This is a genomic window from Pseudomonas sp. FG-3G, from assembly GCF_901007645.1.
In the GTDB taxonomy this organism is placed as follows: Bacteria; Pseudomonadota; Gammaproteobacteria; order Pseudomonadales; family Pseudomonadaceae; genus Aquipseudomonas; species Aquipseudomonas rhizophila.
Window position 1 is genome coordinate 1 of sequence record NZ_CAAKGZ010000022.1, and the last position, 104,818, is coordinate 104,818.

Below are 104,818 nucleotides of genomic sequence, written 5' to 3' on the forward strand. Positions count from 1 at the left end.
CGGCACCATCACCGACGGTAAGGAATGGGGTCGCGAAAGCGAACTGGCCTACACCGTACAAAGCGGTGCGTTGAAGAGTCTCAATGTGAAATGGCGTAACGCGTCGATTCGTCGAGACTTCAGCAACAACGAGTTCGATGAAAACCGCTTGATCGTCAGCTACCCGATCTCGCTTCTTTAAGCCGGGATCGGTCGCCATGGTCGCTTTTCAAAAGGGCCATGGCGACGCGACAGCCAAAGGCAGGGACGCCGTTGTAGAGCGATTCGTCGATCAAACGTTGACAAGGTAGCGGTAGGATAAGGATATTCCCTCTCGGTCGTACGACAACTTATAACAACTGATACCTCTCACCGTTTGCTCAGGTAATTTCATGACTACGACACACATTCGCCACCCCTTCAATCGTCTGCTGCTGACCGGTGCTGCCGGCGGCCTGGGCAAAGTCTTGCGTGAACGCCTCAAGCCTTTCGCCCGCCACATTCGCCTGTCGGACATCGCCAACATGGCCCCGGCCATTGATGAAAGTGAAGAAGTGGTGCCGTGCGACCTGTCTGATAAACAGGCGGTGCATCAACTGGTGGAAGGCGTCGATGCCATTTTGCATTTCGGCGGTGTTTCGGTAGAGCGTCCGTTCGAAGAAATCCTCGGCGCCAACATCAGCGGCGTGTTCCACATCTATGAAGCCGCCCGCAAGCATGGCGTCAAGCGCGTGATCTTCGCCAGTTCCAACCACGTCATCGGTTTCTACAAGCAGGACGAGGCCCTCGATGCCCTATCCCCTCGCCGTCCGGATGGCTACTACGGCTTGTCCAAGTCCTACGGCGAAGACATGGCCAGTTTTTACTTCGATCGCTACGGCATCGAAACCGTGAGCATCCGCATTGGCTCGTCGTTCCCCGAGCCACAAAACCGCCGGATGATGAGCACCTGGCTGAGCTTCGACGACCTCACCCAACTGATCGAATGCTCGCTCTATACCCCGAAAGTCGGCCACACCGTGGTGTATGGCATGTCCGCCAACCGCGACGTCTGGTGGGACAACAGCCAGGCCGCGCACCTGGGCTACCAGCCCAAGGACAGCTCCGAAATCTTCCGTGACAAGGTCGAAGCGCAGCCGATGCCGGCCGCCGATGACCCGGCCAGGGTCTACCAGGGTGGCGCCTTTGTCGCAGCCGGCCCGTTCGACGACTGATTCGCCTGTTTTTCATGGGATACGAACGAACCAAGGAATCGCCATGCAAGCCGAATTGATTGTCGATGCACGCAACGCCGTCGGTGAGAGCCCAGTGTGGGTTCCCGAGGAGAACGCCCTGTACTGGGTGGACATTCCCAGCGGTGGGTTGCAGTGCTGGAATGCCGGAACCGGACAGCTCAAAGGCTGGGAAACCCCCGAAATGCTCGCCTGCATCGCCCGTCACCAGGACGGGGGTTGGATCGCCGGCATGGAGAGTGGTTTCTTTCGCCTGCACCCCTTTGATGACGGCAGCCTGGACAGCGAATTGTGCGCCAGTGTCGAGCACGCCCGCACCGACATGCGCCTCAACGATGGCCGTTGCGACCGCCAGGGCCGTTTCTGGGCCGGCAGCATGGTGCTGAACATGGGGGCCAACGCCGACCAGGGGCGGATGTACCGCTTCGATGGCGGACAGCGCGGGCCGGTCGAGGCACAACTGAGCGGGTTCATCGTGCCCAATGGCCTGGGCTTCAGCCCGGATGGGCGCACGATGTACCTCTCCGACTCACATCCGTTGATCCAGCAGATCTGGGCTTTCGATTACGACATCGACAGCGGCACGCCCTCCAACCGACGGCTGTTCGTCGACATGATGCCCCTGGCCGGACGCCCGGACGGCGCGGCGGTGGACGCAGAAGGTTGCTATTGGATCTGCGCCAACGATGCCGGCCTCATCCATCGTTTCACCCCGGATGGCCGACTGGATCGCTCTTTGGCGGTGCCGGTGAAGAAACCGACGATGTGCGCCTTTGGCGGCAGCCGTCTGGACACCCTGTTCGTCACCTCGATCCGCCCTGGCGACGACACTGATCCGCAGTCCCTGGCCGGGGGCGTGTTTGCCCTCAACCCCGGCGTCAAGGGCCTTGCTGAAACGGCTTTCGGAGGATCGAAACCCGCCGCCAACTGACCTGCATTGCCGCTTCATTCGATAGACATAAAAACAACAACACTGGAGATTGACCATGAATTTCAAACGCACGCTTCTGATCGCAGCCCTCCCCCTGGCCTTCCTTGCGCAAGCGGCACAGGCTCTTGAGATCAAGTTTGCCGATATCCATCCTGATGGCTATCCAACCGTGGAAGCGGAAAAAATCCTCGGCAAGACGCTGGTCGAGGAAAGTAAAGGCCAGAAAGACCCGTTCACCTTCAAGATGTATTCCGGCGGTGTGTTGGGCTCGGAAAAAGAAGTCATCGAGCAGCTTCAGGTCGGTGCCGTCCAGATGGCCCGCGTCAGCCTGGGCATCGTTGGGCCGGTGGTGCCGGACGTAAACGTCTTCAACATGCCATTCGTGTTCCGTGACCAGGCGCACATGCGCAAGATCATCGACGGTGAAATCGGCCAGGAAATCCTCGACAAGATCACCAACTCCGAATTCAACCTGGTGGCCCTGGCCTGGATGGACGGCGGTACTCGCAACCTCTACACCAAGAAACCCGTGCACAAGCCCGAAGACATGCATGGCATGAAAATTCGTGTCATGGGCAACCCGATGTTCATCGAGACCCTCAACGCCATGGGCGGTAACGGGATTGCCATGGACACCGGTGAAATCTTCAGTGCTCTGCAGACCGGCGTGATCGACGGTGCGGAAAACAACCCGCCGACCATGCTCGAGCACAACCACTACCAGAACGCCAAGTACTACAGTTTGACCGGCCACCTGATCCTGCCGGAGCCGGTGGTGATGTCCAAGTTCACCTGGGAAAAACTCACCCCCGAGCAGCAAGCCCTGGTGAAAAAAGCGGCCAAACAATCCCAGCTGGACGAGCGCGAATTGTGGGACAAGAAGACTGCCGCCAGTGAAGAGAAACTCAAGGCCGCGGGCGTTGAGTTCATCACCGTCGACAAGAAACCCTTCTATGACGCCACCGCACCGATCCGGGCCAAATACGGTGCACCGTACGCCGACCTGATCAAGCGTATCGAAGCCGTTCAGTAACACCTCTCAATCTGTACTTGAAAAGGCCAGGTGCGCCCGATGTCACGGGCGCGCCCGGTTACGGTGGAACCCGATGAAGAATTTGCTGCTGCGCATCAACGACAAGATTTACATGACTTGCATCTGGGTCGCCGGCCTCTCTGTCCTGGCAATTGCTCTGATGATTCCCTGGGGCGTGTTCGCCCGCTACGTGCTGGGTACCGGCTCAAGCTGGCCGGAACCCACCGCGATTTTGCTGATGATCGTGTTCACGTTCATCGGCGCCGCCGCCAGTTACCGCGCTGGTGCGCACATGGCCGTGGACATGCTCACCAACCGCCTGCCCCCTCACTTGAAAACCGCGGCATCGGTGTTTTCCCAACTGCTGATGGCGGTGATCTGCATCTTCATGATCAGCGGCGGCACCAAACTCTGCCTGTCCACCTGGAACCAGTACATGAGCGCCCTGCCCACACTGCGGGTCGGCATCACGTACATGCCCATACCGGTCGGTGGTTTTCTGACCCTGATTTTTGTCCTGGAAAAACTCTTGCTCGGTGATCAGAGCAAGCGCCGGGTCGTGCAGTTCGACCTGGTCGAAGAAAGTGAAGGTGCCGCTTAATGGACGCTCTGATTCTGCTGGGCAGTTTTTTCCTGTTAATCCTGATCGGCATGCCGGTCGCCTACGCCCTGGGTGCCGCTGCGCTGATCGGCGCGTGGTGGATCGATATTCCATTCCAGGCCGTGATGATCCAGGTCGCGGGCGGGGTGAATAAATTTTCGTTGCTGGCCATTCCGTTCTTCGTCCTGGCCGGTGCAATCATGGCCGAGGGTGGTATGTCTCGCCGGCTGGTGGCCTTCGCCGGTGTGCTGGTGGGTTTCGTGCGCGGCGGTCTGTCACTGGTCAACCTCATGGCCTCGACGTTCTTCGGTGCCATTTCCGGATCCTCAGTGGCCGACACCGCCTCGGTGGGTTCGGTACTGATCCCGGAGATGGAACGCCGCGGCTACCCGCGGGAGTTCTCCACCGCAGTGACCGTCAGTGGTTCGGTACAAGCCCTGCTGACCCCGCCCAGCCATAACGCGGTGCTGTACTCCCTGGCAGCCGGCGGTACGGTTTCCATCGGTGCGCTGTTCATGGCCGGCATCGTGCCGGGCCTGCTGATGAACGCCTGCCTGATGGTGTTGTGCCTGATCTTCGCGAAGAAGCGCAACTACCCCAAGGGCGAAGTGATTCCCCTCAAGCAGGCGCTGAAAATCTGCCGGGAAGCCATGTGGGGCATGATGACCATGTTCATCATCCTCGGCGGCATCCTCTCGGGTGTTTTCACCGCCACCGAATCGGCCGCTATCGCTGTGCTCTGGGCATTCTTCGTGACCATGTGCATTTACCGCGACTACAAGTGGAGTGAGTTGCCGAAACTGATGCATCGCACGGTGCGTACCATCTCGATCGTGATGATCCTGATCGGCTTCGCCGCCAGCTTCGGCTACATCATGACGCTGATGCAGATCCCGGCGAAAATCACCACCCTGTTCCTGACTATCTCCGACAACCGCTACGTGATCCTGATGTGCATCAACGCGATGCTGCTGGTCCTGGGTACGGTGATGGACATGGCGCCGCTGATCCTGATCCTGACCCCGATCCTGATGCCGGTGATCATGGGCATCGGCGTGGACCCGGTGCAGTTCGGCATGATCATGCTGGTGAACCTGGGTATCGGGCTCATTACTCCGCCGGTGGGAGCAGTGCTGTTCGTTGGCTCCGCCATTGGCAAGGTCAGTATCGAAAGCACCGTCAAGGCCCTGCTGCCGTTCTACGGCGTGCTGTTCCTGGTGTTGCTGGCCGTGACCTACATTCCGGCGATCTCGCTGTGGTTGCCGCGTCTGGTGTTGTAACCCTATAAATGAGCAAGCCCCCTTGTGGCGAGGGAGCTTGCTCCCGCTGGACTGCGAAGCAGGCCCATAGGTTTTTGACTCCGGGCGTCTGCTGCGCAGCCGAGCGGGAGCAAGCTCCCTCGCCACAAAAGCATGCACACAAGAGTCGTCCCGAAGTTTTTTCCAACCCAGCAGACAAGCCAACATGACCCCGCCTCTTCTCCAACTCGAAGACGAACAGACTCGCCTGACCCTGGCCCCGCACCTGGGTGCCAGCCTGGTCAGTTGGACGTTGCGCGGCAGCGGCCAGCCGCTGTTGCGCCCGCCCGCGCCCCAGGCCGTGGAAAACGGCCTGCCCGGCAAGCTCGGCTGCTTCCCGCTGATCCCATGGTCGAACCGGATCGCCAATGCAGGTTTCGACTGTCCGGGCGGCTGGCTCGCCTTGGAAGCCAACAGCCCCAACGACCCGTTCCCGATCCATGGCAGCGCCTGGCAACAACCGTGGCAAGTGATAGAGCAAAGCGCCCAGGAAGCCTTGTTGCAGCTCGACAGCCAACATCCATTCGGCTATTGCGCCAGCCTGCGGATCCGCTTGAGCGGCGGTCAGTTACAGATCGCGATGCACGTCACCCACCTGGCCGAACAGGCCGCGTGGCACGGGCTGGGTTTGCACCCGTACTTCCCGCGCACTGCTGGCACACGCCTGCAAACCCGTGCGACCGAAGTCTGGATGTGCGATGAGAAAAAACTGCCAACCACGTTGGGCAGCGTTCCTCGAATCTGGGACTTCCAACAACCCCGCTTACTGCCGGACACACTGGTGGACAACGGCTTTGGCGGCTGGGACGGGCATTGCCTGATCCAGCAACCGGACCTGGGTTATGAGCTGGAATGCCGAGCCAGCGGCAGCGAATACTTCTTGCTGTACTGTCCCGTGGGCCTGGATTTCTTTTGCATCGAGCCGGTCAGCCATCCGGTCAATGCCCACCACCTGCCAGGGCGGCCAGGGTTGCGCTTGCTGGAGCAAGGGCAGTCAGTGACGCTGGGGTTTTCGATGCAGTGTCGACTCCTGTAATCCCTCCAGACAGGTTTCTCTCCCGCTCGTCTGGGCGTCAGGTCCCCAAGGTCAATCCGTTGGCCGGCAGAGGCAGCGCCGTCTTGTAACGCACCTGCTTGAGCGCAAAGCTTGAACGGATATTCGCCACCCCCGGGACCTTGGTCAGAAAGTCCATCATGAAGCGCTCCAGCGACTGGATCGACGGCACCAGCACGCGGATCAGATAATCCGGGTCGCCTGCCATCAGGTAGCACTCCATCACCTCCGGTCGGTCGGAGATCGCCTCTTCGAAGTGCTGCAACGCCTCCTCCACCTGTTTTTCCAGGCTCACGTGGATGAACACGTTGACATGCAGGCCCAGCAGATCGGCATCCAGCAGCGTGACTTGCTCGCGTATCACCCCCAGCTCCTCCATGGCCCGGACCCGGTTGAAGCAAGGCGTGGGCGATAGATTGACCGACCGGGCAAGCTCGGCGTTGGTGATGCGGGCGTTTTCCTGAAGGCTGTTCAGAATGCCGATGTCGGTGCGATCCAATTTACGCATGAGACAAATAATCCTGTTTTTTATCGTTGTGCAGATTTTTTATCTGCAAATGATCTGAACAGCAACCCAACAGAGAAAAATATTCTTCTGCGTCGAGCCTATGATTGTTGTAGGACAATTTTCCTTACCCGGGAAAGTTCGTCAGCTAGCGCGCCCACTACAAGAAATTCACAAGATCGAGCGTAGAAAGCCATGAACCCAGCGTATGAACCGCTACGCCTGCACGTCCCCGAACCCTCGGGCCGTCCCGGCTGCCAGACCGACTTCTCCTACCTGCATCTAAGCGATGCCGGCACGGTGCGCAAACCCTCCATCGACGTTGAACCGTCCGACACGGCCGACCTGGCCCGCGGGCTGATTCGCGTGCTCGATGACCAGGGCAATGCCCACGGCCCATGGGCCGAAGACGTGCCTCTCGAGATCCTGCGCAAAGGCATGCGCGCCATGCTCAAGACGCGCATCTACGACAACCGCATGGTGGTCGCCCAGCGCCAGAAAAAAATGTCGTTCTACATGCAGAGCCTCGGCGAGGAAGCCATCGGCAGCGGCCAGGCCCTGGCGCTGAACATCGATGACATGTGCTTTCCCACCTATCGCCAGCAAAGCATCCTGATGGCCCGCGAGGTGCCGTTGGTGGGCATGATCTGCCAACTGCTGTCCAACGAGCGCGATCCGCTCAAGGGCCGGCAGTTGCCGATCATGTACTCGGTCAAGGACGCCGGTTTTTTCACCATTTCCGGCAACCTGGCCACGCAATTCATCCAGGGCGTGGGCTGGGGCATGGCCTCGGCGATCAAGGGCGACACCAAGATCGCCTCGGCCTGGATCGGTGACGGCGCCACCGCCGAATCGGACTTTCACACCGCCCTGACCTTCGCCCACGTCTACCGGGCGCCGGTGATCCTCAACGTGGTCAACAACCAGTGGGCGATCTCCACCTTCCAGGCCATTGCCGGCGGTGAAGCCACCACCTTCGCCGGACGCGGCGTCGGTTGCGGCATCGCCTCTCTGCGTGTCGATGGCAACGACTTCATGGCGGTCTACGCCGCTTCGCGCTGGGCCGCCGAACGCGCCCGCCGCAACCTCGGCCCGGCGCTGATCGAATGGGTGACCTACCGCGCCGGCCCGCACTCCACTTCCGATGATCCGTCCAAATACCGTCCCGCCGACGACTGGAGCCACTTCCCGCTGGGCGACCCGATTGCGCGCCTCAAGCAGCATCTGGTGAAAATCGGCCACTGGTCCGAAGAGGAACATGCCGCCGTCAGCGCCGAACTCGAAGCCGAGGTGATCGCTGCGCAGAAGGAAGCCGAGCAGTACGGCACCCTCGCCGGCGGGCAGATCCCAAGCGCCGCGACCATGTTCGAAGACGTCTACAAAGAGATGCCGGAGCACTTGAAGCGCCAGCGTCAGGAGTTGGGGATCTGACATGAACGATCACAACAACAATATCCAGCTGGACACCGCCATGACCACTACCACCATGACCATGATCCAGGCCCTGCGCTCGGCCATGGACGTGATGCTCGAGCGCGACGACAACGTCGTGGTGTTCGGCCAGGACGTGGGCTACTTCGGCGGCGTCTTCCGCTGCACCGAAGGCCTGCAGAACAAGTACGGCACCTCGCGGGTGTTCGACGCGCCGATTTCCGAGAGCGGTATCGTCGGCGTGGCCGTGGGTATGGGCGCCTACGGGTTGCGGCCGGTGGCCGAGATCCAGTTCGCCGACTATGTCTACCCGGCCTCGGACCAGATCATTTCCGAAGCGGCGCGCCTGCGCTATCGCTCGGCCGGCGAGTTCACCGCGCCGATGACCCTGCGCATGCCCTGCGGCGGCGGCATCTATGGCGGCCAGACTCACAGCCAGAGCATCGAAGCGATGTTCACCCAGGTTTGCGGCTTGCGCACCGTCATGCCATCGAACCCTTACGACGCCAAGGGCCTGCTGATCGCCTCCATCGAAAACGATGACCCGGTGATCTTCCTCGAACCCAAGCGCCTGTATAACGGCCCGTTCGACGGCCACCACGACCGCCCGGTAACCCCATGGTCGAAACACCCGTCGGCGCAGGTGCCGGACGGCTACTACACAGTGCCGCTGGATGTCGCCGCCATCACCCGCCCGGGCAAGGACGTGACCATCCTCACCTACGGCACCACAGTGTATGTGTCCCAGGCCGCCGCCGAAGAAACCGGCATCGACGCCGAAGTCATCGACCTGCGCAGCCTCTGGCCACTGGACCTTGAGACCATCGTCAAATCCGTGAAAAAAACCGGCCGCTGTGTGGTCGTCCACGAAGCCACCCGCACCTGCGGTTTCGGCGCCGAGCTGGTGTCGTTGGTGCAAGAACACTGCTTCCACCACCTGGAAGCGCCCATCGAGCGTGTCACCGGTTGGGACACCCCCTACCCGCACGCGCAGGAGTGGGCGTATTTCCCAGGGCCGTCCCGTGTGGGTGCGGCGTTGAAACGGGTCATGGAGGTCTGAATGGGCACGCACGTTATCAAGATGCCGGACATTGGCGAAGGCATCGCCGAAGTTGAACTGTCGGTGTGGCACGTCAAGGTTGGCGACATGGTGGTCGAAGACCAAGTGCTGGCCGATGTCATGACCGACAAGGCCATGGTCGATATCCCCTCGCCGGTGCATGGCCGGGTTATCGCCTTGGGCGGCGAGCCCGGCGAAGTCATGGCGGTGGGCAGCGAACTGATCCGCATTGAAGTCGAAGGTGCCGGCAACCTCAAGGAATCGGCGCAACCCGCCGTCGCCGCGCCAGCGCTGAAATCCGCGCCGGTGGCAACGCCTGTGCCGACGATAGAACAACCCGCTGCTGCGCCACGCCCCGCGCCGCAAGCGCCGGTGGCCCGCGATCCGGACGAGCGGCCGCTGGCCTCCCCGGCCGTACGCAAACACGCGCTGGACCTGGGCATTCAATTGCGCCTGGTCCAGGGCAGTGGCCCGGCCGGGCGTATCCTGCATGAAGACCTCGAAGCCTATCTGGCGCAGGGTTCATCGACCCCGGCCAGAGGCAGCTCGGGTTATGCCGAACGCCACGACGAACAGCAGATCCCGGTGATCGGCATGCGCCGCAAGATCGCCCAGCGCATGCAGGAAGCGACCCAGCGCGCCGCGCATTTCAGCTACGTCGAGGAAATCGACGTCACCGCCCTGGAAGAGCTGCGGGTGCATTTGAATGAAAAGCACGGTGCCCATCGCGGCAAGCTGACCTTGCTGCCATTCCTGGTCCGCGCCCTGGTCGTGGCCCTGCGGGACTTCCCGCAAATGAACGCCCGTTATGACGACGAGGCCCAGGTCATCCACCGTTCGGGCGCTGTGCATGTCGGCGTCGCCACCCAGAGCGATGTGGGCCTGATGGTACCGGTGGTGCGTCACGCCGAAGCCCGTAGTTTGTGGGACAGCGCGGCAGAAATCTCACGTCTGGCAACCGCGGCCCGCAATGGCAAGGCCAGCCGCGATGAGCTGTCCGGCTCGACCATCACCCTGACCAGCCTCGGTGCGTTGGGCGGCATCGTCAGCACTCCGGTGCTGAACCTGCCGGAAGTGGCGATCGTCGGCGTGAACAAGATTGTCGAACGGCCCATGGTGATCAAAGGCCAGATCGTGATCCGCAAGATGATGAACCTCTCCAGTTCCTTCGATCACCGAGTGGTCGACGGCATGGACGCGGCGCAATTCATCCAGGCCCTGCGCGGCCTGCTCGAACAGCCCGCCACGCTGTTTGTGGACTAATCATCAATGGAGCAGGCCATGCAAACTTTGAACACCACGCTGCTGATCATCGGCGGCGGCCCCGGTGGCTATGTGGCGGCGATTCGCGCCGGTCAGTTGGGCATCCCGACCATTCTGGTGGAGGGCCAGGCGTTGGGCGGAACTTGCCTGAACATCGGCTGCATCCCGTCCAAGGCGTTGATTCACGTCGCCGAGCAGTTCCATCAGACACGGCACCACAGCCAGGACTCGGTCCTGGGTATCACGGTGTCAGCGCCAAGCCTGGACATCGGCAAGAGCGTGGAATGGAAGGACGGCATCGTCGATCGGCTGACCACCGGCGTCGCGACCCTGCTGAAAAAGCACAAGGTCCAGGTCATTCACGGCTGGGCCAATGTAGTCGATGGCAAAACCGTTGACGTCGGCGACACCCGCATCCAGTGCGAACACCTGCTGCTGGCCACCGGTTCGAAAAGCGTCGACCTGCCGATGCTGCCGATTGGCGGGCCGATCATTTCCTCCACCGAAGCCCTCGCCCCGACCTCGGTGCCCAAGCATTTGGTGGTGGTGGGCGGTGGTTACATCGGCCTGGAACTGGGCATCGCCTACCGCAAGCTCGGCGCCGAAGTCAGCGTGGTCGAGGCCCAGGAACGGATCCTGCCAGCCTACGACGGCGAACTGACCCAACCGGTGCACGAGGCACTCAAGCAGTTGGGCGTGAAGCTGTACCTCAAGCACAGCGTCGAAGGTTTCGATGCCCAGGCCAGCACGTTGCAAGTGCGCGATCCCGCTGGCGAGACGCTGGACCTGGAGACCGACCGGGTGCTGGTGGCCGTTGGTCGCAAACCTAACACCCAGGGCTGGAACCTCGAAGCGTTGGACTTGGCGATGAACGGTTCGGCGGTGAAAATCGACAATCGTTGCCAGACCAGCATGCGCAATGTCTGGGCCATCGGTGATTTGAGCGGCGAACCGATGCTCGCCCACCGGGCCATGGCTCAGGGCGAAATGGTCGCCGAACTGATCGCGGGTCAGCATCGCGAGTTCAACCCGACGGCCATCGCAGCGGTGTGCTTCACCGATCCGGAACTGGTGGTGGTCGGCCAGACGCCGGACGAGGCCAAGGCCGCCGGGCTCGACTGCATCGTTTCCAGCTTCCCGTTCGCCGCCAATGGCCGGGCCATGACCCTGGAATCGAAAAGTGGCTTCGTGCGGGTCGTGGCACGGCGGGACAATCACCTGATCGTCGGTTGGCAAGCGGTTGGCGTTGGCGTCTCGGAGCTGTCCACCGCGTTCGGCCAGTCCCTGGAAATGGGCGCTCGCCTGGAAGACATCGCCGGCACCATCCACGCCCACCCGACGCTGGGCGAGGCGGTGCAGGAAGCGGCGTTGCGAGCGTTGGGGCATGCGTTGCATCTGTGATTCAGGGGAGTTGGTGGTGTGAGTGAGGGCCCCTTCGCGAGCAAGCTCGCTCCCACAGGGAATTGCGTTCGCATGAACGACCGAGATCACCTGTGGGAGCGAGCTTGCTCGCGATTTTCAAGAACACCATCATTTATCTGCCTGCCCCTTATCGTGCGGGCTGCGAAACAGCCCCGGAATGAAGTATTGTTGTCCCCATCCAAAAAACGTCAGAAGCCTTGAACCGTTTCGACGGTTGTTAAGAAATAGAGGGTGTCATGGGTAACGAGAGCATCAATTGGGACAAACTGGGCTTTGACTACATCAAGACCGACAAGCGCTACCTGTCGCACTGGCGCGATGGCGCCTGGGACGCCGGCACCCTGACCGACGACAACGTGCTGCACATCAGCGAGGGCTCCACCGCCCTGCACTACGGTCAGCAGTGTTTCGAAGGCCTGAAGGCCTATCGCTGCAAGGACGGTTCGATCAACCTGTTCCGCCCTGACCAGAACGCCGCCCGCATGCAGCGCAGCTGCGCGCGCCTGCTGATGCCGCAAGTCGAGACCGAGCAGTTCGTCGAAGCCTGCAAGCAAGTGGTCCGCGCCAACGAGCGCTTCATCCCGCCTTATGGCACTGGCGGCGCGTTGTACCTGCGCCCGTTCGTGATCGGCGTGGGTGACAACATCGGCGTGCGCACCGCACCCGAGTTCATCTTCTCGATCTTCTGCATCCCGGTCGGCGCCTACTTCAAGGGCGGCCTGACCCCGCACAACTTCCTGATCTCCAGCTACGACCGTGCCGCCCCACAAGGCACTGGCGCGGCCAAGGTCGGTGGCAACTACGCCGCCAGCCTGATGCCCGGCTCCCAGGCTAAAAAGGCCAGTTTCGCCGACTGCATCTACCTGGACCCGATGACCCATTCGAAAATCGAGGAAGTCGGCTCGGCGAACTTCTTCGGCATCACCCATGACAACAAATTCGTCACCCCCAAATCCCCTTCGGTCCTGCCGGGCATCACCCGCCTGTCGCTGATCGAACTGGCCAAATCGCGCCTGGGCCTGGAAGTGATCGAAGGCGACGTGTTCATCGACAAACTGTCGGACTTCAAGGAAGCCGGCGCCTGCGGTACCGCTGCGGTCATCACTCCTATTGGCGGCATCAGCTACAAGGACAAGCTGCACGTGTTCCACAGCGAAACCGAAGTCGGCCCGATCACCCAGAAGCTCTACAAAGAGCTGACCGGCGTGCAGACCGGCGACGTGGAAGCGCCGGCTGGCTGGATCGTCAAGGTCTAAGCAGCGCTCATGTGGCGAGGGAGCTTGCTCCGTCGCCACATGGATCTGTACCTACTACCCCCGACGCAATAATCCCCATTGCCCCCAGCGCTGGTAAAACCACCCGGCACCACTGACCAGCACAATACCGCTCAGCACCAGAGCGGCACCGACGATGAAGTTCGGCTCCAGCGGTTCATCCAATAACCAGACACCAAAACCGATGCCAAACAGCGGCGTCATGAACGACAGCACCCCCAACTGCGAAGCCAGGTAGCGGCGCAGCAGGGAAAACCAGATCAGAAAACTGGCGAAAGACACCAGCAACACTTGAAAGGCCAGGCTAGCCAGCAGTTGCGGTGTGGGGTTGATCGACGTTTGCCCCAGCACCACCGACATCCCTACCAGCAGCACCCCGGCGCCGACCAATTGGTACAGCAACGTCTGGCTGGCGGGCAGGTTCGTCAAGCGTGAACAACGCACCGTCACCGTCGTAGCCCCCCAGAGCGCACCGGCCAGCAGCCCCATTCCATCACCCAGTAACGAACTGCCGTTCGCCGCCCCCGTCCCTCCGCTGAACGCCACAACAATACCGCCGAATGCCACGGCGATACCCAGCCATTGCAGAGGTTTTAGACGTTCGCTCGGCAGTTTCCAGTGCAGGCCCAGAGCGGCGAACATCGGCGCGGTGTAGAGGAAAATCACCATGTGCGAAGCCGTCGTATGGCGCAGGCCTTCGCCCACCATCACGAACTCCAGGGCAAACAACAGCCCCACCAACAGGCCGGGACGCCAACTGCCATCGGCCAGGGACAGGCGTTCACCGCGCGCCAGCACCAACAGCCAGACCAGTACCGCAGCGATGGCCGAGCGCACGCCCAGTTGCAGCATCGGCGCCATGTCGGCGGCGCTGGCCTTGATCGCGACTTGCTGGAAACCCCAGATGGCACAGAGGCCCGTCATCAGGGCACTGACCTGGCCATCCAGGGCGCGGCGGGTGGTCATGGGAAAGGTCCTTGGGCAGAAATGGATGAAAGGATTGTCTGCCTGACACCTTTGCTGGATATAGTGATTACCCGACAAGCCATCCCGGTAATCCGCCATTACGGTCGATATGCAGCCTCCAGCTCAACATCTGAAGATTCCTCCGTTCGACGCGGCCCTGCCCTCGCCGATTTTCTTTCGCAGCGCCTGCATGCCGGCCCACGCTACTTACCCTCGGCACCGGCATGCCTGGGGAGAGTTCGTCTACTCCTACAGTGGGGTGATGGAAATCGAGATCGCCCAGCACCATTACCTGGCACCACCGCAGTACGGCATCTGGTTACCGCCGGACATGGAACACGTTGGGTTCAATCGGCATGAAGCCTGTCATTGTTCGTTGTACCTGGCGGCCGAACTGTGCGCTGCGCTGCCGGCCGTACCTTGCGCGCTGACCTTGAGCCCGCTGATCCGCGCGTTGCTGGAAGAGCTGCGCAGCGACCCGCCGAGCCAACCTCAGACGCCCGAGCAGCAGCGCTTGTTGCAGGTGCTGGTGGACAAGCTGATCCAGGCGCCTCATGCCGGCAGTTACTTGCCCTCCTCGGATGATCCACTGCTGGGCCCCGTGTTGCGGACCCTTGAGGCGAATCCCAGCGACCCACGCTCCTTGCCGCAACTGGCCCGCGCCGCCAACACCACCGAACGCACACTGATGCGCCGGGCCCAGCGGGACCTGGGCATGTCACTGGTGGAATGGCGCCAGCGCCTGAAGGTCATCGAAGCCCTGGCCCTGCTCGAACGTGGCCAGAGCGTGGAAACCATCGGCCTGGACCTGGGCTACAGCAGCGCCTCGGCGTTCATCAGCATGTTTCGCAAAATGATGGGCACCACGCCGGATGAGTATCGGCGCAGGCACATGGCTGGATAATGAGGGTGGTTCGGGAATGGCTATCGCGAGCAGGCTCGCTCCCACAGGGTCTGTCGGTGGCCATCGATCATGTGTTCAGCGCAGGTCCACTGTGGGAGCGGGCTTGCTCGCGATAGCGGTGGATCAGCTTGCATGGATGCTGGATGTGAAGGCCCCTTCGCGGGCAAGCTCGCTCCACAGGGTCTGTCGGTGGCCATCAATCATGTGTTCAGCGCAATTCCACTGTGGGAGCGAGCTTGCTCGCGAAGGCGGTGGACCAGCTTGCATGGATGCTGGATGTGAAGGCCCCTTCGCGGGCAAGCTCGCTCCACAGGGTCTGTCGGTGGCCATCGATCATGTGTTCAGCGCAGGTCCACTGTGGGAGCGAGCTTGCTCGCGATGGCGGTGGATCAGCTTGCATGGATGTTGGATGTGAAGGCCCCTTCGCGGGCAAGCCCGCTCCCACAGGGTTTGTCGGTGGCCATCGATCATGTGTTCAGCGCAATTCCACTGTGGGAGCGAGCCTGCTCGCGATGGCGGTGAATCAGCTTGCATGGATGCTGGATGTGAAGGCCCCTTCGCGGGCAAGCTCGCTCCCACAGGGTCTGTCGGTGGCCATCGATCATGTGTTCAGCGCAATTCCACTGTGGGAGCGAGCCTGCTCGCGATGGCGGTGGATCAGCTTGCATGGATGTTGGATGTGAAGGCCCCTTCGCGGGCAAGCCCGCTCCCACAGGGTTTGTCGGTGGACATAAATCATGTGTTCAGCGCAATTCCACTGTGGGAGCGAGCTTGCTCGCGATGGCGCCAGCAGGTCCGACATCCGCCTCGACATCGACACCCAATCGCGCCGCCATTTCCTTGCGCCCACTGGCCGTCAACCCCAGCGCCCGGCTATCCAGGTCCTGAACCACCCATTTGCGCTTGATCGCCACTTGCAGCAACGCCGCGCCCAAGGCGCCCCCCAGGTGCGGACGGCGCATGCTCCAGTCCAGGCATGGACAGGCAAATCGGCGTCGCTGACCGGCAAGCGCCTGGACATCAATGCCCAGCCCTTGGAACAGCGCTTCGCCGGAGTCACTCAGGCGATACCCTTTGCCTTCCACATCCACCAGCCATCCAGCTTCAAGCATCCGATCATGCATGCGCACCGCCAGCGTGCCGGCCATGTGGTCGTAGCAGGTGCGGGCGAATTGCAGGCGATCCGGGGTGCGCGCGGTGAAGGTCGGGGCGGCGTTCTGGCCGATCACCATCAACGCTTCCAGCGCCTGGGCAACCCGCTTATCCGCCAGGCTGTAATAGCGATGTCGGCCCTGGACGTACAAACGCACCAAGGCCAGTTCCTTGAGCTTCGCCAAATGGCTGCTGGCGGTAGAGGCACTGACGTCGGCGATGCTTGCCAACTCCGTGCTGGTTCGGGCATGGCCGTCCATCAACGCGCACAGCATTCGGGTGCGGGCCGGTTCGGCAATGGCCGCGGCGACCTGGGACACCCCAAGGTCATGTTGCTCTGCATTCATATTTCGCCCCCCGACGAATCGAGCCATGGCAGGACTTCAGATAGTAGCAACACTTTCAATCGTCGCGGGTCAGCACTTCCAGCAGCTCGATTTCGAAAATCAGATTGGCGCCCGGCTTGATGTGAGCGCCCATGGACCGTTCGCCATAGGCCAGATTCGCCGGCACCCACAGCTTGCGCTTGCCGCCAACCTTCATGCCCATCAGGCCGACGTCCCAGCCCTTGATCACCCGGCCGGTGCCAATCACGCACTGAAAAGGTTTGCCTCGACTGTAGGACGAATCGAATTCGGTGCCGTCTTCCAGCGTGCCACGGTATTGGGTGGTGATCAGCGCGCCTTTGACTACGCTTTTGCCGTCGCCCTGCTCCAGGTCGATGATTTGCAGTTCTTCTTCGTTCATGGGCTACTCCCGTGTGGTTCAGGCGCGGGTTTTCGCAGAAATCCTCGTGGCTGGCAAACTTTTGTGTATTGGGTGCACAAGGGAACCGCAGCGGTCGCTTCGGTTCACATGGGTATCGACCCTGTATTTCAGATAAGGATGTTCTGATGATCGACTTTCGCCCGCTCCACGGCTTCATTCCTCCCTATATCCTCAACCGAATCATCGCCCACGGTTCCGAACATCAACGCTCCAGCGCCCTCGGCACCCTGACCCACGTACGCAATCTGCGGCACAACCCCGGTCCGCCGCACACCCCGCCCGCCGCCGCAGCGCTGCCCAGGCCCGGCAAGCCCGGCCAACCCCAGCGCAGCGTGCATGACGCACAAAACACCATGGAACTGCCCGGCCAGCCGGTACGCCTCGAAGGTCAGGCAGCCACTGGCGACCCGGCCGTGGACGAGGCCTACGATGCCCTCGGCGCCACCTACGATTTTTTCTGGAAAGTGCTGGGGCGCGACTCCATCGACAACAAAGGCTTCGCCCTGGTGGGTAGCGTGCATTACGGCCAGGACTACGAAAACGCCTTCTGGAACGGCGCGCAGATGGTGTTCGGCGACGGCGATGGCGAAATCTTCCAGCGTTTCACCCGCTCCCTCGACGTGGTGGCCCACGAGTTGGCCCATGGCGTGACCGAAAGCGAAGCCGGATTGATCTACGCCAACCAGTCTGGGGCGTTGAACGAGTCCATGTCCGATGTATTCGGGGTGCTGGTCAAGCAGTTCGTCCTCGAACAGACCGCCGACCAGGCCGACTGGCTGATCGGCGCCGACCTGCTCACTGACAAGATCAACGGTGACGGCCTGCGCAGCATGTCCAACCCCGGCACGGCCTACGATGACCCGCTGCTGGGCAAGGACCCGCAACCGGCGCACATGCGTGAATTCGTCATCACCCGCGAGGACAACGGCGGCGTGCACATCAATTCCGGCATTCCCAACCGCGCCTTCTATCTGGCGGCCACCACGCTGGGCGGATTTGCCTGGGAAAAGGCCGGCCGGATCTGGTATGAAACCTTGTGCGACAGAAGACTGGCCAACGACGCCTCCTTCAGCGACTTCGCCCGCTTGACCGTCGAGCACGCCCGCCAGCGCTTTGGCATCCGGGAAGTGCAGGCGGTGCAGAACGGCTGGGCTCAGGTTGGCGTCGATTTAACCGAGGAGCACTGATGAAACCCCTTCCAAACCTCGATGATCACGCCGTGGTGCGGCTGTCCCGCCAGGGCGGCGTGGCGGCGATGCCCGGCTTGACTCGCCCTCGGGAAATCGATTTCTCCCAGTGCGATCTCGACCAGCGCACGCGTATCTGTTCGGTACTGGAAGGGTGTCTGCCGCTGGACTCGGCGGCACCGGGGCGTGGCGACCAGCGTTTTTTCCGGATCGAGGTGCGCTATCGCGCCAACGACCAGGACGACGAAATGGTGCTGCAGGTGCCTGAAGACCAGGCACCCGGCGAGCTGGTTCGCCTGTGGGACAAAGGCGAAGTGAGCTCAAAGGACTAGCGTGTGGCGGGGGTGATTTTCAGAATGCGGCCGGAGGCAATTACTACCATCACGTATTTGTCATGGATCTGCACCCATTGCGCGCCTTCTTCGGGTGCTTCGAGCCCCTTCTCCTTCCAGTTTTTAATGGCCTTGTCCGAGCGCTGATATTCAGACGGCGTCCGGTCGGCCTCCACCAACCGGCGACCATTGTTGGGTGAATGTTCCACCGCATCTCCGGTGGCCTCGACCGCTTGCGCCACAGGGCCAAAGGCTCCGAGACCGGCGATCAGGACCAGGCTGGCGATCAGGGTAGGCTTGCGCATAAAAACTCCAGTGATTTCGAGAATACTGAAATCTCCGACTTCAACGGCGGCGAATCATTCCTTTTACTGTAGCGACGAATCCGTCGCCGACTGTACGGGGCGGTGATGCCGACAACCGGCGTAGGCTGGCAAAAAAGCCATTTATAAAAACCGGGGCTCGCCATGCACATCGCCATTCTGACCTTCGACGGCTTCAACGAACTGGACTCACTGATTGCCTACGGCATGCTCAGCCGTATTTCCCTGATCGGCGATAAGGATTGGCGCGTGAGCATCGCTTCACCTACCCCGCGCGTCACGTCCATGAATGGTTTGACCATCGACGCCCAGATCGACCTGGAGCAGGCCTGCAAGGCCGACGCCGTGTTGTTTGGCAGCGGCATGAAGACCCGGGAAGTGGCCGACAACCCGGCCATCATGAGCCGGCTGCGCCTGGACCCGACGCGCCAGTTGCTCGGTTCCCAATGCTCCGGCACATTCCTGCTGGCACGCCTGGGGCTGCTCGGCCAGGCACCGGCCTGCACCGACACCACCAGTAAACCATGGGTCGTGGCGGCGGGTGTCAACGTGGTCAACCAGGCGTTCCACGCCAATGGCAACATCGCTACCGCCGGTGGCTGTTTCTCCGCCCAGTACCTGTCGGCCTGGGTGCTGGCTCGGCTCAAGGGCCTGGAGACCGCGCGGGAAGTGCTGCATTACTTTGCCCCGGTGGGCGAGAAAGAGGCCTATGTGGAACGAGGGTTGGGGCATATCCGCCAGTATGTGAGTGAAGTGGCGCAAGTCTGAGGCGATGCCCCTGTGGCGAGGGAGCTTGCTCCCGCTGGACTGTTGCGCAGCCCGACGGGAGCAAGCTCCCTCGCCACGGGCCGGACTACACATTGGCAGCAACATCCCCTATAAAGTCCAACACACCTCACCGCACGGACCCCGCCATGAGCACCGCCACCACCTCATCCCCTGCCCTCAAGGAAATCTTCAACGCCACACGCCTTGAGCACATCGCCAGTGAAATGAGCGCGGTGTATCCGGCTTTCGATAGCCGGGCGTTCCTGGACATGGCCAATGACGGGCTGAGCGAGTTGTCGGTGATGCAACGCATGGCGCGAGTCAGTGAGTGCCTGCATGCGGTACTGCCCTTGGAGTACGAGGCGTCGCTGGATGTGCTGCGGGACCTGGCGCCCCGACTCAACAGCATGTTTGTCAGCATGTTCCTGCCCCACTACGTGGCGTCCTACGGCCGGCACAGCTTCGACCTGTCCCTGGATGCGCTCAAGTATTTCACCCGGTTCGGCTCTTCGGAGTTCGCCGTGCGGCATTTCCTGCGCGATGACCTGGCGCGCACCCTCAAGGCCATGCACGACTGGGCGCACGACCCCAACGAACACGTCCGTCGCCTGGCCAGCGAAGGCAGTCGACCGCGCTTGCCCTGGTCGTTCCACCTGGAGCCGATCCAGGCCAACCCCGACCTCGCCGCCGCGATCCTTGAGGCCCTCAAGGCCGACAACAGTCTGTATGTACGCAAGTCCGTGGCCAATCATCTCAACGACATCACCAAGCAGCACCCTGACTGGGTGCTGGACCGGATCGAAGGCTGGCCCCTGCAAGATCGCCATACCGCATGGATCGCCCGCCATGCTTTGCGCAGCCTGATCAAACAAGGCAATTCGCGGGCACTGGCGGTTATCGGCGTCGGCGGCAAGGCGCACATCCAGGTGCTGGACTTGCAGGTCACGCCGGCGGTGATTCGTCTCGGCGAACCGATTACCTTGTCGTTCAAGGTGCAATCAACCCTCGAGCAGAGCCAGCGCCTGGTGATCGACTATGCCATCGACTACGTGAAAGCCTCGGGCGGCACCTCGGCCAAAGTCTTCAAGCTCAAGACCTTCGACCTGCCTGCCCTAGCGTGCGTCAGCCTCAGCCGCTCCCAGCATATTCGCGAACTGACCACCCGCCGACACTACGCGGGCCGGCATGCGGTGCATCTGCTGGTCAATGGCGAACGGCTGGGGAGCACGGCGTTCGACATCGTTCCCTGAGCGGCCGCTCAGGCCAGCGCCAACCGTTGTGCCTTGCGAATGTCCTGCAGGAAGCGCTCGGCCGGCAGCGGGTGGCCCAGCAGGTAACCCTGCAGCGAATCGCAACCCAATTGAGTCAGGAAATCCTGCTGCACGTCGGTCTCCACCCCTTCGGCAACAATCCGCAGCCCCAGGGCCTGGCCGAGGGCGACGATGGCCGAGACAATCGCCGCATCATCACTGTCGTGCTCCAGGTCGCGGACGAAACCGCGATCGATCTTCAGCTCGTTGGCCGGCAAACGCTTGAGGTACATCAGGCTTGAATAACCGGTGCCAAAGTCGTCGATGGACAAATCCACGCCCATGTCCGAGAGCTGCTGCAGCACGGTCATGCTTGCATCGGCATCGCTCATCGCCGTGGTTTCGGTGATTTCCAGGGTCAGGCTGTTGGCCGGCAGATGATGAATTTCCAGCGCCGTGGCGACGCTCTGCACCAGGCCCACGTGGCAGAACTGCAAGGCCGACAGGTTCACCGCGATGCGCCAGTCGGTGTAGCCAAGCACGTACCATTCGCGCATCTGGCGGCAGGCCTCGTTCAACACCCATTCCCCGATGGGAATGATCAGCCCGGTCTTTTCCGCAAGGTCGATGAAGGTATCGGGCATCAGCAGGCCCTGGGTTGGATGCGTCCAGCGCAACAAGGCTTCAGCCCCCACCGGACGGCCGTTGGCAGCGTCGAACTTGGGCTGGTAATGGAGGCTGAACTGGCGCTGCTCGACGGCGATGCGCAGGTCTTGCAGCAGTTGCAGTTGCTTGCGGGCGTTGCTGTTCATCGAGGCATCGAAAAAGCTGTAGCCGTTCTTGCCGGCGCCCTTGGCGTGGTACATCGCCGCATCGGCATTCATCAGCAACTCTTCGGCGCTCTGGCCGTTGCCTGGATAAAGCGCGATGCCGACACTGGCGGATATCTGTAGGTCATGATCGGCCACCCGGAATGTGCGACCGATCAGCCCGACCTGGCGGGCCGCCAGGCGCAACGCATCGTCAGGCTCGGCCAGTTGCACCAACAGCACGAACTCATCACCGCCGATCCGCGCCAGGGTGTCCTGGCTGCGCAAGTCTTCCCGCAGGCGCAGGGCCACGTCGCGCAGCAACAGGTCGCCCATGTGATGGCCGAAAGCATCGTTGACCGGTTTGAAGCCATCCAGGTCGATGAACATCAAGGCGAAACAGCCGCCCTGCTCATGCACCCGATGCATGGCCTGACCGATACGATCGGCCAGCAGCACGCGGTTGGGCAATTCGGTGAGGGGGTCGTGCAGGGCCAGTTGCGTCAGCTCACGGTTGGCCAGAGTCAGCGATTGGGCCAGCTCTGCGGTCCGGGCCTCCAGGCGCGCATCGAGAATCGACGTGAGCAAGGCGATGGCCAGTACCGCCAACGTGGTGATCAGCACCAGATTGTCCAGACCCTTGCCACTCAAGCCGTCCAGAGCACCGCAAAAGCTGCCGTCGCTGAAGCGCGCTGCGGCCATGCCGGTGTAATGCATGCCGACAATGGCCAGGCCCATCACGACAGCAGCGCCGGCGCGGGCCAGACGTACATGGGGGATGTTCTGGCGCAGGCGAAAGGCGATCCACAACGCGGCCGCCGAAGCGCCGACCGCAATCACCAGCGAAGCCCCGAACAACGAGGGGTCATAATCAATACCCGGCTGCATCCGCAGCGCCGCCATGCCGGTGTAATGCATGGCGCTGATGCCGGCGCCCATGATCAACGCGCCGAAAGCCAGTTGCCACGCCGGCAATTGCGGTTGACTGACCAACCACAGGGCAAAGCCGCAGGACAGGATGGCAGTCAGCAGGGACAAGGCGGTGATCGACACATCGTAGCCAAGCTCCACCGGCAAGGTGAACGCCAGCATGCCGATAAAATGCATGGACCAGACCCCGACGCCCATTGCCAGGGAACCGCCGGCCATCCACCAATGCGCCGCGCGCCCCTGGGTGGTCGCGATGCGGCCGGTCATGTCCAGCGCGGTGTAGGACGCCAGTACCGCAACAAACAGGGAAATTGAAACAAGGGCCGGAGAGTAACTGCCGATGAGCATGGTTTTTTCTCGTGACTGGAAAGCCGAACTGCTTCCATGCCCGGTTGAAAGGCGGCGATTGTACTCAATTGTGGTACGGCCGTACCGACCAAATATCAAAAAGCCATCAACCCTGGAATATTTGCGACGAAGGACATCTTGTTGCGTTCTACTAAGCTGTGGAGGCCATTTTTCAGGAGACCCATTCATGACTGCCCCAACCACCGCGTTAGTGGTAATAGACGTTCAGAACGACTTCATCCCCGGAGGCCAATTGGCCGTACCGGGGGGTGACGAAATCGTGCCATTGATCAACCGCCTGGGTGGTTCATTCAGGCAGGTCATCCTGGCCCAGGACTGGCATCCGGCCGGGCACGCTTCGTTTGCCTCCAGCCATCCGGACAAGCAACCGTTCGACCTCATTCAACTGCCCTATGGCGAACAGAAACTGTGGCCCGACCACTGCATACAAGGCACCCAAGGCGCCGCGCTGCACCCGGCCCTGGACCTGCCGCACGCGCAACTGATCATTCGTAAGGGTTGCAACCCGGACATCGACAGCTATTCGGCCTTCATGGAAGCCGACCGCCAGACACCCACCGGTTTGACGGGCTACCTCAAGGAGCGCGGCATCGACACGGTGTACATGGTGGGGCTGGCGCTGGATTTCTGCGTGATGTTCTCGGCGCTGGATGCCCGGGCGGCGGGGTTCAATGCGTTTGTGGTGCTCGACGCCTGTCGGGGCATTGATATCGACGGCTCGATGGAGGCGGCAATCCGGCGGATGCAGCAAGCGGGTGTGGCGCTGATTGAATCGAGCGCAATAAACGCCTGACCCCTCCCCCAGCCTCACCGCGTTGGCAACCACAAGCGCAATCGCGCCCCACCCAGCGGCGAAGCTTGCGCCGTCAGCGTACCGCCCTGGGCTTGCAGGGCGCGACGGCTGATGGCCAGGCCCAGGCCAAAACCACCCGTGGCGCGGTCGCGGCTGCGGTCCAAGCGATAGAACGGTTCGAACACACGCTCGCGCTCGCTGTCAGGAATACCGATACCGTCGTCGTCGACCCAGATCTCGCAACCCTGGACGCCGACCAGCACGCCGACCTGGATCCGCTTTTCGCAATAACGCATGGCGTTGCGTAACAGATTCTGCAACGCCCGGGCCGTCAGGCGCGGGTCCAGCACGAAACGCTCCAGCGTGCCGTGCAGCAGCACATCGATCACCACATCCGGCGCCGCCAGGTCCTCGTCAACACTGCCCAGGATACTGTCGATGAACTCGTCCAGCGCCACCTCCACGCGTTCGGGCAGAAGCTCGGGGTTCTGCAGACGGCTGTAAGACAGCAACTCCAGCACCAACTCATCCAGCTCGCGGATGTGCGCCACCAACCCTTGCAGCCGTTCGCGACTGGCCGGCGGCAGGTCATCGGACAGCGCCAGGGCCAGGCCGAAATCGAGGCGGGTCAATGGCGTGCGCAATTCATGGGACACCGCATTGAGCAGATCGCGCTGCTGGTTGAGCAAGCGCTCGATGTCGCCGGCCATTGTGTCGAACACGTGGGCCAGGCTGCCGATGTTCGAGCTGGAGCCAATCTGCGTACGTTCGCTCAAATGGCCTTTGCCGAAGCGTTCAGCCGTGCGTTTGAGCCGCTCCAGATCGCGCCAATGCGGCCGCAACCAAAGCAGCAGGCAAGCCAGCATCGTCGCACCGATCAACACGTTGATGCTCCAGTACAGCCAACTAACCTCGGTCGGGTCCGGGGGCACAATCATCTTGACCGCCGTGCGCTCATCCAGCGGCGCGGCCGCCAAGGTTCGCCAGGCCCATTCGCCCAGGCGCACCATGTTCTCGCCGCGCTTTAGACGCGCCTGCTCGTCGGTGCTGAAACCCTCATCCTCGATGGCCGCCAGTTCGATGCGCAGCGGCTCGAACTCCTTGTCCATCTGTGCCGCCAGTGCTGGCCACTGTTCGCTGGGCACGTTATGGAACTGCCTGACCATCAAGGTTTGCAGGCCACGGGAGTAATCGAGGTTGTAGTTCAGGAAGCGCTCATGAAACAGCCGGACCACCAACTCCGGCATCAGATAGATCGCGGCGCTGTAGGACACGATGGTGACCAGGTAAAGGCGAATCAGCAGCTTCCACATCGACTCAGCATTCCCACTCGGAACGGCTGAACAGATAACCCTTGCCCCACACGGTCTTGATCTTGCGGGCTTCGCCGGCGTTGTCGTCGAACTTGCGCCGCAGCTTGGAGATCGCCACGTCCACCGAGCGGTCGGTGCCGTTGAACTCGATGCCGCGCAGACGCTGCAGGATCTGGTCGCGGCTCAGCACCTCGCCGCAATGCCGGGCCAGTACCACCAGCAGGTTGTATTCGCCGCTGGACAGCTCCACCGCTTGCCCGCGCCAGGTCACGGTGCGTTCGGACAGGTCGATGCACAGGTTGCCCATGAGAATGCGATCGTTGACCGTTTGCGGCTCGGTAAGGCTGCTGCGGCGTAACAAGGTCCGAACACGTGCCAGCAGGACCCGGGGTTCACAGGGCTTGCTGACGTAGTCATCGGCGCCCATTTCCAGGCCCAACACCTGATCATGGCTGTCGTCCCGGGCGGTGAGCATCAGAATCGGCAGGGTCGCCGAATCGGCCCGCAACAAGCGGCAGACCTGCAAGCCGTCCAGCCCCGGCAGCATCAGATCGAGGATCACCAGGTCCGGCGGATCGACCCGCGCCCGTTCCCGCACATGATCGCCACGGCTGAGCACACTGACCCTGTAGCCGTTGCGTTCCAGGTAACTGGCGATCAGTTCGGAGAGGGCGGTGTCGTCTTCGACCAGGAGGATGTTGGGCATGGGTGTTTCCAGAAAAGTGCTGTGGCGCCTGGTTGGGCCTCATCGCGAGCAAGCTCGCTCCCACAAGGGTCTTCGGTACAACACAAAACCACTGTGGGAGCGAGCTTGCTCGCGATGGCGATGTCACAGGCGCAGAGAATCTCAAGCTGCCAAGGATATACGCCCTCACCCACCTACGAGCAAACCCCTTACACAATTTCACACAGCCGCTACAAAGCTTTACCGGTGCAGCCCGTCATCCCTGCACTTTCATAAGCCAGCGTCGCTGTAAACTGTCAAACCTGACAGTTTACAGCGAGCCGGTATCGCGCTCAGATGGCAGGACCCATAGTCAGATAATGCTCTGCACTGTCGGTACAGCCTTGCGATATTCCAATGGAGACCATGACCATGAGCACAGCACAAAAACTGTCAGTCAATACGGTTCGACAATCCCTCTTCAGCAATGAATTCGCAGCATCCATTGATCAACGTCCCCCGGTACCGTTCAGAGCATCCTTTTCCCGCGTGAGCTACCCCCAGTTGGGTGACTGCCTGACCATAACGGCGACGCTTCGAGATGCAGTCGACAACCACATCAAGACCATCAGGATCATTTTCATCGAGGATCCTGTCGATAACACTCCACAACGTGCCAAGGACGTGAGGGTCTTCTACGGTGATACCGCGGAGAGCCCGCCGTCAGAGTATTCAACATCTGAACCTTTGACGTCCCTGAATTTTGATTCGCAAAACCTTTCTATCAGCGGCACCATAGATGCACGTGTAGACGACGGATTGGTAAATCCGAAAGCCCATGACCTGATGATGAATTTCAGGCTGGTTGCAGAGCCTGGGTCCCGACGCACTTGAGCCCGATAAGCGCCGCAATAAAAAAGCTCCGGACTTTCGATCCGGAGCTTTTTTATTGGACGACCAAGCGCGAATCGGCGCATTGTCAGAAGTTGAAACTAAGACCCGCGCTGACGTTGTAATCCTGCTTGACGGTCTTGCTTTGGCTTGAGCCGGCCTCGGCGAAAACCTGAAGTCCGTGGGGCAATGCCCAATTGATTCCACCCGCCAGCTCCAGGCTGGTGGCGGAGCTATCGTTGTTGAACGAACTGTCGTTGACGCCCACCTGGTTGCGCTTGATAAGCTCCTGGCCAACGGCAACGCGCACCCGCGGCTGCAACTTGTGGCCGTTGCCCAGATCGATCTCGCTGCCCAGGTAAGCACCACCCTTGACGACCAGCGACCGGGTCAGCTCGCTATCGACTTCAAGGCCATTGTCCAGCTTGTAATGTTCACCGGATACCACCGCAGCGGCGACCTGAGCAAAAGGTCCCCAGAAGAACCCGCTGCCCAATTGGTCTTGCAGACCCACCTCCAGCGAACCGCTCAAACCGTAGGTGTCATAAGACCCCTTGGTTTTCACGCCATCACTCATGCGCACGTCCAGGCTGTTGTCGAATCGATTGATCTTGGTGACCGCGTCAACATAGAAGCCCGATTGAGGATCGAATTTCGTCAAGTAGGCCCCGACGGAATAGCTGTCCACCGAACCCGAACTGCCATGCTTGAGATCCAGGTTCGAGCGGCTGTACCCCACCATGCCGCCGACCAGCCAATCGCTGTCGCCCAGCGCTGCATCGGCACCGATCACCAGCCCCTGCTGGGTCTGGCTGTAGCCACCGGCGTAGGCATTCTGCACGCTGTAGCGATTATTGTAGGTACGGGTCCAGAGGCCGGGCTTGGCACCGGTCAACCGGCGGTCCCCCATACGCGAGTTCAGCAACGTGCTTTCCGCATAAATAATGGTGGGCGCGGTATTGGCGATCGCCAGCACCGAACGAGTACTGGTGCTCGGCCCGTCGTCAGGGCGCAGATACCAGCCATTGCCTTCCTGGACCAGTTGGTAAGTCAGGGCGCCGACATCGACAGCCCCATTGTTCAGCGCCAACTGTCCGTTACCTGCACCGAATTCAGCAATGTGTATCAAATCACCGGCCGCCCTGTTCCCAGTGGCACTGACTGACACGACATGCTCACCCGACGCGCTTTCGGCATTGAGAAAATCCGTTTCACCGGTGACAAAATCGGTGTACATGTTGAAAGAACCGTTACCTGAGAGCTCGCGGACATTCAGCGTGTAGAACGTTGGCCCCGGCGCAAAATCCACCCGGCCACCGTCCAGCGACAGATTGTTCACGTTATTGCTGCCGGTCAGGGTCCAGGTCGCTTGCCCCCTGATCGCAAGGTCGGCTGTACCCTCCACGCCGCCGGTAAATTGGGAGCTGTTATCGAGCACCACATCAGTGGTGTGCCCGGCATCGCCTTTGATGGTGCCGATGAAGGCACTCTGATTATCGAGACTGACTCGCGCTACGTTTTGCAGATCACCGGTCAGCGAGGCCTGGTTGTTCAGTGAAGCGTTCACATTGCTGCCGGCCTCGACCACCACATTGCCCTGCAACAGGCTATTGTCGACGCTGAAGTCGACGTTCGTACCGTCCGTCACTTCCAGGATCGTGCCGTTGCCACCGATAAGCGTCGAACCGTTCGATACTTCAACCACGAACGCTCCCAACGGGATGGCACCCACATTCGCCAAAATCGCCGAGCCCGTCTTGCCTTCGACGCTGGAGTTGTTCAGCACCAGTTTGCTGATCTGTTCGTCGGTACCGTCCAACTCGAACGTCACGCCATTCAGCCCGCCGATGATTTTGGACTGGTTATTGAGCGCCACCTGCCCTCCTGCGATCCGTACACCGAAGCTGGAACTGTCGGTGCCTTCAATGGTGCTGTTATTCAAGTTCAGGGTGCTATAGGAGGTGGCCACCGCGCCCCCCAAAACGCCACTCACGGTGCTGTTCAACAAAGCCACGTTGGAGCCGGTCGACGTGTCGATATCGCGCACCGCCGCAAGCCCGTAATCGAGCCCGGATATCGTGCTGCCGCTGACGTTGGCGTCACTATTGGTCAGCGAAACCGTAACGGCCCCGCTTGCCCCCGTCACCGTGGCACCGGTCAGGTTCAAGGTCGCCCCGTCCGTTGCACTGATCTGCTGGGTCGTACCGGTGTTGACGTTCAAGGTGCCGGCCTGGACGTCGATGTCCAACGTATCGGCGCCATTGACGTTGAGGGTGGCATCCGCTGCGATGCGCCAGCTCTCCACGGTCGGCGAGGGCGAGATCGTTTCCGTCTCCCCGGGGTTCAGGTCTCGCCCTTGTGCATAAGGGATGACAAAAGCGAGCGCCAGGACCGATGGATATCTCCATCTGCCACAATGAACTTTCGATAGAGAAAACTGAGCTGATTGCATATGAACTACCCTAAAAACGATATTTGGAACTGGTTGGCTCGCTGATCTTTACCCGATCACATTCGAGAAGAGGCGCCAGACTACTGAGGAAGCCCAAAATTCAATGTAGGATTATTCTGAAAACAACTCAGACAATTCCGTTGCAAAAGCAAGATGAGTCGCATCCCTTCACTGCAATTCAACAGAGCACTGCTGCGAAGGGAGCATCAAGCAAGATCTTTACTCAACCCTCGCAATATTCATTAAATGAATTGACAAGATTGACCACTATCTCAAACTTGTCAGAGGGATAATCAACTCCATTAATCTTCACCTCGTACCAAATCCTCCAATAACCAAGATAGGGTCCTGTTCCTCCCGAAACAGGAGGAGGTTCAGGAATATCGCGGATATAGGGATCATACGGTTGGATGGTCATGGTAAACCCGGCCGTTGGCTCTGGGTCGACAATCGTGTGAGGTGTAGTCGAAGTAAAAGCGGTGCCTTGTGCTACCTGAGTGTAACCCGCATCCCTGTATCCTTGCGCACGCAGGGTAACTTCCCGTCCCACTTGAAGGTGCACAGGGTTTCCCTCGATGTTGACTACCGCGCTCCACGTGGTCTGGTCCAGGTCATCGCACAGTAGCAAGCCTGGGTTGTCCGTGGTTATTGAAGGAGGGTCCAAGTCAACGACCATTGCATTGTTGATCACCGTTTGGATGAGTGACGGATTTTCATTGACTCCGCCGATGTCCGAAACGAAATATTGAAGGTTATGAGGACCGATCCCGGCGCCGTTGATAACGTTCCAAGGCAGAATAATCGTTGCCTCTGTATCGTTATCGTCCAGGAAAGCGACATCATCCAGTTCCTCACCTGCGTACTCAGCCCTAATCATCTGCCCCTGTTTTACGGGCTTATTAGTGTCTACCCACAAGTCAATGGTGATTGTCTGGTTGTCACCATAATCTCCAATCTCAATAATGTTGTCCACTTGCGTGCTTGTAACATTAGGTGCATCCAGATCATCATTGGGTTGACCCGGATCAGTGGGGTCAGTCGGACCGGCGACATAGAGATTCGAAGAAATATCTACAGATGAGTCAGACAGAGTCTCTGTCCCGCGCAACAAAGTAGCTTCAACGTTGACTGGAACGTTGCCTTCGGTTGTAAGCCCGCCCGAATAGTAATCATTGAAAATAGTAGCAAAGGGCACAGGGAAAACCAGTTTGGTAAGGCTACCGAAAGCCTTAGTATCTACCGGTGTATTATTCCACTCAAGTTTAATCTCATCTGTATCCTCTATGTGCTCAACCCTTTCCACCTCGACTGTAACGCCACCGGGCTCTGCACAATCTTTCAAATCGATAAGGCGATCGGTCTGAGCCAAAGGAACAATGGGGTCTTCGAGCACTGGCGCTGGTGCAAAAACAATCTTCAAGGGTTGAGCGTCTGATAAGTTACTCTTGTTCCCGACAGCATCAACATGCTGATAAAAAAGAAAGTTGGTGCCAGGTGGCAGACTACGCAAAGTCGCCCCTGGCACTTGAAATACACCAGTTTGCGGTAACGTATAAGGGGGAGGATTAACAGGCTCATCCCCATTAGCTTCCGAAAAAAGCTTGCTGATATATAAGTAACATATATCCCCCGTTTCCCAACCTTGAGTGCCAACCGTAACTTCCATGACACCGTTGGGGAGGTTGCCGACGTAGGTGTCATCGATGATGTAGGACGATGGAATGGCAGGATTAGCACGGGCCATCGGCGGCCGACTCTTTGCTCCGTCAGGGTCCGCTTGGTAGTGGGCCCGTCGGTCAATTACAATTTCTTTCGGATCTGAAGTCCAGAAATTCCCCAAGGGATGCCTCACCCGGTATCGAACCCACCATTCAGAAGGCGTGCCGGCCGCATTGTAATCAGTCAAATTTTCTGTCGGAATACCCGCTATATATTCTGGAGGACGTGCACTGATATCAGTGCCGGCGTCAAACTCATCTACCGTCACCCAAGACGTAGAGATTTCCGTTTGTGCGATTTGAACGGTGACACGATCATCGGGGTGTTGGGTTGTCCAGAGCTTAAGCGTAACCGGCAATTTCTGGCCAGGCAGCAGTTTATCAACATACACGCGCCTGTCGGTGTCACTGACAATAACGCCAGGAAACTCTGGAGGAAGTCCCGCCAGAGGTCCTGATGCTGCACGAGCACTGCGCACACGTTGCCGGTCGATTTCCGCTATTTCCTGTTTCACGTTCATTTCATGCTCTCCACAATAATATCCAGATCCAAACTCACACTATCGAAATCCCCCTACCGCAAAGACTGTTTTAACGGCTAAAAAAGCAGCCGATCATTGATCTGAGTGACGAGTGTTGATCAAGGCCCACAAGGTCCAGTCTCGCCGGGCAGATACCGATCGACTTTCACCCGCTTCAACTCAGATTCGCCGATAAACACCCCAGCACTACGGATCTTGTACTGAGCCATCCCACAGCCATAGATCAGGGGTTCAAGATGATTGACCCAAGGAATGGGCGGCAATACAAACCCGTCCGGATTCTCTGCTTCCGCCTTGGTGAGTTCATGGGTAAAGACACCTTCAGTGCCGTCAATATAACTCTCGGGCGTGGGATTCAAAGTGCGGTAGGCGCGCCAGGTGAGTACACATTCATCCCGTTCCAGGAACCCCTGATACGGAATTCTTATAAAGACCCCACCCCAAATGGGTGGCGTTGTGCCGCAGTTCAAATACCCATTTGTTGTATACAAAAAATCGACATCTTCCAATCTGGGCAGGGGAATGACACTGTGATCGATAAATAACTCTGTATCTAACGAGGTAAACCAATTGCCGATAGGCTGTATCGGTCTAGCTCGGTAATAGAGATAAGCCACACCGTCTCCGGCCCATAAATGGACGGGTAATGGAATCACGAACTCAGTTTCCATGATCGGACCAGGCTTATTTTGATCATAGACAGTGGTCGTCGTACCGTCTCGCCGCCAATAAACCACCAACCTATCAACCTTGCCGATTTGATCGGCATAAATAGGCCATAATGGAACCCGAGCCTGCCCGCCATTCATTAGAATCGAGGCCGGAACTTGTCCACTGGGAGGGACATCATCTACCGGCGGCCCCTCGGGCGCCAGGGTGTCTGGCCCTGCCTCCCCATTACCGGATGTCGACATGACGTCCTCCTACTTAATTGGCTCTTGTAGCGGGCGTGCCGTGTTGAATTAAGTAGATACTCGTTATCCGACCTTGCCTACTGTCAGAACTTACAGGTCAATCGACCGTTTATCGGGTTTTAGTGTTTGAATAAAATAAGACAAGGCGCCCCCTACAGACGGAGTGGTATCAGTCTTTATCTGCACCCGCGCAACGATAAGCCCGTAGTCAGGTATGGCGGACGCACATTAACTGCGCGGCACACAAGGCAATCCGCTGACAGGCCTGCGTCAGTTTCTGCTGATCAACCACCAACCCGATGCGTATGTGCCCCGCGGCACTGGGCCCGAACGCCTCGCCCGCCAGCACCGACACGCCATGGCCGTCGAGCAGGCGCTCGGCGAATGCCTGGGCGCCCAGGCCGGTGCCACGCACATCGACCATCACGAACATGCCGCCATCGGGCCGCACGGGTTTCAGGCCCGGACAACCCTCAAGCGCGGCGCACACCAGATCCCGACGCTGGCGATACTCCTGGTGCATCTGCGCCACTTCTGGCAAGTCCTGCTCCAGCGCCACCTGGGCCGCCCGCTGGACGAAATCCGGCAGGCCGAACAACATGCACAACGACAGGTTGGCCAGATGTTCAGCCAGAGGTTCGGGACCGATCACCCAGCCGATGCGCCAACCGGTCATGGCGTGGGATTTGGACAGGCTGTTGATCGTCGCGGTGCGCTCGGCCATGCCCGGCAGGCTGGCCGGGCTGATGTGTTCGCCTTCGTACAGCAGGTCGCTGTAGACCTCATCGCTGATCAGCCACAGATCATGTTCGATGCACAACTGCGCCAATGCTTGCCAGGTGGACAGCGGCAGGCTGGCGCCGGACGGGTTGTTCGGGCTATTGAGCAGCATCGCCCGGGTACGGGGGGTGAGCAGCCGGGCGACGTCGGCCGGGTCAACTCGAAAAGCGTTTTCCGGGCGCACCGCCACCGGCAGCACTTTCGCTCCGCAGGCGCCAAACACGGCTTCGTAGGTGACATACATCGGTTCGGCGATGATCACTTCATCACCGGGGTTGAGCAGACATTGCGCAACCGCATAGACCCCACACTGCGCCCCCGGCAACACGGTGACATCCTCGGCGCCTACCGGCTGGCCACAACGTTGGCGATGGCGCCGGGCAATGCTGGCGCGCAGGGTGTGCAAGCCGCGCACGTCCGAATAATGTGTGTCTCCGGCGCGCAGGCTGGTCACAGCGGCGTCGATGATGGCGCGAGGGGTGTCGAAATCCGGGTCGCCCACCGATAACAGCAATACATCCATGCCCTGCTCGCGCATGGCCAACGCTCGGTCGTGGATCTGCCACGCGGCGGCGCCGTCGCCGGTGATGCGGCGGGTCAAATCTGAAAAGCGCATGTACCACTCCTGTTTTGCGCGAAGTCCAGCCTCAACCCTATCTCAAATTCAACGCCGTGGGAGCAAAGCTTGCTCGCGATATGGGCGACTCGATTCCTGGGAGACCGCAGCGCCTGTATCGCGGGCAAGCCTTGCTCCCACAGGTCTATCGGGCGGCCACTCGCCAAAGCCGGGCGATGTCCCGGGCTCGTTCAGTCAGCAGGCGTGGCGCGTCGGCACAGGCCTCTTGCAGGGTCATCGGCCTGCTGACCAGGGCAAAGGCTGCTTCGATGCCGTGCTCATACAGCGCCTGATAACCCTCCCCCAGCGTGCCGGCGATGACCACCACGGGTACGCCATGCTGGCGGGCGATGCGCGCCACGCCAAAGGGGGTCTTGCCACGCAAGGTCTGGGCGTCGAAACGGCCTTCGCCGGTGATCACCAGGTCAGCGCCGTTGATCGCCTCGGCCAGCCCGGTCAACTGGGCGACGACGTCCACGCCGCTGCGAAAGTGCGCGCCCAGAAACGCCTTGGCGGCGAACCCCAGCCCTCCGGCGGCGCCGCTGCCCGGTTCGTCGCGTACATCCTTGTTCAACGCCTGGGCACAGTGTTCAGCGAAATGCCCCAGCGCCTGGTCCAGTTGCTGTACGTGCTCAGGGGATGCCCCTTTCTGCGGGCCGAAAATCGCTGAAGCGCCGTGAGGTCCGCACAACGGGTTATCGACATCGGCGGCAATCTCGAAACTGACCTGGGCCAAGCGCGGGTCCATCTTGCTCAAATCGATGCGAGCCAGTTCGGCCAAAGCCAGGCCACCGGGTGGAAGCGGTCGGTTGTGTTCATCCAGCAGCGCCACGCCCAGGGCCTGCATCGCGCCGGCACCGCCGTCGTTGGTGGCGCTGCCGCCGATGGCCAGGATCACGCGCCCGGCGCCTTCGTCCAGGGCGGCGCGAATCAGCTCGCCGGTGCCGTAGGTGCTGCTGGAACAGGCATCACGTTGCCCAGGAGGTACCAGCTGCAAGCCGCTGGCCTCGGCCATTTCAATGATCGCGGTGCGGCTGTCGGGCAACCAGCCCCAACGCGCTTCGACGCTGGCCCCCAACGGACCTTTCACCCAACTGCGCCGCCACTGCCCGTTGCAGGCCGCCAGCACCGACTCCACCGTGCCCTCCCCGCCGTCGGCCATCGGGCACTTGATCAACTGCGCATCCGGCCAGACCTGGGCCAGGCCTTGGGCGACAGCATCGGCCACGCCCTGGGCGCTCAGGCTGTCCTTGAACGAGTCGGGGGCGATGACTATTTTCATACTTATTCTCCGGTTCCAGTGCACGGCACGGCAGTTGAGCGCAATTGTTCAAGTTCACGCAATCGGGTTGCCATCAACCTCGTTGTCGAGGCTGATGGCATCATCGCGAGCAGGCTCGCTCCCACAGGGATCCGGGCTAGCTGAAACCTGTGGCCCAGGCAGATCAGTGTGGGAGCGAGCCTGCTCGCGATAGCGGTCTGCCTGTCAAATCTCTATCGAGTGCGTGGGTTGTTGTCGGGAGTGTAAGGGGTCGAGCGTGGCCTGCGATCTTTTCGTTTGCCACGCCCGGTTGTTCTGGGGTTTGATTGGGCCTTTCCCATCGATAAAAGGACCTTGTCATGAGCTACCGCACGCTAGGCCATTCCGGGTTGCAAGTCTCGACATTGACTCTGGGCACCATGATGTTCGGCGAACAGACCAGCACCGAGGCTTCGCTGCGGATCATCGACAAGGCCTGGGACCAGGGCATCAATTTCATCGACACCGCAGACGTCTACACCAACGGCCGTTCCGAAGAGATCGTCGGCGAGGCGATTGCCAGTCACCGTCATGAATGGGTGCTGGCCACCAAGGTCGGCTTCGGCCCACCAGATGGTGTCCCCAACCGCAGCGGCCTGAGTCGCAAGCACATTTTCAATGGCATCGAGGCCAGCCTGACGCGCCTGGGCACCGATTACCTGGACATCTATTACCTGCACCGCGAAGACCACAACACCCCGCTTGAGGTCACGGTGTCGGCCATCGGTGACTTGATTCGTCAGGGCAAGATCCGCTACTGGGGCCTGTCGAACTACCGTGGCTGGCGCATCGCCGAAGTGATTCGAATCGCCGACCGCCTGGGCATCGACCGGCCGGTAATCAGCCAACCGCTGTACAACATCGTCAATCGCCAGGCCGAAACCGAGCAGATCACCGCCGCGCAGAACTATGGCCTCGGCGTGGTGCCTTTCAGCCCCCTCGCCCGCGGGGTGCTCAGTGGCAAGTACGCACCGGACGTGGCACCGGACGCCAACAGTCGCGCCGGTCGCCAGGACAAACGCATCCTGGAAACCGAATGGCGGGTCGAGTCCCTGCGCATCGCCCAACAGATCCAGCAATACACCCAGGAACGCGGCGTGGGCATTGTCGAGTTCGCCATTGCCTGGGTGCTGAACAACCGCGCCGTCACCTCGGCCATCGTCGGACCGCGCACCGAGGAACAATGGGATGGCTACACCAAGGCGCAGTCGGTGACGATCACGGCCGAAGATGAAGCCTTCATCGATTCGCTGGTGACACCGGGGCATGCCTCGACGCCAGGCTTCAATGACGTGGGCCACTTCGTACCGGGGCGGGTGGCGCGTACGTCATAACTTCGTCGACTCCGACGAACACTGTGGGAGCATGGCTTGCCCGCGATGGCCGCGCTGCGGTTCAAGGCCTGAACCGCGTTATCGTTCATCGCGGGCAAGCCTTGCTCCCACAGGCCATGCGCCACAGATAAATTTTCCAGTCACAAGTCCGGGTGTCGATGATCGCCCTCATGAGAACCACTGTGTCCAAAGGCATTGTTCTATCGGTCTCGGCCTCTGTGCTGTTCGCCGTCATGTATTACTACACCTCCCTGCTCTCGCCGCTGACCGGCGTGGAAATCTTCGGTTGGCGCATGCTGCTGACGATGCCCTGCATGACGGTGTTCATGCTGGTGGCAAAGGAGTGGAACCTGGTAACGGCGCTCGGTCGGCGCCTGATCGCCGCGCCGCGTCTGTTGCTCGGTGCCATGGCGTCTTCGGCGTTGATGGGCGCGCAGTTGTGGCTGTTCATGTGGGCGCCCCTCAACGGCTACAGCCTGGACGTATCGCTGGGGTATTTTTTGTTGCCGCTGTCGATGGTTCTGACCGGACGCCTCGTCTATGGCGAGCGCCTGTCCTACCTGCAGAAAATCGCCGTGTTCTTCGCCACCCTCGGCGTGGTCAACGAGTTGTACCAGGTGGGTGGATTTTCCTGGGCAACACTGTTGGTGGTGGTGGGTTATCCGATCTACTTCATCCTGCGCAAACGCCTGGGGACTGACAACCTGGGCGGGTTGTGGCTGGACATGACCCTGATGCTGCCGCTGGCGCTCTGGTTCGTACAAAGTGGGGAGCAGGGTTTCGCTGTTTTCGACCAGTACCCTTGGCTGTCGCTGCTGATCCCGTTGCTCGGGGTGATCAGTGCTTCGGCGCTGGTGGCCTACATCGTTGCCAGCCGGTTGCTGCCGTTCAGCCTGTTCGGGCTGTTGAGCTATGTCGAACCGGTGTTGCTGCTGGGCGTTGCCCTGCTGCTGGGAGAAAGCATCCAGGCCAGTGAATGGCTGACCTACATTCCCATCTGGCTGGCCGTGGCAGTGCTGGTGTTCGAAGGGTTCAAGCATCTGATGCGCCAGCGACGCCGGACTTAAGGCTTACCCAGCCCGCTCCCACAGGGGGACTGTATTGGCAATAAAAAGCCCGCCCGACATCACTGCCGGGCGGGCTTTTTTTGGTCTCAGCTCTTACTCAGTAGCCAACACACCACGCCGCACCTGGTCACGCTCGATGGACTCGAACAACGCCTTGAAGTTGCCTTCGCCGAAGCCATCGTCGCCCTTGCGCTGGATGAACTCGAAGAACACCGGCCCCATCAGGGTTTCCGAGAAAATCTGCAACAGCAGACGCTTGTCGCCCTGTTCGGAGGCGCCGTCCAGCAAAATGCCCCGCGCTTGCAGTTCATCCACCGGCTCGCCGTGGTTCGGCAGGCGGCCTTCGAGCATTTCGTAGTAGGTGTCCGGCGGCGCGGTCATGAAGCGCATGCCGATGCTTTTGAGCTGGTCCCAGGTCTTGATCAGGTCATCGGTCAGGAAGGCCACGTGCTGGATGCCTTCACCGTTGAACTGCATCAGAAACTCTTCGATCTGCCCGGCGCCCTTGGACGATTCCTCGTTCAGCGGGATGCGGATCATGCCATCCGGGGCGGTCATGGCCTTGGAGGTCAGGCCGGTGTATTCGCCCTTGATGTCGAAGTAACGGATCTCGCGGAAGTTGAACAGCTTCTCGTAGAAGCCGGCCCAATAGGCCATGCGCCCGCGATACACGTTGTGGGTCAGGTGGTCGATGATTTTCAGGCCCGCGCCCACCGGGTTGCGGTCAACGCCTTCGAGGAACACGAAGTCGATGTCGTAGATCGAGCTGCCTTCACCAAAACGGTCGATCAGGTACAGCGGCGCGCCGCCGATGCCTTTGATTGCCGGCAGGTTCAGCTCCATCGGACCGGTTTCGATGTGAATCGGCTGGGCGCCGAGTTCCAGGGCGCGCTTGTAGGCCTGTTGCGAATCCTTGACCCGGAATGCCATGCCGCACACCGAAGGCCCATGTTCGGCGGCGAAGTACGAGGCCACGCTGTGGGGCTCGTTGTTGAGGATCAGGTTGATCGCGCCCTGGCGATACAGGTGCACGTCCTTGGAGCGGTGGCTGGCCACTTTGGTGAAGCCCATGATCTCGAAGATCGGCTCCAGGGTATTGGGTGTGGGGGATGCGAATTCGATGAATTCAAAGCCCATCAGGCCCATCGGGTTTTCGTATAGATCTGCCATGTTGGCGCCTCATCATGCTTATCAATTAACGGAGCGTTAGTTGCCGGCCATGCTGAGGACACGCGGTGGCGCGCAGGAAATGCCGCGAACGGTGCGGGCGAGGAAATCGCCGTAGATCAGTTGAAACCCGAATATCTTCATTGTCGACCCAAGGCTCTTGCGGGCGAGGCTTCTGCTGCCAGAAGACGTTTATTCTTATATGCGTAACTCGATTCTACACAGCGTAACCACGTTTGTCCGCCTCCGGTATCAAATCGTCTTTTGCGGCGACCGCGCAAGGGGTTTGTTGCACAGGAAAATCCCCGTCAGGATCAGCCCCGCACCTACACCCATCAAGACGGTGAGCCGCTCGTCCAACAGCAGCGCCCCGAACAGCACGGCGGTCAACGGGTTAAGTGCGATGAACACGCCGGAACGGGTCGCGCCAATCCGACGGATGCCGTCGTACCAGGCAATATAGGCCAACGCCGATCCCAGCACGCCCAAGTACAGCAAGCTCAACCATTGCCGAATGTCCAGCCCGCGCAATGCTTCAACGCCAACTTCGCCTGCGGCCGCGCAAGCTAGCCACAACATCAAGGTGCCCAGCAGAATCGACCAGGTCACGGTTTGCAAAGGCCCGAGGCTTTCATTCAGTTTTTTGGAAAACAAGGAATAGACGCCCCAGCCCAGCACGCAGCCAAAAATCAGCAGATCGCCCAGCCAGCCCTGCCCTGCACTCTGTAGCAAGGACGGATCGCGACTGACGATCACCAGCCCCGCCCCGCCGATACACAGCACGATGCCCGCAACTTTCGCCCGGCTCAGCCGTTCCTTGAACAGCCACCAGGACGCCAGCCCTATCACCGCCGGATTCAAGGCCACGATCAACGAGGCCCGCGACGCATTGATGTACTGCAAGCCATAGAAGAAACACAGGTTGTAGAAAAAGATCCCGAAGAACCCCAGCGCCGCCAATTGCAGCCCTTGTTTCAGGTTGGGCCTGGCCAGCGGGATCCCGGCCAGGCCGAGAAGCAGCAACAGCGCGAGACTGGCCAACAGAAACCGCAGGCTGGCAGCGAGCAGCGGTGCCAGGGCATCGGAAAGGATCCTGCCGGCAACGAAGGTGCCGCCCCAGATCATGGTGACCATGGCCAGTTTCAGGTACACCGGCAGGTCCGAAGGGGCTGGAACGGATTGTTCGAGGGTTTTCATGGTTTCACCACATTGAAATAAAACGACTACCCGTGGCGAGGGAGCTTGCTCCCGCTGGGCTGCGTAGCGGCCCCTTTTGTGAGCGCTGCGCACTCAAGCGGGAGCAAGCTCCCTCGCCACAGGAAAGTGCGCTTGAGATACTCTATTGTTCGCCTCATGCTTGATCATCGTAAAATGAGCATTCCCTCATGACCCTCACCCAACTCGAAATCTTCTCCCAGGTTGCCGAGCTACGCGGTTTCACCGCTGCGGCGACGCGGTTGGGCATCAGCCAGTCAGCGGTGTCCCACGCCATCAAATCCCTGGAGCAGGAGTTGGGCGTGGAGCTGTTCAGACGTCATCAGACCCTCATCGAGCCCAGCGACATTGGCCGGCAGTTGCTGCTGCGCGCCCGGGCCATGCTCGGGCTGGCCAATACCCTGCGCCAGGAAGCCGCCGATGCGCGGGGCATGCGCCGAGGCACCCTGCGCATCGGCTCGTTCGGTCCGACTTCGTCGATGAAGTTGTTGCCCGCCATCCTGCAACGTTACCGGGCTCTGCATCCGGGGATCGAAGTGCACATCGACGAAGGGCCGGACCGGCAAGTCATCCAGTGGCTGGATGAACGGCGGATCGACGTCGGTTTCGTGGTGCTGCCCGAAGACCGTTTCGACACGTTCGCGCTGATGCAAGACCAGATGGTCGCCGTGCTGCCCACCGCCCATCCCCTCGCCGCCCAAGCCAGCCTGAGCCTCAAGGACCTGTGCAACGACCCGTTCGTGCTCACCGAGGCCGGTTCTTCTGAACTGGTTTCGCGCCTGTTCAACGCAGCCCGGCTCACACCGAACGTGCGCTATCGTTGTTCGCAGCTGCTCAGCACCCTGGATGTCGTCAGCCGCGGCGAGGCCGTGACCCTGGTGTCCGAAGGTTCACTGCCGGGCGGCGACAACCCACGGTTCGTCACGCGGCCATTGTCGCCACAGGTTCCGCGTCAGATAGGCCTGGCGGTACTGGACAGCCGACAGGCCTCGCCCGCCACCCTGGCGTTTATCGAGCTGGCAAGGCAGTCAGTCTGATCACCGGCAACCGGATACACTATCGAAGCTGTTCCTCAAGCCCTCACAGGTTATGCAGATGCCATTGACCGCCACTCGTTTGCGCAAGCGGCCCCGTCGCAACCTGATCACGCTGCTCTGCGGCGTGCTGCCGATACTGTCAGGGCTGGGCATTCTGTACATGCAGGCGGAACGGACACTGGAGCAACAGAGCCGACAGACCAGCGAAGAGTTGATCGGGCAGATCGAACTGATGCTCGACAACACCGCCCTTGCGGCGCGCGAACTGCTGCCTCTGGCCGGCCAGCCCTGCGAAGCGGTGAAACTGGCCTTGCGCGAACAGGTGACGCGTCGCCCATTCGTCCGTTCGACCAACCTGGTGTGGGACAACATCCTCTATTGCAGTTCGCTGTTTGGCGCCTTCGAGGAAACGCTTGATCCGAACGCCTACCATCAGGGTACGTTGTGGCTCATGAACGGCAACCCGATCACCCCCGACACCGCGCTGCTGATCTACCGGCTCAATGAAGGGCAACAGGGGGCATTGGCAACGCTGGACGGTTATCACCTGGCCAATGTCTTGCGTCTGATCGGCGGCGAAACCCGGTTGTTGCTGCAAGTCGGGCCAAACTGGCTGACCGCGGACGGGAAGGTCCGACCAGCGCCCCTGCCCGCGCTGCCGGTCGCCCGCAGCAACCTGACCTCATCGCGCTATGCCTTCAGTGTTGAAGCCGGCTTCGATGAGGGGGAAATCTGGCGCTACATGGCCCGTGAGTATCCGCCGCTGTTCAGCCTGCTGATCTTCTTCGGTGTCATCGGCGGAACACTCGGCCATTGGCTGCAAAAACGCGCCTCATCCCCCAGCCATGAGCTGCAACGCGCGCTTGAGGCCGGGGAATTCGTGCCGTATCTGCAACCGGTCGTGCAGGGCGACAGCAAACGTTGGGCCGGGGTCGAAGTGCTGATGCGCTGGAACCATCCCAAGGAAGGCCTGGTGCGGCCGGACCTGTTCATTCCCTTTGCTGAACACAGCGGTTTGATCGTGCCGATGACCCGGGCATTGATGCAGCAAACGATGCGCTTGCTATCGCCCTTGGTCCCGCAACTGGAAAGTCCCTTTCACGTCGGCATCAACATCACCGCTCGCCATTGTCAGAGTCTGGAACTGGTGCAAGATTGCCGCGAGTTCCTGGAGGCCTTCCCACCAGGGGTCATTACCTTGGTGCTGGAACTGACCGAGCGCGAGCTGATCGAACCGACACCCACCACTCACCAGCTGTTCCAGCACCTGCGTGAACTGGGGGTGAAGATCGCAATCGACGACTTCGGCACCGGTCATTCCAGCCTGGGCTACTTGCGCCAGTTCAACGTGGACTTCCTGAAAATCGACCAGAGCTTTGTTGCCATGATTGGCGTCGATGCCCTGTCGCGGCACATCCTTGACAGCATCATCGAACTGTCGGGCAAGCTGGACTTGGGTATCGTTGCCGAGGGGGTCGAAACCGTTGAACAAAGCAACTATCTGGCCGCTCACGGGGTGAACTTTTTGCAGGGTTATCTATTTGGTCGCCCGATGAGTGGCGCTGATTTCATTGCGGCGGTGTCCGTCATTGAAAGCCCTGGTGCTACGTCCCTCCACGGACAACCACAGTCGGACTGATAAAATTCGCATCCCTTGTTACATAACGAAAAAGTTACGATTTACACCCGTGGGTTTCACTACTACAATTTTTTTACCTGTGGCTAATAGCAGGAGCGTCATTATCACCGAGTCGCTTCAAGGCACTTGGCTTATAGCTTTGTTTGCGGTTGGTATCAGCCAAATATTCTGATTGGAGTAACGATATTGTCCAGACTCGCTGAATTTCGTAAAGCAGAACAGGACCTTCAAGAGCGGCTCAAGCAGCTGGAAAAGCTGAAGAATGATGCCGGGCTCAAGAAAGAAATCGAATTCGAAGAGAAGCTCCAGGGACTGATGAAAACCTACGGCAAGAGCCTGCGCGACGTCATCGCGATTCTCGACCCGAACCCGGCCAAGGGGGGCCTGCCATCGACCAAGCCTGTCAAAACCCGCCGTGCGCGAGTGGTCAAGGTGTACCAGAACCCGCACACAGGTGAACTGATCGAAACCAAAGGCGGCAACCATCGAGGCCTGAAAGCCTGGAAAGAACAGTACGGTGCAAAAACCGTTGACGCCTGGTTGCGCAGCTGAGAAAACTGGCCGAATGAAAAAAACCCTGAGCCTGCTCAGGGTTTTTTATGGGGCAGGATTTCTGGATTAAGTAGTTCTAATACCGAGGGCTTTATAGTTTCAGGCTATTTCGTACCGACTGTATTTCATCCTGGTTTTCTACAAACTCCTGAGCCTGCCCCGCATAGGACAGCACATTAGCCCTGCCCTCCTTTAGTGCAGCGACGAGTGTCTGAGATAACACGTGCCGACCGTTTTGCGTGATCGTGCAAGTGGTCTCCAGTGCGGCAACGTCGCCCAACATCGAAGAATGAATCTTATTACAGACACTTTGATAACCGCTCTGATAAAAGTCCTTTTGAATTGATTTGCGCATTTCCAGTAACACGCCTTGCAAGTTGACTTGATGACCCGGCTCGATGGGCGTCGTGGTCAGTTCCATGACCATCACCGCCGTGCCCGCTGAATCACTCTTTGTCGCCCGTTGCCGGGTCGTTCCCGGCGCTGCCGACGAGGTGCCAGCATCAGAGGGCAATGGTTCGATGACCCAGCCTGGGGGCCAGGCGACCTGCGGTTCGGCGGCCTGGACAGCGACATTTGCCATCGCGGCCAGCAGCAGGACAAACAGCGAAAGGAACGGTCGAATCATTGCATTGCACTCAAGGACGATTCGTAAAGTCTGAAGCCCGCCGCCCAGGCAAGCAATAGCCAGAGGCGTTTGGCGATGCCGCGCCCCTTGCGTATCATGGGTGCACCTGCAAGGAAGCCGTTTAGCGCAAGCCCAGGACCGTCGCAGCAAAGTTGCGATGCCGTTTGCCCCACTTATTTTCCGGAGGGCCCATGAGCCTGCACGAACTCAACACTTTCCCTGGCGTCACCGCCCAACCCGATACCGCCACGGCCAAATTCGTCTTCAACCACACCATGCTGCGGGTCAAGGACATCACCAAGTCCCTGGATTTCTACACCCGGGTGTTGGGTTTTTCCCTGGTGGAAAAACGCGATTTCCCGGAAGCCGAATTCAGCCTGTACTTCCTCGCCTTGGTGGACAAGAGCCAGATTCCGGCCGACGCTGCACAGCGCACCGAATGGATGAAATCCATCCCCGGCATCCTGGAGCTGACCCACAACCACGGCACCGAAAGCGACCCGGCGTTCGCCTACCACAACGGCAACACTGACCCACGCGGGTTCGGCCACATCTGCATCTCGGTCCCGGACATCGTGGCCGCTTGCGAGCGCTTCGAAGCGTTGGGCTGCGACTTCCAGAAGCGCCTGAACGACGGTCGCATGAAAAGCCTGGCATTCATCAAGGACCCGGATGGCTACTGGGTTGAAATCATCCAGCCTGCGCCGCTGTAAGCGCCACCGTAGGGTGTGTGGGCAATAAAAATCCCACAGCCCCCTGTGGGAGCGAGCCTGCTCGCGATAGCGGCAGCGCATGACAGTCTGCTATCGCGAGCAGGCTCGCTCCCACAGGGTAATGCGTGATCCAAAAAACAAAACCCCATGAGCACTGGGCTCATGGGGTTTTGTTTTTCCCGCTATCGGCTATCTGTTTACGCCGGCGCGGAGGTACGGATCAGGTGGTCAAAGGCGCTCAACGAAGCCTTGGCCCCCTCGCCTACGGCGATCACGATCTGCTTGTACGGAACAGTCGTCACGTCACCGGCGGCGAACACACCCGGGATCGAGGTTTCACCGCGGGCATCGACAATGATCTCGCCGCGTGGCGACAGCTCGACGGTGCCTTTGAGCCAATCGGTGTTAGGCAACAGACCGATCTGCACGAAGATCCCTTCCAGCGCCACGTCCCGTACTTCACCGCTTGGGCGGTCTTTGTAACGCAAGCCATTGACCTTCTGGCCATCGCCCGTCACTTCGGTGGTCTGGGCGTTGGTGATCACGGTCACGTTCGGCAGGCTGTGCAGTTTGCGCTGCAATACCGCGTCGGCACGCAATTGCACGTCGAACTCCAACAAAGTGACGTGGGCTACGATACCGGCCAGGTCAATGGCCGCTTCCACGCCGGAGTTACCGCCGCCGATCACTGCCACGCGTTTGCCTTTGAACAGCGGGCCGTCGCAGTGCGGGCAGTACGCCACGCCCTTGTTGCGGTATTGCTGCTCGCCCGGCACGTTCATTTCGCGCCAGCGCGCACCGGTCGCCAGAATCACGGTCTTGGCCTTGAGGCTCGCACCACTGGCGAATTTGATTTCGTGCAGCGCGCCATCCTTGCCTGGCACCAATGCATCGGCGCGTTGCAGGTTCATGATGTCCACGTCGTACTGCTTGACGTGCTCTTCCAGGGCGACGGCCAATTTCGGCCCTTCGGTTTCCTGCACCGAGATGAAGTTCTCGATGGCCATGGTGTCGAGCACCTGACCGCCGAAGCGCTCAGCCGCGACACCGGTGCGGATGCCCTTGCGGGCCGCATAGATGGCCGCCGACGCGCCGGCTGGGCCACCGCCCACCACCAGCACATCAAAAGCCTGCTTGGCGCTGATCTTCTCAGCCTGGCGCTCGATACCACTGGTGTCGATCTTGGCGAGGATTTCTTCCAGGCCCATGCGGCCCTGGCCAAAGTTCACGCCATTGAGATAAACACTCGGCACGGCCATGATCTGGCGTTCGTCGACCTCGGCCTGGAACAGCGCGCCGTCGATGGCGACGTGGCGGATATTCGGGTTCAGCACCGCCATCAGGTTCAGCGCCTGGACCACGTCCGGGCAGTTCTGGCAGGACAGCGAGAAATAGGTCTCGAAGTTGAACTCGCCTTCAAGGGAGCGAATCTGTTCGATGACTTCGACACTGGCCTTGGAAGGATGACCGCCGACTTGCAGCAAGGCCAACACCAGCGAAGTGAATTCGTGGCCCATGGGGATACCGGCAAAACGCAAGCTGATATCGGCTCCTGGGCGATTCAACGAAAACGAAGGCTTACGCGCATCGGTGCCGTTGTCGAGCAAGGTAATCTGGTCACACAGACTGGCAACGTCTTTGAGTAACGCGAGCATTTCCTGGGATTTCGCACCGTCGTCGAGGGAGGCGACGATCTCGATCGGCTGGGTGACCCGTTCCAGGTATGACTTCAACTGAGCTTTAAGATTGGCGTCCAACATACGGGCGATTTCCATTTTTTGAATTTCAGAAAAAACAACGCCCGAGCGAATCTCGCCCGGGCGTTTTTTGGGGCGAAGCGGCTTGCTTGATTAAGAGCGGATCGCCCTCGGATGACTCACAGACTTAGATCTTGCCGACCAGGTCCAGGGACGGAGCCAGAGTGGCCTCGCCTTCTTTCCACTTGGCTGGGCAGACTTCGCCCGGGTGAGCAGCAACGTACTGAGCAGCCTTGACCTTGCGCAGCAGCTCGGAAGCGTCACGGCCTACACCACCGTCGTTGATTTCAACGATCTTGATCTGACCTTCAGGGTTGATCACGAAAGTACCGCGGTCAGCCAGGCCAACTTCTTCGATCAGCACGTCGAAGTTGCGGGAGATGACGTGGGTCGGGTCACCGATCATGGTGTACTGGATCTTGCCAATGGCTGGCGAGGTGTTGTGCCAGGCAGCGTGAGCAAAGTGAGTGTCGGTGGAGACGCTGTAGATTTCGACACCCAGCTTCTTGAATTCAGCGTAGTTGTCGGCCAGGTCTTCCAGCTCGGTTGGGCAAACGAAGGTGAAGTCGGCCGGGTAGAAGAACACCACGGACCACTTGCCTTTCAGATCGGCATCCGAAACCTGGACGAATTCGCCGTTTTTGAAAGCGGTAGCGTTGAACGGTTTAACTTGGCTGTTGATGATAGGCATCGATGACTCTCCGTCAGGGGTTGAAAAGTTGATGGGGTGAATCTTAACCACTCATCCCCCGGCAGGCTCATTGGCAAACCTGATGTGAATGATTGGTTTTGGCTATCAGCCGCTTAATAGATAGAAGAAAACCTAATATGGCGAGCGGGCTCGCTCGCCATAGGTGAGTCCCAAGGATCAGGACGCTACGGGAGTTCGCATCGTGACGAATTCCTCGGCGGCAGTCGGGTGTACGCCGATGGTCTCGTCGAAATCACGCTTGGTGGCGCCAGCCTTGAGCGCGATGGCAAGCCCCTGGACGATTTCCCCGGCATCCGGCCCGACCATGTGGCAGCCCAGCACTTTGTCCGTGCGGGCATCCACCACCAGCTTCATCAGCGTGCGCTCCTGGCAGTCGGTGAGGGTCAGTTTCATCGGGCGGAAGCGGCTTTCGAACACCTGGACTTCCTTCCCCTCCTCCCTGGCTTGCTCTTCAGTCAGGCCGACCGTGCCAATATTCGGCAAGCTGAACACAGCCGTGGGGATCATCCGGTAATCCACCAGGCGATATTGCTCGGGCTTGAACAGTCGCCGCGCCACCGCCATGCCCTCAGCCAGGGCGACGGGGGTGAGTTGTACGCGACCGATGACATCGCCGATGGCCAGGATCGACGGCTCGGCGGTCTCGTACTTTTCGTTGACTTTGACGAAGCCCTTCTCGTCCAGCGTGACGCCGGTGTGTTCAAGGCCGAGATTGTCGAGCATCGGCCGCCGGCCGGTGGCGTAGAACACGCAATCGGTGGCCAGTATGCGGCCATCCTTGAGCTCTACCTCCAGGCTGCCATCGTCCAGTTTTTCGATGCGTTTGATGTCCGCGTTGAATTGCAGATCCATGCCTCGACGGCTCAGTTCTTCGGCCAGATGCTTGCGTACGGCGCCATCAAAGCCGCGCAGGAACAGCTCACCGCGATACAGCAACGACGTCTGCGCGCCCATGCCATGGAAGATTCCGGCGAACTCCACGGCAATGTAGCCACCGCCCACCACGATGACGCGCTTGGGCAGTTCCTTGAGGAAAAACGCCTCGTTGGAGCTGATCGCGTGCTCACGGCCCGGAATGTCCGGTATCACCGGCCAGCCGCCCGTGGCGATCATGATGTGTTCGGCGGTGTAGCGCTGGCCGTTGATCTCGACCTCATGGGGCCCGGTGAGCCTGGCGTGGCCCTCGTGCAACACCACGCCGCTGTTGACCAGCAGGTTGCGGTATATCCCGTTGAGGCGATTGATTTCCCGATCCTTGTTGGCAATCAGCGTGGCCCAGTCGAAACTCGCTTCTCCCGTCGTCCAGCCATAGGCCGACGCTTGCTCGAGGTCCTCGGCATAATGCGCACCGTAGACCAGCAGTTTCTTCGGCACACACCCCACGTTCACGCAGGTACCGCCCAGGTAGCGGCTCTCCGCCACGGCCACCTTGGCCCCGAAACCGGCCGCGAACCGCGCAGCCCGCACACCGCCGGAACCGGCGCCAATCACATACAAGTCAAAATCGTAGGCCATTTTCTATCTCCTTCGGCAGGCCATCAGCATACCTGCTGTTTTCACGCGAGGCAGCGTTGCGATGGTTATGGGGGCGGGAAATGAAAAATCCAGGCGAGATGGGTAACACCGATCACTTGAGCCAGAACCTGTGGGAGCGAGCCTGCTCGCGATAGCGGTGGGTCAGTTTGTGGTGATGCTGGATGTGCCGGCGTCATCGCGAGCAGGCTCGCTCCCACAGGGGTTTTGTTGGAGTGAGAGCATTTTCCAGACAAAAAAAACGCCCCGAACCAGTCGGGGCGTTTTTCAAGGTGCGGCGCAGGCGATCAGTACGCCTTACCCGTCTTGTAGAAGTTCTCGAAGCAGAAGTTGGTCGCGTCGATGTAGCCTTCGGCGCCACCGCAGTCGAAACGCTTGCCTTTGAATTTGTAGGCCATGACGCAGCCGTTCTGGGCCTGCTTCATCAGGGCGTCGGTGATCTGGATTTCACCGCCCTTGCCTGGCTCGGTCTGTTCGATCAGGTCGAAGATGTCCGGGGTCAGGATGTAGCGACCGATGATCGCCAGGTTCGACGGTGCATCTTCAGGCTTTGGTTTTTCAACCATGCTGTGGACGCGGTAGATGTCGTCGCGGATCATTTCGCCGGCGATTACGCCGTACTTGTTGGTTTCCTGCGGATCGACTTCCTGGATAGCCACGATGGAGCAGCGGAACTGTTTGTACAGCTTGACCATCTGGGTCAACACGCCGTCGCCTTCGAGGTTGACGCACAGGTCGTCCGCCAGGACCACGGCGAAAGGTTCGTCACCAATCAGTGGGCGACCGGTCAGGATCGCGTGGCCCAGGCCTTTCATTTCGGTCTGGCGGGTGTAGGAGAACGAACATTCGTCCAGCAGTTTGCGGATGCCGACCAGGTACTTCTCTTTGTCGGTGCCCTTGATCTGGTTTTCCAGCTCGTAGCTGATGTCGAAATGGTCTTCCAGGGCGCGCTTGCCGCGGCCAGTGACGATGGAGATTTCCGTCAAGCCCGCAGCAAGGGCCTCTTCGACGCCGTACTGGATCAGTGGCTTGTTCACCACCGGCAGCATTTCTTTGGGCATGGCTTTAGTCGCTGGCAGGAAGCGAGTACCGTAACCGGCTGCTGGGAACAAGCATTTCTTGATCATATAAGTCCTTGAAAAGGCGGTGTGTACGAGTTTCGGCGCAGTCTAATCAGGCCATAGGCACCTTACAATGCCCAAGCTGGCCAACCGATGCCATCATAGAGAAATAAAAAATGGCGGATAGTTCAATCATCTTTCATTGCGATGGCCAGGCGGTCTCACTGTACGCTCATGGGCGCTGTTTGCGAGCATTTGACGTATCATGGCGCTCTTGATCCCGCCAATGAGGCAGTTAGATGTCGGCAACAAAAAACGCAAACGGTTATTCGGTCAGCCAGGACAAAGACGGTCAGTGGTGGATCATAAACTACCACGGTGAACAGGTCGCCGGCCCCTTGCCCAGCAAAGCGATGGCGGTGGAAGTGGCCGCCGTGTTTCAGGACGAGCGCGCTGCCCCGGCAACCAAAGAGCGTGAAACGGCTCCAGCGCGCAGCCCCCGTCGTAAAAAGTAACGAGACAAGCCTCAAGTAAATGTCGCCTGGACATGGAACGGGGCTTTGTTTATCTGTACCGAAATGGCCATTCGCTATAACCTCGCGCCAGCCCCTTCCTTCTCGATGACGATTCCATGAAAAAATTTCTGGCGCTGTTTGCAGTCCTGGCCCTGGCGGGCTGTGCCACAGCCGAAAAAACCTACCTGAACACCGGCGAACAAGGCCTGACCATCGATTGCTCGGGCGAAGCGAACTCCTGGGCCACCTGTTATGAAAAGGCTGACGCCTCCTGTGCCGGCACCGGCTACCGCATCGTGGGTACCGATGGCACGCCGCAAGCCAAGGAAAGCGACAAGACCCTGGGTGTGGATGTCGGCAACTTCACCAGCCGCAGCGTCCTGGTGGTGTGTAAATAAACCCGTGGTCTGACTCTCAGATGTGGATCTCGGCGAACTTGATCCCCAGGCCGCGGATGATCTCGATCAGGTCATCGAGGCGGCTGAAGGATTCAACTTCGTCCTGGTCGTCCACCAGAAAAAAGCTGCGTCCTGCGCTTTTCTTGAAAAAGACGATCCACTCCCCCGGGGTCGCCGGGTTCTGAATCACATGGGTGGCGCAGATAAGACCTTCTGCATGGCGCTCACGCACCTGCTCGCGCTTCATCGACTGACTCCATAAATGACAATGCCGCCAACGTCGACCGTGGCGGCATTTATTGTCGAGGGCAGCAGTTTATCCGATGCCCGGCCTGCTCGTCAGGCCGAGCCCGGGCTCAACCGGAAATGCAGGCGTTGGCCGCATCCTGCACATCACCCGGACGCACGGGCACGTTGGACAGGCTTTCGTGCAGCTTGATGCTGCTGCCACTGGAGCGCTCGTCAATGTCGAACACCGCCGCCGGCAGCGTCGACAACTTGCCGGGGACGATCAAGCGCACGCCATTCTTGTGAGGTTCCATTTGCAGCGGACCACGGGTGCTGGCCAGCTTGTCAGCGACGCACTTGGCATATTCCTGAGGTTTCTTTCCGGAGATGACATTCATGGTGGGCGGCGTCTGGTTGATGTCCGATACCGATGCACATCCACTCATGGCCAATGCCAACACCCACACGCTGCGCTTCATATGATTCCTCCGATAAAGATCCTCCGACAATGCAAACGCTGCTTTTCTCCAGCGTCCTGCGTCTTTTTTTGCGCATCCTGCGATAAATGAACAAAGCGTGGGGCGCAGGCCGGATATTAGCATCCGGTGCTGATAAACTGCGCAGCATTGACCTTGCTATCGTTTTGATTTGGTAGAAAAAGCCCTTCTGGAGGCGCCCATGAAATTCATACACCAGCGCGAACACCTCAACGAAGACGATATCGTCGTCATCGAATGCTCTCAAATGTGCAACATCCGCTTGATGAACGACGCCAACTTCCGCAGCTTCAAGAACGGCGGCCGGCACACTTATCACGGCGGCGCGTTCGACACGTTCCCGGCCAGGATCACCGCACCGAGCACCGGTTTCTGGAACATCACCATCGACACCGTCAACCGCCGTGCCATCAGCGTCACGCGCAAGCCGACCCTGACCCACAAAATCAAAATCATCCGGCGTTCCAGCTCGAAACTGAGCTGAGCATCGCCCTTCAAGACAGGCAAAACCGTGGCCCAGACAACCAAATACGTCATCAATTACAAGCTCAACGGCGAACGCCGCTTCGAATTCGCGCAACTGGAGACCGGCACAGTGGACGAAGCCATGGCAGCGCTGCAGGCGATGCATGGCCAGACCGATGATGTGATCAGCGATGTCAAAGTCAGCAAAGCGCTTTAACAAGCTGCGCTCCCCCGGTGTATGTGGCGAGGGGATTTATCGAAACGTCGCACCGCCCCGCTCGGCTGCGCAGCAGGTCTGGGGCCGCTTCGCGGCCCAACGGGGATAAATCCCCTCGCCACAGAACGTCCTTATGACGCTTGCTCCCCCCGGCAGCGCATCAGACGTAAAACCGCAAGCGCCCTCACCCCATTTGCGACCTTAGCGAGCAGTACCGGTAAGCTTCACGAGGGTATCGACGGTGATCCCACCCTCTGGGATCTCATTGCCTTTGGAGTCCTCTATCCGGGTGATGACCGGTTCAACATCGGGAGCGCCCTGGCCAATGACGGTCGCAAATGCGGTTCTTGAAGAACCCACCAACGGAATACCCCTGAACACCCTGTACGACGCTTGCACCGAACTCCCGGCAATGACCTTGTCGTTAGGGACCTCCAGAATGCACACCTGCTTCTGCCCGAAACCATCCGTTTCAACGGTGCCCGACACCGGCACCGTGATATTCGGTTGGCCCGCTACCCTCACCACGTATGTCCCCTCGATCGAGTCTCCGGGCAGAATACGCGGGTCGGCGGTCAAGACCACGAACAGCAAAGGATTGGTACCCAGTTTGTCGAGATCGATGATGCTCGGGTCATCACCGGTATCGGTGAGAACTTCCCGCAGGATCGGCATCGGCAGCCTGCTGCCGGCCTGGTCCACGTCCACGAGCTGTTCGGCCGAATACGGTGAATTGAGATCGGGGGTGTTGCCCAGCTGGTCGGTAACCGTGAAGGAGAATACAAATTCGGGATGGTCAGCGCCCAGGTCGGCGCTGGTGACATCGAAACAAATCGTGGTCGGTGTCGGCGAGCCATGGTCCGGCGGCTCGGGCGCCTCGGTTTCCAGTACCCTGCGAGTCAGCTCCTTGCCGTTGCAATTGAGGCGAATGGTGTCGTAGGCCCGGCAATACGGGTAACTCACGCACACCGTCGCCCTGGTGAAGCCCGGGCCTACACCATTCTTGATTTCGTCCGGTAGCAACAACACCAGCTCGGAATGCCCAGGCTCGCCCGGCGACCGATCCACGTTACCGGGGCGGATCAGGTTGTACAACAGCTCCAGTGGAGGCGTGGAGGTTTCAGGGGCTCCGCCACGACTTGCCACGGTGTAAGTCAGTCGATTGACCGCGTTATGCAACAGAAACCCGGGTGGGAGATGCAACTCGACCGAGTCATGGGGGCCCTGCGTGTATCCGCTGTCCAGATCCTCGATGCCGTTCAAGTTGAGCGAAATCCTCTCGCCGCCCACTTGACCGACCAAAGCATCAACCACCACTTTGCAACCGCGGGGTGCTTCATCATAAATACGTTTGGGAATGCCGAAATCGCCGCCTACGACGGGATCCGTGGCATCGGGCAGCAAAGGGTCGTCCAGTACTCTGGGTTGGACGGCGGGTGTTGATGAATCGGTCATGATCGGATTCCCCTTGTTCTGAAGCACTGGACTGTGGGGTTATCAGACCTCCGAAATATGGGTGCTGGCTACTGTCAGAACTAACAGGTATGCATAGATTTAAGACGAACGGATGAACCGCCTGATCGACACGAAACAAACGCTATTTCGCTCTAATGCCAAAGCCATCCGCCCGACTATTACCCAACACATATTCAAGTGCCATTTCCGCGCCTGTCTCGGTTTGGATACCGTACATATAGGCAATGCCCCACGTAGTCGATGACCATGTCCAATTGGGACTGACGCCGGGGAGACCGTTGTAGTCCAGCCTCATTCGATGCCATTCATCGCGTGTCGGAATCCGTCCCCCTTGAGCGCTCGCCGCAGCGCTACACTGCTTATAGGTGCCATTAATGCCCGTCCCGAAGGCCACGAACACATTGGATACAGCAACCGGATAGGACGCGTGCTCACCGTTCTTATCCACGGCGTAAATGATGGCTGCACCGTTGCCAAAGGAAGTGACTTTTCCGGTATTCACATCAACATGGGCAATATTAGGAGCGCTTGAGCTGTATTGATAAGGAGGCACGCCGCCGGTGGGCTGGCGATAACCATATGCGCCCTCGTAAGGATTGGGCGGCACGGCTCCCGTACTGCTCAAGAAGGTCCAGGTGGACAGGACCATCTGTGTCGGATCTATCGTTATGGGTCTCACTACGGTGAAGCCTTTTACCGCCGACTCCTGACCGCTACCGTAGAGGGCCTTGGCCTTCAGGCTATAGGCCTTGGCGTCCAGCCCGGTAAGCGTGGTGTCCCAAGTTGTAGTGTTGGCGGGAATATCAACAGCATCGCCAATAGCGCTATTACCGTCCATCAACTGAATCTGCTGGCCTTTGCTGCCCGTACCGGTAACGGTCACGCTGGTCTCGGTCGTTGTCCCGTCAACCACAGTCCCCTTGGAGTCGGTGATATCGATGAGGGTTGGCGCAACCACCTCCACCGTCTTGATCGCATAAGTCCGGAGCGGGAAGACAGCGGCGCCATCTTCCACGGTGGAACCGTTGAACTGGACCTTGAGCTCCACCGTCAACCCAGTGTTATCCCCCAGTAATTCCAGATCCGCGCGCGCCAGCGTTCTGGAAAGTCCAACAGTCAGCTCCGGATCACCAACGGGCCACGCTGTGTAAAGGGTGATGACATGATCATCACCATTGGTCTTTTTGCCGCGGCAGCTCAACCAGACTTTCTGCCCAAGCGCGATACCCGGCCAGGCGATAGCCTTGACCGTTGCATCACCGGAAAAAGTGCCCAGATCAAGCGTCATGCCACTGCCATTGTTCTCGGCTTGCTGGATATACGGTTTATGCTGATCGGTCAGGGTAATGACATTAAAGGTTCGCGCCGCTGACACAGGCTCGCTGCCGTATTTGGCTTGGGCAGTAAAACTGTGAGCACCGGGCGCCACGCTAATGGGAGTAGTGGTCCAGGTGCCATTGGTGGCGGTGAACGTACCCTTGGAGTCGCCATTATCGGATATTTCAACAGTGGAGTCCGCGGCGATGCTGCCGTCGTTGGGAGCTTCAGATGGGGGACGAGTCATGGCGAACTCCGGTCAGGATTAACGATAACGTTATTGGGCACCGTGAAAAGGGAATTGGCTACTGTCAGAAGTTACAGGTGGCAATGAAAAAAGAGGTCACTGGTCGGATGCAAGCCTGTGCTTGGCTTCCGCGCAAGATCGCCAGCCCCTTCGACAGACATTGACCGCAAGCCCCGGAGTGGCGACCGCCCGGGCGCTTGCCAGACTGCTCCTTCCTCTCTGCCAAGGTTGCGATCATGCCCCCTACCCCGCACACACTCTCGCTGGCCCAGCGCGTAAACACCCTCGACTGGCCCTCCCTGGAACAAAACCTCGACCAGGACGGCAGCGCAATCATCCGCAACCTGCTTACGGCCGAGCAATGCAGGATGCTCAGTGGCCTATACGCCGAACCCAACCTTTTCCGTTCGAAGGTGATCATGGCCCGCCACGGATTCGGGCGCGGGGAGTATCAGTATTTTCGCTATCCGCTGCCCGATGTCGTCGAGCAATTGCGACAGTCGTTGTACCCGGCGCTGGTGCCGCTGGCCAATCGCTGGAACGAATGCATGGGCCTTGAGGTGCGCTACCCCTACGAGCATCCGGCTTTCATTGAACGCTGTCACACCGCCGGGCAACGGCGTCCTACGCCGTTGTTGCTGCAATACGGCCCGCAGGACTACAACTGCCTGCATCAGGACCTGTACGGCGAGCACGTATTCCCGTTGCAGGTGGCGATTCTGCTGTCGGAACCGGGCCAGGACTTTACCGGCGGCGAGTTCGTTCTCACGGAGCAGCGTCCGCGCATGCAGTCACGTGCGCAGGTTATCGATCTGAAACAGGGCGATGCGCTGGTATTTGCCGTGCATCAACGGCCGGTCAAAGGCGTTCGCGGTTATTATCGGGTGAACATGCGCCATGGCGTCAGCCGCGTGCACAGCGGTAGCCGGCATACACTTGGAATCATTTTTCATGATGCGCAGTGACGACACCCCTATCACGCTGGACCTGTTCGCCGACGAGACGCCGACGACACCCGGCCTGACCGAACAGATCGGCGAGCAAGCGTTTGTGTTGCGCGGTTTCGCCCTGCCCTGGCTCGAACGTTTGCTGCCGGCCCTGGAAGCGGTGTTGCTGGCCGCGCCGTTCCGGCAGATGGTCACGCCTGGCGGTTTTACCATGTCAGTGGCCTTGAGCAGTTGCGGCGCGCTGGGCTGGACCACCGACCGCACTGGCTATCGCTACACGGCCCATGACCCACAGACCGGCGACCCCTGGCCCGACATGCCAGCGGTGTTCCGCGAACTGGCCCAGGCCGCCGCCCGACAGGCCCACTTCGAGCACTTCGAGCCCGACGCCTGCCTGATCAACCGTTACGTGCCCGGCGCGCGAATGTCGCTGCATCAGGACAAGAACGAACGCTGCCTCAGCGCCCCCATCGTCTCCATGTCCCTGGGCTTGCCGGCAGTCTTCCAGTTCGGCGGGTTCGAGCGCAGCGACAAAAGTCTGCGCGTTCCACTGTTCCACGGCGACATCGTGGTCTGGGGCGCCGTGGACCGGTTGCGTTATCACGGCGTGCTGCCGCTCAAGCAAGGCCAGCATCCGAAGCTGGGCGCCCAGCGGATCAACCTGACGTTCCGCACCGCCGGGTAACCGTGCAGAATTCAACCGCAAGACCCGGAGTGTTGCCATCTCACAGGCTCGCTACCTTAGCCAAAACGGGCCAATGGACATAACGACCATGAACAGCACTTCGAACACCCTCACCGCTGAACAGGATCCTCGCTGGGCCGCCGTGCTCGCCCGGGATCCGCGCGCCGACGGGCAATTCGTCTATGGCGTGAAAACCACCGGCATCTATTGCCATCCCAGCAGCCTGTCGCGCCTGCCCAATCCGCGGAACGTGGAATTTTTCGACACGCCGGAACAGGCCCAGGCGGCGGGGTATCGTCCCAGCAAGCGAGTGGCCAGGGACCAGACCCAGCTCGCCGCCCAACAAGCGGCCCGGGTCGCGGCCGCCTGCCGACAGATCGAGGCTGCCGAAGAACTGCCTGGGCTCAATGAACTGGCGCAAAGCGCAGGCTTGAGTCCCTTCCACTTCCACCGGGTGTTCAAGGCCGTCACCGGCCTGACGCCCAAGGGTTATGCCGCCGCCCACCGCTCGCGCAAGGTGCGCGAACGCCTGAGCGATGGTGGATCGATCACCCAAGCGCTGTACGACGCCGGCTTCAATTCCAACAGCCGCTTTTATGAAGCCGCCGACAAAGTGCTGGGCATGAAACCCGCCGATTATCGCGCCGCCGGGCAGAACACCGACATTCGTTTCGCCGTCGGCCAATGTTCCCTCGGGGCGATTCTGGTGGCACAAAGCGAACGCGGTGTGTGCGCGATCCTGCTGGGGGACGATCCGGACGCGCTGGTGCGGGACCTGCAAGACAAGTTTCGCCGCGCCAACCTGATCGGTGCCGACCGCGAATTCGAGCAATTGATCGCCCAGGTGGTGGGCTTTATCGAGGCACCGGCCCTGGGCCTGGACCTGCCGCTGGACCTGCAAGGCACGGCTTTCCAGGAACGGGTCTGGCAGGCCCTGCGGGATATTCCGCCGGGCAGCACCGCCAGCTATGCCGAGATCGCCCAGCGCATCGGCATGCCTAAAGCCGTGCGCGCCGTGGCCCAGGCCTGCGGGGCCAACAGCCTGGCGGTGGCGATCCCTTGCCACCGGGTGGTGCGCAGCGACGGCAACCTGTCAGGCTATCGCTGGGGCGTGGAGCGCAAGCGTCAGTTGCTGGCGCTGGAGCGCTCGTCCGCGGACTGAACGCCGATGTAGATCGCCACCGAGTCGGGGCCGCTGTAGACCTCGAAATCGGTGGTGAAGCGGCGCAACGTCTGCGGGTTGTCCGCGAAATATGCCCAGATCAGGCCCCAGGTCTGGATCACGCAATCGGGCATCGGTCCCTTGGCCGAAAACACCAGGTAATCCCCACCTTCGATGTCCACGGCGGGGTAGCCTGCGCTGGTCGCATCCACCTGCACCCCGGCCGTCACATCAAAGTAGCCGGTGGCGTCGGATTCATAGTTGGAATAGACCCCGTAGACAAACGATTCCGACTGCCTGGCGGGGATCTTGTCGAACAACCCTTCGTTGAAGAATTGCTGCCACATCGGGCCGATCCGTGCCGTGTCGGACTGCTGTTCGTCAGCGTTGCGCGTGTGTACCTGCAGGCCGGCCACGGTAAAGGGTTCGACTGCCTTGAGTTTGACGTCCATGGGTCAGGCTCCTTGAGAAATGAAGCGCGCATGGTAACCCGCTGGCCGTCGGGATCAAGTTGCCGCATCCGATTGAAAAACTCGACTGGCCCTGGCCGGGCCACACCTGCTAAAAACGCTATTTTCCTCTGCCGTCGGAGACCCGTACATGAGCCAGTGGCCAGACACTCGCATTCTTGACCTGCTTGGCATCGAGCTACCCATCATCCAGGGGCCGATGGCCGGAGTGACGGGGCCGGCCATGGTGATCGCTGCCTGCAATGCCGGCGGGCTGGGTTCGATGCCGGCGGCGATGCTGGATGTCGAGCAGTTGCGCCAGGCGCTGACGACGATCAGCGAACAGACCGACAAGCCGTTCAACGTGAATTTTTTCTGTCACCAGCCACCCGTGCTCGACGAGCCGCGCGCCGAGGCCTGGAAGCAGCACCTCAAGCCCTACTACGAAGAACTGGGCGCTGACTTCGACGCGCCGACGCCGGTGTCCAACCGCACGCCGTTCGATGATGCAGCCTGCCGGGTGCTGGAGCAGATGCGTCCTGAAGTGGTCAGCTTCCACTTCGGCCTGCCGGAGAAGTCCCTGCTGGATCGGGTGAAAGCCACCGGTGCTAAAGTCCTGTCGTCGGCCACCACCGTCGAGGAAGCCATCTGGCTGGAACAGCACGGTTGTGACGCAATCATCGCCATGGGCTATGAAGCCGGCGGCCATCGCGGGATGTTCCTCAGCGACGACCTCAACACCCAGGTCGGCCTGTTTGCCTTGCTGCCCCAGGTGGTGGATGCGGTGAGCGTGCCGGTGATCGCTGCGGGCGGTATTGGCGATGCGCGGGGTATCGTCGCAGCGTTTGCTCTGGGCGCATCGGCGGTGCAACTGGGCAGCGCCTATCTGTTCACCCCCGAGGCGAAGATCAGCGCGGCCCATCACCGGGCGCTGCGCACGGCCAAGGAAAGCCAAACCGCAGTCACCAACCTGTTCACCGGCCGCCCGGCCCGGGGCATCGTCAACCGGGTGATGCGCGAGATCGGGCCGATGAGTCCGATAGCGCCGGCATTCCCCCTGGCTGGCGGTGCGTTGCTGCCGTTGCGCGCCAAGGATGAAGCAGACTTCAGCAACCTGTGGGCCGGCCAGGCATTCCCCCTGGGTCGGGAGTTGTCGACCGCGGAGCTGACCCGACAACTGGCCCAGGAGGCGCTGGCCCAACTGAACGGCCGTGGGCGGTCCTGACGGTCGTCATCGCGAGCAGGCTCGCTCCCACAGGGGATCCGTGGCGAACACACATCTTGCTGCCACACCAGAACCCATGTGGGAGCGAGCTTGCTCGCGATGGCGGCAGCCCTCTCACGCCAACGTCCGCAAAATGCCGCATTCCGTTTATCGGCCATTCGCTATATATTTCCGTATATAGCGAAACCGACCTTTCGGAGCCTTTATGTACCTCACCCGCTTCGCGCCGTTGCTGCTGACTACACTCTTTTGCGTTGGCGCCGTCCAGGCCGATGAGGTGCAGGTGGCCGTGGCGTCCAATTTCACCGCACCGGTCCAGGCCATCGCCGCAGGCTTCGAGAAAGACACTGGCCACAAGCTGGTGGCGGCCTATGGCGCGACCGGGCAGTTCTACACCCAGATCAAGAACGGCGCACCGTTCGAAGTCTTCCTCGCCGCCGACGACACCACCCCGGCCAGGCTCGAAAGCGAAGGCGACACCGTGAAGGGTTCGCGCTTCACCTATGCGGTCGGCACGCTGGCGCTGTGGTCGGCCAAGGACGGTTATGTCGACAGCCAGGGCCAGGTGCTCAAGGACAACGGCTTCCAGCACCTGTCCATCGCCAACCCGAAAACCGCGCCCTACGGTTTGGCCGCCACCCAAGTGCTGGACAAACTGGGGTTGACCGGGCAAGTCAAAGGCAAGCTCGTCGAGGGCCAGAACATCACCCAGGCTTATCAGTTCGTTTCAACCGGCAACGCAGAACTCGGCTTCGTGGCCTTGTCCCAGGTGTACAAGGACGGCAAGGTGGCCAGCGGTTCGGCATGGATCGTCCCCGCCGAGCTGCATGACCCGATCAAACAGGACGCGGTGATCCTCAACAAAGGGCGAAACAACGCCGCCGCCTCGGCGTTCATGGATTACCTCAGAGGCCCGAAAGCCACCGCCATCATCCAAGCCTACGGTTATCAACCCTAAATGCCACTGACCAGTGCCGACTACGCCGCCATTTGGTTGACCCTGAAACTGGCCTCGCTGACCACGGTGATCCTGCTGCTGATCGGCACGCCCATCGCCCTGTGGCTGTCACGTACCCAGTCCTGGCTACGCGGGCCGGTGGGCGCGGTGGTGGCCCTGCCATTGGTGCTGCCGCCCACGGTGATCGGCTTTTACCTGTTGCTCGCCCTGGGCCCCAACGGCTGGATCGGCCAATTCACCCAGGCCGTCGGGCTGGGCACCCTCACCTTCAGTTTCACCGGGCTGGTGATCGGCTCGGTGATCTACTCCATGCCGTTTGTGGTGCAGCCATTGCAGAACGCATTCTCCGCCATCGGCAGTCGTCCCCTGGAAGTGGCGGCCACTTTGCGGGCGGGTCCCTGGGATACGTTTTTCAGTGTCATCCTGCCCTTGGCCCGCCCCGGTTTCATCACTGCGGCAATCCTCGGCTTCGCCCATACCGTCGGCGAATTCGGCGTGGTGCTGATGATCGGCGGCAATATCCCCGAAAAGACCCGGGTGGTGTCGGTGCAGATCTACGACCATGTCGAAGCCCTGGAGTACGCCCAGGCTCATTGGCTGGCGGCGGCAATGCTGGTGTTTTCATTTCTTGTGCTGCTGGCGTTGTATTCCAGCCGCCGAACCCGGGCCGGCTGGAGCTGATCGATGATTCAAGCGCGTTTTCAGCTCGACCATGGAGACTTCTCCCTGGACCTGGATGTGCAACTGCCGGGCCGTGGCGTGACCGCGCTGTACGGCCAGTCCGGTTCCGGCAAGACCACCTGCCTGCGCTGCATCGCCGGGCTGGAACGGCCGACCCGGGGTTTCATCGAGGTCAACGGCGAAGTCTGGCAGGACAGCGAGCGCGGGGTGTTCGTGCCGCCCCATCAACGGGCGCTGGGGTACGTGTTCCAGGAAGCGAGCCTGTTCGCGCATCTGTCCGTGCAGGCCAATCTGGCGTTCGGCCTCAAGCGCATCGCGCCGGCGCAACGACGGGTGGACATGGACCAGGCCACCGAACTGTTGGGCATCGGTCACTTGCTCGATCGACAGCCACACAACCTGTCCGGCGGTGAACGCCAGCGGGTCGGCATCGCCCGAGCCCTGTTGACCAGCCCGCGACTGCTGCTGATGGACGAGCCCCTGGCCGCCCTGGATACCCGGCGCAAGAACGAAATCCTGCCTTACCTGCAACGCCTGCACGATGAGCTAGACATCCCTGTGCTGTACGTCAGCCACTCGCAGGACGAAGTGGCGCGCCTGGCCGACCACATCGTGCTGCTGGAGGCCGGTCGTGTGCTGGCCAGCGGGCCGATTGGCGAAACACTGGCGCGACTCGACCTGCCACTGGCGTTGGGCGATGACGCGGGCGTGGTGGTCCAGGGCAAGGTCAGCGGGTATGACGCGGCCTATCAATTGCTGTCGTTGACACTGCCCGACAGCCTCTTGAACGTGCGTGTCGCCCACACGCCTCTGGCCATCGGACAGCCGCTGCGCTTCAAGGTCCAGGCGCGTGACGTCAGCCTCAGCCTGGCGAACGATGCCCAGACCAGCATCCTCAACCGTTTGCCCGTTACCGTGGTCAGCGAACTGGCCGCCGACAACGCCGCCCATGTGTTGATTCGGCTGGAGGCTGCCGGGACACCGCTGTTGGCGCGCATCACCCGTTACTCCCGGGATCAGCTGAAGCTTCATCCGGGACAGTTGCTGTGGGCGCAGATCAAGGCGGTGGCGGTGTTGGCGTAGGGTATCGCCCCAGAGAGATCCCTTGTGGGAGCGAGCCTGCTCGCGATGGCGGTGGTTCAGTCAACATGGGTGTGAACTGATCTGACGCTATCGCGAGCAAGCTCGCTCCCACAGGTCCGGCGGTCCAACCCTGATTCGTGGGTGTTGCGGGCCACCTCAGAAACTTGGCACGACCGTCACAGGCTGCGGTCAATCAATCACAGGCCCCGGATTTGCTGCCAAGGATTCTTCCATGCCCGACACCCTGCCGCCGGATGCGCTGCCGGCCGATCTGCATTATGTCGATGACACCGCCCCTGGCATCTCCCGCAAAAAGTTGCGGGGCAAGTTCTGCTATTTCGATCCTCAGGGCCAGCGGATCACCGATGCGGCCGAAATCCAGCGCATCAACGCCTTGGCCGTACCGCCGGCCTACACCGATGTATGGATCTGCACCGACCCGCGCGGCCATCTCCAGGCCACCGGTCGGGACGCTCGTGGGCGTAAGCAGTACCGCTATCACCCACGCTGGCGGGAAGTGCGCGATGCCGACAAATACTCCCGAATGCTGGAGTTCGGCCGTACCCTGCCGCGCTTGCGCAAACGCCTGGAGCAGATCCTGGCCACGCCCGGATTCAGCCGCGACAAGGTCATGGCCACGGTTATCACGTTGCTGGACGTGACCCTGATCCGGGTCGGCAACACCCAGTATGCCCGGGACAACCGCTCCTACGGCCTGACCACCCTGCGCAGCAAGCATGTGGAGGTCAACGGCAGCGCAATTGCCTTCCAATTCCGTGGCAAGAGCGGCGTCGAACACCAGATCACCGTGAAAGACCGGCGTCTGGCGCGGATCATCAAGCGTTGCCAGGAGATTCCCGGGCAGAACCTGTTTCAGTACCTGGACGACAATGGCGACCGCCACTCCGTCAGCTCGTCCGATATCAACGCCTACCTCAAGAGCCTCACCGGCGCGGACTTCACCGCCAAGGACTACCGCACCTGGGCCGGCAGCGCGGCGGCTCTGGCGGGGCTGCGACTGCTGTGCTGGGAAACCGAGAGCGAGGCAAAAAAACACCTCGCCGAGATGGTCAGGCAGGTTGCCCGGCAACTGGGCAATACCCCCTCCGTCTGTCGTAAATGCTACATCCATCCCGCCGTGGTGGAGGGTTTCCTGCTGGGTTCGCTGAGTGAGCTGCCCAACCCCCGGGTCCGCAAAGGCCTCAGCGAGGAGGAAGCTGCGCTGGCGATGTTCCTGCAACGCATGGCCCAAACTGCCGAAGCGTGCTGAACCCGGCGAACCACACCTGCGCGAACGCCAACATCCGGCCTCAGACGAGGAACATCCGCGCACCTGCGAACTCCCAACTGTACGGCGCCACCGCTGCGCAGACCGTTCAACGGGAAGTCGACAGGAGTTTGAAATGTCCGAACACATTGTCCATTTTCATTGCCAGATCGATCAGGGAACGACCGAGCGCTTCCGGGACAACTGCCTGGAAGCCATTGAAAAAGGCGCCGACTCACTGATGCTCAACCTCTCGACGATCGGTGGCAGTACCAACTTCGGCTTTACCCTCTACACCTTCATCAAATCCCTTCCGGTGCCGGTGCGTGCCGTGAATGCCGGCAATATCGAGTCCATGGGCATCATCATGTACCTGGCCGCCAGCGACCGCACCACCACGCCTCACTCGCGTTTTCTGATTCACCCGATGAACTGGTATTTCGGCCAGAAGTCGGTGGATCACTCGCGTTTGCGGGAATACCTGTCCAGCCTGGACAACGACGTGGCGCGGTACGTGGAAATCTACGTCAAGGAAACCGCGGGCGCCGCCACTCAGTTGGACATTTTCAAATGTCTTTGCGCCGAAGAACGGGTCATCCCGGCCGAAAACTCTTTGGCCTTCGGCATTGCGCACCGGGTCGAGCAAGTGGTTTTCCCGGCGGATGCCAAGCATTGGAAAATCAGTGGTGGCGAGGACCAGTGACCCCGTGCGGTCAGTGCGTGCCGTTCGTCATCTGACGAAGCGTTCTCATTAAACTTTTGCCGGCCATTATCTTTCACAAATTATGCGAGGCTCGTTGCTCGCGTAACCAAAATGAGGATGCTCGAAATGGCCAGTAGCGGAAACAAAAACCAAGGCAACTTCGCACATGATCGGGAAAAAGCATCGGAAGCCGGCAAGAAAGGCGGCCATGCGTCGGGCGGCAACGTTGCCAATGATCGTCAGAAAGGCTCTGAAGCGGGCCGCAAAGGAACTGACCGCAACCAAGGCGCGGGCAGAAAATCGTAACCTGGAAAATCGCTGGGGCGCACGCCTGCTGCGCCCCGGCGCTTAATCTGTCATTGCCCTGAGGCGTCGATCAGCGTCCGCTATAAGCCTTTTTCACCGTGTCGATCCAGATCGGGTCCAGCCGAGCTTGCTCGCTGTCGAGATTGAGCGCCTGCATCCTTGTCAGATGCTCATCAGCCTCGCGGGCGAGTGAGCCCTGGGCGCTGGAGTTGGCGTCCAGTTGATGCATCTGCGTCAATCCCAGATGATAAAACCGTAGCAGCTTCATGGCCGCCACGTCCTGGGCCTGCACACCGGCCTTCACCTGGTGCATCACATTGGTGATGCTCATCAGGCTGCGCTTGAGCTGCCAGCCGTACACCGCCGCGGCCATCCACGGCTGCGACCAGAAATACAGACGCATCAAGGCGACCATCACCAACACCGCGGCAATCACCCCGCCGAGATTGAAGCGAAAATTATCCCCCCCGGGTGTGCCGAACAGCATCACCGAAAGGCTGGACAACAGCATCGCCAGTGCCAGGAACGTCACGGCGACGATGAGGGTACTGCGTCGGGTCTGGCGTCGGTAGACTTCGGCGTCCCACGGCTTGAGCTCGAACATCGCGGTGCAATTTCCTTGTGCGGGGTAAAAAAAGTCCCGCATTATCGCCTGCCCGGTGGATTTAGCTATGCTGGAGCTCATTTTGTGTTGCAACCGACCCGAAGGATCCGGATCAAAGTCCATGGCGATACCGCAAGGATCGTGCGATCTTTCTGCGTGGACGTTTTTTTCAAGATGCCGTCGTTGTGAGTACGGCATCGTTTTCAAGGAAAGCTGAATGAATCAAAGACATGTAATCAACGCCTCGGTCAGCCCGAAGGGCAGCCTGGAGACTTTGTCCCAGCGTGAAGTCCAGCAACTGAGTGAGGCCGGTTCCGGCAGTATCTATACCCTCTTCCGCCAGTGCGCCCTGGCCATTCTCAACACCGGCGCCCATGTCGATAACGCCAAGACCATCCTGGAAGCCTACAAGGACTTCGAGATCCGTATTCACCAGCAAGACCGCGGCGTACGCCTGGAACTGCTGAACGCCCCGGCCGACGCCTTCGTCGATGGCGAGATGATCGCCAGCACCCGCGAGATGCTGTTCAGCGCCCTGCGCGACATCGTCTACACCGAGAACGAACTGGACAGCCAGCGCATCGACCTCAGCTCCTCCCAGGGCATCAGCGACTACGTCTTCCACCTGCTGCGCAACGCCCGCACATTGCGCCCTGGGGTGGAGCCAAAAATTGTCGTGTGCTGGGGCGGCCACTCGATCAACACCGAAGAATACAAATACACCAAGAAAGTCGGCCACGAACTGGGCCTGCGCAGCCTGGACATCTGCACCGGCTGCGGCCCGGGCGTGATGAAAGGCCCGATGAAAGGCGCCACCATCGCCCATGCCAAACAGCGCATCCACGGCGGCCGTTACCTGGGCCTGACGGAGCCCGGCATCATCGCCGCCGAAGCGCCGAACCCGATCGTCAATGAGCTGGTGATCCTGCCGGACATCGAGAAGCGCCTGGAAGCTTTTGTGCGCGTGGGCCACGGCATCATCATCTTCCCGGGCGGCGCCGGTACGGCGGAAGAGTTCCTCTACTTGCTGGGTATCCTGATGCACCCGGCCAACCAGGACCTGCCCTTCCCGGTTGTTCTGACCGGGCCCAAGAGCGCCGCGCCGTACCTTGATCAACTGCATGCCTTTGTCGGTGCGACCCTGGGCGAGGCTGCGCAGAAGCACTACCAGATCATCATCGACGACCCTGCCGAAGTGGCGCGCCAGATGACCCAAGGGCTCAAGGCGGTCAAACAGTTCCGCCGCGAACGCAACGACGCTTTCCACTTCAACTGGTTGCTGAAAATCGACGAAGGCTTCCAGCGCCCGTTCGACCCGACCCACGCCAACATGGCCAGCCTGGGCCTGAGGCGCGACCTGCCCGCCCACGAACTGGCCGCCAACTTGCGCCGGGCGTTCTCGGGGATCGTGGCCGGTAACGTCAAGGACAAGGGTATCCGCCTGATAGAAGAACACGGTCCTTACGAGATCCACGGCGATGCCGCCATCATGGAACCCCTCGACCGGCTGCTCCAGGCCTTCGTCGCCCAGCACCGCATGAAACTGCCGGGCGGCGCGGCGTATGAACCGTGCTATCGCGTGGTGACCTGACTGATTCAACGATCACCACAGATCCAACTGTGGGAGCGAGCCTGCTCGCGATGGCGGCGGATCAGATTGCATCAATGCTGAATGTGCCGACGCTATCGCGAGCAGGCTCGCTCCCACAGGGGGTCTGCTGCGATCACAGCGTCGGGTTCAGTCGCATCCGTCCGGCCTCATCCACCTCAAGGCCAAGCCCACGGTAATCCTTGATCAGCGGATGGGGGGTGGCCACCGGATGCGTATGCGTCGCCGTCACCACCCACACATCCGCTCCCGCCGCCTCGCCGGCCTTGATACCCGCTTCGGCATCCTCGAACACCAGGCAGTCCTGGGGGGCGACTTGCAAGCGCTCCGCTGCCAGTCGATAACAGGCCGGATTGGGTTTGCCGTCGCTCACATCCTCGGCGGTGACCATCACCGCCGGACGTGGAATGCCGGCCGCTTCCATGCGCCGCAAGGCCAGCGCCATGGGCGCCGAGGTGACGATGGCCCACTGCAGGGGCGGCAGGCTGTTGAGAAATGCTGCAGCACCGGGCACCGGCACCACACCTTCCACGTCTTCGATTTCCTCGCGGGTAATCTGCTCGGCCTCGGCCAGGGCATCTACCCCTGGCAGGCGCTGGCGGGCAATGGTGTCGATGGCGCGCACGCCGTGGATGGTCGGCAGAAAGCTCGCCACCTCCACACCGTGACGAAGGGCCCAGCGCGTCCAGATCCGCTCGGCCGCGGCGATGGAATTGAGCAGCGTGCCGTCCATGTCGAAGAGGAAGGCGCGATAGGAAACACTGGAGGGCGGGCGGGCAGACATCGAAATCCTCGGTGATGGCGGTAGGAGAATGCCGGCCACTGTAACATCGCCAGGCACCGAATCCCTGTGGGAGCGAGCCTGCTCGCGATGGCGGTGAGTCAGCGCGCATCGATGCCGAATGTGCCGACGCTATCGCGAGCAGGCTCGCTCCCACAGGTTTTTTGTTGTGTCAGAAAGCGCAGAGCTACACCAACCGCTCAATCCGCTGATGCTGCCAGACCATCTTGTAGTACAGGGTCTGCAACACCAGCATGCTCAAGTAAGCCACCGGAAACGCCATCCATACCCCTTGCAGGCCGAACTGCGCGTCCAGCAGGTAGGCCACTGGCAGCTGAACGCCGACGATGCAGAAGATCGAAATCGCCACCGGCATCAGCACCGTGCCGCTGGCGCGCATGATGCCGCCGACCACCGCCTGGAAGCCGAAGACCAGCAGGCTCCAGAGCATGATGTGCAGCAGGTGTTCGGCCTGGATTCGCGCCGCCGGGTCGGTGATGAACAGCCCCAGCAGCCAGTGAGACAACAGATACCCCGAGACCACCAGCCCACCAGTGAGCCAGACGTTGATCAACAGCCCGGTGCGCAGGATCGGCCCCAGACGCTCCAGACGCCCGGCACCGATGGCCTGGGCGCCGAGGATCGAGGCGGTGATGGCAATCGACAGCGCCGGGAACTGCACGTAATTGACGATCTGCGTCACCGCGCCATAGGCGGCCGTGGCCTGGGATCCGTGGCCATTGACCAGCGCCAGGATCACCAGTTCCGACAGCGAGATCACCACCATCTGCAACCCCGTGGGCAGGCCGATGCGCAGCACCTTGCCGAGGATGTCCATGTCCAGGCGCATCGCCGCGAACAACGCCCGGTCCGGCGCCAGGGCGTGCTCGCGACGGTTCAGGCGCCACGCGAGCATGACCATGGCCGACGCCGTACCCACCAGCCCCGCCAGCGCCGCGCTCTCGATGCCCATCTGCGGCAGCCCCAGCCAGCCGCGAATCAGCGCCGGCGTCAGCAGCAGCCCGACGCTGGTGGACACCAGCAAGGCCAGCATGGGCGACAGCGTATCGCTCACCCCGCGCAGCAACTGGGTAAACACCACGAACACCAGCAGTATCGGCAGGATCCACATCATCACCCGGGCATAGGACACCGCGTCCTCTAGCACATCGGCCGGCGTCCCCAGCCCCTGCAGCGCCTGGCGCGCGAACACGGTGCCGAGCACCGCCGCCACCAGCCCGATGATCGCCGCCAGCAGCAACGTGGTGCCGGCAATCGCCTTCACCGTGCCGGTTTCCCCGGCGCCGTAAGCCTGCCCGATCAACACCCCTGCTCCCGCGCCCAGGCCAATCACCAGCGCGATAAAGAAAAACAGGATGGGAAACATGCCTGATACCGCCGCCAATGCCTGGGTGCCGAGCATCTGGCCGATGTAGATGCTATTGAGCGTGCCGGACATCGATTGCAGGAAATTGGACAGGACCATGGGGGCCAGGAACAGGAGGTAGATTTTCCAGAGAGGCTGGGTGGGCATGAGGGCTCGTGATGGCAGGTTCAAAATCCGATGCGGGGTAATTTAGCTTATTCCCGGATGGTGGTGAGGGAATCTGTGGGAGCAAGGCGCAAGGGGTTGTGTGCGACTCATCTGTTCGTCAGGGCGCCTCGACATTTCAGCGACTGCGTCTAATCTCAGATAGCACAGTGCCACTCACTGGGCAGGTCAACGCCCTCGGCCATGCCGGAATCGGACGACCGGTCTTAAAGTCCGGGGTGGGGTCGCAGATAACCAGTTATTCGTAAATAACCTGTTAGCAACACTGTTCAAGGACCGAACCATGACGTCGTATTCACACGGTCATTCCCATTCCCAAACTCCGCCGCGCATCCTTTGGTCCAGCTTGTTTGTGGCCCTGATCGCGAGCGTCGGCCTGTTGGTTCTCAACGGCCCAAGTACACAAAACCTGGGGTTGTGTGCCGTGCTCCTGGCCATTGGCGCCGGGGTCGGCGTGTGGGCTGCCCGCGCCCAGCACCAGCAGATCGACAGAGCCGTCGCCGCCGCCGTTGCCCATCACGCGCTACACGCCGCCGACCACTTGAACCATAAGGCCAGCGCGCAACTCAACGAAGTCATCCTCGGTGCCATGCCGATCTGGGCCAAGCAGGTGGAAAGCTCCCGGCAGCAGACCGAAACCGCGATCGTCTCGCTGACCAATCGCTTCACCGGCATCTCTTCACGCCTGGAAGATACCGTGCAAGCTTCGCAACTGGCCGCCGGTGAGCTGGCCGGCAACAGCAGTGGCGGCGCCGTGCAGGTGCTGGCCCAAAGCGAAGGTGAGCTGGTCCAGGTCATCGACTCCCTGAAAGCCACCCAGGCCAGCCGCGATGAAACCCTGGCCCAGGTGCGCAACCTCACCGCCTACACCGGCGAGCTGCGGACCATGGCCGCCGATGTCGCGGCCATTGCCGCGCAAACCAACCTGCTGGCCCTCAACGCCGCCATCGAAGCCGCCCGTGCGGGCGAAGCCGGGCGCGGTTTCGCGGTGGTGGCCGACGCCGTGCGCAGCCTGTCGAGCAAGTCCAGCGAGACTGGCCAGCAGATGTCGGCCAAGGTCGACATCATCAATAGCGCCATCACTCAATTGGTCCAGGCCGCCTCCAGCGGCGCGGATCAGGACAGCCAGTCGGTCAGCGTCTCCGAGGACAGCATCCAGCGCGTGCTGGAACGCTTCAAGAGCGTCACCGGGCGGCTGGCCGAATCGGCCGACCTGCTGCAGCAGGAAAGCTTCGGTATTCGCGACGAGCTCACCGAAGTGCTGGTCAACCTGCAATTCCAGGATCGGGTCAGCCAGATTCTCAGCCACGTGCGCGACAACATCGAGGACCTGCATGTGCATATGCAGCAGGCCAGTCAGTCGCCCGACCAGGCCGTTTCCATCGATGCCCGCCAATGGCTGGCGCGCATGGAAACCACATACGCCACCGAAGAACAACGCCGCAACCATCACGGCGAATCGGGCGCGCAACAGAATTCACAGGAAATAACCTTCTTCTAGGAGAGCCGTTCATGGCTAAAAGTGTATTGGTTGTCGACGACTCCGCGAGCGTCCGGCAGGTCGTCGGCATCGCGTTGAAAAGTGCCGGCTACGACGTGATCGAGGCCAGCGATGGCAAGGATGCACTGGGCAAGCTCAATGGCCAGAAGGTGCACCTGATCATCAGTGACGTGAACATGCCGAACATGGACGGCATCACCTTCGTCAAGGAGGTCAAGAAGCTGGCCAGCTACAAGTTCACGCCGATCATCATGCTCACCACCGAATCCCAGGAGTCGAAAAAACTCGAGGGCCAGGCGGCGGGTGCCAAGGCCTGGGTGGTCAAGCCGTTCCAGCCGGCGCAGATGCTGGCGGCGGTGTCCAAGCTGATTCTTCCTTGATTCGCGGAGAGTGAAATGCCCTTGCTGTACGAAACACAGGACGACACCGCGCAGGTGCAGATCGACGGCGAGCTGACGATCTACACCGCCGCCGACCTCGCCGCGCAGTTGCTGCCGCGCCTGGGGGCGACGCCGCGCATGGCGCTGGATCTGTCGCAGATCACAGAAATGGACGGCGCCGGCCTGCAACTGCTGATGATGGTCCAGCGCGAGGCTCCCAAGGCCGGTACCCGCCTGGAGATAACGGGCCACAGCAAGGCCGTCACGGAAACACTCGCCCTGTGCAACCTGGTTGTATAGAGACCTCGCAACACGTCGGACACGACAAAGGATATGAGCGTGAGCATCAATCTCGATCAGGCACAACAAACGTTCATCGTCGAGGCACGGGAACAGTTGCAGGCGATGGAAGAGTCCCTGCTGCAACTGGAAAGCGACCCGGGCGACGATGATGCTATCGGCGCGATCTTCCGGGCGGCCCATACGATCAAGGGCTCGGCCGGGCTGTTCGGCCTGGAACCCATCGTCAGTTTCACCCACATCGTCGAAGACGTGCTCGATCGGTTGCGCAATGGCAGCGTTGAAGTGGACGCCGGCCTGATCGCCGTGCTGCTCAAGTCCAGTGATCACATGCTGGAGCTGATCAATGTGGTGGCCAACCAGGGCGCGAAACTGGCGCCCCCGGCCCTGGCCCGGGAAATGGAGCTGTGCCAGATCCTTCAGGAATATCAGGCGCCCTCGCCTGCCGAAGCCCCGAAGCCCGCCGAAGCAAGCGACACACAAGCGCCTGCCGAAACGCGCCTCTGGCATATTGCTCTGCGTTTTGGCCCGGAGGTGTTCCGCAACGGCATGGACCCGCTGTCATTTCTGCGTTACCTGCAAACCCTCGGTGAGATCGTCCACATCACCACGCTGACCGACGCAATGCCCTCGGCCGAAACCTGGGATGCCGAGTCCTGCTACCTGGGGTTCGACATTGAGTTCAGGTCGGCCGCCGGCCACGGGGCGATCAACGAAGTCTTCGATTTCGTGCGCGAAGATTGCCAGATCCAGATCGTCGCCATTGATGACCCCGTGCCGCAGATGAACACCGGGCTGGTTGCAACCACTCAAGAGCAGGCTGACCCCAACACGGCAATGGTCACCACCGGCGAACTGATGCCGGACCAGCGTTCGGCTGCGCGCATGCCCGCTCAGGTCACGCCCGACAAGCAACCGGCAACCAGCGACGGCAAGGCCAAGGACGGCGCCTATGTGCGGGTCAACGCCGACAAGCTCGACGAGTTGATCAACCTGGTGGGCGAGCTGGTCATCGCCAGCGCCGGCGCCAGCCTGCTGGCCCGCCACTGCAACGACGACTCGTTGCAAGAGTCAACTTCAACGGTGTCCGGCCTGGTGGAAGAAATTCTCGACGGCGCCTTGCGTCTGCGCATGATCCCCATTGGTGAAACCTTCAACCGGTTCCGCCGGGTGGTGCGCGATGTCAGCCAGGAACTGGGCAAGGACATCGACCTGATTATCAGCGGTGCGGAGACCGAGCTGGATAAAACCGTGGTGGAAAAAATCGGTGACCCGCTCATGCACCTGTTGCGCAACGCCATGGACCACGGCATCGAAACCGCCGAGGCGCGGCTGGCGGCCGGTAAACCGGCCAAAGGTCATCTGCACCTCAATGCCTATCACGACTCAGGCAGCATCGTGCTGGAAATCGCCGACGACGGCGCCGGCCTGAACCGTGACCGGATCCTGGAAAAAGCCCAGGAACGTGGTCTGGTTGCCCTTGGCGCCAGCCCCACCGACCAGGAAATCTACAACCTGATCTTCGAGCCGGGTTTCTCCACCGCCCAGGCCGTCACCAACCTTTCCGGGCGTGGCGTGGGCATGGATGTGGTCAAGCGCAACATTACCCTGCTGCGCGGCACTGTCGACCTGGACAGCCAACCGGGCCAGGGCACCGTGGTGCGCATCCGCCTGCCGCTGACGCTGGCGATCATCAATGGCTTTCTGGTGGGCATCGGCCAGTCCACGTACGTCATTCCCCTGGACATGGTTCAGGAATGCATCGAGCTGAGCGAGGACGACGGGGTTTGCAGCCGCGAACAAGGCTACCTCGACCTGCGCGGCGAAGTGCTGCCGCTGGTGTACCTGCGCGATCACTTCAACCACGAAGGCCCGGCCTCGCGCCGGCAGAACGTGGTGGTGGTGCGCTACGCCGAACTCAAGGCCGGGCTGGTGGTGGATGACCTGCTCGGTGAATTCCAGACCGTGATCAAACCCCTGGGCAAGTTGTTCGGCGCGCTGCGCGGCATCAGCGGCTCGACGATCCTGGGCAGCGGCGCCGTGGCGTTGATTCTCGACGTGCCGGCGCTGCTCACGCAGATCGCCCAAATAGACAACCGCTACACCTCGACTCAATCACAACAAGCCACTGCTCGCTGACGCTTTAGCAATTCCATGGAGAGGTACTTCCCAATGAAATGGTTCTACGATCTTAGAATCGCCACCAAACTGATCACCTCGTTCCTGGTGGTGCTCGCGTTGACCGCCGTCATGGGGGTGTTCTCGATTATCCAACTCAACGAGGTCAACGGCACAACCATCGATATCCGCGAAAACTGGATGACTTCGATGCGCGCCGCCTCGGGCATGCGTTTCTACGCGGCGAACTATCGCCTCAAGGAAAATCGCCACATTACTGCCGACTCCGAGCAGGAGCGCACGGCCATTGAGCAAGAAGCGGACGAAGCCAAACAGGGTTTCGAAACGCGCCTGGCGACCTATGAAAAACTGATCTCCAATGCCGAAGATCGCCAGCTGTTCGACACCGCCCGCAGTGACTGGGCCGCGTACCTGGCCGTCAGCAAGGACCTGTTCGCACTGTCCCGACAAAATCTGCTCAACGAAGCCCAGACGTTGCTCAAGGGCGAATCCAAACGTCATTTCGATCTGGTGACCGCCGACCTGCAGAAACTGGTCGAGCTCAATGCCGCCGGGGCCGACGTGGCCAGCGCCCATGGTACGGAACTGTATGAGGATGCGCGCCTGTCGATCATTGCCGTGCTGGTTGCCGCCATGCTGGTGGGCCTGGGCCTGGCGCTGTTCATTTCCCGGATCATTTCCCGTCCCCTGAAACAGGCGGCCTTGGTTGCCGAGCAACTGGCCGAAGGCAACCTGAACGCGAAAATCGAAAGCGGCTCCAAGGACGAAACCGGCATGGTGCTCAACGCCATGCAAAACATGGTGGGCAAGCTGTCCCATATCATCGGTGAAGTGCGCAACGCCGCCGACAACCTGGCCAGCGCCTCCGAAGAAGTCAGCGCCACCGCGCAATCCATGAGCCAGGCCACCAGCGAGCAGGCGGCCAGCGTCGAAGAAACCAGCGCCTCCATCGAACAGATGAGCGCCAGCATCAACCAGAACACCGAAAACGCCAAGGTCACCGACGGCATGGCCAGCAAGGCCGCCAAGGAAGCCACCGACGGCGGTGAATCGGTGCAGCAGACCGTGGTGGCGATGAAGAAAATCGCCCAACGCATCAGCATCATCGATGACATCGCCTACCAGACCAACCTGCTGGCGCTCAACGCTGCAATCGAAGCGGCCCGCGCCGGTGAGCATGGCAAAGGCTTCGCGGTCGTCGCCGCCGAGGTGCGCAAACTGGCTGAACGCAGCCAGGTGGCGGCCCAGGAGATCGGCGAGCTGTCGTCCAGCAGCGTCGACATGGCTGAGAAAGCCGGGCACCTGCTGAACGAAATGGTCCCGTCCATCAACAAGACCTCGGACCTGGTGCAGGAAATCAGCGCCGCTTCCGAAGAACAGGCCGCCGGCGTGGCGCAGATCAACACAGCCATGACCCAGCTCAACCAGGTGACCCAGCAGAATGCTTCCAGCAGCGAAGAATTGGCCGCCACCGCAGAAGAAATGAGCAGCCAGGCCGAACAGCTGCAACAGGCCATGAGCTTCTTCACCCTGGACGCGCCGGCCAAATCGGCCAGCCAGCCACTGAAGGTGGACAACACGCCCGGCCCGTCCAGTCGCAAGACAGCCCGTGCGCCCGCGGCGGTGATGCCCAAGGCATTTGCCTACAACATGGCCAGCGCGCCAGACGAATCCGAATTCACCCGGTTCTGACGGTCCGGCCCTACGGGCTTCGCTTAAAAGGAGAAAAGGCATGGGCGCCATCGCGACCACACGTCAAGCCGCCATCGCGGTTGAGGAAGAAGCGCAATACCTGACGTTTATGCTCGGCACGGAGATGTTTGCCATCGGCATCCTGTGCATCAAAGAAATCATCGAGTACGGCAACCTGACGGTGGTGCCGATGATGCCGGCCTTCGTACGCGGGGTGATCAACCTGCGCGGCGCGGTCGTGCCGGTGGTGGACCTGTCGGCCCGGTTCGGCCGACAGAACTCGGCGATCACCCGGCGTTCGTGCGTGGTGATCATCGAGGCCAACACCGAGGACGGCCCCGCCCAGGACATCGGCCTGCTGGTGGACACGGTGTCGGCGGTGCTGGAGATCCCGGCTTCGCAGATCGAACCGCCACCGAGTTTCGGGGCGAAGATCCGCGCCGATTTCATCAGCGGCATGGCCAAGGTCGACGGCAAGTTCGTGATCGTACTGGAGGTGGACCGAGTGCTGTCCATCGATGAAATGTCGCAGCTGGCCCAGGCCAGCCCTGCCGCGCTGGAAGCTGAAAACCAATGAACGCAGACACCTGCAAGGAACGCACTGTGAACTCATTGGCGCTCAATGACCGTGAGTTCAGCCAGTTTCAAGCCTGGCTGTATCAAGCCGCGGGCATCAACCTGTCACCGGCCAAGAAGGCCTTGGTGGCCGGGCGGTTGTTCAAGCGCCTCAAGCACTATGAGCTGGGCAGTTATGGCGAGTATTTCAAGCTGATCATGAGCGGCCAGCGCACCGAGGAATTGCAGGTGGCGCTGGACCTGCTCACCACCAACGAAACCTACTTTTTCCGCGAGCCCAAGCACTTCGATTTCCTGCGCGAACATGTGCTGCCCCATGCAACGCCGGGTAAAACCTTCCGCCTGTGGAGCGCCGCCAGTTCCTCGGGTGAAGAGCCCTACAGCCTGGCCATGACCCTGGCCGAAGGACTGGGCACCACACCTTGGGAAATCATCGGTTCAGACATCAGCAGCCAGGTACTGGCCAAGGCCCGTTCCGGACATTACCCCATGGAACGCGCCCGTACCCTGCCCCAACCGTTGCTGGTGAAATATTGCCTGAAGGGCACCGGCAGCCAGCAAGGCACATTCCTCATCGACCGGGCGTTGCGCAGCCGGGTCAACTTCATCCAGGTCAACCTCAACGACACCTTGCCGGAGCTGGGCGAGTTCGATGTCATTTTCCTGCGCAACGTCATGATCTATTTCGACCAACCCACCAAAAGCAAAGTGGTCGCCCGATTGCTCCCACGGCTCAAGTCCGGCGGGTATTTCATCGTGAGCCACTCCGAAAGCCTCAACGGCGTATCCGATGCGTTGAAACTGGTGGCACCTTCGATTTATCGCAAGCCATGAGCGCCGCGCTCAAGCAAATGCCCGAGGTGTATCTGGCGCCCGGCGAGTTTCGTTTCGCCACCAGCCCGACTCGCCTGCGCACCATTCTCGGCTCTTGCGTGGCCGTCACCCTGTGGCATCCGGAGCGCAAGATCGGCGGCATGTGCCATTACATGTTGCCCAGCCGGGCGCGCTGCTCCACGGCGCTGAACGGCATGTACGCCGACGAAGCCATCGAACTGTTCGTCCGCCAGGCAAAGGCCCATCGCACCGAACCCGAGGATTACCAACTCAAGCTGTTCGGCGGCGGCGAAATGTTCCCGGAGCTGCAACGCCAGGTGCCGTTCGGCGACGTGGCGCGGATGAACGTCAACGCAGCGCTGGAAATGGCCGCGCTGTACCGCCTGGACCTGATCGCCCAGGACATGGGCAGCACGGGCTACCGAAGCATCATCTTTGACCTGTGCAGCGGCGACGTGTGGGTCAGGCATCAACCGATAAGGACCCGGCATTAACCATGTCAAAAAAGATAAATGTACTGCTGGTGGATGACTCTGCCGTGGTTCGCCAGGTACTGCTGGCGATCCTCAGCGACACGCCGGACATCCATGTGATGGGTGCGGCGTCCGATCCGATTTTCGCCATGGACAAACTGGCCCGGGAGTGGCCCGACGTGATCGTGCTGGATGTGGAGATGCCGCGCATGGACGGCATCACCTTCCTGAAGAAAATCATGAGCGAGCGTCCCACGCCGGTGGTGATCTGCTCGTCCCTGACGCCCAGGGGCGCCGAAACCACCTTGCAAGCCATGGCCGCCGGCGCGGTGGAAATCATCACCAAGCCCACCAGCGGCCTGAAGAATTTCCTGCTGGAGTCGGCACCGGAGCTGATATCGGCCATTCGCGCCGCCGCCCAGGTCAACGTCAAAAACCTGGGCCGGCGCCCTGCCCCGGCGCCGCTGACCCCAGCCACCAAACTCACTGCCGATGCCATGCTGCCAGCCGCCAACGGCCATGCCATGGCCCAGACCACCGAACGCATCGTCGCCCTCGGCACGTCCACCGGCGGCACCCAGGCCCTGGAAGCGGTGCTGACCGCCTTGCCACGGGTGTGCCCAGGCATCGTCATCGTCCAGCACATGCCGGAAAAATTCACCGCCTCGTTTGCCGCCCGACTCAACAGCCTGTGCCAGATTGAAGTACGCGAAGCCCGCAACAACGACCGTATCCACCCGGGCCTGGCCCTCATCGCCCCAGGCGGCAAACACATGATGGTGACCCGCAGCGGCGCGTTCTATCACGTACAAGTGGTGGATGGCCCCCTGGTCAACCGCCACCGCCCATCGGTGGACGTGCTGTTTCGCTCAGTAGCCAAATTCGCCGGCCGCAACGCCACCGGCATCATCATGACCGGCATGGGCGACGACGGCGCCCGCGGCCTGAAAGAAATGCTCGACGCCGGCAGCAGCACCGTGGCCCAGGACGAAGCCAGCTGCGTGGTCTTCGGCATGCCCAAGGAAGCCATCAAACTCAACGCCGCGCAGCGGGTGATGGGGTTGCAGGAGATTGCCCAGGTGATTTTGCATCGGTAGGCGCTAAGGACTGCTCCCCGATCCACACAGAACTCATTGTGGGAGCAAGGCTTGCCCGCGATGCAGGCGATGCAATCTTTCAGCAACCGAGGCGCCTGCTTCGCGAGCAAGCTTTGCTCCCACAACGGGGATAAATCCCCTCGCCACAAAAAGCGACCGGGTTTGCTTCAGTATTCCGCTGAAGCATTCCTTTGCCACAGGGCCACCTTGTCTGCAGGCTTGTGTCTACACCGGAGAAATCGTTGCCAGCACGCCAATCAAAAGGGTCAGTGCCAAAAAACCACCCAAAAAAATCGCCATCTTCGTCATGAGCCCACCCGATAGAAAAGTTTGCAGTACACGGGCCGTCTGCCAGGCAAACCGCAACGGTATTCTGGGGTGGGGATTGGGTTCATTACAGAGTCAGGTGTCGCGAGAAAATGCGGATCAGCATACAAGGCACTAAGAGTCGGTGAATGCTGCGCCACTGGGGACGTATTGCACAGCCAATGAGTTTCGTAGGGAAACCTTTTTGCTACTTAACCAACCGGGTATCCAGTCCGAACCGCTCCTGGGAAACAAGCCTGAACCGATCCGCCGCCAAATCGCAGCTCACCAGCAGATTCCAGGAATGCTGAGTCACCGCCGATGGAATCAGCACGAAAGGATGCTGCGCCAGCAGCTCTTCAGCAAACTGCTGCTGGTTGGGCGAGGGTCGAGCCGGAACAAGCCAGTTCGGGTTCGGCACGTCTTCGGCCTGAACCACTTTGATAAGCGCCGGATCCAGCACTTCAAAACATGTCAGTAGGTAAGGTACCCGGTCTAACGCGTCGAATCCCAGATGGGCCGCGACCTCCAGAATAGCCGTAGACGGGTCAGCCGAAGCATAGATGACCCGCCGCCCGGGGGGATTCCAACGCCCACCGGTTCGTTGCGCGCCAATGCCGCTGTCCCACGTCTGCTTGTAGACCTCGCGGTCAAGACGCCAGGCGTGCCACCGTCCATCCCAGGGCAGAGGATTCATTGATAAACCCCGTGCTCAATCCGGGTCAGGTAATCCTCCAGCACCTGAAAACCCAGTGAACTGTCGATTAGCTCCAATGGCACATAACCGTCCAGGTATTTGCAGGGTTTCTTGAGCCAGTCCTCAGCCAACGACTGGCTACCAAAGACATTGGTAGCGTGCTCCAGGGTCTGGGCATACTGAAAAGCCACCGTACTCTGCTGCTGGTTCAGGCGTATCGGCTTGGTCTCCTTCGCCAGACGCTGGACGGTTCTGACGGACCTTCCAGTGATGCGCTGAACCAGGTCGTGCTCCATGTACAGAGCGGACGTGGAAAGCATGTCCTTGACGTCGCTCAGGTAAAAGCCCTCTTGCGTGTACCGGATGATCAGCAAGCGCTCATCACCTTTGCGGCCATGCAGCAGCACCTCCGTTGGCTTTCTGGCGACGTCTGTTACCCTCGTCCCCGCCCCAGTTTTCGCCGTGGATTTGACGGCGGGTTTGTCTGCTTGTTTGGCTTCGGACATGACGTTGACCTCAGTGCGACATTTGACGCAATCATAGCGCCAAATGTCGTCACAGCGAAAACTCCGTTTGTCAGCCTTTGCGTATAAGGTTTCAGGCATCGATCTGTCCTCACGATATAAAACGAAGCTGAGCGTGCCGGATTCCACACCGAGCGCAGCGACAACGTCAGATCGTAAGTGCGGTGCTTCCCAAGGCCAACCCTAAAAAGTTGTCAGAGACTTCCTCGATTTATCCCAACGTGATCATTGGTCGTAAGACGCTATTCAATGACGGCCCATGCGGCGACAACATCCGACGTCATTGCCTACAACCACTACAGAATCAGCTGGCTTTTGCCCCGTTCGCTGCCCCGATCCCCGCTACCCCATCCACTTCCATTTCATCCCGGTTTACGACTGGGTCGAGGAACTGTTTTGGAAAGATGCGCGGTATAGGCTGCAGGAGACGTTTGGCACTCAAGAGAATGCCCTAACATTGGCCGATGGCGCAGAGCTGAGCTCCCCGAGGCATCCAGTCAGTGCAGCGTCCACTTCTCCATAACCCTCTCCTTTGCCAGTAGTCAAACATTCCATTGGTTCTTGCACTCCATCAGGAAATCGATAAAGGCACGCACGCGCAGCGGAACGTGACGACCGTGCGGATACAGCAGAGTAAAGGGTCGGGACCGACCACCGAACACCTGGAGAACCTCGACTAGACTGCCCTCCTCCAGTTCTCGCTCGACGATAAAGCGATAGGTCTGGAACAGGCCTGCGCCGTTCTTGGCCAAGGTCACGCCGCCGAGAACATCGTCGGAGCAACAATAATTACCGGTGGCCAGGATCTCGCGTTCCTTGCCATTCTCGCTAAATAGCCAAGGAATACGCCGGCCACTACTGGGCAATTCGAACTGGATGCACTCGCAGTTCTCGAGGTCTTCCAGGCTCGACGGGATACCATTCCGAGTCAGATACTCCGGTGTTGCCACCACGACCAACCGGGCATCTTCAAGATGGCGCGCAATGAGCGTAGAGTCGGGCTGAGCTCGCACCCGAATTGCCAGATCATAGCCCTCCCCCACGAAATCTATATTTCTGTTGCTCAGGTGGATGTCGATGTTCACTCCCGGGTGACGCTCCCTGAAACGCGGCAACAACGGGAGGATTCGGTGGTGGCCGTAGGTTGTAGGAATGCTGATGCGCAACTCTCCCGTCGGTTCGAGCTGTTTGCCCATCACTTCACGCTCAGCCTCCACCAATTGGGCCAACGCCTCGCGACACTGCTCAAAGTAAGCACGACCGCTTTCCGTCAATCTAATACTGCGCGTCGTTCGCACGAACAGACGTGTCGCAAGACGCTCTTCCATCCGCGATATCGAACGACTCACCGCCGCTGGGGTGACGCCAGCGCAAAGCGCTGCTGCAGTAAAACTCCCTCTTCAGCGGCGAGGCAAAAAAGCTCGATGCTGCCAAGCTGAAGGTCATCAAAGTGGCGCTTGACCATTAGTTACACCAAGTATAAACTGAAGTGTAAAATCCTACATTTATCTAAACTCCTAGTACAAATATAGTTCCTCCAACTACGACGAACAGGTACTTGCCGGAGTCGGCCTCATGGCATGAGTTGTTTCGACTGGTGGGCAGGTGCAGATCAAGCTTCTTGCGAATATGGTGCATTGTCTCGCTGGGCCAGCGGCAAGGGTCTGCAACGCCACCTCGCACATGCCGCTGAACCAATGCGGACGTGAAAACGATCAGAAATTACCGGGTTTCCCGAGTCTGACGAGTCCTTCCCGAAGGCCGTTACGGCTGCGGTACTTCTCTTTTGCTACCTGCGAGGAATGCTCACATGCGACTCGACATTGAACACTTACGAACGGCTCTGTCTGCCTATCCGCGAATCGCTCTGCTGGAAAGCGCAACCCCGATCCAGAAACTGTCACGGCTCAGTGCCCTGCCAACGATGAGGGGGTGCAACCTCTACGTAAAACGAGACGACCTCACCGGATTGGGCGGTGGTGGCAACAAACTGCGCAAGCTCGAGTTTCTGCTAGGTGAGGCGATCGCTGCTGGAGCAGATACCTTGGTGACCTGGGGCGGGCTGCAATCCAATCATGCCCGACTGACCGCTGCAGTCGCCGCCCGCCACGGCCTCGCCTGCGAGCTGATTCTGACCCAATCGCCAATCCGCGACGATGAAGACTACCGACTGAACGGCAACGTGCTACTCGATACACTGTTCGGCGCCGGCGTCCATCAACTGCCCGTGGGGGAGGCTGCCGAACCCTACGCGCTGGAGTTGGTCGAGCAATTGCAGCGCCAAGGCCGCAGGACCTTCGTAATGCCTCTCGGTGGCTCCAGTGCGCGCGGGAGCCTGGGCTATGCGGCTTGCGCCGCCGAGATTCTCGGGCAGGCCGACACCTTTGGCCTGCAGTTCGAGCGGATCATTATTCCCAATGGCAGCAGCGGCACCCACTCAGGCCTGTTGGCAGGGCTCACTATCGCCGGCTCATCAACCCAGGTGCAGGGCTATTCCGTGCTAGGCCCGGTGGGGCCAACGCTTGACGTGACGCGGGAAAAAACCCAGGCCGTCCTGAAGCTACTTGGTAGCACTGCGGTGTTGCCCACTGAGGCGCTGCAAATCGACGACTCTCAACGAGGAAGTGCTTACGGCGCCCCGACCGATAGCATGCTGGCGGCAACCAGAATCCTTGCTTCCCAGGAGGGGCTGCTAATCGACCCAGTCTATGGTGGCAAGGCCTTCGCGGGTTTGCTGGAATCCGTCACCCGTGGTGATCACTCTGCCGGCAGCAACCTGCTGTTCATCATGACTGGTGGATTACCTGGGATCTTTGCCTATAGAACCGCCTACAGCTGACAAGCATCGCCCCAGTTAACATGCTGGCGTCATCCTGCCCAAGCCCTTCATCGACTACACCCCGAGGATCTGGAGAGCCTGTTAGATACAAACCCTACAGATCCGGGCGGAACATTCGTTCGCAGCTAGCGTAGATGGGGCCGATGGCGAATTCAGATGATCGCTATTTATTCAACAAAATCTGCCAAGTGTAGCCGCTGGTATAGTCAAAATAGTCGCCAGTCTGCCAGGGTCAGCTACTTTCGCTTGAAGGCCTTCCAACGAGCCTCGCGTTCGCCAAGGAAGCGATTGCTTATCGACGCTTCGAGGTCCTTGCGTTCCACGGAGACGCCACAGTGAGGGCAAACGTTGGCCACTCCAACGTCATGACCACAATCGCGATGCACGAAACGTACTGCTAATCCCTCATCCCCATTCTTGCACCACTTTTCGCCCCAGGCTCGCAACGCGTAAATCACGGGATAGAAGTCCCCTCCCTTGCCGGTGAGGTGGTATTCGTAGCGCAGCGGCTTTTCGCTGTAAGGCCGACGTTCGACCAGACCGTCGGCTTCCAGCGCTTTCAGGCGCGAGGTCAGCATCTGCGGCGTAGCCCCGGTCTGGATCTGCATTTCCTCGAAGCGTGTCGCGCCCATGTACAGCTCGCGAAGAACCAGAATCGTCCATTTGTCACCTACCACATCCACCGAGCGTGCAACCGGGCACACCGTACTATTCGTCTTGTCCTGCATCGTCATCACGCTGTTTGTCCCACTATAACTATGTTTTTCACAGTAACACTGTCACGCCTGCCAAGCCTCAAGAAACCAGATATGAGACCGATAAATCCGCTGTTACTATGTTTTTCATAGTCTCATGAGTCATACTGAGGTTCACGCCGCCGCAAGGGCAAATTGAAGCAGATGTCCGTGCAGGCAAAAAACCTCTCACTCCAACATCCTTTCAACTGGAACACTGCCATGACTCATCCTGTGTATTCCCCTGCGCGAACCGGCCTGCTGCTAGTCGATCCCTATAACGATTTCCTGTCCGAGGGCGGTAAGCTGTTCCCCATGCTGAAAGGCGTCGCGGATGACGTTCATCTGCTCGACAACCTACGCACCTGCCTCGCCGCCGCTCGGGAACACAGCTTCCAGGTGTTCTACGTACCGCATCGGCGCTGGCAGGTCGGCGACTACGATCACTGGGATCACCCCAACCCGACCCAACGCTTGATCCAGCAACGCCATACCTTCGCCAAAGGTACCTGGGGCGGTGAATGGCATCCCGACTTCGTACCGCAACAGGGCGACATCATCATCCAGGAGCACTGGGGTCAGAGTGGGTTCGCCAATACCGACCTCGACTTCCGGCTCAAGCAGCAAGGCATCACGCATGTGATCGTTGTTGGTCTGCTGGCAAACACTTGTATCGAATCGACGGCGCGCTTCGCCATGGAGCTCGGCTATCACGTCACTCTGGTACGCGATGCGACAGCGGCATTCAACAAGGAAATGATGCACGCGGCGCACGAACTGAACGGGCCGACTTTTGCCCACAGTATCGTCGACACCCAAGGGCTTCTACTGGCCCTACTAAAGCAGTAAAGGGGCCACGCCATGCCTGTCTCATCCGCAGCCCCGCAAGCAATCTCCAGTCGCCTTGTCGCCCTGATGGCCTTCTGCTGCGCCCTTGCCGTATCGACAATCTACTATCATCAGCCATTGCTGCCCCAGATAGCTGCGTCGTTTGGCTTGGCGCCAACACACGCTGGCCTGATCGCCACGTTGACACAGCTCGGCTATGCGGCGGGCCTGCTGCTAATCGTGCCACTCGCCGATTGCCGGCAGCCACGCCAGATCGCGCTGCTGGCCATTGCTGTGAATGCCGTTGCTTTGATCGTCTGCGCCGCCGCGCCGAGCTTCACGCTGCTGTGCGTGAGCTGCGTCGTGGTTGGCGTGACCGCTATTACCGCACAGATCATCATTCCAGTACTCTCGGGATTGGCCACACTGACTGAACGCGGGCGGATAGTCGGCGGCCTGCTCAGTGGTCTCTCGGCAGGCCTTCTGCTGGCACGCACAATAGGAGGGGTAGTCGGTGCATACACCGGATGGCGAGTCGTCTTCATAATGGCTTCGCTCACCGATGTACTACTGCTGATAATTGTTGCCAGGAGCCTGCCCGCTACCGCGAACTTGACCGCTATCCCATATGCCGGGCTCATGCGGTCGCTGGGCAGCTTGGTCCTTGAGGAACGAGTATTGCGCTACTGCGCAGCGGGCGGGCTTATGACGTTCGCTGGGTTCAGCGCGCTATGGGCCAGCCTCGCCGCGCTGCTGGCACAGCCACCTTACGAGTTCGACTCTGCCACCATCGGCTTGTTTGGTCTGGTCGCATTGCTGGGCATTGCCCTGTCGCCATGTATCGGTGTCCTGGCTGATCGCCTGGGCGCACGTACCATGGTTCTCGCCGGGGCGGTAGCCCTCACTGTGGGATTTGCGTTCATCGCTGCAGGCGGACAAAGCCTCGGCTCCCTGATCGTCGGCATGGTGCTGCTCGACTTTGGCAATCGTGCCGGCCTGATTGCCAACCAGGCACGCGTATTCACCTTACGCCCTGAGGCCCGAAGCCGACTCAATACCGTGTTCATGGGAGCGTACTTCCTGGGTGGAGCCGTCGGTGCTGCACTAGGGAACTACGGAGTGCACCAGTCTGGCTGGATAGGTCTTGCCGTAGTTGGCACCTTGCTTGCTCTTGGGGCCACGGTGATCAATGTTCTTTCTCCCCGTGAGCCGAGCTCAACGCCCGCAGAGGCTCGCTCATAAGCCAACTGCTCACTATGCGCTTAAAACAAAAGGACAGGCGGCAACGGTATCGCACTCTCTGGGATCCCACGCCGGACGACGGCGCGACCGCCCTTACTAATGCCGATTCACATACCGAGTTGCTTGCCGAATATGCGCTGACGAACCTGGCAAGCATTTCGGACAGGCTCTCATTCAAACTCATTACATCATGTTACTAGTTATATTCTATAACACGCATTTATTGCGAAATAGTTAAGGCTTACATTGCAATCCATCGCCTAGCCCATCCTGTTGATGGGCGGCCACTGGAGAGTAGTTATGCCTTTCGTCAGCGTCCGCATTACCCGCGACGGCATCACTTCCGAGCAGAAAGCTCAGGTGATTGCCGAAATCACAGAAACACTGGAGCGCGTCCTTAACAAACGCCCTGACCTGACCCATATCGTGATTGAAGAAGTCGACACCGATAACTGGGGTTACGCAGGCATCACCACCACCCAATACCGAAAGCAACTAGTTGAAGCGGAGGTTAAGTCATGACTTCCACCGTCAGCATCGATTTCGTCTCTGACGTGGTCTGTCCTTGGTGCGCACTGGGCGCAACGGCACTGGAGCAAGCGATCAAAAACGTGGCAGGTGAAGTGTCGGTGAAACTGACCTACAAGCCTTTCGAGTTAAACCCGGACATGCCGGCCGAAGGCGAGGACGCGGTCCAGCACATGATACGTAAATACGGACGCAGTGCTGAGGAAGTCACAGCGAGAAACCAGATGGTGATTGCCCGCGGTCAGGCCATTGGATTCCGGTTCGATCTGGAGAAGCGTAGCCACTTCTACAACACCTTCGATGCTCACCGATTGTTGTACTGGGCGTTGCAGGAGGGGCGGCAGATCGAGCTCAAGAAGGTCCTGTTTGCTGCTTATTTCACCGACGGTCAGAACCCAAGCGATCGTCAGACGCTGGTGCGTCTAGCCGCTAACGCGGGGTTGAATTCGGCCCGTGCACTTGAGGTATTGGCGTCAGAAGTGTTTGCCAAGGAGGTGCTTGAGCTTGAAAAGTTTTACCGCCAGCGCGGCATCACTTCGGTTCCGGCCATGATCCTCGACGGTCGTCAGCTGGTGTCCGGCGCGCAATCGATCGAGGACTACGAAAAAATTCTGAGACACATGGCGCAGGCACCCGCCCAAGCCTGATTAGTCCCTTTCAACCCATATATCTAGTAGAGGTCCATCATGGGCAATTCGAAAAAAGTCATTGTTATTACTGGCGCATCTCAAGGTCTCGGCGCGGGTATAGCTAAGGCCTTCCGTGATCTCGATTATCGGGTGGTTGCCACCTCGCGCTCAATCAAACCCTCCACCGACCCTGACATCCTCACCGTGGCGGGCGACATCAGCGACCCGGCTGTTGCTCAACAAGTCATCAGTGAAACGATTGCACGTTTTGGCCGCATCGACACTCTGGTCAATAATGCCGGTATATTCATTGCCAAACCGTTCACCTCTTATAGCGCTGAAGACTACGCCAATGTGCTGGCGGTGAATCTGAACGGCTTCTTCTATATCAGCCAACTCGCGATCACCGAGATGGAGAAACAAGGCAAAGGGCACATCGTCAACATCACCACCAGCTTGGTCGATCATGCCATCGACGGTGTACCGTCGGTCCTGGCTTCGCTGACCAAAGGTGGGCTGAACGCGGCGACCAAATCCCTGGCCATCGAATACGCCAAGCGCGGCATCCGTGTGAACGCGGTCTCCCCAGGCATCATCAAAACACCGATGCACGGCGAAGAAACCCACGACGCACTTGGAAGTTTGCACCCGATCGGACACATGGGCGAGATCAGCGACATTGCGCAGGCGGTAGTGTATCTGGAGAGCGCCAACTTTGTTACGGGTGAAATCCTCCACGTCGATGGCGGTCAGAGCGCGGGGCACTGAAGACTGACCTATTCGCACCGCCGTCGATCAATACCGACGGCGTTTTCCTCAGAGAGCGCACCATGAACACCCACGTTCACAAGATTTTTCTGATCACCGGGGTGAGTTCAGGCTTCGGCCTGGCCTTTTCTCAAGCAGTGCTAGCAGCGGGACATACTGTGGTTGGTACGGTACGGCGTGAGTCCGAGCGTACTGCGTTCGAAGCGCTAGACACCGATCGCGCCAAGGCCGTCGTGCTCGACGTCACCGATTACCAGGCGATAGAGCCGCTGGTGGCTGAGATCCTAGGAAATGTGGGCCGGATAGACGTGTTGGTGAACAACGCGGGTTATGGCCATGAGGGAATTCTTGAGGAGTCACCGCTAACGGAGATGCAACGCCAGTTCGCCACCAACGTGTTCGGCGCGGTGGCAATGATCAAGGCGGTTCTGCCAGGTATGCGTGAGCGGCGCAACGGACATATTGTCAACATCACCTCCATGGCCGGTTTTATCACCTTACCGGGCATCGCCTACTACAGCGGTAGCAAATTCGCCCTTGAAGGCATCAGCGAAGCACTGGCCAAAGAAGTGGAACACTTGGGTATCCATGTGACTGCCATGGCCCCAGGCTCGTTTCGTACCGAATGGGCGGGGCGCTCGATGATCCGTTCAGTTCGCACCTTGAGTGACTACGACTCTGTGTTCGATCCGCTTCGCAAGACGCGTGAAGAGAAAAGTGGCAAACAGACGGGCGATCCGCACAAGGCGGCGCAGGCCTTATTGGCTCTGGTGGCTGCTGAGAAGCCTCCCATTCATCTATTGCTCGGTCAGGATGCGTTGAGACTGGTGCGCGAAAAAATCGCGCGTCTTCAAACGGAAATAGCCGCCTGGGAGCGTCTTTCAGAATCAACTGACTTTGACTGACAATTCGGTGCGGGTGCCTTGTTCGACGATGCGTCCATCGTCCATGACGATGAGCATGTCCATCGCCGCAATCGTGGACAGCCGATGGGCGATGGCGATCAGGGTCTTGCCATTTCATCGAGGCTTTCCTGGATGGCTACTTCGACCTCTGAACCCCACGCACTGGTGGCCTCGTCAAGCAGCAGGATCGGGGCTACTTCATGCAGAACGAGCCCATGGTCCAACAAGCGATTGAGAACCTCTCGTTCTACCCGATGCCAATCGGTTCGGCGGGAGTGTCGATGATTGATGCACGCGACATCGCTGACGTCGCCGTGGCGGAGTTATTGCGACCTGACAGGCTCCAGACCCTCATCGGCCACCCGCTACGCACCTATGAAGACTTCGTGCGCGAGGCCGTTGCCGGGGTTTAAGCGGCTACGGCAAAAAAGGGGGTGGATTAGCCAATTGCCCCCTGGCGCGGCGAACTCCTCAGTAAAGTGTGCTCGCAATGCGCCCTGACAGGGCCTTGTCGTAAGCGTCGCCATCTACTTTCGAGGGGCAGATACGTTTGAATACCTCGCCTGCCGTGGGCAGTGCGCTGCGTTCGATCTGCCGCGTCACATCCCACAGCCCCGCCCTGATCACAGCCCTGCTGCACTGGAAATAAACGCTGGCTACGGTGATCTCCAGCACCGTTCGAGGAAGCTGCCCATTTACCGCGAACCGAGCCAGCAGTGCTGGCTCGACCGATATCCTGGCTGTGCCGTTCACGCGCAAGGTTTCCCCTATGCCAGGCACGAGAAAGAGCAGCGCAACCCGGGGGTCCTCAACGATGTTGCGCAGCGAATCGATGCGGTTGTTGCCGCGGCGGTCGGGTAAATACAGGGTCTTGCTGTCGTGGACATGAACGAACCCGGTCGCGTCGCCCCTCGGTGAGGCATCCAGCCCTCCGGGGCCTGAGGAAGCGAGGATCACAAAGGAGGCAGCCTCTATGAAGGGCTGGTAAACCGGATGGATATGATCGACTTCCTTGAGGATCGAGGGCGCCGCGACGGGGCCGTAAAGGCTTTCCAGCGCTTGTGTGGTCGTGATGTAGGCGCTGCTGTCGTTGTCGCGTTCCATGCTCATCTCCTTTGTAGATGTCTAAAAATCACATTCAGTTGATCGCTTCCTGCTCACCCGTTCCGACCAAGTGAGCAGCGGTAGGTTTGGCCAGGAGCAGGTTTGCTGGATTATTCATCGCTCGGTTATGCCCTGGGTTTAGAGCTTGCAACCGGAACGGCAGCTTTTACCGGCTCTAGATTTAACGCAAACACACTCACCAACACGATAACCGCCCCAACCACCACCATCACTGACGGGCGCTCGGCCAGCACCAAAGAAGCCATCAACATCGCGGTGGGCGGTATCAGGTAAAGCGCCATGGAGGCGCGGCTTACATTGCTATGCGCCAGCACGTAAGCCCATGCGAGGTACGCCAGCGCGCTGGGAAAAATACCCAATATCAGCACCGCCAGATTCACCGAAACAGAAGCGTGTTGTGCGTCAATTAGCAGTCCCGGCGCGAAAATAAATAGCAGGACTGTGCCCGACCAGACGGTGTAGCAAACCATGGTCAATCCATCGTATCGATAGGCATGACGTTTCTGGAGAGAGAAATACAGACTCCAGGACAGCGCCGCCAGCAGGATCAATAGTCCATGGGCGTTCATATCACCCAAGCCACGATCCCCCGCCACGACCACGGCAGCGCCAAACAAGCCGCACACTACGCACCCCCACTGCCAACCACTGACTCTGTCCTTGAAGAAAAAATGTGCGAGTAAAGCGCTGAACAAAGGCGTGGACTGGGCGAGCACACTGGCGGCCCCGGCACTGACGCCACGCTGACCGTAATTGAGCGCAATGTGGTGCAAGCTCACAGCGAAGAAACCCAGCACCGCCAGCAATGGCAGGTCCCTGAGACGCGGCCGGGAAATACCCTTGACCATCGCGACCAGGGCCATGAACACCGAAGCGATGAGAAACCGCATCAGCGCCAAGTGACCCGGATCGTAAGCCTGCAAGCCGATGCGAATGCCAATCGGAGAATAGGCCCAGCAAAAAATCACGAACGTCGTCGCGAGGATAATTCTCGCACCGGGTTTGCTGGAGGAACCGTCGAACGACACACCACGCGTTTCCATTTAGAAGTCCCTGCCCCATTGAGCGTCTGCCGATTTGCCTCGAAGTATCGAAACCACCCCACATCAGCACAAGTGACTTAAACTCAACCCATCATTCACTTTGGGTGAGCTATGGAACTGTCCCAACTGCGCATGCTCAAGACGGTCTGCGACACCGGCAGCATCGCCCGTGCCGCTGAAGTGCTGCACTGCGTGCCGTCCAACATCACCGCACGCCTCAAGTCCCTGGAACGGGAGCTCGGCACACCGTTGTTTTTCCGTGAGGGTCGAGGGCTGCGGGTCAGCCCGGCGGGCGAAGTCTTTGTGGGGTACGCGACAAAAATACTGAACCTGACAGAAGAAGCCCGCCGCGCAATAGCCCCTGACAGCGCGCCGAGCGGCCCGTTGCGCATTGGCGCGATCGAGTCCAGCGCCACGGGGCGTCTGCCCCAGTTGCTGGCTAAATACCACGCGCAGTACCCGCAAGTATCCCTGGAACTGAGCACGGGCACCTGGGCTCAGCTGCTGGACGATGTCCAGCATCACCGGCTCGATGGCGTGATCGTAGCGGTGGACATGGAGCGACCTGGACTCAAACGAGCCGTGATGTACCGCGAAGACCTGGTGCTCATCGCCTCCGAGTCTCACGGCCCACTGCGCAGTGCGGCAGATTTGCGAGGCAAAGCTATCTTCATGTGGCCCACGGGCTGTCCGTACCGCTTGGCGCTGGAGCAATGGCTGCTACGCCATGAGCAAACGCAGCCGATCATCAGCATCTCCAGCTACGGCGCCATCGTCGGCTGCGTCAGTGCAGGTGCAGGTGTCTCGCTGGTGCCCCGTGGGATCTATGAGCAATACCGCCAGGGGGCTGGTTGGACGGGGTATGAATTCCCTGAGCTGGCGGGGATCGATAACCTTTTTTATTGGCATGAAAACACCGGTCGGCATCCTGCCAGGGAGGCGTTTTTGGGGATGCTGCAAACGGAGTTCGAAGGCTAGCTGCACCGCCCTTCCATTGTGGCGAGGGGATTTAGCGAAACGTCGTACCGCACCGCTGGGCGGCGAAGCAGCCCCAAGAATATTGTAGGTGATCGACTGGTAAACCGAGATGTAAGCTTTAGTCGCATGTAAGCCCAAACCGAACGATGACAGGGAGTCTATTTTGGAATTAGCACCACGATTCGCCCTCCATGAAACCACCCATTGGATCGTCAACCACCACTTGGCATCCGCCCTGCCCGGCTACCTCATGCTCGGTTCCAAGGTTCACGTAAACTCATTGGCACAATTGCCGGACGCGGCGCTCGCAGAGCTGGGTGGTCTGATGGCAAACATCCAGCGCACTCTCGAAACACACCTGAACCCAAAATGGCTTTATATCAGCCGATTCGGCCACGATCCCCGCTACCCCATCCACTTCCATTTCATCCCGGTTTACGACTGGGTCGAGGAACTGTTTTGGAAAGATGCGCGGTACAGGCTTCTGGAGACCTTTGGGACACTAGAGAACGCCCAGACGTTGACCGATGGCGCAGAGCTAACGTTATTCATTTGGCGTGAATTCGGCGAAAGCCCTACACCTCCGGCAATCCAAGGGCCTTCGATCAGCCAGGTAATTGAACGGTTGCGGGAGGCGTTCAAGACTCGGCCGACACCAAACCTTCCTCCAGCGCAATGGCCATGATGTCTGTTGCTGATACGTTGACCCAGGTTGAAACATCAACCTCGCCCCGCGACGCAAGCCAGCGTCCGGCCATTTGATAACCCAACGAGTAACCGAGCCATTTGGGCTTGTCGCCGAAACCAAAGAACCACTCGTTGTGATCGTAATACCTTGATTCGAGAGCCTGGAGTCCGACCGGTGAGTTTGAAAGATCAGCCAACGCTATGGCACGTTCCCAAGGCTCCGGATCGCTACCGAGCAAATGCCGAACAAATTGACCGGCAAGCCCTTCGCTGACCAGAGCCTCGCCCAAAGTCCAACCATAGCCAGGACCACCCATGCGCAGGCAATGATGAACCTCATGAATAACATGTCGACGCAACGCGCCGGTGCATAGGCTGGAAAGGAAATTGGGATTATCGGGATCAAGGGTCATGGAAAACATGGAACTGCGATACGCCCGCCCTACCAGACCCATTTCCGGAATGGTTTCGCCCGGTAGCCTCTGAATCAGAACATCGAGCCTCGGCGGGGGCATCAGGCGAGCAACGGCCTCGTACGCGGCATCAAATTCGTCAGTCAACTCGCGGCGAAACTCGGCCAGGCTCCCAGAGGCTTCCAGCCAGTGCAGCGTCCATTTCTCCATAACCCTCTCCTTTAATCACAGTACTGGCTCGATAGATCCATGCCGCTCGCGACAGTAAATTTCCCTAGGGCAGCTGTCCAGTGTCGACAGATTCGATCGCCCCTCTGTCTGTAGGCCCTCTCTGGCAAAAAACTATCGCGATTCCTACAAAGCTCTCGGAACCCGGAGCCTTGTCCGTCGAGCGCGGGGAAACCTATAGTCATTCCGTCGCCCAGAATGGCGATCAGGTTTGGCGACCTGTGAATCGGATCAGCCCTTTAACCTGATCGGAGCAATCCCATGCAAAGATACATCCCCATTACCGGCATCGACTGCACGCCTGCCTCTCTACTCATCGATACTCAAGCCCCGCTGGACGTCTTGCACGCAACCGCTGATTACCGCATCCGTGTGGTGACTCAAGTACTGGAAAACATCGCGTTCCGATCCGAGATCGCCAGCGAAACAGTGGTGCTTTCGGACTTGGCGCAACTTCTGGTAATTCCGTTGCGTGATGGGTGTGATTTGCTGGAAGTGATTGGTCGACGGCTTCAGGCGCAGGTTGAACATTGACAGAGTTTCGGGCGCTTAAAGCGCCCGTTTCTGCTTAGCTGGCCGATGAGTTCTGCACGGACTTCCCCCGTGGCATGCATTCGACCTTACCTGCCATTTACATCGGATTTGACCACCTATGATTGGCAGAGAATGGCCTTTGCTGCCCATCGCACGCCCTCACCGCACTGATGCCTGATAATCACCCAGAAGTACCGCGGCTTACTAAGCCGTTTCGCAAGAGCGAGCTCGCGGCAAATCACTGGACGAAGTTTCCGAGGGTGAAGTTGTAGCGAACTGAGTCGTTTCAGCTAGCCAACCCTCAGCGCGCCTCCCTGTTAGTCTTGCGCAGCAGTTCGTGGGCCATCTCGATGGCCTGCTCGCGTGAGGCGGCGAACAGCAGCGGGTAGCCCCAGACCTTGGCGAACAGGCCGGCGAATGCCTTGAATCCCAGGCGCTTTGCCGCGCTGGGTTCGACCATGATCAGGGCCAGAACCAGGCTGCGCAGTTGCGCCTTGTGCTTCTTCATCCACAGCGTGGTGCGTTTCTTTTCTTCTGGTGAGTGCTCATGGTCATCGCCGGGTGGCGTTTCGCTGAGCAGCACGAAGGGTTCGCCGCGCTGCAGGTTGGCTGCGAACTCGTCGAAGTCCTTCTGGGTATCGTGCCCGGGCTCGTGGGCGAAACTCATCCACACCAGCGGGAATTCAGCGCTATTCATCGGCATGGCGGGTTCCTTTGCGGTTGAGGTGACGCCAGCTGGCGGCGATGGCGAACACTCCGGGCAGGGTGATGAAGAATACCGCCGAGAAGGCGACGTACCAGCCGTCGCGCAGCCCGTCGGTGACTCCGCCCAGGGTATTGAGCACGACCAGCAGGCTGCCGAGGATCAGGACAGCCCACTGGGCCTTGCGGGTTTCGATCAGGGCGAGGAGCACCGTGACGATCCAGGAGCCATAGAAGGTAGGAAACACCCAAAGCATGCCGGGCTCGAAGGTAATCGCCGGGGCGGTGCCCTGTGCTCTCACAAAGTCGTTTACGTAGAAGAACAACTGGAAGGTCACGAAGAGCACTGCGCCAGCAGTAGTCGTCAACCAGAACAAGGTGACCTTGTTCGCATTGTGTATCGCCAATACGTGAACCGGGTTTTGGGTAGGCATGAGCACGTTCTCGATGTTCAAGGCGGTAGGGGCGCGAGTCGCCGGCAGCGATCCGCGTACTGCGGGCAATCAGTAGCGGTAGTCCAGCGTGGCCATCAGGTTGCGCGGGGCGCCATAGGTCACGGTGTCGAAGTCACCCTTCTGCAAGGCGTACTTCTTGTCGAATAGGTTGTTGACGTTGAGGCCCAGGTCGATGTTCTCGCTCAGGGCGTAACGCCCCATCACCGAGGTCAGGGCATAGGCGCTCTGTTCGCCGCCCAGCGTGCTGGTGCCAACGCCCGGCGCCTGGTAAAAGCGGCTCTGCCACTTCACGCCTGTGCCCAGGGTCAGCTTGTTCCACGCGCCAGGCAGCCGGTAGGTGGTGAAGAACTGGGCCGTGGTGCGCGGTAGCTGGGAGTTCAGGCGCTCGCCGTCGCCATCCTCGGCGGTGAAGTGGGCGATACCGGCGTAGATGTTCCAGCCAGTGGCCAGCTCGCCCTGCAGGTCGAACTCGATGCCGCGAGACTTGGTGCCGTCGGCGCCGGTATAGGCGTTGGCTCCGCCTGGGGTGAACGCGCCGGGGACCAGTTGCGCGGCGTTGTCCAGCTTGGTCTCGAACACCGCCACGGCAGCATTCAGGCGCCCGTCCAGATAGGCGGCCTTGAGGCCGACTTCCTTGGTCTTGCCCTTGGACGGCGTGAGCACGTTGCCGGTCGTGTCGCGGAAGTCGGTTTGCGGGTTGAAGATGCCCGTGTAGCTGACGTAAGCCGAGTAGGTACTGTCGATGTCGTAGACCAGTCCGACGTACGGGGTGAATTCGCTGTTTTTCTTGTAGTGCAGCGTGCTGCCGTTGGCGTCGTCGTCGACCTCGTAATAGTTCAGGCGCCCGCCGACGATGAGCTTCAGCGGATCGGCCAGGGAGAAGCGGGCCGCACTATAGATGCCGCTCTGCTTGACCTCGGTGCGGGTCGGGATATGCGGTATGGCATCAAAGTTGGGCCGTGGCGTGCCTGGGCTCAGGCTATGGATGTTGATCGGCGTAAAGCCTGCGAAGAACGGCGCTACATCGTCCTGACTGGCCTTGCGGCGTGAACTTGTCGCGCCGACCACCAGGTCGTGCTGGCGACCGAGCATTTCGAAGGGGCCGCTGGCCATCACGTCAAAGGTGTTCTGGCGACTGCGCCCCTCGGACGCCACTGCGAACGGGAAGGCGCCCAGCCCCGTGACGGGGTCAGGCCGGCCACCCAGGGAGACCAGTTCGGATTCGCTTTCGGTGCGGTACTGGTTGAACACGCCCTTGAGCGTCCAGCCGTTGTCGAAGCGGTGCTCGACTTCGGCAAAGGCGGTCTTGAGGGTGTTGTCGAAATGGCTCCAGTCCTGCCCATAGCTCTTGGAGCGGGAATAATCGATCTGCGAACCGTCGCTGTACCACAGCGGCAAGCCGCCCCAGGTGGCGCCCTTCGGCGTAATGTCCTGGTAGTCATAGCCCAGGCTCACCGTGGTATCGGCGGTCAGGTCGGCCTCGACGATGCCGTAGAACGCCTTGCGCTCGGGCTTGTAGCCGTCCAGGTAGGAGTTGCCGTCCTGATAGGTGCCTACCAGGCGCGCGCGGATGCGGCCGTCCTCGGTCAGCGGTGTGGAGACGTCGCCCATGCCGCGGTGGGTATCCCAGCTCCCGGCGCCGAGGGAGGCGGATGCGGCGAATTCAGGTGTCGGCCGTTTGCGCACCAGGTTGATGGAGGCTGAAGGGTTTCCGGTGCCGGTCAGCAGGGCCGAGCCGCCACGCACCACCTCGACACGGTCATAGAAGGCGGTGTCCAGGGCGCTGATGCCGCTGCCGTTGACGGCGTTGCCGATCACGGTGGGGATGCCGTCGTACTGCACGTTGTTAATCAGCAACCCCCGCGAATAGAAGCTGGTGCGCTCGCTGTCGGCCTGGCGCGCGGTGACACCGTTGGTGTTCTCCAGCACGCTCTGCACCGTGTTGAGTTGCTGGTCGTCCATGCGCTGGCGCGTGATCACGGTCACCGCCTGGGGCGTTTCCTTCAGCGTCATCGGCAGGCGCGTCGCCGCTGCCGTCTCGCCGGTGGTGTAGGAGCCGGTTCCCTCGGTGGTCGCGTTGTCCATTTGGCCTGTCACGCGGATTGCCGGCAGGGCCACTTCCTTCTGGGCTGAGTCTGCTGCCTTATTTTGCGGCTGCGCCGTCTCGGCGGCAAATGCGCCCGGCGCACTGAGCACAAGCGCTGCCGCAATCGCCGAGCCCAGCGCGCTGCAGGGCGCGTTTTTGAGGTGCCCGGCGAGCGGCGGGCAGACGACTGAATCGGCGCACAGAGCAAGAGACGAGCGAAACTTCCCTGTAATGGATGAAGTTTTCATTTAAGCAATACTCATTTGCATTTAGATGGCGCATTTAACAACAAAGGCAATGCGCCATGATGGTGAAATCAGGCCAGATTGTTATTCGATTCGGCCAATAATGATCACACCCTCCCGCTGGCCGTTTTGAGTAATAGTCATGGTTGATTACGGAATATGGTCGACTTGCCAGGCAGACTGACGAGGGGCAAACGGCCGGCGTGACATGCGGCGATGTCGCCGTTATGCGCGGTCGTCTTCATGGGCGAGCGACGTTGCAGGGTGTGTGGGGGGTGCTGAAGTCCGCGGCTTTTTAATAAAGCAGCGCAGGCTTGCGTCAGGACAGGCGGATTGGATCAGAGGGCGATCGGATCGGGGAGCATGATTCCGGGCGCAGCTGCCGTCACCGCGCTGCCGGTGCGATCCGAAAGGTAGCGAGCCGGCGGCTTGCCCACCGCCTTGCGAAACATCGTGACGAAGCCGCTGGCGTTTTCGTAGCCCAGTTCCAGCGCCACCGTTTGCACGCTGTCACCCTTGGTCAGCCTTTGCAGCGCCAGGATCACGTGCAGCTGCCGACGCCAGCGCCCGAAGCTCATGCCAATTTCCTGCAGCAGCAGGCGGCTCATGCTGCGCTCGCTCATACCTATGCGCGTCGCCCAGGCGGTCTTCGACGTCTTGTCAGCCGGCGTCGCCAGGATCATTTCCGCGAGGCGACGCAAGCGTGGGTCACGCGGCATGGGCAGGTGCAGGTCCTCCACCGGCGCCGCCACCAGCTCGTCGAGCAACACCGCCAGCAACCGTTCCTCCCGTCCGCCTGGGGCGTACAGCTCGGGAACGGCGGTCGCCTTGAGCAGCAACTCGCGCAGCAGCGGCGATACCGAAATTGTGCAGCAGGTGGTCGGCAGATCCGGCGCGGCATCCTGCTCGACGAACAGGCAATAGCACTCCACTTCACCGGAACCCCAGGCCGAGTGGGGCAAGTCGCCGGGGATCCACAAGGCGCACTGTGGCGGCACGATCCAGACGCCTTCTTCGATTTCGCAGTTGAGGATGCCGCGAACCGAGTAGATCAACTGCGCCTTGCGGTGCTGATGCGTGGCATTTTCCCAGTCCTTGGCGACCAATGTGGCACTCAGAGCCACAACCGGCCGCGAGACGCTGTCGACGTCCATGGTGGAGGTCAGATCGGTAACGGCGATGCTCGACATGAGGTGTAGAGACTCGGATAGAAAAGGAGGCCTTGGCCTAGCTGGAAAGTATCACGAGCCGCTAGTGTAATGACATCCGGCCTTCCCTCCACGTCAGCAGATGTGGATTTCGTGCACATGCGCGATTTCCAGTCCGGTTTTGAGTACCTGTCGCACTCGAAAACGTTTTTACACAGCCTCGGCCGAAAACAGACGAAAGCCCACCCCATCCCCCGATCTACTCCACAACCCCATTAAAAACAACAGTCCCATCCCCCTCCTTCTTAACCGTCAACCTATTCCCCTCCACCACAACCTCAACCAACTCAGAACACCCAGCCACCTCCCGCTTCCCATCAACACGCTCGACCTTGGCATCAAAACTAAAAACATAAGTAGACGCCGGGCAAGCATTCCCACCCTCCCCCGTGGAAACAACCACCACATACCGGCTCGGCCCAAACGTATAAGCCTTTTCAATCGCCACATACCCGGTGTACTCAGCCTCCTCGACAATTGCCTCCATGACATTCACCACCCCAGCGCGCGTTTGATAATTCAGCGCGGTCCCCGTCCCTTGGGTCTGGGTCGTGAAAGGCCCGGCACGCTCGGCGGTGACGGGCAAGGTTTCATAGGCAACACCGGGGGGCGCTGGGGGCGCTGGGGGCGCGATTTGAGTCGTGACGGTGGGTTTTGCAACGAGGTTTTGTTGGGGTTCAGGAAGATCGCATAGGCCGTTTTTGCAAATGAAATCCCCTTGGCAATCGATATCTTCCGAGCACTGGTTGGTTTCTTCGAAGGTGCTCTGGTTGGCTTTGGCGTAGCCGACGACGGCCAGTGCAAGGAGGGTGCAGACGAACAGACGCTTCATCGGTGAAGTCCTTTTCTTGGATGGTGATCAGATGATAACTGCAAACCTTCCGGGTTTGTCTCTGGTCACTTTCGATTTTGCAGTGTCGGGTGGTCCAACTTTGCTTTGAATACTAGCCTTGCAAACGTGCGCACAAGGAAGTCGAGAAAACCATGACTAACCGCGATCAACTCCATCGAGATGGTTACGCTCTGCTCCGTCAAGCGATCCCAACCGAATGGCTGGAAGACCTGCGTGCCGCGTTCGATGCTGGTGTTAGGCCGTCGGACCAATGGCCCGTGCCGCGTGGCATGGACTGGCGTCATTCGCTGTTGGACGATGATGCGAAGGTTCAGGCTGTGTGTCGTCTGCCCCAGGTGCTGGCGGTCGCGGGGGAGTTGATCGAGGAGCGGTTCTTTCTGTCGCAGGTGGAGGGGCGCGAGCCTCTTGCCGGTGGCGGCCATCAACCGCTGCACCGCGACTTGTCGGCCCAACGGCCAGGCGACATTGCCATGGCCCTGGCTTTTTTTGACGACTATGGCCCTGAGAACGGTGCGACGCGTATCGTGCCTGGCAGCCATCGGCCCGAGCCGGGAGCGCCGCCATTCGATTTCACCAACGAATCACGCTCCGTACAGCTTTCAGGTTGCGCCGGTGACATCCTGGTGTTCGATGTGGACTTGGTGCATGCGGGCAGCCTGAACTCGGTGGGTTCGCACCGTCGTTCGATTTTGATCAGTTATTTTTCGGAGCAGTTGTACGCTTCACACTTGGAAACCGTGGGCCTGCGTAATGTTCGTATGGCCACGAGTGAGCGGTTCGAGCCTTTGGATTTTGGCTTCGGTCTACGCTCGCCTAGGTAAAGATGCAATCATTTGCGCATGACACACCGCCAGAATTTCATCGGCCAGCGCCGAGTCGTCAGGACAGGCGCGCGATAGCATGATCGCGCCGACCGCGTGCGCCAGCAGGTCGATCATTTTCCCCCTCGCCTCACCCGGCGCCGCATCCGGCCCGGTCGGGTATTTTTCGCCGAGTGTTTGCAACATGCGCTCGATGCCTTCAGCGAATGCCGCCTTCAAATCGTCCGACTGACGTGCCGCGTCACCGCACAACGCTGCCATGGTGCAACCCGTGGCGCGCCCGTCGCGATGGTCCCGTGACACATACACATCAATGAAGTCCTTCACGCTCAATGCGTCGACGCCGATCAGTGACTGCTCAAGACTCTTCGCCGAGGCTTCGGCCATCAGGTCAGCCTTCGAACCGAAATGTTTGTAGAAACCACCATGGGTGAAGCCGGCGGCGGCCATCAGGTCGGCCACGCCGACCCCGTCAAAACCGCGCTCGCGAAATACGACTGAGGCTGTTTCGACGATGTGCTCCCGATTTGCCTGGGCCTGGGCTTTGGTCACGCGCATGTTTCGATACCTCGTTACCGCTGGAAATTCATCGACTGATCATACATTGATGTTGATCATAATCAAAACCGTTGACAGTTTAGATTTCGATCATCATCATAATTTCCAACGATCTGACCAGCTACCAACGGACACGGAACAACCTCCCATGAGCGACCTGAATCTGTTTACCGCCTATACCCTTGGCCCAAGCACTGGCTGATCGAGCCTGACTTTTTCTCGTGCATCAATCCCAATCCATGTTTCTCACAAAGAGCTGACATCATGACTACTCGCCCTACCGTTCTCATCACTGGCGCTTCCACCGGCATTGGCGCGGTTTACGCTGAGCGTTTCGCCCAACGCGGACATGATCTGGTGTTGGTCGCCCGCGATCACTCGCGCCTGGAAACGCTCGCCGCGAAGTTGCGTGGCGAGCACAACGTCGCCGTTGAAGTGCTGCAGGCCGACCTGACTCAACTCAGTGACCTGCACAGCGTCGAAGCGCGCCTGCGGGATGATGCGCGCATCGGCATCCTCGTCAACAATGCCGGCGCCGCACAGTCCGGCACCTTCATCGAGCAAAGCACCGACAGCGTTGCACAACTGGTGGCCCTCAACACCACCGCACTGGTGCGGCTCACCAGCGCCATCGCGCCGCGCTTGGCCAAAGCAGGTGAAGGCGCGATCATCAACATCGGCTCGGTGGTGGGTCTGGCGCCTGAGTTCGGCATGACGGTCTACGGTGCGACCAAGGCGTTCGTGCTGTTCCTGTCCCAAGGCTTGAGCCTGGAACTGTCGCCTCAGGGTGTCTATGTGCAAGCCGTACTGCCCGCAGCCACCCGCACGGAGATTTGGGATCGCGCCGGTATCGACATCAACACTTTGAGCGAAATCATGGAAGTGGGTGATCTGGTCGATGCCGCACTGGTGGGCTTCGACCGTCGCGAACCGGTGACCATTCCTCCGCTGCATGAAGGCGAGCGCTGGGATGCCCTGCAAACCGCGCGTCAGGGTCTTTTGTCGCAGATCAGGCAGTCCGCTGTGGCGCAGCGCTATTTGACTCAAGACTGACCCATGCCGACAGGTCGGCCTCGCCCCACTCTCATTCCCCCGACAAGAGCAGCTGCAACATGAAGGCATTTTTTATCGACCGCTACGGCAAGCAGAACGGAATGATTGGCGAAGTGCCCGACCCTGTGGTCGGTGTGCATGACGTTCTGGTTCAGGTGCATGCAACCAGCGTGAACCCGTTGGACTCGAAGATCAGAACGGGGGAATTCAAACTGATCCTGCCCTATACATTTCCATTGGTATTGGGCAATGACCTGGCCGGAGTGGTTGTTAGCACGGGTTCGGCGGTGAAGCGATTCAAGCCAGGCGACGAAGTCTATGCACGTCCTCCAGAGGCACGGATCGGGACGTTTGCTGAACTGCTCGCCGTGAACGAAAACGCGCTCGCGCTGAAACCCTCCAATCTCGACATGGCCGAAGCGGCTGCCATCCCCTTGGCGGGTTTGACGGCCTGGCAGGCGCTGGTTGAGACCGCCCAGCTGAAAAAAGGCCAGAAGGTGTTGATTCATGCTGGATCAGGCGGAGTCGGCACGTTTGCTATCCAGCTCGCCAAACACCTTGGCGCCTTCGTTGCGACCACCACCAGTACGGCGAATGTTCAATGGGTGAAAGCACTCGGGGCGGATGTGGTCATCGATTACAAACAGCAGGATTTTGCAAAGGAGTTGCGCGATTTCGACGTGGTGTTGAACAGCCTCGGCGCCGATGTACTGGAGAAATCGATCAAGGTGCTCAAGCCTGGTGGACAGCTCATTTCCCTTTCAGGGCCGCCGACCGTGCAATTTGCCCAAGAGCAAGGCCTGTCCTGGGGGCTGGGGCAAGTCATGCGCCTGCTGAGCAGCGGTATTCGCAGAAAAGCCCGCAGACATGGGGTGAGCTATGCGTTTTTGTTCATGCGAGCCAACGGGATACAACTGCAGAAAATCACCTCGCTTATCGAGGCTGGGGTCATCAAACCGGTCATCGATCGCTCCTTCCCTTTTGCATCGACCGCAGAGGCGTTGCGCTACGTCGAGCAGGGCAGATCAAAAGGCAAAGTCACCATAACAATCAAATAAGCGCGCGACAAAAGATGTCAGTAGATGATGTGCATACCGCCAAGTACCCGACTGCGGCGCCTGAACCAGAGGAGCCGCCAGCGCACGACAAGCCCATAGACGAGCAGTTGCCACCGGAACCCGCACGGGTAGAAAAGCCGATCATCTTTTGGCGTGGTTTGATGCTTGAGCAGTAACGGCTTGACGCCGCAGGCAGGCGTTAGGCCAATCACGAGACCGAAGCCAAGAACATTTAGCCGTCTTCAGCCCCCCTGCCGCAGGACTTGCAGCATCTGTCCAACCACAAAGGTTTCGACCGCACCTTCACCAGCCCCCCTCTCAAAAGCGGCGCAACAAACCGATGCATCGCCGTCGCAGATGCGGTAAACGGCAATGACACTGCCAGGCCCGCAGCCTGTGTGTCCGCAGAGGGAAAATCCTCCGTCAATCGAACCCTGCATCACACCCAGGCCATAGCCAGGCGTGATCCATGGGCGGCCGGGAATCGGGCCGCCCAATGCTCGTGCTGCCTGCATTTCCTGAAGCAAGTCCTTGGAGAAAAGAACGGCAGAGAGGAGTCGGTCCAGCAATAGCGCCGCTTGCGAAATCGGGCCGATCAGCAAGCCATGATAGACCCAGGCAGGGTCATAATTTGAAGCGATGCCAAGAGGGGTCGCTTGTAGGTCTGCTCGCGTTTTAGCGAAGCGAACGTTCGACAGGCCCAGAGGCGTTAGCGCGCGTTGACTCACTGCTTCATCGAGCGTCAGATCTGTCAGCCGTTCAATAAGCCGGCCGATGAGCAGGTAGCCCACATTCGAGTAGCGCCAAGTGGTGCCGGGGGTGTATCGAAGTCGAGTGCCGTCAAGTCGTTGCATCATTTCATCGGCCGCCCAGGCTGACTCACTGTTCGTAATGGCGGCGTGATACTCCGCAAGTTCGCCATAATCGGCGAGTCCTGCCTCATGCCGTAGCAGCTGGCGTAGCGTGAAAGGCTGATCAGCAAGGGGGTCGTCCAATCCAATCAGCCCATCACGCACCAACGATAGAGCCGTCGCAGCCAGGACAGTTTTCGTAAAACTCCACCAGGGGACCATCAGCTCTGATGGGGCAGGCGTTCGTGGTTGACCATTTGATATGAGCGAACTGAGCATTGGCTTCCCTGGAATGTTGGGCGGATCGACAAGATATTTCAGTGGCCAGCCCGGAAAGTGATCGCTCCGGACTGTTCCCCTAATGCCTACTCCACCGCCTCAGCCACGCCCTGATCCTCCCCCAGAAATCCGCCACTCTGGTGATGCCACAACCGCGCATAGGTGCCGTTTTTCCCGAGCAATTCGGTGTGGGTGCCTTGTTCGATGATGCGTCCATCATCCATGACGATCAGCCTGTCCATCGCCGCAATCGTGGACAATCGATGGGCAATGGCGATCACGGTCTTGCCCTGCATCATTTCATCGAGGCTTTCCTGGATGGCGACTTCGACCTCTGAATCCAGGGCGCTGGTGGCCTCGTCAAGCAGCAGGATCGGGGCATTTTTGAGCATTACCCGGGCAATGGCGACGCGTTGACGCTGGCCGCCCGAAAGCTTGATACCCCGCTCGCCCACCAGGGTGTCGTAGCCGCTGTGGCCCTGCTTGTCGCTCAGTTGGCTGATGAACCCATCGGCTTGGGCACTGGCCGCGGCGCTGCGGATTTGCTCGTCGGTGGCATCGGGGCGTCCATAGGCGATGTTGTCGCGAATGGAGCGGTGCAGCAGCGAAGTGTCCTGAGTCACCATGCCGATGGCGCTGCGCAGACTGTCCTGGGTGACGTGCGCGATGTTCTGCCCGTCGATACGAATCTCACCCTTGTCCACGTCGTAAAAGCGCAGCAGCAGGTTGATCAGCGTGGATTTACCGGCACCGGAGCGGCCCACCAGCCCGATCTTTTCGCCCGGGCGAATGCTCAGACTCAGGCCATCGAGCACCTGGCGTTCGCCGTTGTAATTGAAGCTCACATTGTCGAAAGTCACCGCGCCGCCCGTGGTGACCAGCTCCCTGGCGTCCGGGGCATCCTGCACCTTGGGGCCGCGGGCCAGGGTCGCCATGCCATCCTGCACGGTGCCGATGCTCTCGAACAGCGAGGTCATTTGCCACATGATCCAGTGCGACATGCCATTGATGCGCAACGCCATGGCAATAATCGCCGCCACCGCACCCGCGCCCACTTGACCTTGGTGCCATAGCCATAGGGCATAACCGCCTGCCCCCATGATCAACCCGACCACCAATGCCTGATTGACGATCTCGAACTGGCTGACCAGGCGCATCTGGCGAAAGCCGGTCTGCTTGAAATCCTCCATGGCAGCGCGCGCGAAGTGGGCTTCACGTTTGGAATGGGAGAACAGCTTTACCGTGGTGATGTTGGTGTAGGCGTCAGAGATACGCCCGGTCATTGATGACCGCGCATGGGCCTGCTCCTGCCCTACTTTCTCAAGGCGGGGCACGAAGTAGCGCATGGCAAGACCGAACAACGCCACCCAGACAATGAACGGCAGCATCAGCTTCAAGTCGAAACCGCCGGCCAGCGCGATGATCGCGATGAAGTACACCCCGATCCCCGGAGCGATCTCGATAATGGTGAATAACACCTCGCGCACCGACAGCGCCGTCTGCATCACCTTGGTGGTGACCCGGCCGGAAAACTCATCGGAGAAGAACGAAAGACTTTGTCGCAGCATCAGCCGGTGAAAATCCCAGCGTAGCCGCAACGGCAGGTTGATCGCCAATATCTGGTGCTGCACCATCGTGCGCAACGCTACCAGCCCAATGCTGGTCACCAGCACCACACCGATGCCCCACAGCACTCGACTTTCCTGTCGGGCCGCATCGCCGCCTGCCTGCCAGATCGACAGCATGTCCACGACCTGCCCGAGAAAAGAAAACAGCCAGGCTTCGTAAATCGACACAGCGGCACTGAGCAGCGCGAGCGCGAGAATGTAACCGCGAGCGCCCCGCGTGCAGGCCCACAGGAACCGCGCCAGACCTTCAGGTGGCGGAGGTGCCTCGTCGGGCGGAAAAGGGTCGAGCCGTTGTTCAAATGCGTGAAGCATGGTGATCTCCAAAACCATCTGGTAAAGAGATTCTGGCATTTAAAGGTTGCTTTGAGGGGTTTGGGTGGAGGAAAGGTTGTTCGCCCGGCACAACGAGG

Annotated in this window: 104 protein-coding genes and 4 pseudogenes; 64 read left to right on the forward strand and 44 right to left on the reverse strand. The window is 60.0% G+C overall.

The window, feature by feature from the left end; all coding sequences use genetic code 11:
- The 7 genes from PSEUDOMOFG3G_RS15680 to PSEUDOMOFG3G_RS15710 all read left to right on the forward strand — a co-directional run.
- A partial coding sequence (locus tag PSEUDOMOFG3G_RS15680; RefSeq protein ID WP_139050557.1) for an OprD family outer membrane porin occupies nt 1-181 on the forward strand: 181 nt, incomplete at its 5' end.
- Nucleotides 182-371: 190 nt separating this feature from the next.
- Nucleotides 372-1,193 carry an NAD(P)-dependent oxidoreductase gene (locus PSEUDOMOFG3G_RS15685; protein ID WP_047227597.1) on the forward strand — a complete coding sequence of 274 codons (822 nt, stop codon included), beginning with the start codon at nt 372-374 and terminating at the stop codon, nt 1,191-1,193.
- Nucleotides 1,194-1,236: 43 nt separating this feature from the next.
- Entirely contained in the window at nt 1,237-2,142 is a 906-nt protein-coding gene (locus PSEUDOMOFG3G_RS15690; RefSeq protein ID WP_076385292.1) for an SMP-30/gluconolactonase/LRE family protein, read from the forward strand.
- Nucleotides 2,143-2,197: 55 nt separating this feature from the next.
- Nucleotides 2,198-3,175 carry a TRAP transporter substrate-binding protein gene (locus tag PSEUDOMOFG3G_RS15695; protein ID WP_047227599.1) on the forward strand — a complete coding sequence of 326 codons (978 nt, stop codon included), beginning with the start codon at nt 2,198-2,200 and terminating at the stop codon, nt 3,173-3,175.
- Nucleotides 3,176-3,248: 73 nt separating this feature from the next.
- The gene (locus PSEUDOMOFG3G_RS15700; protein WP_047227600.1) at nt 3,249-3,776 is read left to right on the forward strand and encodes a TRAP transporter small permease; all 528 of its coding nucleotides are present in this window, start codon (nt 3,249-3,251) and stop codon (nt 3,774-3,776) included.
- Complete coding sequence (locus tag PSEUDOMOFG3G_RS15705) at nt 3,776-5,056, forward strand: TRAP transporter large permease (RefSeq protein ID WP_047227601.1); 1,281 nt, start codon at nt 3,776-3,778, stop codon at nt 5,054-5,056. The genes PSEUDOMOFG3G_RS15700 and PSEUDOMOFG3G_RS15705 overlap by 1 nt, the downstream gene beginning before the upstream one ends.
- A 184-nt stretch (nt 5,057-5,240) precedes the next feature.
- On the forward strand, nt 5,241-6,110 hold the full coding sequence (locus tag PSEUDOMOFG3G_RS15710; RefSeq protein WP_139050558.1) for an aldose 1-epimerase: 870 nt from the start codon (nt 5,241-5,243) through the stop codon (nt 6,108-6,110).
- A 37-nt stretch (nt 6,111-6,147) separates the two neighbouring features.
- Here the strand turns inward: PSEUDOMOFG3G_RS15710 and bkdR are convergent, their stop codons facing one another.
- Complete coding sequence (gene bkdR, locus PSEUDOMOFG3G_RS15715; protein WP_047227603.1) at nt 6,148-6,636, reverse strand: Bkd operon transcriptional regulator BkdR; 489 nt, start codon at nt 6,634-6,636, stop codon at nt 6,148-6,150.
- A 192-nt stretch (nt 6,637-6,828) separates the two neighbouring features.
- On the opposite strand from bkdR, the gene PSEUDOMOFG3G_RS15720 reads away from it, so the two are divergent.
- The 5 genes from PSEUDOMOFG3G_RS15720 to PSEUDOMOFG3G_RS15740 all read left to right on the forward strand — a co-directional run bounded on the left by PSEUDOMOFG3G_RS15720 (nt 6,829) and on the right by PSEUDOMOFG3G_RS15740 (nt 13,065).
- Nucleotides 6,829-8,064, forward strand: a complete 1,236-nt coding sequence (locus PSEUDOMOFG3G_RS15720) for a 3-methyl-2-oxobutanoate dehydrogenase (2-methylpropanoyl-transferring) subunit alpha (protein ID WP_107322737.1) — start codon at nt 6,829-6,831, stop codon at nt 8,062-8,064.
- Nucleotide 8,065: 1 nt separating this feature from the next.
- Nucleotides 8,066-9,124 (forward strand): alpha-ketoacid dehydrogenase subunit beta, encoded by a 1,059-nt coding sequence (locus PSEUDOMOFG3G_RS15725; RefSeq protein WP_047227605.1) that lies wholly within the window; start codon nt 8,066-8,068, stop codon nt 9,122-9,124.
- Nucleotides 9,125-10,387, forward strand: a complete 1,263-nt coding sequence (locus PSEUDOMOFG3G_RS15730) for a dihydrolipoamide acetyltransferase family protein (RefSeq protein WP_139050559.1) — start codon at nt 9,125-9,127, stop codon at nt 10,385-10,387.
- 18 nt (nt 10,388-10,405) lie between these two features.
- Entirely contained in the window at nt 10,406-11,788 is a 1,383-nt protein-coding gene (gene lpdA / locus PSEUDOMOFG3G_RS15735; protein ID WP_139050560.1) for a dihydrolipoyl dehydrogenase, read from the forward strand.
- 257 nt (nt 11,789-12,045) lie between these two features.
- Complete coding sequence (locus PSEUDOMOFG3G_RS15740; protein WP_047227608.1) at nt 12,046-13,065, forward strand: branched-chain amino acid aminotransferase; 1,020 nt, start codon at nt 12,046-12,048, stop codon at nt 13,063-13,065.
- Between the two features lie 54 nt (nt 13,066-13,119).
- On the opposite strand, the gene PSEUDOMOFG3G_RS15745 is transcribed toward PSEUDOMOFG3G_RS15740, so the two are convergent.
- Entirely contained in the window at nt 13,120-14,049 is a 930-nt protein-coding gene (locus tag PSEUDOMOFG3G_RS15745) for a DMT family transporter (protein ID WP_139050561.1), read from the reverse strand.
- 109 nt (nt 14,050-14,158) lie between these two features.
- On the opposite strand from PSEUDOMOFG3G_RS15745, the gene PSEUDOMOFG3G_RS15750 reads away from it, so the two are divergent.
- On the forward strand, nt 14,159-14,953 hold the full coding sequence (locus tag PSEUDOMOFG3G_RS15750) for a helix-turn-helix transcriptional regulator (RefSeq protein WP_047227610.1): 795 nt from the start codon (nt 14,159-14,161) through the stop codon (nt 14,951-14,953).
- A 743-nt stretch (nt 14,954-15,696) separates the two neighbouring features.
- Here PSEUDOMOFG3G_RS15750 and PSEUDOMOFG3G_RS15755 read toward each other — a convergent pair.
- Nucleotides 15,697-16,452, reverse strand: coding sequence for a helix-turn-helix transcriptional regulator (locus PSEUDOMOFG3G_RS15755; RefSeq protein ID WP_139050562.1), 756 nt, complete (start codon nt 16,450-16,452; stop codon nt 15,697-15,699).
- 55 nt (nt 16,453-16,507) lie between these two features.
- Nucleotides 16,508-16,852, reverse strand: a complete 345-nt coding sequence (locus PSEUDOMOFG3G_RS15760; protein WP_139050563.1) for an FKBP-type peptidyl-prolyl cis-trans isomerase — start codon at nt 16,850-16,852, stop codon at nt 16,508-16,510.
- Between the two features lie 146 nt (nt 16,853-16,998).
- Between PSEUDOMOFG3G_RS15760 and PSEUDOMOFG3G_RS15765 the strand changes: the two genes are divergently transcribed.
- Both PSEUDOMOFG3G_RS15765 and PSEUDOMOFG3G_RS15770 read left to right on the forward strand, forming a co-directional pair.
- Entirely contained in the window at nt 16,999-18,060 is a 1,062-nt protein-coding gene (locus PSEUDOMOFG3G_RS15765) for a M4 family metallopeptidase (protein ID WP_047227613.1), read from the forward strand.
- On the forward strand, nt 18,060-18,392 hold the full coding sequence (locus PSEUDOMOFG3G_RS15770) for a protealysin inhibitor emfourin (protein WP_139050564.1): 333 nt from the start codon (nt 18,060-18,062) through the stop codon (nt 18,390-18,392). The genes PSEUDOMOFG3G_RS15765 and PSEUDOMOFG3G_RS15770 overlap by 1 nt, the downstream gene beginning before the upstream one ends.
- Here the strand turns inward: PSEUDOMOFG3G_RS15770 and PSEUDOMOFG3G_RS15775 are convergent.
- Nucleotides 18,389-18,697 carry an RcnB family protein gene (locus tag PSEUDOMOFG3G_RS15775; RefSeq protein ID WP_047227615.1) on the reverse strand — a complete coding sequence of 103 codons (309 nt, stop codon included), beginning with the start codon at nt 18,695-18,697 and terminating at the stop codon, nt 18,389-18,391. The two genes, PSEUDOMOFG3G_RS15770 and PSEUDOMOFG3G_RS15775, sit on opposite strands and share 4 nt — an antisense overlap.
- Nucleotides 18,698-18,859: 162 nt before the next feature.
- Here PSEUDOMOFG3G_RS15775 and PSEUDOMOFG3G_RS15780 point away from each other — a divergent pair, with 162 nt between their 5' ends.
- The gene (locus PSEUDOMOFG3G_RS15780) at nt 18,860-19,483 is read left to right on the forward strand and encodes a DJ-1/PfpI family protein (RefSeq protein WP_139050565.1); all 624 of its coding nucleotides are present in this window, start codon (nt 18,860-18,862) and stop codon (nt 19,481-19,483) included.
- 146 nt (nt 19,484-19,629) lie between these two features.
- Nucleotides 19,630-20,733 carry a DNA alkylation repair protein gene (locus PSEUDOMOFG3G_RS15785; protein ID WP_139050566.1) on the forward strand — a complete coding sequence of 368 codons (1,104 nt, stop codon included), beginning with the start codon at nt 19,630-19,632 and terminating at the stop codon, nt 20,731-20,733.
- A gap of 8 nt (nt 20,734-20,741) precedes the next feature.
- On the opposite strand, the gene PSEUDOMOFG3G_RS15790 is transcribed toward PSEUDOMOFG3G_RS15785, so the two are convergent.
- Nucleotides 20,742-22,820 (reverse strand): bifunctional diguanylate cyclase/phosphodiesterase, encoded by a 2,079-nt coding sequence (locus PSEUDOMOFG3G_RS15790; RefSeq protein WP_139050567.1) that lies wholly within the window; start codon nt 22,818-22,820, stop codon nt 20,742-20,744.
- A gap of 187 nt (nt 22,821-23,007) precedes the next feature.
- On the opposite strand from PSEUDOMOFG3G_RS15790, the gene pncA reads away from it, so the two are divergent.
- A complete protein-coding gene (gene pncA, locus PSEUDOMOFG3G_RS15795) occupies nt 23,008-23,634 on the forward strand; it encodes a bifunctional nicotinamidase/pyrazinamidase (protein ID WP_139050568.1) in 627 nt (208 codons plus the stop codon).
- Nucleotides 23,635-23,648: 14 nt separating this feature from the next.
- Here the strand turns inward: pncA and PSEUDOMOFG3G_RS15800 are convergent, their stop codons facing one another.
- Complete coding sequence (locus PSEUDOMOFG3G_RS15800) at nt 23,649-24,947, reverse strand: ATP-binding protein (protein ID WP_139050569.1); 1,299 nt, start codon at nt 24,945-24,947, stop codon at nt 23,649-23,651.
- A gap of 4 nt (nt 24,948-24,951) precedes the next feature.
- Complete coding sequence (locus tag PSEUDOMOFG3G_RS15805) at nt 24,952-25,653, reverse strand: response regulator transcription factor (protein ID WP_047227621.1); 702 nt, start codon at nt 25,651-25,653, stop codon at nt 24,952-24,954.
- 390 nt (nt 25,654-26,043) lie between these two features.
- Here PSEUDOMOFG3G_RS15805 and PSEUDOMOFG3G_RS15810 point away from each other — a divergent pair, with 390 nt between their 5' ends.
- On the forward strand, nt 26,044-26,505 hold the full coding sequence (locus PSEUDOMOFG3G_RS15810) for a hypothetical protein (protein ID WP_139050571.1): 462 nt from the start codon (nt 26,044-26,046) through the stop codon (nt 26,503-26,505).
- Between the two features lie 85 nt (nt 26,506-26,590).
- Here PSEUDOMOFG3G_RS15810 and PSEUDOMOFG3G_RS15815 read toward each other — a convergent pair whose 3' ends face one another.
- The 5 genes from PSEUDOMOFG3G_RS15815 to PSEUDOMOFG3G_RS15835 all read right to left on the reverse strand — a co-directional run bounded on the left by PSEUDOMOFG3G_RS15815 (nt 26,591) and on the right by PSEUDOMOFG3G_RS15835 (nt 34,806).
- Nucleotides 26,591-28,807: an autotransporter outer membrane beta-barrel domain-containing protein gene (locus PSEUDOMOFG3G_RS15815; RefSeq protein WP_171061391.1), complete on the reverse strand. Its 2,217-nt coding sequence runs from the start codon at nt 28,805-28,807 to the stop codon at nt 26,591-26,593.
- Nucleotides 28,808-29,177: 370 nt separating this feature from the next.
- Complete coding sequence (locus PSEUDOMOFG3G_RS15820) at nt 29,178-31,193, reverse strand: hypothetical protein (protein ID WP_139050573.1); 2,016 nt, start codon at nt 31,191-31,193, stop codon at nt 29,178-29,180.
- Between the two features lie 119 nt (nt 31,194-31,312).
- Nucleotides 31,313-32,128 (reverse strand): hypothetical protein, encoded by an 816-nt coding sequence (locus PSEUDOMOFG3G_RS15825; RefSeq protein ID WP_139050574.1) that lies wholly within the window; start codon nt 32,126-32,128, stop codon nt 31,313-31,315.
- A gap of 208 nt (nt 32,129-32,336) precedes the next feature.
- A complete protein-coding gene (locus tag PSEUDOMOFG3G_RS15830) occupies nt 32,337-33,524 on the reverse strand; it encodes a pyridoxal phosphate-dependent aminotransferase (RefSeq protein WP_139050575.1) in 1,188 nt (395 codons plus the stop codon).
- A 145-nt stretch (nt 33,525-33,669) separates the two neighbouring features.
- Nucleotides 33,670-34,806 (reverse strand): glycerate kinase, encoded by a 1,137-nt coding sequence (locus PSEUDOMOFG3G_RS15835; protein WP_139050576.1) that lies wholly within the window; start codon nt 34,804-34,806, stop codon nt 33,670-33,672.
- Between the two features lie 338 nt (nt 34,807-35,144).
- Here PSEUDOMOFG3G_RS15835 and PSEUDOMOFG3G_RS15840 point away from each other — a divergent pair, with 338 nt between their 5' ends.
- Together PSEUDOMOFG3G_RS15840 and rarD are read left to right on the forward strand one after the other, a co-directional pair.
- Nucleotides 35,145-36,158: an aldo/keto reductase gene (locus PSEUDOMOFG3G_RS15840; RefSeq protein WP_139050577.1), complete on the forward strand. Its 1,014-nt coding sequence runs from the start codon at nt 35,145-35,147 to the stop codon at nt 36,156-36,158.
- A gap of 182 nt (nt 36,159-36,340) precedes the next feature.
- Complete coding sequence (gene rarD / locus PSEUDOMOFG3G_RS15845) at nt 36,341-37,225, forward strand: EamA family transporter RarD (protein ID WP_139050620.1); 885 nt, start codon at nt 36,341-36,343, stop codon at nt 37,223-37,225.
- 93 nt (nt 37,226-37,318) lie between these two features.
- Here the strand turns inward: rarD and hppD are convergent, their stop codons facing one another.
- Nucleotides 37,319-38,395: a 4-hydroxyphenylpyruvate dioxygenase gene (hppD, locus tag PSEUDOMOFG3G_RS15850; RefSeq protein ID WP_047227629.1), complete on the reverse strand. Its 1,077-nt coding sequence runs from the start codon at nt 38,393-38,395 to the stop codon at nt 37,319-37,321.
- 249 nt (nt 38,396-38,644) lie between these two features.
- Nucleotides 38,645-39,589: a DMT family transporter gene (locus PSEUDOMOFG3G_RS15855; protein WP_139050578.1), complete on the reverse strand. Its 945-nt coding sequence runs from the start codon at nt 39,587-39,589 to the stop codon at nt 38,645-38,647.
- 188 nt (nt 39,590-39,777) lie between these two features.
- Here PSEUDOMOFG3G_RS15855 and PSEUDOMOFG3G_RS15860 point away from each other — a divergent pair, with 188 nt between their 5' ends.
- The 3 genes from PSEUDOMOFG3G_RS15860 (at nt 39,778) to PSEUDOMOFG3G_RS15870 (ending at nt 42,835) form a co-directional block, all read left to right on the forward strand.
- On the forward strand, nt 39,778-40,644 hold the full coding sequence (locus PSEUDOMOFG3G_RS15860; protein WP_076385324.1) for a LysR family transcriptional regulator: 867 nt from the start codon (nt 39,778-39,780) through the stop codon (nt 40,642-40,644).
- 58 nt (nt 40,645-40,702) lie between these two features.
- The gene (locus PSEUDOMOFG3G_RS15865; protein ID WP_139050579.1) at nt 40,703-42,283 is read left to right on the forward strand and encodes an EAL domain-containing protein; all 1,581 of its coding nucleotides are present in this window, start codon (nt 40,703-40,705) and stop codon (nt 42,281-42,283) included.
- A gap of 186 nt (nt 42,284-42,469) precedes the next feature.
- Nucleotides 42,470-42,835: a histone-like nucleoid-structuring protein, MvaT/MvaU family gene (locus tag PSEUDOMOFG3G_RS15870; RefSeq protein ID WP_047227632.1), complete on the forward strand. Its 366-nt coding sequence runs from the start codon at nt 42,470-42,472 to the stop codon at nt 42,833-42,835.
- Between the two features lie 91 nt (nt 42,836-42,926).
- Here PSEUDOMOFG3G_RS15870 and PSEUDOMOFG3G_RS15875 read toward each other — a convergent pair whose 3' ends face one another.
- The gene (locus PSEUDOMOFG3G_RS15875) at nt 42,927-43,463 is read right to left on the reverse strand and encodes a DUF4946 domain-containing protein (protein ID WP_047227633.1); all 537 of its coding nucleotides are present in this window, start codon (nt 43,461-43,463) and stop codon (nt 42,927-42,929) included.
- A 191-nt stretch (nt 43,464-43,654) separates the two neighbouring features.
- Here PSEUDOMOFG3G_RS15875 and gloA point away from each other — a divergent pair, with 191 nt between their 5' ends.
- Nucleotides 43,655-44,176, forward strand: coding sequence for a lactoylglutathione lyase (gene gloA, locus PSEUDOMOFG3G_RS15880; protein ID WP_047227634.1), 522 nt, complete (start codon nt 43,655-43,657; stop codon nt 44,174-44,176).
- A 197-nt stretch (nt 44,177-44,373) separates the two neighbouring features.
- Here the strand turns inward: gloA and ahpF are convergent, their stop codons facing one another.
- The 4 genes from ahpF to galU form a co-directional block, all read right to left on the reverse strand.
- Nucleotides 44,374-45,936, reverse strand: a complete 1,563-nt coding sequence (gene ahpF, locus PSEUDOMOFG3G_RS15885) for an alkyl hydroperoxide reductase subunit F (protein ID WP_076385334.1) — start codon at nt 45,934-45,936, stop codon at nt 44,374-44,376.
- A 124-nt stretch (nt 45,937-46,060) separates the two neighbouring features.
- Nucleotides 46,061-46,624, reverse strand: coding sequence for an alkyl hydroperoxide reductase subunit C (ahpC, locus tag PSEUDOMOFG3G_RS15890; RefSeq protein ID WP_047227636.1), 564 nt, complete (start codon nt 46,622-46,624; stop codon nt 46,061-46,063).
- A 177-nt stretch (nt 46,625-46,801) separates the two neighbouring features.
- Nucleotides 46,802-48,160, reverse strand: a complete 1,359-nt coding sequence (gene gorA, locus PSEUDOMOFG3G_RS15895; protein WP_139050580.1) for a glutathione-disulfide reductase — start codon at nt 48,158-48,160, stop codon at nt 46,802-46,804.
- A gap of 305 nt (nt 48,161-48,465) precedes the next feature.
- Nucleotides 48,466-49,305 (reverse strand): UTP--glucose-1-phosphate uridylyltransferase GalU, encoded by an 840-nt coding sequence (gene galU, locus PSEUDOMOFG3G_RS15900; protein WP_047227638.1) that lies wholly within the window; start codon nt 49,303-49,305, stop codon nt 48,466-48,468.
- A gap of 233 nt (nt 49,306-49,538) precedes the next feature.
- Between galU and PSEUDOMOFG3G_RS15905 the strand changes: the two genes are divergently transcribed.
- Nucleotides 49,539-49,754: a hypothetical protein gene (locus PSEUDOMOFG3G_RS15905; RefSeq protein ID WP_047227639.1), complete on the forward strand. Its 216-nt coding sequence runs from the start codon at nt 49,539-49,541 to the stop codon at nt 49,752-49,754.
- Between the two features lie 116 nt (nt 49,755-49,870).
- Entirely contained in the window at nt 49,871-50,152 is a 282-nt protein-coding gene (locus tag PSEUDOMOFG3G_RS15910) for a hypothetical protein (RefSeq protein ID WP_047227640.1), read from the forward strand.
- 16 nt (nt 50,153-50,168) lie between these two features.
- Here the strand turns inward: PSEUDOMOFG3G_RS15910 and PSEUDOMOFG3G_RS15915 are convergent, their stop codons facing one another.
- Both PSEUDOMOFG3G_RS15915 and PSEUDOMOFG3G_RS15920 read right to left on the reverse strand, forming a co-directional pair.
- Nucleotides 50,169-50,399, reverse strand: coding sequence for a hypothetical protein (locus PSEUDOMOFG3G_RS15915; RefSeq protein WP_047227641.1), 231 nt, complete (start codon nt 50,397-50,399; stop codon nt 50,169-50,171).
- A gap of 109 nt (nt 50,400-50,508) precedes the next feature.
- Nucleotides 50,509-50,859 (reverse strand): hypothetical protein, encoded by a 351-nt coding sequence (locus tag PSEUDOMOFG3G_RS15920; RefSeq protein WP_139050581.1) that lies wholly within the window; start codon nt 50,857-50,859, stop codon nt 50,509-50,511.
- A gap of 199 nt (nt 50,860-51,058) precedes the next feature.
- Here PSEUDOMOFG3G_RS15920 and PSEUDOMOFG3G_RS15925 point away from each other — a divergent pair, with 199 nt between their 5' ends.
- Both PSEUDOMOFG3G_RS15925 and PSEUDOMOFG3G_RS15930 read left to right on the forward strand, forming a co-directional pair.
- Nucleotides 51,059-51,361, forward strand: a complete 303-nt coding sequence (locus PSEUDOMOFG3G_RS15925; RefSeq protein WP_003182962.1) for a DUF1883 domain-containing protein — start codon at nt 51,059-51,061, stop codon at nt 51,359-51,361.
- A 27-nt stretch (nt 51,362-51,388) separates the two neighbouring features.
- A complete protein-coding gene (locus PSEUDOMOFG3G_RS15930) occupies nt 51,389-51,559 on the forward strand; it encodes a hypothetical protein (protein WP_171061392.1) in 171 nt (56 codons plus the stop codon).
- 201 nt (nt 51,560-51,760) lie between these two features.
- On the opposite strand, the gene PSEUDOMOFG3G_RS15935 is transcribed toward PSEUDOMOFG3G_RS15930, so the two are convergent.
- Together PSEUDOMOFG3G_RS15935 and PSEUDOMOFG3G_RS15940 are read right to left on the reverse strand one after the other, a co-directional pair.
- A complete protein-coding gene (locus tag PSEUDOMOFG3G_RS15935; protein ID WP_139050582.1) occupies nt 51,761-53,014 on the reverse strand; it encodes a hypothetical protein in 1,254 nt (417 codons plus the stop codon).
- 142 nt (nt 53,015-53,156) lie between these two features.
- Nucleotides 53,157-54,599 (reverse strand): hypothetical protein, encoded by a 1,443-nt coding sequence (locus PSEUDOMOFG3G_RS15940; RefSeq protein ID WP_139050583.1) that lies wholly within the window; start codon nt 54,597-54,599, stop codon nt 53,157-53,159.
- Between the two features lie 236 nt (nt 54,600-54,835).
- Here PSEUDOMOFG3G_RS15940 and PSEUDOMOFG3G_RS15945 point away from each other — a divergent pair, with 236 nt between their 5' ends.
- From PSEUDOMOFG3G_RS15945 to ada, 3 genes are all read left to right on the forward strand, one after another.
- Nucleotides 54,836-55,564: a 2OG-Fe(II) oxygenase gene (locus tag PSEUDOMOFG3G_RS15945; RefSeq protein ID WP_139050584.1), complete on the forward strand. Its 729-nt coding sequence runs from the start codon at nt 54,836-54,838 to the stop codon at nt 55,562-55,564.
- The gene (alkB, locus tag PSEUDOMOFG3G_RS15950) at nt 55,551-56,231 is read left to right on the forward strand and encodes a DNA oxidative demethylase AlkB (RefSeq protein WP_373685086.1); all 681 of its coding nucleotides are present in this window, start codon (nt 55,551-55,553) and stop codon (nt 56,229-56,231) included. The genes PSEUDOMOFG3G_RS15945 and alkB overlap by 14 nt, the downstream gene beginning before the upstream one ends.
- A gap of 88 nt (nt 56,232-56,319) precedes the next feature.
- Nucleotides 56,320-57,393: a bifunctional DNA-binding transcriptional regulator/O6-methylguanine-DNA methyltransferase Ada gene (gene ada / locus PSEUDOMOFG3G_RS15955; RefSeq protein ID WP_047227644.1), complete on the forward strand. Its 1,074-nt coding sequence runs from the start codon at nt 56,320-56,322 to the stop codon at nt 57,391-57,393.
- Here ada and PSEUDOMOFG3G_RS15960 read toward each other — a convergent pair.
- Nucleotides 57,357-57,845, reverse strand: a complete 489-nt coding sequence (locus PSEUDOMOFG3G_RS15960) for a GyrI-like domain-containing protein (RefSeq protein ID WP_047227645.1) — start codon at nt 57,843-57,845, stop codon at nt 57,357-57,359. The two genes, ada and PSEUDOMOFG3G_RS15960, sit on opposite strands and share 37 nt — an antisense overlap.
- A 148-nt stretch (nt 57,846-57,993) precedes the next feature.
- On the opposite strand from PSEUDOMOFG3G_RS15960, the gene PSEUDOMOFG3G_RS15965 reads away from it, so the two are divergent.
- From PSEUDOMOFG3G_RS15965 to PSEUDOMOFG3G_RS15995, 7 genes are all read left to right on the forward strand, one after another.
- The gene (locus PSEUDOMOFG3G_RS15965; RefSeq protein WP_139050585.1) at nt 57,994-59,067 is read left to right on the forward strand and encodes a nitronate monooxygenase family protein; all 1,074 of its coding nucleotides are present in this window, start codon (nt 57,994-57,996) and stop codon (nt 59,065-59,067) included.
- Nucleotides 59,068-59,272: 205 nt separating this feature from the next.
- On the forward strand, nt 59,273-60,025 hold the full coding sequence (gene modA, locus PSEUDOMOFG3G_RS15970; protein ID WP_139050586.1) for a molybdate ABC transporter substrate-binding protein: 753 nt from the start codon (nt 59,273-59,275) through the stop codon (nt 60,023-60,025).
- Complete coding sequence (modB, locus tag PSEUDOMOFG3G_RS15975; RefSeq protein WP_047227648.1) at nt 60,026-60,706, forward strand: molybdate ABC transporter permease subunit; 681 nt, start codon at nt 60,026-60,028, stop codon at nt 60,704-60,706.
- Nucleotides 60,707-60,709: 3 nt separating this feature from the next.
- Complete coding sequence (gene modC / locus PSEUDOMOFG3G_RS15980) at nt 60,710-61,789, forward strand: molybdenum ABC transporter ATP-binding protein (RefSeq protein ID WP_047227649.1); 1,080 nt, start codon at nt 60,710-60,712, stop codon at nt 61,787-61,789.
- A gap of 232 nt (nt 61,790-62,021) precedes the next feature.
- A complete protein-coding gene (locus tag PSEUDOMOFG3G_RS15985; protein ID WP_139050587.1) occupies nt 62,022-63,059 on the forward strand; it encodes a DNA topoisomerase IB in 1,038 nt (345 codons plus the stop codon).
- A 133-nt stretch (nt 63,060-63,192) separates the two neighbouring features.
- The gene (locus PSEUDOMOFG3G_RS15990; protein WP_139050588.1) at nt 63,193-63,759 is read left to right on the forward strand and encodes an ATP-dependent Clp protease proteolytic subunit; all 567 of its coding nucleotides are present in this window, start codon (nt 63,193-63,195) and stop codon (nt 63,757-63,759) included.
- A 126-nt stretch (nt 63,760-63,885) separates the two neighbouring features.
- A complete protein-coding gene (locus tag PSEUDOMOFG3G_RS15995) occupies nt 63,886-64,065 on the forward strand; it encodes a general stress protein (protein ID WP_139050589.1) in 180 nt (59 codons plus the stop codon).
- Between the two features lie 70 nt (nt 64,066-64,135).
- Here the strand turns inward: PSEUDOMOFG3G_RS15995 and PSEUDOMOFG3G_RS16000 are convergent, their stop codons facing one another.
- Nucleotides 64,136-64,669: a DUF3087 family protein gene (locus PSEUDOMOFG3G_RS16000; protein WP_139050590.1), complete on the reverse strand. Its 534-nt coding sequence runs from the start codon at nt 64,667-64,669 to the stop codon at nt 64,136-64,138.
- Nucleotides 64,670-64,886: 217 nt separating this feature from the next.
- On the opposite strand from PSEUDOMOFG3G_RS16000, the gene ppnN reads away from it, so the two are divergent.
- On the forward strand, nt 64,887-66,260 hold the full coding sequence (ppnN, locus tag PSEUDOMOFG3G_RS16005; protein WP_047227654.1) for a nucleotide 5'-monophosphate nucleosidase PpnN: 1,374 nt from the start codon (nt 64,887-64,889) through the stop codon (nt 66,258-66,260).
- Between the two features lie 133 nt (nt 66,261-66,393).
- Here the strand turns inward: ppnN and PSEUDOMOFG3G_RS16010 are convergent, their stop codons facing one another.
- Together PSEUDOMOFG3G_RS16010 and PSEUDOMOFG3G_RS16015 are read right to left on the reverse strand one after the other, a co-directional pair.
- Nucleotides 66,394-67,062 carry an HAD family hydrolase gene (locus PSEUDOMOFG3G_RS16010; protein ID WP_139050591.1) on the reverse strand — a complete coding sequence of 223 codons (669 nt, stop codon included), beginning with the start codon at nt 67,060-67,062 and terminating at the stop codon, nt 66,394-66,396.
- A 184-nt stretch (nt 67,063-67,246) separates the two neighbouring features.
- The gene (locus PSEUDOMOFG3G_RS16015; protein ID WP_139050592.1) at nt 67,247-68,593 is read right to left on the reverse strand and encodes an MATE family efflux transporter; all 1,347 of its coding nucleotides are present in this window, start codon (nt 68,591-68,593) and stop codon (nt 67,247-67,249) included.
- Between the two features lie 301 nt (nt 68,594-68,894).
- Between PSEUDOMOFG3G_RS16015 and PSEUDOMOFG3G_RS16020 the strand changes: the two genes are divergently transcribed.
- The 9 genes from PSEUDOMOFG3G_RS16020 to PSEUDOMOFG3G_RS16060 are packed head-to-tail and all read left to right on the forward strand — an operon-like array spanning nt 68,895 to nt 77,603.
- On the forward strand, nt 68,895-70,112 hold the full coding sequence (locus tag PSEUDOMOFG3G_RS16020; protein WP_139050593.1) for a methyl-accepting chemotaxis protein: 1,218 nt from the start codon (nt 68,895-68,897) through the stop codon (nt 70,110-70,112).
- Between the two features lie 11 nt (nt 70,113-70,123).
- Nucleotides 70,124-70,492, forward strand: a complete 369-nt coding sequence (locus PSEUDOMOFG3G_RS16025) for a response regulator (RefSeq protein WP_047227658.1) — start codon at nt 70,124-70,126, stop codon at nt 70,490-70,492.
- 15 nt (nt 70,493-70,507) lie between these two features.
- Nucleotides 70,508-70,792 (forward strand): lipid asymmetry maintenance protein MlaB, encoded by a 285-nt coding sequence (locus PSEUDOMOFG3G_RS16030; protein WP_047227659.1) that lies wholly within the window; start codon nt 70,508-70,510, stop codon nt 70,790-70,792.
- A gap of 39 nt (nt 70,793-70,831) precedes the next feature.
- Complete coding sequence (locus tag PSEUDOMOFG3G_RS16035; protein ID WP_139050594.1) at nt 70,832-72,931, forward strand: chemotaxis protein CheA; 2,100 nt, start codon at nt 70,832-70,834, stop codon at nt 72,929-72,931.
- A 33-nt stretch (nt 72,932-72,964) separates the two neighbouring features.
- Entirely contained in the window at nt 72,965-74,623 is a 1,659-nt protein-coding gene (locus PSEUDOMOFG3G_RS16040; protein ID WP_139050595.1) for a methyl-accepting chemotaxis protein, read from the forward strand.
- A 40-nt stretch (nt 74,624-74,663) separates the two neighbouring features.
- Nucleotides 74,664-75,200: a chemotaxis protein CheW gene (locus PSEUDOMOFG3G_RS16045; RefSeq protein WP_047227661.1), complete on the forward strand. Its 537-nt coding sequence runs from the start codon at nt 74,664-74,666 to the stop codon at nt 75,198-75,200.
- The gene (locus PSEUDOMOFG3G_RS16050) at nt 75,197-76,033 is read left to right on the forward strand and encodes a protein-glutamate O-methyltransferase CheR (RefSeq protein ID WP_047227662.1); all 837 of its coding nucleotides are present in this window, start codon (nt 75,197-75,199) and stop codon (nt 76,031-76,033) included. Before PSEUDOMOFG3G_RS16045 ends, PSEUDOMOFG3G_RS16050 begins: the two co-directional genes overlap by 4 nt.
- Entirely contained in the window at nt 76,030-76,527 is a 498-nt protein-coding gene (gene cheD, locus PSEUDOMOFG3G_RS16055) for a chemoreceptor glutamine deamidase CheD (protein WP_047227663.1), read from the forward strand. The genes PSEUDOMOFG3G_RS16050 and cheD overlap by 4 nt, the downstream gene beginning before the upstream one ends.
- 2 nt (nt 76,528-76,529) lie before the next feature.
- Entirely contained in the window at nt 76,530-77,603 is a 1,074-nt protein-coding gene (locus PSEUDOMOFG3G_RS16060; RefSeq protein ID WP_047227664.1) for a chemotaxis response regulator protein-glutamate methylesterase, read from the forward strand.
- A 514-nt stretch (nt 77,604-78,117) separates the two neighbouring features.
- Here the strand turns inward: PSEUDOMOFG3G_RS16060 and PSEUDOMOFG3G_RS16065 are convergent.
- Both PSEUDOMOFG3G_RS16065 and PSEUDOMOFG3G_RS16070 read right to left on the reverse strand, forming a co-directional pair.
- Nucleotides 78,118-78,606 (reverse strand): RES family NAD+ phosphorylase, encoded by a 489-nt coding sequence (locus PSEUDOMOFG3G_RS16065; protein ID WP_139050596.1) that lies wholly within the window; start codon nt 78,604-78,606, stop codon nt 78,118-78,120.
- Entirely contained in the window at nt 78,603-79,112 is a 510-nt protein-coding gene (locus PSEUDOMOFG3G_RS16070; RefSeq protein WP_139050597.1) for an antitoxin Xre/MbcA/ParS toxin-binding domain-containing protein, read from the reverse strand. Before PSEUDOMOFG3G_RS16070 ends, PSEUDOMOFG3G_RS16065 begins: the two co-directional genes overlap by 4 nt.
- Before the next feature lie 355 nt (nt 79,113-79,467).
- Here PSEUDOMOFG3G_RS16070 and PSEUDOMOFG3G_RS28115 point away from each other — a divergent pair.
- Nucleotides 79,468-79,611 (forward strand): annotated as a pseudogene (locus tag PSEUDOMOFG3G_RS28115) (HIT family protein); the annotation flags it as partial.
- 61 nt (nt 79,612-79,672) lie between these two features.
- On the opposite strand, the pseudogene PSEUDOMOFG3G_RS16075 reads toward PSEUDOMOFG3G_RS28115, so the two are convergent.
- A pseudogene (locus PSEUDOMOFG3G_RS16075) lies at nt 79,673-80,595 on the reverse strand (LysR substrate-binding domain-containing protein).
- Between the two features lie 345 nt (nt 80,596-80,940).
- Between PSEUDOMOFG3G_RS16075 and PSEUDOMOFG3G_RS16080 the strand changes: the two are divergent.
- Entirely contained in the window at nt 80,941-81,969 is a 1,029-nt protein-coding gene (locus tag PSEUDOMOFG3G_RS16080) for a D-cysteine desulfhydrase family protein (protein WP_139050598.1), read from the forward strand.
- Between the two features lie 236 nt (nt 81,970-82,205).
- On the opposite strand, the gene PSEUDOMOFG3G_RS16085 is transcribed toward PSEUDOMOFG3G_RS16080, so the two are convergent.
- Entirely contained in the window at nt 82,206-82,703 is a 498-nt protein-coding gene (locus PSEUDOMOFG3G_RS16085; RefSeq protein WP_171061393.1) for a helix-turn-helix domain-containing protein, read from the reverse strand.
- 222 nt (nt 82,704-82,925) lie between these two features.
- On the opposite strand from PSEUDOMOFG3G_RS16085, the gene PSEUDOMOFG3G_RS16090 reads away from it, so the two are divergent.
- The 6 genes from PSEUDOMOFG3G_RS16090 (at nt 82,926) to PSEUDOMOFG3G_RS16115 (ending at nt 87,603) form a co-directional block, all read left to right on the forward strand.
- Nucleotides 82,926-83,552, forward strand: coding sequence for an isochorismatase family cysteine hydrolase (locus PSEUDOMOFG3G_RS16090; RefSeq protein WP_139050600.1), 627 nt, complete (start codon nt 82,926-82,928; stop codon nt 83,550-83,552).
- 12 nt (nt 83,553-83,564) lie between these two features.
- Nucleotides 83,565-84,773: an MFS transporter gene (locus tag PSEUDOMOFG3G_RS16095; protein ID WP_139050601.1), complete on the forward strand. Its 1,209-nt coding sequence runs from the start codon at nt 83,565-83,567 to the stop codon at nt 84,771-84,773.
- 300 nt (nt 84,774-85,073) lie between these two features.
- Nucleotides 85,074-85,295 (forward strand): 4-oxalocrotonate tautomerase family protein, encoded by a 222-nt coding sequence (locus PSEUDOMOFG3G_RS16100; RefSeq protein WP_139050602.1) that lies wholly within the window; start codon nt 85,074-85,076, stop codon nt 85,293-85,295.
- Nucleotides 85,292-85,948 carry a DsbA family oxidoreductase gene (locus PSEUDOMOFG3G_RS16105; RefSeq protein ID WP_139050603.1) on the forward strand — a complete coding sequence of 219 codons (657 nt, stop codon included), beginning with the start codon at nt 85,292-85,294 and terminating at the stop codon, nt 85,946-85,948. The genes PSEUDOMOFG3G_RS16100 and PSEUDOMOFG3G_RS16105 overlap by 4 nt, the downstream gene beginning before the upstream one ends.
- A 39-nt stretch (nt 85,949-85,987) precedes the next feature.
- The gene (locus tag PSEUDOMOFG3G_RS16110; RefSeq protein WP_139050604.1) at nt 85,988-86,698 is read left to right on the forward strand and encodes an SDR family NAD(P)-dependent oxidoreductase; all 711 of its coding nucleotides are present in this window, start codon (nt 85,988-85,990) and stop codon (nt 86,696-86,698) included.
- Between the two features lie 62 nt (nt 86,699-86,760).
- A complete protein-coding gene (locus PSEUDOMOFG3G_RS16115) occupies nt 86,761-87,603 on the forward strand; it encodes an oxidoreductase (protein WP_139050605.1) in 843 nt (280 codons plus the stop codon).
- On the opposite strand, the pseudogene PSEUDOMOFG3G_RS16120 reads toward PSEUDOMOFG3G_RS16115, so the two are convergent.
- Nucleotides 87,586-87,812: pseudogene (locus PSEUDOMOFG3G_RS16120) on the reverse strand (multidrug ABC transporter ATP-binding protein); the annotation flags it as partial. The gene PSEUDOMOFG3G_RS16115 and the pseudogene PSEUDOMOFG3G_RS16120 overlap by 18 nt on opposite strands.
- Between PSEUDOMOFG3G_RS16120 and PSEUDOMOFG3G_RS16125 the strand changes: the two are divergent.
- Nucleotides 87,798-88,016 (forward strand): annotated as a pseudogene (locus PSEUDOMOFG3G_RS16125) (NmrA/HSCARG family protein); the annotation flags it as partial. The pseudogenes PSEUDOMOFG3G_RS16120 and PSEUDOMOFG3G_RS16125 sit on opposite strands and share 15 nt — an antisense overlap.
- A gap of 58 nt (nt 88,017-88,074) precedes the next feature.
- On the opposite strand, the gene PSEUDOMOFG3G_RS16130 reads toward PSEUDOMOFG3G_RS16125, so the two are convergent.
- The gene (locus tag PSEUDOMOFG3G_RS16130; RefSeq protein WP_139050606.1) at nt 88,075-88,707 is read right to left on the reverse strand and encodes a pyridoxamine 5'-phosphate oxidase family protein; all 633 of its coding nucleotides are present in this window, start codon (nt 88,705-88,707) and stop codon (nt 88,075-88,077) included.
- Between the two features lie 125 nt (nt 88,708-88,832).
- A complete protein-coding gene (locus PSEUDOMOFG3G_RS16135; protein ID WP_139050607.1) occupies nt 88,833-89,771 on the reverse strand; it encodes a DMT family transporter in 939 nt (312 codons plus the stop codon).
- 111 nt (nt 89,772-89,882) lie between these two features.
- On the opposite strand from PSEUDOMOFG3G_RS16135, the gene PSEUDOMOFG3G_RS16140 reads away from it, so the two are divergent.
- Nucleotides 89,883-90,749 (forward strand): LysR substrate-binding domain-containing protein, encoded by an 867-nt coding sequence (locus PSEUDOMOFG3G_RS16140; RefSeq protein ID WP_139050608.1) that lies wholly within the window; start codon nt 89,883-89,885, stop codon nt 90,747-90,749.
- Nucleotides 90,750-90,912: 163 nt separating this feature from the next.
- Entirely contained in the window at nt 90,913-91,434 is a 522-nt protein-coding gene (locus tag PSEUDOMOFG3G_RS16145; RefSeq protein ID WP_139050609.1) for an HIT family protein, read from the forward strand.
- On the opposite strand, the gene PSEUDOMOFG3G_RS16150 is transcribed toward PSEUDOMOFG3G_RS16145, so the two are convergent.
- Nucleotides 91,388-92,059, reverse strand: coding sequence for a DUF2268 domain-containing putative Zn-dependent protease (locus PSEUDOMOFG3G_RS16150; RefSeq protein WP_139050610.1), 672 nt, complete (start codon nt 92,057-92,059; stop codon nt 91,388-91,390). The two genes, PSEUDOMOFG3G_RS16145 and PSEUDOMOFG3G_RS16150, sit on opposite strands and share 47 nt — an antisense overlap.
- Before the next feature lie 279 nt (nt 92,060-92,338).
- Between PSEUDOMOFG3G_RS16150 and PSEUDOMOFG3G_RS16155 the strand changes: the two genes are divergently transcribed.
- Nucleotides 92,339-92,611 carry a hypothetical protein gene (locus tag PSEUDOMOFG3G_RS16155; protein WP_139050611.1) on the forward strand — a complete coding sequence of 91 codons (273 nt, stop codon included), beginning with the start codon at nt 92,339-92,341 and terminating at the stop codon, nt 92,609-92,611.
- A 301-nt stretch (nt 92,612-92,912) separates the two neighbouring features.
- On the opposite strand, the gene PSEUDOMOFG3G_RS16160 is transcribed toward PSEUDOMOFG3G_RS16155, so the two are convergent.
- From PSEUDOMOFG3G_RS16160 to PSEUDOMOFG3G_RS16180, 5 genes are all read right to left on the reverse strand, one after another.
- A complete protein-coding gene (locus PSEUDOMOFG3G_RS16160; protein ID WP_076385360.1) occupies nt 92,913-93,314 on the reverse strand; it encodes a hypothetical protein in 402 nt (133 codons plus the stop codon).
- Nucleotides 93,301-93,747 (reverse strand): hypothetical protein, encoded by a 447-nt coding sequence (locus tag PSEUDOMOFG3G_RS16165; RefSeq protein WP_139050612.1) that lies wholly within the window; start codon nt 93,745-93,747, stop codon nt 93,301-93,303. Before PSEUDOMOFG3G_RS16165 ends, PSEUDOMOFG3G_RS16160 begins: the two co-directional genes overlap by 14 nt.
- Nucleotides 93,748-93,816: 69 nt before the next feature.
- Nucleotides 93,817-95,853: a TonB-dependent siderophore receptor gene (locus PSEUDOMOFG3G_RS16170; RefSeq protein ID WP_257229574.1), complete on the reverse strand. Its 2,037-nt coding sequence runs from the start codon at nt 95,851-95,853 to the stop codon at nt 93,817-93,819.
- A 584-nt stretch (nt 95,854-96,437) separates the two neighbouring features.
- A complete protein-coding gene (locus PSEUDOMOFG3G_RS16175) occupies nt 96,438-97,289 on the reverse strand; it encodes a helix-turn-helix domain-containing protein (RefSeq protein ID WP_028941359.1) in 852 nt (283 codons plus the stop codon).
- 217 nt (nt 97,290-97,506) lie between these two features.
- Nucleotides 97,507-98,139 (reverse strand): hypothetical protein, encoded by a 633-nt coding sequence (locus tag PSEUDOMOFG3G_RS16180; RefSeq protein WP_139050614.1) that lies wholly within the window; start codon nt 98,137-98,139, stop codon nt 97,507-97,509.
- A gap of 152 nt (nt 98,140-98,291) precedes the next feature.
- Here PSEUDOMOFG3G_RS16180 and PSEUDOMOFG3G_RS16185 point away from each other — a divergent pair, with 152 nt between their 5' ends.
- Complete coding sequence (locus tag PSEUDOMOFG3G_RS16185; protein ID WP_139050615.1) at nt 98,292-98,981, forward strand: phytanoyl-CoA dioxygenase family protein; 690 nt, start codon at nt 98,292-98,294, stop codon at nt 98,979-98,981.
- Here the strand turns inward: PSEUDOMOFG3G_RS16185 and PSEUDOMOFG3G_RS16190 are convergent.
- Nucleotides 98,964-99,539 carry a TetR/AcrR family transcriptional regulator gene (locus PSEUDOMOFG3G_RS16190; RefSeq protein ID WP_107322767.1) on the reverse strand — a complete coding sequence of 192 codons (576 nt, stop codon included), beginning with the start codon at nt 99,537-99,539 and terminating at the stop codon, nt 98,964-98,966. The genes PSEUDOMOFG3G_RS16185 and PSEUDOMOFG3G_RS16190 overlap by 18 nt on opposite strands.
- Before the next feature lie 264 nt (nt 99,540-99,803).
- On the opposite strand from PSEUDOMOFG3G_RS16190, the gene PSEUDOMOFG3G_RS16195 reads away from it, so the two are divergent.
- Both PSEUDOMOFG3G_RS16195 and PSEUDOMOFG3G_RS16200 read left to right on the forward strand, forming a co-directional pair.
- Entirely contained in the window at nt 99,804-100,592 is a 789-nt protein-coding gene (locus PSEUDOMOFG3G_RS16195; protein ID WP_139050616.1) for an SDR family oxidoreductase, read from the forward strand.
- A 59-nt stretch (nt 100,593-100,651) separates the two neighbouring features.
- Nucleotides 100,652-101,650 carry an NADP-dependent oxidoreductase gene (locus PSEUDOMOFG3G_RS16200; protein ID WP_139050617.1) on the forward strand — a complete coding sequence of 333 codons (999 nt, stop codon included), beginning with the start codon at nt 100,652-100,654 and terminating at the stop codon, nt 101,648-101,650.
- Nucleotides 101,651-101,892: 242 nt separating this feature from the next.
- Here the strand turns inward: PSEUDOMOFG3G_RS16200 and PSEUDOMOFG3G_RS16205 are convergent, their stop codons facing one another.
- Together PSEUDOMOFG3G_RS16205 and PSEUDOMOFG3G_RS16210 are read right to left on the reverse strand one after the other, a co-directional pair.
- Nucleotides 101,893-102,780: a serine hydrolase gene (locus PSEUDOMOFG3G_RS16205; RefSeq protein ID WP_139050618.1), complete on the reverse strand. Its 888-nt coding sequence runs from the start codon at nt 102,778-102,780 to the stop codon at nt 101,893-101,895.
- An 86-nt stretch (nt 102,781-102,866) separates the two neighbouring features.
- Nucleotides 102,867-104,720 (reverse strand): ABC transporter ATP-binding protein, encoded by a 1,854-nt coding sequence (locus PSEUDOMOFG3G_RS16210; RefSeq protein WP_139050619.1) that lies wholly within the window; start codon nt 104,718-104,720, stop codon nt 102,867-102,869.
- Between the last annotated feature and the right edge of the window lie 98 nt (nt 104,721-104,818).

Excerpts from the sequence above, each read along its gene's own strand:
- lpdA (WP_139050560.1), top strand. The coding sequence starts at position 10,406 with ATGCAAACTTTGAACACCACGCTGCTGATCATCGGCGGCGGCCCCGGT.
- bkdR (WP_047227603.1), bottom strand. The coding sequence starts at position 6,636 with ATGCGTAAATTGGATCGCACCGACATCGGCATTCTGAACAGCCTTCAG.
- PSEUDOMOFG3G_RS16015 (WP_139050592.1), bottom strand. The coding sequence starts at position 68,593 with ATGCCCACCCAGCCTCTCTGGAAAATCTACCTCCTGTTCCTGGCCCCC.
- PSEUDOMOFG3G_RS15910 (WP_047227640.1), top strand. The coding sequence starts at position 49,871 with ATGAAAAAATTTCTGGCGCTGTTTGCAGTCCTGGCCCTGGCGGGCTGT.
- PSEUDOMOFG3G_RS15915 (WP_047227641.1), bottom strand. The coding sequence starts at position 50,399 with ATGAAGCGCGAGCAGGTGCGTGAGCGCCATGCAGAAGGTCTTATCTGC.
- PSEUDOMOFG3G_RS16105 (WP_139050603.1), top strand. The coding sequence starts at position 85,292 with ATGACTTCCACCGTCAGCATCGATTTCGTCTCTGACGTGGTCTGTCCT.
- ahpC (WP_047227636.1), bottom strand. The coding sequence starts at position 46,624 with ATGCCTATCATCAACAGCCAAGTTAAACCGTTCAACGCTACCGCTTTC.
- PSEUDOMOFG3G_RS15935 (WP_139050582.1), bottom strand. The coding sequence starts at position 53,014 with ATGACCGATTCATCAACACCCGCCGTCCAACCCAGAGTACTGGACGAC.
- PSEUDOMOFG3G_RS16135 (WP_139050607.1), bottom strand. The coding sequence starts at position 89,771 with ATGGAAACGCGTGGTGTGTCGTTCGACGGTTCCTCCAGCAAACCCGGT.
- gloA (WP_047227634.1), top strand. The coding sequence starts at position 43,655 with ATGAGCCTGCACGAACTCAACACTTTCCCTGGCGTCACCGCCCAACCC.
- PSEUDOMOFG3G_RS15990 (WP_139050588.1), top strand. The coding sequence starts at position 63,193 with ATGTCCGAACACATTGTCCATTTTCATTGCCAGATCGATCAGGGAACG.
- PSEUDOMOFG3G_RS15755 (WP_139050562.1), bottom strand. The coding sequence starts at position 16,452 with ATGAATGCAGAGCAACATGACCTTGGGGTGTCCCAGGTCGCCGCGGCC.
- PSEUDOMOFG3G_RS15945 (WP_139050584.1), top strand. The coding sequence starts at position 54,836 with ATGCCCCCTACCCCGCACACACTCTCGCTGGCCCAGCGCGTAAACACC.
- PSEUDOMOFG3G_RS15875 (WP_047227633.1), bottom strand. The coding sequence starts at position 43,463 with ATGATTCGACCGTTCCTTTCGCTGTTTGTCCTGCTGCTGGCCGCGATG.
- PSEUDOMOFG3G_RS15995 (WP_139050589.1), top strand. The coding sequence starts at position 63,886 with ATGGCCAGTAGCGGAAACAAAAACCAAGGCAACTTCGCACATGATCGG.
- PSEUDOMOFG3G_RS15710 (WP_139050558.1), top strand. The coding sequence starts at position 5,241 with ATGACCCCGCCTCTTCTCCAACTCGAAGACGAACAGACTCGCCTGACC.
- PSEUDOMOFG3G_RS16200 (WP_139050617.1), top strand. The coding sequence starts at position 100,652 with ATGAAGGCATTTTTTATCGACCGCTACGGCAAGCAGAACGGAATGATT.
- PSEUDOMOFG3G_RS15925 (WP_003182962.1), top strand. The coding sequence starts at position 51,059 with ATGAAATTCATACACCAGCGCGAACACCTCAACGAAGACGATATCGTC.
- modC (WP_047227649.1), top strand. The coding sequence starts at position 60,710 with ATGATTCAAGCGCGTTTTCAGCTCGACCATGGAGACTTCTCCCTGGAC.
- PSEUDOMOFG3G_RS16150 (WP_139050610.1), bottom strand. The coding sequence starts at position 92,059 with ATGGAGAAATGGACGCTGCACTGGCTGGAAGCCTCTGGGAGCCTGGCC.
- PSEUDOMOFG3G_RS15920 (WP_139050581.1), bottom strand. The coding sequence starts at position 50,859 with ATGAAGCGCAGCGTGTGGGTGTTGGCATTGGCCATGAGTGGATGTGCA.
- PSEUDOMOFG3G_RS16190 (WP_107322767.1), bottom strand. The coding sequence starts at position 99,539 with ATGCGCGTGACCAAAGCCCAGGCCCAGGCAAATCGGGAGCACATCGTC.
- PSEUDOMOFG3G_RS15960 (WP_047227645.1), bottom strand. The coding sequence starts at position 57,845 with ATGGACGTCAAACTCAAGGCAGTCGAACCCTTTACCGTGGCCGGCCTG.
- PSEUDOMOFG3G_RS15940 (WP_139050583.1), bottom strand. The coding sequence starts at position 54,599 with ATGACTCGTCCCCCATCTGAAGCTCCCAACGACGGCAGCATCGCCGCG.
- hppD (WP_047227629.1), bottom strand. The coding sequence starts at position 38,395 with ATGGCAGATCTATACGAAAACCCGATGGGCCTGATGGGCTTTGAATTC.
- pncA (WP_139050568.1), top strand. The coding sequence starts at position 23,008 with ATGACTGCCCCAACCACCGCGTTAGTGGTAATAGACGTTCAGAACGAC.
- PSEUDOMOFG3G_RS15705 (WP_047227601.1), top strand. The coding sequence starts at position 3,776 with ATGGACGCTCTGATTCTGCTGGGCAGTTTTTTCCTGTTAATCCTGATC.
- PSEUDOMOFG3G_RS15830 (WP_139050575.1), bottom strand. The coding sequence starts at position 33,524 with ATGCGCTTTTCAGATTTGACCCGCCGCATCACCGGCGACGGCGCCGCC.
- PSEUDOMOFG3G_RS16030 (WP_047227659.1), top strand. The coding sequence starts at position 70,508 with ATGCCCTTGCTGTACGAAACACAGGACGACACCGCGCAGGTGCAGATC.
- PSEUDOMOFG3G_RS15810 (WP_139050571.1), top strand. The coding sequence starts at position 26,044 with ATGAGCACAGCACAAAAACTGTCAGTCAATACGGTTCGACAATCCCTC.
- PSEUDOMOFG3G_RS15835 (WP_139050576.1), bottom strand. The coding sequence starts at position 34,806 with ATGAAAATAGTCATCGCCCCCGACTCGTTCAAGGACAGCCTGAGCGCC.
- PSEUDOMOFG3G_RS15760 (WP_139050563.1), bottom strand. The coding sequence starts at position 16,852 with ATGAACGAAGAAGAACTGCAAATCATCGACCTGGAGCAGGGCGACGGC.
- modB (WP_047227648.1), top strand. The coding sequence starts at position 60,026 with ATGCCACTGACCAGTGCCGACTACGCCGCCATTTGGTTGACCCTGAAA.
- PSEUDOMOFG3G_RS15780 (WP_139050565.1), top strand. The coding sequence starts at position 18,860 with ATGCACATCGCCATTCTGACCTTCGACGGCTTCAACGAACTGGACTCA.
- PSEUDOMOFG3G_RS15855 (WP_139050578.1), bottom strand. The coding sequence starts at position 39,589 with ATGAAAACCCTCGAACAATCCGTTCCAGCCCCTTCGGACCTGCCGGTG.
- PSEUDOMOFG3G_RS15745 (WP_139050561.1), bottom strand. The coding sequence starts at position 14,049 with ATGACCACCCGCCGCGCCCTGGATGGCCAGGTCAGTGCCCTGATGACG.
- PSEUDOMOFG3G_RS16020 (WP_139050593.1), top strand. The coding sequence starts at position 68,895 with ATGACGTCGTATTCACACGGTCATTCCCATTCCCAAACTCCGCCGCGC.
- PSEUDOMOFG3G_RS16040 (WP_139050595.1), top strand. The coding sequence starts at position 72,965 with ATGAAATGGTTCTACGATCTTAGAATCGCCACCAAACTGATCACCTCG.
- PSEUDOMOFG3G_RS16115 (WP_139050605.1), top strand. The coding sequence starts at position 86,761 with ATGAACACCCACGTTCACAAGATTTTTCTGATCACCGGGGTGAGTTCA.
- PSEUDOMOFG3G_RS15790 (WP_139050567.1), bottom strand. The coding sequence starts at position 22,820 with ATGCTCATCGGCAGTTACTCTCCGGCCCTTGTTTCAATTTCCCTGTTT.
- PSEUDOMOFG3G_RS16060 (WP_047227664.1), top strand. The coding sequence starts at position 76,530 with ATGTCAAAAAAGATAAATGTACTGCTGGTGGATGACTCTGCCGTGGTT.
- PSEUDOMOFG3G_RS15770 (WP_139050564.1), top strand. The coding sequence starts at position 18,060 with ATGAAACCCCTTCCAAACCTCGATGATCACGCCGTGGTGCGGCTGTCC.
- PSEUDOMOFG3G_RS16050 (WP_047227662.1), top strand. The coding sequence starts at position 75,197 with ATGAACGCAGACACCTGCAAGGAACGCACTGTGAACTCATTGGCGCTC.
- PSEUDOMOFG3G_RS15775 (WP_047227615.1), bottom strand. The coding sequence starts at position 18,697 with ATGCGCAAGCCTACCCTGATCGCCAGCCTGGTCCTGATCGCCGGTCTC.
- PSEUDOMOFG3G_RS16155 (WP_139050611.1), top strand. The coding sequence starts at position 92,339 with ATGCAAAGATACATCCCCATTACCGGCATCGACTGCACGCCTGCCTCT.
- PSEUDOMOFG3G_RS16090 (WP_139050600.1), top strand. The coding sequence starts at position 82,926 with ATGACTCATCCTGTGTATTCCCCTGCGCGAACCGGCCTGCTGCTAGTC.
- PSEUDOMOFG3G_RS16045 (WP_047227661.1), top strand. The coding sequence starts at position 74,664 with ATGGGCGCCATCGCGACCACACGTCAAGCCGCCATCGCGGTTGAGGAA.
- PSEUDOMOFG3G_RS15985 (WP_139050587.1), top strand. The coding sequence starts at position 62,022 with ATGCCCGACACCCTGCCGCCGGATGCGCTGCCGGCCGATCTGCATTAT.
- PSEUDOMOFG3G_RS15730 (WP_139050559.1), top strand. The coding sequence starts at position 9,125 with ATGGGCACGCACGTTATCAAGATGCCGGACATTGGCGAAGGCATCGCC.
- PSEUDOMOFG3G_RS16080 (WP_139050598.1), top strand. The coding sequence starts at position 80,941 with ATGCGACTCGACATTGAACACTTACGAACGGCTCTGTCTGCCTATCCG.
- PSEUDOMOFG3G_RS16100 (WP_139050602.1), top strand. The coding sequence starts at position 85,074 with ATGCCTTTCGTCAGCGTCCGCATTACCCGCGACGGCATCACTTCCGAG.
- PSEUDOMOFG3G_RS15695 (WP_047227599.1), top strand. The coding sequence starts at position 2,198 with ATGAATTTCAAACGCACGCTTCTGATCGCAGCCCTCCCCCTGGCCTTC.
- PSEUDOMOFG3G_RS16195 (WP_139050616.1), top strand. The coding sequence starts at position 99,804 with ATGACTACTCGCCCTACCGTTCTCATCACTGGCGCTTCCACCGGCATT.
- modA (WP_139050586.1), top strand. The coding sequence starts at position 59,273 with ATGTACCTCACCCGCTTCGCGCCGTTGCTGCTGACTACACTCTTTTGC.
- PSEUDOMOFG3G_RS15860 (WP_076385324.1), top strand. The coding sequence starts at position 39,778 with ATGACCCTCACCCAACTCGAAATCTTCTCCCAGGTTGCCGAGCTACGC.
- PSEUDOMOFG3G_RS15965 (WP_139050585.1), top strand. The coding sequence starts at position 57,994 with ATGAGCCAGTGGCCAGACACTCGCATTCTTGACCTGCTTGGCATCGAG.
- PSEUDOMOFG3G_RS15865 (WP_139050579.1), top strand. The coding sequence starts at position 40,703 with ATGCCATTGACCGCCACTCGTTTGCGCAAGCGGCCCCGTCGCAACCTG.
- gorA (WP_139050580.1), bottom strand. The coding sequence starts at position 48,160 with ATGGCCTACGATTTTGACTTGTATGTGATTGGCGCCGGTTCCGGCGGT.
- PSEUDOMOFG3G_RS15820 (WP_139050573.1), bottom strand. The coding sequence starts at position 31,193 with ATGAACGTGAAACAGGAAATAGCGGAAATCGACCGGCAACGTGTGCGC.
- PSEUDOMOFG3G_RS15690 (WP_076385292.1), top strand. The coding sequence starts at position 1,237 with ATGCAAGCCGAATTGATTGTCGATGCACGCAACGCCGTCGGTGAGAGC.
- PSEUDOMOFG3G_RS15700 (WP_047227600.1), top strand. The coding sequence starts at position 3,249 with ATGAAGAATTTGCTGCTGCGCATCAACGACAAGATTTACATGACTTGC.
- PSEUDOMOFG3G_RS16185 (WP_139050615.1), top strand. The coding sequence starts at position 98,292 with ATGACTAACCGCGATCAACTCCATCGAGATGGTTACGCTCTGCTCCGT.
- PSEUDOMOFG3G_RS16070 (WP_139050597.1), bottom strand. The coding sequence starts at position 79,112 with ATGTCCGAAGCCAAACAAGCAGACAAACCCGCCGTCAAATCCACGGCG.
- PSEUDOMOFG3G_RS16170 (WP_257229574.1), bottom strand. The coding sequence starts at position 95,853 with ATGGACAACGCGACCACCGAGGGAACCGGCTCCTACACCACCGGCGAG.
- PSEUDOMOFG3G_RS16110 (WP_139050604.1), top strand. The coding sequence starts at position 85,988 with ATGGGCAATTCGAAAAAAGTCATTGTTATTACTGGCGCATCTCAAGGT.
- PSEUDOMOFG3G_RS16000 (WP_139050590.1), bottom strand. The coding sequence starts at position 64,669 with ATGTTCGAGCTCAAGCCGTGGGACGCCGAAGTCTACCGACGCCAGACC.
- ada (WP_047227644.1), top strand. The coding sequence starts at position 56,320 with ATGAACAGCACTTCGAACACCCTCACCGCTGAACAGGATCCTCGCTGG.
- PSEUDOMOFG3G_RS15905 (WP_047227639.1), top strand. The coding sequence starts at position 49,539 with ATGTCGGCAACAAAAAACGCAAACGGTTATTCGGTCAGCCAGGACAAA.
- PSEUDOMOFG3G_RS15765 (WP_047227613.1), top strand. The coding sequence starts at position 16,999 with ATGATCGACTTTCGCCCGCTCCACGGCTTCATTCCTCCCTATATCCTC.
- PSEUDOMOFG3G_RS16160 (WP_076385360.1), bottom strand. The coding sequence starts at position 93,314 with ATGCCGATGAATAGCGCTGAATTCCCGCTGGTGTGGATGAGTTTCGCC.
- PSEUDOMOFG3G_RS16010 (WP_139050591.1), bottom strand. The coding sequence starts at position 67,062 with ATGTCTGCCCGCCCGCCCTCCAGTGTTTCCTATCGCGCCTTCCTCTTC.
- PSEUDOMOFG3G_RS16180 (WP_139050614.1), bottom strand. The coding sequence starts at position 98,139 with ATGAAGCGTCTGTTCGTCTGCACCCTCCTTGCACTGGCCGTCGTCGGC.
- PSEUDOMOFG3G_RS15685 (WP_047227597.1), top strand. The coding sequence starts at position 372 with ATGACTACGACACACATTCGCCACCCCTTCAATCGTCTGCTGCTGACC.
- PSEUDOMOFG3G_RS16210 (WP_139050619.1), bottom strand. The coding sequence starts at position 104,720 with ATGCTTCACGCATTTGAACAACGGCTCGACCCTTTTCCGCCCGACGAG.
- alkB (WP_373685086.1), top strand. The coding sequence starts at position 55,551 with ATGATGCGCAGTGACGACACCCCTATCACGCTGGACCTGTTCGCCGAC.
- PSEUDOMOFG3G_RS15720 (WP_107322737.1), top strand. The coding sequence starts at position 6,829 with ATGAACCCAGCGTATGAACCGCTACGCCTGCACGTCCCCGAACCCTCG.
- PSEUDOMOFG3G_RS16095 (WP_139050601.1), top strand. The coding sequence starts at position 83,565 with ATGCCTGTCTCATCCGCAGCCCCGCAAGCAATCTCCAGTCGCCTTGTC.
- PSEUDOMOFG3G_RS15750 (WP_047227610.1), top strand. The coding sequence starts at position 14,159 with ATGCAGCCTCCAGCTCAACATCTGAAGATTCCTCCGTTCGACGCGGCC.
- PSEUDOMOFG3G_RS15805 (WP_047227621.1), bottom strand. The coding sequence starts at position 25,653 with ATGCCCAACATCCTCCTGGTCGAAGACGACACCGCCCTCTCCGAACTG.
- PSEUDOMOFG3G_RS15740 (WP_047227608.1), top strand. The coding sequence starts at position 12,046 with ATGGGTAACGAGAGCATCAATTGGGACAAACTGGGCTTTGACTACATC.
- PSEUDOMOFG3G_RS16085 (WP_171061393.1), bottom strand. The coding sequence starts at position 82,703 with ATGACGATGCAGGACAAGACGAATAGTACGGTGTGCCCGGTTGCACGC.
- PSEUDOMOFG3G_RS16175 (WP_028941359.1), bottom strand. The coding sequence starts at position 97,289 with ATGTCGAGCATCGCCGTTACCGATCTGACCTCCACCATGGACGTCGAC.
- PSEUDOMOFG3G_RS16025 (WP_047227658.1), top strand. The coding sequence starts at position 70,124 with ATGGCTAAAAGTGTATTGGTTGTCGACGACTCCGCGAGCGTCCGGCAG.
- PSEUDOMOFG3G_RS15725 (WP_047227605.1), top strand. The coding sequence starts at position 8,066 with ATGAACGATCACAACAACAATATCCAGCTGGACACCGCCATGACCACT.
- PSEUDOMOFG3G_RS16130 (WP_139050606.1), bottom strand. The coding sequence starts at position 88,707 with ATGGAACGCGACAACGACAGCAGCGCCTACATCACGACCACACAAGCG.
- PSEUDOMOFG3G_RS15785 (WP_139050566.1), top strand. The coding sequence starts at position 19,630 with ATGAGCACCGCCACCACCTCATCCCCTGCCCTCAAGGAAATCTTCAAC.
- PSEUDOMOFG3G_RS15840 (WP_139050577.1), top strand. The coding sequence starts at position 35,145 with ATGAGCTACCGCACGCTAGGCCATTCCGGGTTGCAAGTCTCGACATTG.
- PSEUDOMOFG3G_RS15825 (WP_139050574.1), bottom strand. The coding sequence starts at position 32,128 with ATGTCGACATCCGGTAATGGGGAGGCAGGGCCAGACACCCTGGCGCCC.
- galU (WP_047227638.1), bottom strand. The coding sequence starts at position 49,305 with ATGATCAAGAAATGCTTGTTCCCAGCAGCCGGTTACGGTACTCGCTTC.
- ahpF (WP_076385334.1), bottom strand. The coding sequence starts at position 45,936 with ATGTTGGACGCCAATCTTAAAGCTCAGTTGAAGTCATACCTGGAACGG.
- PSEUDOMOFG3G_RS16205 (WP_139050618.1), bottom strand. The coding sequence starts at position 102,780 with ATGCTCAGTTCGCTCATATCAAATGGTCAACCACGAACGCCTGCCCCA.
- PSEUDOMOFG3G_RS16140 (WP_139050608.1), top strand. The coding sequence starts at position 89,883 with ATGGAACTGTCCCAACTGCGCATGCTCAAGACGGTCTGCGACACCGGC.
- PSEUDOMOFG3G_RS15800 (WP_139050569.1), bottom strand. The coding sequence starts at position 24,947 with ATGTGGAAGCTGCTGATTCGCCTTTACCTGGTCACCATCGTGTCCTAC.
- cheD (WP_047227663.1), top strand. The coding sequence starts at position 76,030 with ATGAGCGCCGCGCTCAAGCAAATGCCCGAGGTGTATCTGGCGCCCGGC.
- ppnN (WP_047227654.1), top strand. The coding sequence starts at position 64,887 with ATGAATCAAAGACATGTAATCAACGCCTCGGTCAGCCCGAAGGGCAGC.
- PSEUDOMOFG3G_RS16065 (WP_139050596.1), bottom strand. The coding sequence starts at position 78,606 with ATGAATCCTCTGCCCTGGGATGGACGGTGGCACGCCTGGCGTCTTGAC.
- PSEUDOMOFG3G_RS16165 (WP_139050612.1), bottom strand. The coding sequence starts at position 93,747 with ATGCCTACCCAAAACCCGGTTCACGTATTGGCGATACACAATGCGAAC.